The organism is Acholeplasma laidlawii PG-8A (genome assembly GCF_000018785.1).
GTDB classification, from domain to species: Bacteria; Bacillota_I; Bacilli_A; order Acholeplasmatales; family Acholeplasmataceae; genus Acholeplasma; species Acholeplasma laidlawii.
Window position 1 is genome coordinate 288,358 of record NC_010163.1, and the last position, 115,343, is coordinate 403,700.

Here is a 115,343-nt window from a genome sequence, read left to right on the forward strand (position 1 = left end):
GAACGTCAAAAACTATTTTGGGCTGCGGTCTTCTTACTACCTTGGTTTATTGGTTTATTATTACTATTTATAGTGCCATTTTTTCAATCACTAAATTATAGTTTTTATAAATTAACTCCTCAAGTAGGATCTATACTCTTTGAGTATGTCGGTTTTGGTAACTATTTATTTGCATTCAATGAGCACGTAAGTACTTCAACATCTACAAGCTTTAGTGTCGAAATGATTAACACAATGTCTGATGTAGCGTTTAATATTCCTGTTTTATTAATTTTCAGTTTATTTATGGCTGTATTATTAAACATGAAATTCAAAGGTCGTGCAATTGTTCGTGCAATCTTCTTCGTACCAGTTATTCTAAACTCAGTTGCAGTTGCTTCTGCTTTAGGTGGTGGCTCAATTATGACTGAAATCTTAGAACAACAAGGTATTGGTAAAATATTTGATTTACAATTTTTCCTAATTCAATCTGGTTTACCAGAAATCATGGTAAATTCAGTCGTTGGATTAATTGATCGTATTTACGACATTTTATCATTAAGTGGTGTGCCAATATTACTCTTTTTAGCAAGTATTCAATCGATTCCAGGTCATTTATATGAAGCGGCAAAAATTGAAGGTGCTACTGGATATGAAACATTTTGGCTAATTACTTTACCAAACGTGACCCCTCATATTTTAACGGTTGTGGTATATGCGCTCGTAGATACATTCTTAACATCTCCAGTATCTGGTATTATTCAACATGAATTAAATACACAAAACTGGGGTTTGAGTTCAGCGATGGCATGGATATATGTACTATTTATATTAGGTACTCTCCTAGTTGTCTTTGTATTAGCTAAAATATTTAAGATAGGAGGTTCACATTATGAATAGTAGAATTACTGCTAATTTGGGCTTAGGTCAACTTTCATTAGTTGAAGCAGCAAAAGAACGTGGTAAAAATATAAGACGCGTTCGTAAATTTCAAAGTATCCTCATATCTGTTTTAAGAGCACTATTACTAGGTGGATTATGTTTTATTATTCTATATCCTGTAATCCAACAAGTATTACTTGGACTTAGAGCACCAATAGATGCCAATGACCCTTCTGTAGTGTGGGTTCCAAAAAACTGGAGTTTTCAAAACTTTAGACTGGCAATGCTCGTATTGGATTACTGGAATGCACTATTAAATACATTTAAATTAAGTGCCATCTCAATGGTTTTGCAAGTAGCATCTACCGCACTTGCAGGTTATGCATTCTCAAGACTAAAATTTAAAGGTAGCGAAATATTATTTATCTTTGTTATCTTAACTATTGTTATTCCACCACAAGCACTATCGCTAGCTCAATATCTATATTTTAGAGATTTAGGATTGATTGGTAGCGAAAACGCAATTTACCTAATGAGTGGCTTGGGTCAAGGGATTAGAAGTGGTATTTTCATTTATATCTTTAGAAGTTTCTTTAAAGGATTACCAAAAGAACTAGAAGAAGCTGCACAAGTAGACGGTGCATCAGTATTTAGAATTTTCTGGAATGTTATGTTGCCAAACGCACGTGGTGCAATTATTACAGTAGGATTATTTGCGTTTGTATGGCAATGGAATGATACTTATTATGCGAGTATCTTCAACATTTCAACCGAGGCATTCCCGATACTTACAATGCGTTTAGTTAATGCTGCTGAAAACGTATATGCTGCACTCTTCTATTCAGGTGCACTAAGCTTAATTGGGCAAGACGTATGGTCTAACCCGATGTTCTTAGCAACCATTTCAAACGTTGCAGCCTTACTCATGATGTTACCATTATTGGTTATGTACTTATTTGTACAAAAACAATTCGTTGAATCGATAGAAAGAACAGGTATTGTCGGCTAATGAAAAAAGATAAAAAACAATATGATAAAACACTCTATCAAAAATTAAATATATTTGCAGATTGGGTTATTCGTTTGGTCGTGATCAATATCTTAATTATTGTTACTAGTTTACCTATTATTACCTTATATCCAGCATTACTTGCTGGATATAAGATGTTTCATAAATACTTAAATAAAGAAGAAGTGCCAATATTTAAATCATACTTCAAGTTCTTCACAGAAAATATTGCACAAAAATTAAAAATGGGTTTAATATTAGCAGCGGCTATATTTGTTGGCGTGATCAATATCACAATCTACAATGACTTCTTAGAAGCAAATCCTTCACCATTTAACTTGGTTGGACAATATGTGATGGTTGTTATGGTATTAAGTGTCATCTTTGTTACGATGTATACTTTCCCATTAATGATTACATATCCAAACACCAATGTATGGTTAATGGTCAAATTTTCATTTTTCTTAAGTGGTAAATTTATTGTAAGAACAGGATTAGCAATTATTACACTATTTATCCCAATTGTATTACTAGTACATCCATTACTGACATTAATCTTAGTGTTTATTGGAATGTCTACCATGGTATTACTATATGCACTTATCTTTAGCAAAGTTGTAACATATGTCGAAGGATTGGATGGAGAAAATGTTTAAATTAGGTATAGATCGTATTGATGAATTTCTACATTTATTTGAAAATAAACGTGTGGGTTTAATTACAAACCCAACAGGGGTTAACTCTAAATTAGAGTTAACAGCGGATATATTAAATCGTAAAGTAAACTTAACGACACTCTTTGGTCCTGAACACGGTATACGTGGAGATGCAGAGGCTGGTGTTAAAGTAGAAAGTTATTTTGATAAAAAATTAAATATTGAAGTACACTCACTTTATGGACAAAATAGAAGACCGAATCAAGAAATGTTAAAAGATGTTGATGTATTAGTCTTTGATATGCAAGATGTAGGTGCTAGATTTTATACATACATCTACACGATGAGTCATGCGATGCAAGCTGCAAAGGAAAATAATATTCCATTTGTAGTGTTTGACAGACCTAACCCAGTAGGACACAAGTTAGAAGGTAATATACTTGATTTAACTTATCGTTCTTTTGTTGGATATTATCCAATACTACAAAGATATGGTATGACTATTGGAGAACTAGCTTTATACTTTAATACCGAGCAAGGTATTGGCTGTGATTTAACAGTAGTACCAATGCAAGGCTATTCATATGATAAAGATTATACAGAATATGATATACCTTGGTTAGCACCAAGTCCAAATATTCCAACACTAGATAGTGCTCACATTTATTTAGCAACATGTGTATTTGAAGGTACTAATGTTAGTGAAGGTCGTGGCACTACAAGGCCATTTAGTATGATTGGTGCACCGTTTATCGATGCAGATGATTTAGCCGCTAAAGTGGCTAAATTAAATACACCAGGTATCTTAGTTAGACCAGTTCATTTTATTCCGAACATGAGTAAACATGAAGGTGTAAATTGCTCTGGTATCGAAATATTTTTAAGAGATAAAAACGTATTTGAACCTGTTAAATTTGGTTATAAACTACTAGATATCATTCGTAAAGATTATAAAGAATTTGAATTTAGAGTGCCTTGGAGTGAAGGCGGTAAGCAAATGATTGATTTATTAACTGGTGATAATAAGTTAAAAACAAATGTTGATTTAGACCTCATTTTTGATGGGTTTAAACAGGATGAAAAAACTTTTGAGCAATCAATTAGGAGGTTTAAATTATATGAAAAAATTTGACATTAATAAATTAACAACCCAAGAAAAAATTGGACAATTAATCGTTGCAGGCTTCCATGGTACAACTGTTGGACCAGAAATTGAAAATTTAATTAGAGAATATAAAGTAGGTAACATCCTATTATTCTCAAGAAATATTGAGTCTGCAGCACAATTATTTAAATTAAATCAAGATTTACAAAAAATCGCGATGGAAACATTTGGTATTCCTTTATATATTACTATCGATCAAGAAGGTGGTATGGTTACACGAATTTTTGAAGATGGTACATTCTTCCCTGGTGCAATGACAATTGCAGCAACAAACAATGTTGAGTACGCATATAAAATAGGTGACTTAATGGGTAAAGAATTAATCGATCTTGGTATCAATATGGATTTAGCACCTGTACTTGATGTGAATAATAACCCTAAAAACCCAGTCATTGGTGTAAGAAGTTTTTCGGATGATCCAGATAAAGTAGCTTTATTTGGTAATGCAAACATTAGAGGTTTACAAAACCACGTTGTTGCAACCGCTAAACACTTCCCAGGTCACGGTGATACACATGTGGACTCACACTTAGCATTACCAAAAGTTGAAAAACCATTAAATGAATTAGAAAAATTTGAATTCAAACCATTTAAAGCGGCAATCAATGATGGACTACATGCAATTATGTCAGCACACATTAACTTTACACATCTAACTGAAGATGGATTACCAGTGACATTATCTAAACGTGCATTAACAGGTTTACTACGTGAAGAAATGGGCTTTGAAGGTTTAATTATTACAGATGGTATCGAAATGAAAGCTATCCATGATAATTATGGCACCATCGAAGCGACATTAAAAACAGTAAACGCTGGTGCAAACTTGGTATGTATCTGTCATGATTTACCTTACCAAATTGGTGCTTCTGATCGCTTTAATAAAGCATTAGAAACAGGTGAGTTAACTATGGATACACTAAATGAGCGTGTAGCACGTATCTTAACATACAAAGAGAAATTAAATGTAGACTTAACACGTACTTATGAAGATGTTAAAGAAAATGTAGAATCTATAGAATCTAAGGCTTTTGCTAGACAAGTTGTAGAAGAAGCAGTGACCTTAATTAAGGGTGAAACTTTCAAACAACATGGTAAAACTTTAGTTATTTCTACAAACCCTCAAGCAACTTCGATTGCTGATGAAGATTCACATAATTCTAAATTAGGACGTCGCATTAGAGAAGCATTTGCAAACTTTGAAGTGATTGAAACTAAAGTTAAACCAACTGAAGTTGAAATTGCTGACATCGTTTCAATAGCAAGCGCATTTGATCAAATCGTTTATACATCATATAACGGTAATGTCTATCAAACACAAATCCAATTAATTGATGCATTAAGCGCATTAAATAAGGATTTACATGTCTTAGCACTTAGAAATCCATATGATTTATATTACACAAAAAATATTAAAAACTATGTTGCCTTTTATGAGTACACACCAAACTCAATCGAAGCAGTTGTTAAATACTTAAAAGGTCAATTAAAACCACAAGGAGTTTCACCGATACGTTATGAATAAAATCATTAGCATTGACGGTGGAGGCACTAAAACCCTGGGTGTGTTATATAACACATCTGGCGATGAACTTAAACGTACAACTAAAGGATCAAGTAACTTTGCTGTAAGTGTTGATGATGCATATCAATCACTTAAAGGCGTCATTGATGAACTAATATCAGAAGACGTAAAAAGCATTCAAATTGGTCTTTCAGGGTTTAGTATGATACCGAATCTAGATAACTTAATCAAGTCATTAGAAGACTTATATCATACGCATGTGTATATCTACCCCGATGCATACTTAGGACTTTATTCAGCGTATGATCCTTTATTACCACTTATTTATGTAGTAGGTGGCACTGGTAGTATAGTATATAGTTTAGTTGATAATGAATTTAATAGATATGGCGGATATGGTCACCTATTTGGTGACCCCGGCTCCGCTTATGGATTTGTAATGGATGTCTTTCTAGATTGTCTTAAAAAATTAGATAATCAAAAAAGATTAAATAAAGTACAAGCTGATTTATTAAAACATTTAAATCTAAGAACTAATCAAGAACTGATCGGTTATGCACATAAAGTTAAAAAGCAAGAAATTGCTGGACTAGCAAGATTTATTACAAGCTATACACATACATATGTTGATCAAAAGATCAAAAAACAAGCAATGATTATTGCTAAAAGTATTGAACAAGTTGCAAAGGCACAACGCATTCAAAATAATTTCCTACTTGCACTAAGAGGTGGATTCTTAGAATCAGCGCCAAACTTAAAAGAAGAAGTATTAAATTATTTAAACAAAAAAGAAATCAAGTATATATTAAATAGGGATATTAAAGAAGCGGTTTACGGCGGTTATATGCTCTCTAAGTTATCCAAAGGAAAGGAATTTTAAAATGGTAGATATTAAATCCATTACAACTGAACAACGCAATAAATTAACTAAAAATTTAGATGTTAGTTCAACAACAGAAATACTAAAAATGTTTAATAATGAGGACAAAAATGTACCTTTAGCTGTAGAAAAAGTACTTGATAAGATTGCTTTAACAGTAGATGAAGTTACTAAACGACTTGCAGAAGGCGGTAGACTATTTTACATTGGTGCAGGAACGTCCGGCAGATTAGGTGTTTTAGATGCCTCTGAATGTGTTCCAACCTTTGGTGTTTCTGAAAACTTGGTCATCGGTATTATTGCAGGTGGCGATAGAGCATTAAGAATCGCTGTTGAAGGCGCTGAAGATGATGAAGTAGCAGGTGTTAATGACCTTAAAGCTTATAACTTTAATGAAAAAGACTTTGTTGTAGGTTTAACTGCAAGTGGTCGTACACCATATGTTATGGCAGCTATGAAATATGCGCGTAGTATTGGTGCTAAGGCAGCAGGTATTACAACATCTCATAATGCACCATTATCTCAAGTAGTAGATTTTCCAATTGAGGCAGTAACAGGTGCTGAACCGTTAACAGGTTCTACACGTATGAAATCAGGAACTGCTCAAAAACTAATTTTAAATATGATATCCACAGCAACCATGGTAAAACTAGGTAAAGTCTATGAAAACTTAATGATCGATATTCAAATGAGTAACGATAAATTAGTTTCACGTGCAGTAGGTATTGTTGTAGAAGTTACAGGTGTTGATCATGATGTTGCAAAAGTTTACATTGATAAATTTAAATCTGTAAAACACGCAATATTCGCAATCATCTCAAAATTAGATAATATTGAAGAAATTAACGAAGTATTAAATAAATACAATGGTAACATTAGAGAAGCATTGAAACATTCTATATCATTTGGAGGATAAATTTATGAAAGATATGTTGGTTCATTTATATAATTTAGACTTTGCGGACAAAATGCCAAGCAAAGACGTTAGAATCGTACGCGTACTATCACCAAACAGTGATAAAGTTATCGCATTTGTAGAGGCTCACTTTTCAAAGGGTTGGGCAGCTGAAGTTAAAGCGGCTGTATACAGAAGTCAACCAACATGTTTTGTTGCATTACATGAAAACAAAATCGTAGGTTTTGCTGCTTATGATGCAACAGCTAAAGGCTACTTTGGTCCAATTGGTGTAGACCAAACCTTAAGAGGAAAAAATATAGGAAAGGCATTAATCTTACACACATTAGAAGCAATGTATCATGATGGCTATGGTTATGCTATTATTGGTGGCGCTGGTGATAACGTATTTGAGTTTTATAGAAAAACTGTTCAAGCTTATGACATTGAAAAACCAGGTAATGTGTACGATAGATTAATCAGAGGTTAACGAATTGAAAATAAACGTATTTGAGACAAAAGAAGAATTATATAGAGCAGTAGCTGATTTTTATATTAAGGCAATCAATGAAAAACCAAATATGACATTAGGTTTAGCAACAGGTACAACACCGATTCCTTTATACCAAAATCTGATCAAAGCATATCAAGATAAATTAGTATCATTCAAAGATATTACAACATTTAACTTAGATGAATATATTGGGTTACCTAAAACACATAAAGAATCATACTTTAGTTTTATGAGAAATCAATTATTTAATCATGTAGATATTAATTTAGATAATACACATATTCCAAGTGGTGTATTAGAGCCTAGTGAAGCAATAAAAGAGTTTCAAACTGCTTTAGATGCTCATCAGATAGACATCCAATTATTAGGCTTAGGATCTAACGGACATATCGGTTTTAATGAACCAGGTACATCATTTGAATCTACAACGCATAAAACACAACTTGCATTATCAACTATTCAAGATAACTCAAGAATGTTTGATTCTATTGATGAGGTTCCAACTGAATCAATTACAATGGGTATTAAAGATATTATGCGTGCATCTAAAATCGTTATGATAGCAACAGGTGCTCAAAAAGCTGATGCTGTTTACAAAATGATTCAAGGTCCAGTAGATGAAAGTCTACCAGCATCAATTTTACAAAAACATGATGATGTAGTTATCTTCCTAGATAAAGACGCAGCATCGTTATTAAAATAGAAAGCAGGTAAGAAATCATGGCATTAAAAAATAAATTAAAATTAGACCCAACATATGAACCAGCAATTATTTACTTTAATGAATTTAAAGAAGAAGTAAAGAAGTCAAATAACTTTGAACCACTAACTGTAGTTGTTGAACGTATGGATGGCTTTAACGAAAGTTATACAGCAAACATATTTAAAGATCCTAGCAAATTAGAAAAGAATATTTTCTTTGCTGATCGTTTAGTGAAAACACTACTTTGGTTATATGGTGGTTATAAAGTAACTATCGTTGGTAATAAAGATGTATATGAGTCTATTAAAAAGACTTATCTAGAAGGTGAGAGACTATTTGATTCTAAGTTTATGAGCCGTATTTATGGAAAACCATTTGAAGTAGTTCACGCGGATGAAGTACCAAAACTGGTTAAAGGCGACAGCCCAATTGGAAAACACTTAAAAGGTAATAGAATTGGATTTGACGCTGGTGGATCGGATATGAAAGTTTCTGCAGTAGTTGATGGTGTTCCAGTATTTAGTACAGAAGTCGTATGGTTTCCAAAATTAAATAGTGATCCAAACTACCACAAAGAAAACATTCGTAAAGTGATTCAACTAGCAGTTGAACAACTTCCGAGTGTTGATGCCCTTGGGGTATCAAGTGCTGGTGTATATATTCACAATGAAGCTAGAGTAGCAAGTTTATTTATAGAAGTACCTGATGAATTATTTGATGAACATATTACAAACATCTATAAAGATATTGCTAAAGAATTAAATGTACCTTTAGAAGTCGCAAACGATGGTGATGTGACAGCCTTAGCAGGATCTATGAGTTTAGGTAAAAACAAACTATTAGGTATTGCTATGGGTACAAGTGAAGCAGTTGGTTATATTAATGCAGAAGGTAACGTTACAGGTTGGTTAAATGAATTAGCCTTTGTACCAGTAGACTTCCAAAAAAATGGTCCAATTGATGAGTGGAGTTTAGACATGGGCACTGGTAATAAGTACTTTAGTCAAGACGCAGTCATTCGCTTAGCTGAAACTTCAGGGATTACATTCCCAGAAGATATGCCATTAGCTGAACGTCTAAAAGTTGTTCAAAATTTAGATGAAAACAGTGAAACATATCAAGAAATATATAAGACAATTGGTACATACTTAGGTTATACACTAGCATATTATGAAGAATTTTATGATATTGAAGAAGTCTTATTATTAGGTCGTGTTACATCTGGTCTAGGTGGTCAAATCATCGTAGATGTAGCAACAAAAACATTAAAAGAAAACTTTGAACATTTAAGTAAAAAGATTAATATCTCACTTCCAGATGAAAAAGCACGTCGTGTTGGACAATCTGTGGCAGCTGCAAGCTTAGTGAAACTATAAGAAGGTAAAAAAAATGGAAAAATATAACAAAACAACCGAATTTTATGTACCTGATAACAAACCTCTAGAAGAAGCTATCAAACGTACAACTCATATGGCAATTTTAGCGCACCATGACGATATTGAAATTGGTGCAATCGATGGTGTTTTACAAACATTTCAGAAACCAGACAAATGGTTCTTTGGTGTGGTTGTAACAGATGGTTCAGGTTCTTCACGTGGTGGAAATTATGCACACTACACAAATGAAGAAATGATGGTCGTTCGTAACCTTGAACAAAAAAAGGCTGCGTACTTAGGTGAATATGGACTACAAGCATTTATTAATTCTCCTTCAAAACAAACAAAAGATCCACAAGATACAGTTGTTGTAGAAGAAATTAGAAAAATGATTTTAGACGCTCAACCAGAAGTGTTATATACACATAACCTAGCTGATAAACATGACACACATATTGGTGTTGTAACTAAGACCATTAAAGCGTTACGTTTATTACCGAAAGATAAACGTCCTAAAAAACTTTATGCAGTTGAAGTATGGCGTGATCTTGACTGGTTAAATGACGATGAAAAAGTTGCATTTAGTGTTGGTGGAAGACCAAACCTTACAAATAGCTTAGTTGAAGTGTTTGACTCACAAATTGACGGTGCAAAACGTTATGACTTAGCTGCAATTGGTCGCCGTTTAGCGAATGCAACATTTGCTACAGCTCATGCGCTTGACCAATCTGATCAAGTTGTTAACGGTATGGATTTAACACCATTAATCGAAGATGACTCACTAGATATGGTAACATTCATCTTAGATGCAATTGACCGTTTCAGATTAGATGTTGAACAAAAAATAAGAAAAATTTTATAATAATGTATGCACTTTAGATAATCTAGAGTGCATATTTTTTTAATTTTACGAAATAAAGTCCTTGATTCAGTATGATTTCATGTTATAATAGTCTTCCTGTACTGACAACAAAAGCGCTTAGATGTTATAATACATTTAAGTAGGTGAGACTTATATGAAATTAAAAAAAGCAAAAAAAATCCAAATACATGGCTATAAACATGATGGTAGTTTACACCGAGTGTGGATAAATTCATTTGTTGTTGATGATAATGAATCATATTTAGTTACAGGAAATCAAAGAACAAAAGTGATTGAATCTAGTGGCCGTAGTTGGTATACCAAAGAACCAGCACTATGTTATTTCTTTGAAAAAGAATGGTTTAACATTATAGCAATGTTTAAAAAAGATGGTATACATTATTATTGTAATGTATCAAGTCCTTATGTGTATGACTCAGAAGCGATTAAATATATAGATTATGATCTAGACATCAGAGTCTATCCAAATGGTCGTATCGTGGTTTTAGATCGTAAAGAATTTGAAACAAATAGCAGTAAATTAAACTATTCGGAAGACATTATAAAAATCGCTAATCACGCGATTACCGAACTTAAAGCCTGGATTAAGGAAAAGCGTCCACCATTTGATGATGTGACTGTAAAATTGAATTTAGAGACATTTAAGAAGGTTTTAGACTATCATAAAGAGTTAAAAGAAACAAAGAATATTGAAAGGAATAGGAAAAGGGATAAATGATCGAAAAAACTTATGAAGAAATAAAGTATGACCTTATTATTAAGCGTCTAAAAGAACGTGGTGTGGAGGTAGCTGATATTGCTAAAATCACACTAGATTTACAAAAACCATACTTAAAGGATATGACACTTGAAATTTGTATAGACCACGTGAATCGTGTTTTAATCAAAAGAGAAGTTCAAAATGCTGTATTAACAGGTATTGAGTTAGACGTTTTAGCAGAAAAAGGATTACTTTCAGAACCACTTTCAACGATACTTATGGAAGACTACGGTCTATATGGTGTTGATGAAATCTTAGCGTTATCTATCGTCAACGTTTATGGATCCATTGGATTAACAAACTTTGGTTATGTAGATAAACTAAAATTAGGTATCATCAAAGAACTAGATACGAAACAAGAAGGTGTGGTACGTTGTAACACATTCTTAGATGACCTAGTTGGTGGTGTTGCAGCTGCTGCAGCTGGTAGCATTGCACATAAATATGCAGATACTACAAAAGTACTAGAAGCATACAAAAAAGCTATATAATAGATTAGAAAAAACTACTTTTCATCGAGAGTAGTTTTTTTATGAATCACTAGTATATTTTATATTCTAGTGATATGATGAGGTTAAAGGAGAACTTTTTATGACTATAAAAGAACTACAAACTATCATAGATACATCGAACTATATCGTCTTTTTTGGTGGTGCTGGAGTATCTACAGAATCTGGTATTAAAGACTTTAGAAGTAAAGATGGTTTATATAGCCAAAAATTTAAAAACTACCGACCAGAAGATATCCTAAGTAGAAGTTTTTTCTTTAATCATACAAAAGATTTCTATGAGTATTTTAGACGCCACTTCTTAGATACTGGCATTAAACCAAATAAAGCACATATGTGGCTCAAAGATGCTGAAAGTATCGGTAAAGTTAAATGTGTTATTACTCAAAATATTGATGGACTCCATCAAATGGCAGGTTCAAAAAATGTAGTAGAACTCCACGGATCAGCTCACAGATATTACACAGTAAAAAAGAAACAACCTATTGATGGGTTAACCTACATTTTAAATACTGAAGATATACCAGTAGATAGTGAAGGCGATCTTATAAAGCCAGATGTTGTACTTTATGAAGAACCACTTAACTCTGAAGTAGTAAGAAAAGCCATAGAAGAAATATCAAAGGCAGATACTTTAATTGTTGCAGGTACATCACTAACGGTTTATCCAGCAGCAAGTTTTATAGAATACTTTAAGGGTAAACACTTAATTGTGATAAATAAAGAGTATATGCAATTTAAACACTTTATTGAAGGTCAAGTTGGTGAAATTTTAAGTCAAATTAAGTTATAAGAAAATAAAAAAAGTTCTCAAGCATTTACTTGAGAACTTGTTTATTATTTACTGGAGCCGGTGAGCAGGATCGAACTGCCGTCTAAGCCTTGGCAAGGCCTTGTAATAACCATTATACGACACCGACATGTTGCTTTATTATGATATCAAATGCATCCATACTTGTCAAGCCTTATTTCAAAAAAGATTTACTTTTTTTCTAACTTATTCATTTGTAAGAATTATACCACAAATCTTTGGTAAAAAGAAACCGATAAGTTGATGTTATAATATGTATTAGGGTGAACACAATGAAAAAAAGACTGCGAAAAACATGGATTTATTTTTTACTTGGAATTGTAGTAAGTTTTTTTTATGTTTTATTAATTTATGAAAACTTTTTTACACATTTAAATAAGGGCTTAAATACAGTACCCTTTTATGTGCACATAATATATATGTTCATAGCTTTATTTCTAGCTATCTTTGCACATGAGATGGGGCACTTCATCTCATTTGTTAAACAAGGCATAAAACCCAAGGCTTTATATGCCCTTGGTATCGCCTTTGTAAATGACAATGGACTAAAGATTAGATTCGTACCTAAATTTCTTCTGATGATTGGTGGTATCGTCATACCTGATCACTTAAGTATTCAATCTAAGGATGAAGAAGAAACAATGGTTCATAAATTTAAAAGAGTTTTACTAGCAGGGCCTAAAGCATCTATTATATATGGTGTCCTCATAATATTAATCTGGATACTTTGTTTATTTACGAATATATATTGGTTAAATGGATTTTTATTCACCGTGTTGATTGTAACCTCCATCATGACAGTGCTTGCTGTATTATCCTCTAAAGTATCTAGAGCAGGTATGTATGGAGACTTTGCAGCAGAAAAAGCATTTGATAAGGATAAACTCTTTAGATTAACCTATCTAATCCAGTTAACAACCTTAATTGAGCACGATAAGGAAAGTATGGCATACTTTTGGCCAAGCATCGTAGAGATGCTTGAAACACAGCATCAGGCGCATTCACAGCTTTATACCAACCTTTTAGGTCAATACATATATGAGGTTGCATTTCATGGGCAAATTGCATGTCTAAGTATTGAAAAGAAGATGAACAGTTTAATTAGAAATATACCTAAAACTGAAGATGGACTTATCCTTTACTTAAATATTATCTATTACTATGAAGCATTAAATGATAGAACTAAAGTTATTCAATTGCTTAATAACTTAAATACAGCGAAGTTTAAGGTAAGTGATAAGGTATTAACTTATTACTTAAGACTCACAAATCACTTATTAGGATTTAAAGATGAAACGGTATTTTTAAGTCAACCTAAAAATGTACATACAAGTTCTTACCAATGGGTGTATAAACCACTAAATATTCAAGAAGAATTAAAAGGTATTGTAAAATGAAAGATTATACGAAGATAAATCAAAAGATGTTTGATAAATGGGTAGAAGAAGGTTGGCAGTGGGGTATACCTATTACTAAAGAAGTATATGATAAAGCTAAACAAGGTATCTATGAAATATACCTTACACCCACAAAGAAAGTACCAAATGACTGGTTAAAAGATATTAAGGGTAAACATGTATTAGGTCTTGCTAGTGGGGGTGGCCAACAAATACCAATTCTACAAGCCTTAGGTGCTAAGGTTACCTGCCTAGATATTTCAGAAAAGCAATTAGAAACTGAAAAGAAATTATCTAAGGAATTTGGTTATGACATTCATCTTGTTCAAGCTGATATGACAAACCCTCTTCCTTTTCAAGATGAAACGTTTGATCTAATATTTTATCCAGTATCTAATGTATATATAGAAAAAGTAGAGCCAGTCTTTTTAGAATGCTACCGCATTTTAAAAAAAGGTGGTGTCTTACTTTCTGGATTAGATAACGGGTTTAATTTTGCTTTTGATGATGAAGACGGGAAAATCTTATTTGATCTTCCATTTAATCCGCTTAAAGACATTGAACAATATGAGTATATGGTAAAGCATGATTACGGAATTCAGTTTAGTCATACCATGGAAGAACAAATTGGTGGTCAATTAAGAGCTGGATTTAGATTAGTAGATATATATGAAGATACGAATCTATCTGGTTATCTAAAAGAAAATAACATACCTAGTTTTTATGCAACAAAGAGCATAAAATAAAAAAAAGCCTTGATGGCTTATTTATATACTTATTTTAAATGGTGCCCAATGCAAGAATCGGACTTGCGATTCATCCTTACCATGGATGCGTGATACCACTTCACCAATTGGGCAAATTTAACATGCAAAATGATTATATCAAACAAAGATGTAAAAATAAAGTCTTTTGTGTAAACTTTCCTAATGTATGGGATTTTAAACTAAAAGGCCTTGCAGTGCTAAAAAAATGAAATTAATGATATTTATTCATTTCAATTAAATTTAATTATGTTTTTAGGTTGTGTTATCAAAAATTAAAGTGTATAATGATTCTAGGTTTGAGAAAACCAAGAGATCTAAAGAAGGAGTATTGCATTTAATGAAAGGTACTGTTAAATGGTTCGATGCAGGTAAAGGCTACGGCTTTATCACTGCAGACAACGGTAAAGATGTATTTGTTCACTATTCAGCTATTCAAACTGATGGTTACAAATCTTTAGCTGAAGGCGACCAAGTAGAATTCGAAATTAAGTCAGGCGATCGTGGAGATCAAGCGGCTAACGTTTCTAAAATATAATTCGCTTAGGTAAATGTAAGAGGTTTAGAAATAAACCTCTTTTTTTTATGTTTATTTTTGGTATAATCAATTGTAAGGGGCGATGCGAGAATGAAGCTAGATCTATTAGAAGTGGATAAAGTCCACTTTAACGAATTAAGGGAACACGCAGATGAACAATCCTATAAAGATTTAATTCGAAATTTTATCTATCAGTTTACCTATGATTCCATCACGATTGAAGGTAAAAATGCTCTAACCAAGCTGGATGTAGAAAATTTATTAAATAAAAAGATTATCGTTACCCAATTACCAGAGCGTGAACAAAAAGAAGCTTTAAACTATCAAAATGCTTTTGAGCATGTGATGAAATTGGTATCCTCTAGAAAAGTGTTAACAGAAGATATATTGAAAGACTTACATGAAATGTTAGTTAGTGGTATATTCTTAGGTGGCCAATACCGTAAGGTAAATATTCAAATCAAACATAGTATGCATCAACCACCTGACTATGTAAAGGTCTATGACCGTATGGTAAATTCTTTTATGATTTGAAACATTTTAAAGGAACTACACTTCAAAGAGCATGTTTTGCACATGCACAAATCTTTAAAGTATATCCGTTCTTAGAAGGTAATGGACGTTTAGCTAGATTAGTGTTAAATTATATTCTATTATATGATGGTTATATGCCTGTATCGATTCCGGTTTCTGAAAAAGAAAATTACCTAAATCATATAGATACATTCAAAGAAGAGAAGGATTTATCGCCGTTTGTGGGATTTATTGAAAAACTCTTATTAGATGCATATGAAACCTATATAGAACAACTAGAAAACTAAAATCCTCTAGAAGGATTTTTGTTTTATGTGATATAATTTTTAGTAGGTGAAAAGTTATGAAATTAAAAATTGGACAATTAAATGAACTACAAGTTGTAAGAAAAACAGATATCGCGTATTTACTAAAATCAAGTGATGGCGAAGAGGTTTTCTTACATCAAAATGAATCAGATCACAGAAAATTAGAGCCTGGACAATTTGTCGATGCCTTTTTATATTTTGACGCTAAAGGGCGTTTGGCTGCAACGCTTCATGAACCCTATGTAACAGCGGGCAACCCCGGTGTTTTAAAAGTGGTAGCTGTTAAGCCCGGTTTGGGTGTATTCTTAGATTTAGGTATTTCAAAAGACGTCCTATTATCAAAAGATGACTTACCAGTTGATGAAAGTTTATGGCCACAAGTAGATGATCAAGTATATGTGGATTTACGTGTTAAGGCAAGATTAACTGCACGACCGATTCCTTATAATGAAATTCGTTTAATCACTGGAAATTTAAATGTAGGTGATGAAGTTTCAGGTTTTGTTCAAGTCATTGGTAATATTGGTTATTTTATATTAACAGATGAGTTTAATTTAGTATTAGTTAAAAAATCAAACGTTAGAAAAGCATACCGCTTAGGGGAAATCTTAAAGGTAAAAATTACTTATGAAACACCAAGTGGTTATGAAGGTAGTTTAATTGATTTTAAAGAAGTTGTTCGTGTAGATGATTCCAAACTCATTATGGATGTTTTAGAAAAAGAAGGCGGTAGAATGCCGTATGATGCAACAACAGATAGTGAAACCATTCAAAAGGTTTTTGGACTAAGTAGAAAATCATTTAAACGTGCATTAGGTTTATTGTATAAAGAAAGAAAAGTAAAATTTGAAGGAAATGAAACAATTTTGGTGAAATCAAATGAGTAAAAATAAAAAATTAGTTGAAAGCATTACATCAAGAGATGTAGACTTTAGTCAATGGTATACAGACCTTTGTCTAAAAGCAGAGTTAATGGATTATTCTAACACACAAGGGTTTATTATCTATAGACCTTTAGGATATGGTATTTGGGAAAATATCCAAAACTACCTAAATAATGAATTTAGAAAAACAGGGCATCAAAACGTATATATGCCCATGTTGATTCCAGAAAGTTTATTCCAAAAAGAAAAGGATCACGTTTCAGGTTTTGCACCTGAAACAGCGATGGTTACAACAACAGGGGTTGAAAACTTAAGCGAGCGCTTAATTATTCGCCCTACATCAGAAGTATTATTTGGTACACATTATAGTAAAATTGTTAAATCCTATAGAGATTTACCAAAAATGTATAACCAATGGTGTTCTGTTGTTCGCTGGGAGAAGACTACACGCCCATTTTTACGCGGTAAAGAGTTTTTATGGCAAGAAGGTCACACAGTTCATGCGACTGCTGAAGAGGCTAAAAAAGAGACACATCAAATGTTAGAAGTGTATGACAAATTAGGTAAAGAGTTACTAGCTATACCATTTGTTACAGGACGTAAGACAGATAAAGAAAAATTTGCTGGTGCACTTGAAACTTATGCGATTGAAGCATTAATGCATGATGGACAAGCACTACAATCTGGTACATCACACTATTTTGGTAATGAGTTTGCTCATGCCTTTGATATCAAATTCTTAAATGATAAAAATGAACTAGAATATGCATACCAAACTTCTTGGGGTGTATCTACAAGACTTATTGGCGCTATCATTATGGTACATGGTGATGACAATGGTTTAGTATTACCGCCATATGTTGCACCAACTCAAGTGGTCATTGTACCAATTAGACCAAATGAAGAAGTGCTAAGTGCTGTTAAACAAATTGAAAATGAACTATCAGATAAATTTAGAGTATTTGTAGATGATTCTGATAAATCACCTGGATGGAAATTTAGTGAACACGAAATGAAGGGTGTACCACTACGTATCGAAATTGGTCCAAGAGATTTAGAAAACGGTCAAGTTGTTGTAACATTTAGACATAACTATGAAAAACATACAGTAGCACTTACTGATTTACATAAGTTTGTTGAAGATGGTTTAAAAACAATGCATGAAGCAATGTATCAAAAAGCATTAGAAGCTACAACAAGTAGAACTTATGAAGCGAAAAGCTATGACGAATTTAAAGCATTCTTAAAACAGGGCGGATATATTAAAATGTCAACTTGTGGCGAAGAAGCTGAAATCCAAATTAAGGAAGAAACAGGTGCTACAGCACGTGTGATCCTAGATGAACCACTACTTACAGAAAATTGTCCAGTAACTGGTAAAAAAGCTACTCAAACAATTCTTTTTGCAAGAGCATACTAATAACTATAAAAAGAAGCAGAAATATCAAATTAGATATTTCTGCTTTTATTTTGTTTAACGCATGAATTGTACAAACTCAGACAACTGAGATGCCCAAAGTGTTTCATTATGGATGCCGCCTTCATAAACCTTATAAAATATAGAGTTTACCAGTGGTTTAATATGTTTATATATCTTTTTAGATACGTTTGTGTAATCTCTGTTTGCTTTATGATCGTTTTTACCAGATTCATTTGATCCGACTGTAATGAAATACTTTTGATGAATATCTGGTTTTAAAGTATCCAGTAAATTGTCTAAGCCGGCTGGATTCCAGGAAGCTGAGGTTGATAGACAACCAATACCGCCAAATATATTAGGATATTTTAATCCACAATATAAACTAATTAATCCCCCTAAAGAAGAACCCATGATGTATGTATCCTCTTTATCTTTTTTGGTTTTAAATCTTATATCAATCCAAGGCTTTAATTCTTCAACGATGAATCTTGCATACTCTTGGCCAAATACAGGTACTCTAAATTCATCAGAATAGGTTTTATAAATGGTTGAATTATCAAAGGGTGCATATTCATCCATGCGATACTTTGTGTTATCGATACCTACGATAATATGTGGTTCAATTAAACCTGCTTTAGTAAATCTTTCATACTGTGTATGTGCATCCCAAATCTCCCCGTAAGAAGATGCTTCTTTAAAAAATAGGTTTTGTCCATCATGCATGTAGATCACTTTAAAGGGACCCTTATGATTATCAGGTATATAAACAGATATGTTTCTTTTTTGGTTTAAGATCTTGGATGTAACTTTAAACGTTTTTATCATTTTTCTTTCCCCTTTTCTTTGGTACTGGATCGTATTTAGGCTTAAAAAGCGGATTACATGTAAGAATCCTTTTGCTGGTAAGTAAACTTGCATAAATGAAATTATGTGTCTCGTAAGCCTCTATTGCATAGTGGCTACAAGTTGGTGTGTGTCTACATTTATGAGATTTTACTGGTGATAAAGTTTTTTGGTACCAACGAATGGCTTTTATAGCATATTTTTTCATATCGTATTTATTATACTATAAAAAGGGTCCTTTAAAAAATTCACATATATTTATTTATATTAAATATTGATAAAAAAATAAGGTGTGATATAATAAAAGTACAATGTAAACGCATACATATATAAGGAGGTATTTATGAAAGAATACAAAACCAAGAACCTCAGAAACATTGCGCTATTAGGGCATTTGGGTAGTGGTAAGACTTCACTAACTGAAAGCCTCTTAAATGTAACTGGCGTAACTAACGTAAAAGGTGAGGTGGAACGTAAAAACACCAAATCCGATTTTCTTGTGGAGGAACAAACACGTATTGCCTCCATGCAAACATCTTTAATACCGATCGAAGCACATGACTGCAAACTTAACTTTCTAGACGTACCAGGTAATGATGAGCTCATTAGCGAATTATACCATGCCCTAGAAGTAGTTAAGGGTGCAGTCATTTTAATTGATGCGACCAAAGGGGTTGAAGTTGGCACGGAACGTGTTTGGAATGAAATTAGACGTAGACGTATACCAGCAGTATTATTTATAAATAAAATGGATAAAGATAATATTGACTATGAAGCATTATTAGAAGATATACGTACGAAACTTGGTAAACGTGCCGTACCTTTTACATATCCTATAGGACGTAAAGAAGATTTTGAAGGCTTTGTAAATGTTGTTGAGATGAAGGCTCGTATCTATAACGGTAATACTTGCGAAGATGCAGAAATTTGGGATGAAAAGAAACCTAAAGTGGAACAACTTCGTGAGATGATTATGGAATCAGTAGCTGAAACATCCGAAGAATTATTAGAAAAATACTTTGGTGGTGAAGAAATCACTAATGAAGAAATCACACATGCTTTAAATCACGCAATTATTAATGGTGAGTTAACACCAGTCTTAGTAGGTTCTGTACTAAAAAATATTGGTGTAAATACCTTACTTAAAATGTTAACTGACTTCTTACCTTCTCCTGATATGTTAAGAGAATTAGAAGCAACTAAAGTTGGAAGTGATGAAAAACTTCAAGTTAAAACATTGGATGAAGAACCATTTTCAGGATTTGTCTTTAAAACAATGATTGACCCATTTGTTGGAACCATTTCATTTATTAAATTAAATTCAGGTATCTTAAAAGTTGGGGATGAAGTATATCACGCACAAAGTGATTCAACCGTTAAGATTAATACCTTAATGACACTGATTGGTAAAGATCAAATACCAATGGATTTAGCACATGCGGGTGATATTGTAGTTACAACTAAATTAGATGCATTAAAGACTGGTCATACAATCACAGATACTAAACGCAAAATTGTATATGATACAGTGAAACTTCCTACACCAGTTATCTATCAGGCAATTGAACCAGATAATGAAAAAGATGAAGACAAGATTTCAATGGCTTTAACAAAACTAAATATTGAAGATCCTTCATTTGATATCCAAAGAAATAAAGAAACTGGTCAATTACTCATTGGTGGTTATGGTATTAGTCATATTAAATACATTACAGACCGTATGAAGAATCTATATAAGGTCAGTGTTTCATTCGAAGACCAAAAGATAGTATATAGAGAAACGATTAAGAAAAAAGGTGTTGGCGAAGGTAAACATAAGAAACAATCCGGTGGTGCAGGTCAATTTGGTCATGTTTGGATACGTTTTGAACCAACAGATAAGCTTTTCGAGTTTTCTGAAGAAGTATTTGGGGGTGCAGTACCTAGATCATACTTCCCAGCCGTTGAAAAAGGATTAATTCGTGCTTTTGAAAAAGGTCCTTTGGCAGGGTTCCCTGTAATTCATGTGAAAGCAACCCTTTATGATGGAAGTTATCACTCAGTAGATAGTAATGAAATATCGTTTGTTATGGCAGCTGATCTCGCATTTAAAGCGGCATTACCTGAAATTCAACCAACGATATTAGAGCCAATTTTACACCTAACAATCACTGTTAAAGAATCTTATGTTGGTGATGTTATGGGGGATATGAATAAACGTCGTGGTCGTATACTAGGTATGGATCAAGCAGATGGTTACACGGTAATTAATGCATATGTTCCAGAAGCAGAAGTCACTACTTACGCCATAGATTTAAAAGCAATGACTCAAGGTTCAGGACAGTTTGAAAGACGTTTTGATCGTTACGAAGAAGTACCACAACAATTCCAATCCAAGATTATTGAACAATATAAAAAGTAAAAACATATCATTTTAACTACTATAGTATGGAGGAATTAGTCCATGCAGTGTAAAATATGTAGAAATGATATAAAGGTTCAAAGAACTTTTAGAAATTTACTTAAATTTGAATTACCTGGTGTATGTATTCATTGTTTTAAACAACAGATGAATTACTTTCCGTACTTTGTCATACCAATTCAAAATGGCTTATTGCATATATTTGAATTACTTATAACTGATACAAAGCACCCAAATGATTATATTAATTACTTTAGACCATACTACCGTGCATACTTGAATTTAAATATGACGGTAGATGCGGTCTACATAGAAACACTTACATTAAATATCATAGAATTATTCGATCACATGGAATTAGGACATCTCATTATTTTTACAAACAACTTTAAGGAGGATAAAGGTTATGAGATATGAGATCATAGGTAAAAATGGATTCGTTGCTACTGACGCTATTAAAGCGTATGTAGTTAAGAAATTGGACAAAATTGTCAATATGTTTGATGTTAGAGTGATAGACACAGTGCGTGTAGTATTACGCGTCTATAAAGAGTACTCTAAAGTTGAAGTTACAATCCCTGCACCATATATTATTTTAAGAAGTGAAGTTAGAGATCCTGATATGTATGCAGCTATTGACAAGAGTGTAGATAAATTAACTGCACAAATTAGAAGACATAAATCTAAAATTAGACATCATTTTGAAAAACGTGGTCAAGAGGTGTTTTCTACAGAATTTAGTCTAGAAGCAATGGACAAAGAAGTTAAAGCACGTCAATTAGTCAAATCAAAGAAGTTTTCAATTAAACCAATGAGTGTTGAAGATGCGATTGCACAAATGGAATTAAGTGGACATGATTTCTTTATTTTCTTAGATGAAAAAACCAATAATCCTCAAATCGTTTATGCTAGAGAAGATGGCGACTATGCAGTCATAGAAGCTACACCTGAAGTATATAAGTAAATTACGTGAATCAATTAGGGGTTAGCATCTGCTAACCCCTTTTTGTTATAAAGTAAAATTATTATGCAAGTTATGATACAATGTAAACATGTGAAAGGATTTACATGGAAAGATTAAAATATGGTATAAAAAACTCTCGTATATGGCATTTATGTAGTCAAGACATTGAAGTGAATAAATCAATGACACTGGATAACTGGACCAGATATAGAGCAGAATATAGAGAAATATATTATTTGAATGATACAATCAAGTTCTTAGAGGTTGATCATTTTAACCATGTTTTTAAATTTTTTGATGCAAACATCAGAAAGCATAATATAGAAGACTTTAGACGTTATTTTAAGGACTTTCAAAAATATAAGGAAGTCTTTAAATAAAAAAAAACCAAGAAAATAAATTTCTTGGGTAAGTAGTTTAAATATGGAAGGCGTAGCCTAAAACTTGAAATACTAAACATAAATCAAATCCATAAAAATTATAAATCTTTGAAATGAATAAAACTTATAAATCGAATAAACATTTGATACTTAAAGGTATAACGTTTTTAAGAACTTGTGATTCAAAAATACTGACTACGCCTTCAACTGTATTATATTACAAGTATATGCATTTGTAAAGGAAAGCGCTAACATTTTAATAAAAATTATTTTATATAAACAATAAAAAAAGATATCACATGTTGTAAAGTGATATCTTTTTGATTTTTAAGCCTTATTGAACAATGCTTCAACAGCTTCCCAGTTCACAACATTGAAGAATGCTGCAACGTAGTCAGGACGTCTGTTTTGGTAATTTAGGTAATATGCATGTTCCCATACATCTAATCCTAATAATGGAGTACCTTCAGCAAGTGGTGTATCTTGGTTTGGTGTAGAAGTAACTACTAACTTATCACCTTTTTTGATCAACCAAGCCCAACCAGAACCGAATCTAGTTTTAGCAGCATTTGAGAATGCTTCTTGGAATGCTTCAAATGAACCGAATGATTGAGTGATTGCATCCATAAGTTTACCTGCAGGTTTTTTACCATCATTTTTCTTTAATAATGGCCAGAAGAATGCGTGGTTGTAATGTCCACCACCATTGTTTCTAACTGCACCTTGAATATCAACAGGTACTTTGTTTAAATCTGCAAGTAATACAATTAAATCATCCATTGTGTGAACATGTAATTCTGGATGTTTTTCTAATGCAGCATTCAAGTTTGTAATATAAGCTTGATGATGCTTTCCGTGGTGAATCTCCATAGTTTTTGCATCGATAAATGGTTCTAGTGCATCGTATGCATATGGTAATTTGTCTAATGTAAATGCCATAAAATGTAACGCCTCCTAATTTATTTTACAAATATATCTTACTCTATATAGTGTGATTTATCAACTTTTAAGCATTCTGTAAAAGATTGTCGACAATTGTTTGATCAATATCAATATAGATTGTTTTTTCATTTTTAATCTTTACAAAAGATGCAGGTTTACCACCAATTTTACTTACAAATCTAAATAGTGTGTAGTTTACTGGTATCGAACTAGAAGCCTTTTGAGATGAGAAGTAGGCTGCTAGCATTGCAGATGTTCTCAGCACTTTTTCAGTAAGATCAGGCGTTCTTACAAGTATATGAGATCCTGGAGCATCTTTTACGTGAAACCAATAGTCATTTGCAAGTCCTATTTGATTCACTAAGTGTGCATTTTGATGTGCGTTTTTACCAATAAAGTAAGTAGTATCATCAACTTTTAAGGTTAAAACTTTTACTTTATGTCTTGTAGGTTTATTCTTTTTATTTTTTTGTTTCATAAACCCATATGGGTCTAGAATCTCTTTGAAATCAGATAACGATTCATTATCTGTAAGTTCTAGTTCTACAAGATAATTTTCAAATATTTCTATCTCACTTAATACTTTATGCAATTCTGGTTCTAGATAATCAATGGCACGTTTACCTTTTTGGTAGTTGTTATAAAATTTTTGTGCATTTGAAGTTAGACTAATTTGATCATCTAAGACAATATCCCCAATAAATGGTAGTTTGTCTCTTAAGTTATGACCACTAGCATAAATCAAATCACCTTTTGCTTTATCTTCAAGCATTTGATGTGCTTGGTCAAGTTGTTTGGTTAATTGTATATGTTTCTTTTCTAATTTTTTCAATTGATTTGAGATAAAACTTCTATAAACAGATTTTTCATCCTTTTGTAGCATCACTCTAGAATCTAATGCTTCACTTAATGTATTAAATGATTTAGTATTTGATCCAAACAAATTAAAAAAGTATGATTTATTATCATCGATAGATAAAGTAGGTTTAACTTCAATTTCAAAAGGATGTTTACCTGTTAATTGTAAATAATTAGCTAAACGTAGTGATATACCTAAATATTTGTTTGTAATATCTTTAGGTGTAGCTAAAGGATCAAAGACATAATCTTTAGCATCTAGTTTATCACTTAAGAAGTAGCCAAAAGTTGCATTTGGAATTAAATGTCTACCCTCTAGAACAAACATTTTCTTATATAGATCAATAATTTTTCCTTGTTCAATTAAATATAAATTTGCGTGTCTACCCATCGCTTCAAAAATCAGTTTACGCTCAACTGGACCATATATAAAATCATACACGGTAAAGTTAAATTCAATCACTCTATCTGACTGGTATTGAGTGATGTTTTTTAATATGCCACCTTCTAGGTATTTCTTGAGTTGATTCAAAAAATTAGAAGTATCTTTTTTTGAAGGTGGTTGTGTAGTTAAATAAGTACTTGTAAAACTTGCATTCAAGTTAATCACTAAATGATGTCTTTGTTTTTGAGCATAAAGACTAAAAACAAACATTAAACCGTTTAACCAAACGGATTCTACACGTGTATTTTCTACAGATTGATTCAGTTCTTTGATTAAATAATGTGTGTAAATACCATCTAAAGCCATAATTTCTTACCTCAATAATACTATATCATGAAAATGTCTGAAACTATTTACATAAACCAAACTTTCGTATATAATAAATTAAACGAAGAGTTAGGAGAGTCACATGAAACTAAATGATCGTGGATTACTCATCGTCATATCCGGACCATCTGGAGTTGGAAAAGGTACAGTGCGTAAAGCGCTTTTTGACATGAAGAACCATAACCTAGAATATTCTGTATCAGTTACAACAAGAGCACCTAGAGTCGGCGAAGTTGATGGCAAAGACTATTATTTTGTAAATCGTGCAGCCTTCGAAGAAATGATTCGCCAAGACAGATTTTTAGAGTATGCAGAGTTTGTGGGTAGCTATTATGGCACACCAAAAGACAAAGTTGAAGAAATGCTTGATAAAGGTAAAGAAGTTGTATTAGAAATTGAAGTGGATGGTGCACTTCAAGTACGTGAACGTATGAAAGATGCTGTCTTTATATTTTTAGTGCCACCAAGCAAAAAAGCCTTATATGAGCGTTTAAGCAGACGTGGAACGGATACACCTGAAATTGTAAATAAGAGATTTCAAAAAGCTGAAAGTGAATTTAAATTAGCATATAAATATGATTATATCGTAGTAAATGATGATGTAAATAATGCTGCAGATCGTATTATGGCGATCATTCGTGCAGAACATGCACGTACTCAAAGAACTATTCAAAAATATCAACAGTTAATGGAGGAATAACATGAAAAAAAGAAAACATGGTTTAAACTACCCAACAATTGACGTACTATTAGAAAAGATTGATTCTAAGTATAAATTAGTATATGCAGCGAGTAAAGTTGCTCATATCATTGAAAGAGAAAATTTGGATGTTAAAGATTCCAAATCAGTCACAAGTGTAGGCAAAGCGTTAGAAGAAATTGCAAATGGTAAAGTAACTGTTACGTTCATTGACTAATGAACATAACAGTTTTTTTATTAAAATATGTTAAAAGATTATAGAATGTTCATGATTTATCAATAAGTGTACACAATTTTAGTATAATATAAACAAGGTGATTTTTTGAAAGAAAAACTATCAATATTACCAACTGAACCAGGCTGTTACATGATGCTTGATCAATCAGGAGAAGTCATTTATGTTGGTAAAGCTAAAAATTTAAAAAATAGAGTAAGTTCATACTTTAGAGGCGCACACAATGCTAAAACAGAGAAACTAATTTCAGAGATTAGTGATTTTAACTATATCGTCACAAACTCTGAACAAGAATCTCTTATTTTAGAATACAATTTAATCAAAAAATATGCACCACTTTATAATATTCGCTTAATTGATGATAAAAGTTACCCGTATCTTGAAATCACAAACGAAAAAGATCCAATGCTTGTCGTATCAAGATATATTGAAGTTGATAAGACTAAAACTTTATTTGGACCTTATCCGAACTCAAAATCAGCAAGAGAAACACTAAAACTACTACAACGCCTATATCCATTAAGACGCTGTAATCCAGTAGATAGTAAACCGTGTTTATATTATCATATGGGTTTATGTTTAGGTCCTTGTGCACATGAAAAGGTAGACTATAAACCAAATATTGAACGTATTACTAGGTTTTTAAAGGGTGACACTAAAGAAGTTTTAAATGAACTTGAAGAACGCATGAAACAAGCATCAGAAGATTTAGAGTTTGAACGCGCAGTAGAATACCGTGATATGATTTTAGCTGTAAAAGATACAACTGAAAAACAGATCATGACGCTAAATGATTATAAAGATAGAGACTTTATAAGTTTTGCATATAACGAAGATGATATGGCTATCCAAATATTGATGATGCGTCAAGGACGTATATTAGATACACATAAAAATGTGATATCTTATATGACTGATCCTTATGAAACGTTTTTAACTTATATTAAAAACTATTATGATAAGTTTTTATTACCTGATGAATTGGTGTTTGATCAACAAATCCCTTTTAAAGAACTACAAATGTACTTTAAAAATAAAGTTGTTGTACCTAAAATAGGAGATAAGAAAAAACTGGTTGATTTAGCACATAAGAATGCATTAGAAGATTTAACGCATTACTATAAACTATACCGAGCAAAAGAAGAAAAATTAGGTGAACAAATAGAAGCGTTAGAACAAATATTTGATAAAAAAATATCATATATTGAAGTGTTTGATAATGCTCACCTATTTGGAACTGCACCTATTTCTGGTATGATAGTTTGGAAAGATTATCATTTTGAACGCAAGATGTATCGTAAGTTTCACTTAAAAACTACAACCAATGATGACTACCAAGCCATGAAGGAAGTACTTTACCGCAGATATCAAAGACTTTTAGTTGAAAAACAAAAACTACCAGATTTAATTTGTGTGGATGGTGGTAAAGGACAGGTTTCTGCCGCTTATGAAGTGATTCAATTATTTAATTTAGATATACCTATTTTAGGTTTGAAAAAAGATAAGTATCACATGCTAGAGGGCTATGTTATCCAAAATGAGGTCACTATTTTGGATAAAAAATCACCACTCTATCAATTTTTAGGACAACTCTCAGAAGAAGTCCATAGATTTACAATCACTTTCCATCAAAAGACTAAAAATAGGAAAGACTATACATCGGTTTTAGATAACATACCTGGACTTGGTCCAACACGTAAGAAAAAATTACTCGCAAGTTTTAAATCTATTGATGACATTAAAAATGCATCGACGGAAGATTTAAGAAGTATTGGATTACCTGATAAGGTAATCAAAAGCATTAAGGAAGGTATTTCATGAGAACTTTTATACACAGTACAGATACAAAACAAAAATTATTTTACGCGGTTGTAAATAATAAAAAGGAAACCTTTTATTTACCCAATCGATTAGCTAAAGTATTTTTAACCATTTTAAAAAAAGGTATATTAGTAGATTTTGAAGTGACTAGTCCCGTCATCAAGTTAGTGGATAATCATAAGGTAAGTGTTTATCCAGTATCGCATTTTAACTTGATTATGCAATTAAAACCAAACCGTGTATTGTATGATTTAAAACAATTAAGACTAGATATGAAGCGTGTATTAAAAAAATACCAATACTTTTTATTTTTAGATCTAGAAATGTCGATGCCAGGATATAAAAAAGGACCACATATCCCTGAAATTATTCAAGTTGGTTATGTATTAGCGGATAAGGCAGGTAACGTTATTAAAGATAATGGTTATTTTGTAAGAGCTGTCCAAGAAGACGCGATTAATAAAAGAACCATTAAGTTTCTTGATCTAGATGAAAATAAATATTATGGTAAAGCACTGGATTATGATTTATTCTATATGGATTTAGAAAACTTAATTAAAACATATAAGCCACAAATTGTAACATGGGGTAAAAATGATGTGCAAGCCCTAAATATTAGTTATGATCTTCACAAGGTAAAACCACTAACAAGTGACAAGCAGTTTATTGACCTTTTAAAACTACATAAAGATTACTTTAACTTACCAAATGATATTGGACTATTCCAAGCTTATAAAAAATACTATAAGCCAGAAGAAGAACTCGTCCAAGACCATGATGCTAGATTAGACGCAATTATTACAAAAGATGTATTTGATGCATTTATGATTCTAATGCAAACAAGTAATTAAGAAAATAGAGTTCAAATATTAACTCTTTTTTTATGGTGTAAATTGTAATAAAATTTAATCATATTTTTTTATAATGTAACTATATTAAGTGAAAGTAGATAAAAATTATGCAAAACTGGAAAAAGATGATTGTTTTATTTATGGTGAGTCAAACAATATCACTATTAGGTTCTATGCTTGTAATGTATGCGATTATGTGGCATATTACTTTAAGCACATCATCTGGTTTAATGATGACTATCTATGTGCTTTGTTCATTCATTCCAGGTATTATAATGATGCCGTTTGCTGGTGTTTGGGCTGATAGGTTAGATAGAAAGAAATTGATGATCTATGCAGATTTATTAATTGCTTTTGTAACACTTATCATAGCTATTGTATTTATTATAGGCATCAGAGATTTATGGATTGTTTTTATAGTTGCAGTCATCAGAGCATTTGGCCAAGCCATTCATCAACCAGCAGTTTTAGCAGTGTATCCATCAATTGTACCTAAAGATAAACTACTCAAAGTACAAGGGATATCTCAAGGTATACAGTCGGCATCTTTAATTATTATGCCTTTATTAGCAGGGTTACTACTTTCTTTATTTGAGATTGAATTCATCTTATTTATAGATGTTGTTACAGCGTTAATTGCAGTGGTCATGTTACTTACCGTGATTCATATACCTAAAAATGTTAATAAACAACATATGAATGAAATCAAATATATGGAAGATATTAAAAATGGGATTAAATACGCTAGACAACATAAACTTATTTTTAGTATATTAATGTTTGCTTTTGTGTATATGATACTTGTTGCCGCACCTTCTTTTTTAACATACCTTCAAGTTGCTAGAGTATTTGGCCCTGAGGCATGGCGTTTATCTATACTAGAAACATTATTTGGTGTAGGTATGTTGTTAGGTTCAATCGTGATTGCGCTTTGGGGTGGGTTTAAAAATAGAATGGTTACTTTCTTTTTAAGTTACATGATGATTGGTATAGGGACAATGGGATTGGGGTTACCATTTAACTTTTGGGTTTATGTATCTATGTGGTCTTTTGTAGGATTTTTTATATCGATAAGTAGCCCAATTATGACTACACTTATACAAGAAAAAGTAGACCCTGAATATATTGGGAGAATATTTTCTGTGTTTGGTTTAATTAATACGGTAAGTTTACCACTGGGTATGTTATTATTTGGACCCCTATCAGATGTTGTAGATATATCTTTAATTATATTACTTAGTGGATTAGGCATGGTAGTTCTATCATCAATAATGATGTTTAACAAAACACTCATTAAAGAAGGGTTTAAGTAAAAATAAGCGAAAAAAAAGATGACGGTAGTCATCTTTTTTGAACTATATATTCATAATAATTGGTAAAATCATTGGTTTTCTTAAAGTGATATCATATATTTTGTCACTTAATTGATCAATGATCATTTGTTTTAAGTTGAGTTCATTATAACTCTTCTTTGGTAATTCTCTTAAAGTAATATGTTTAACCATGCTAGCTAAACTTGAAGTTAATTCTTCATTACCCTTCATATAAATGAAACCACGTGAGATTACAGTTGGCTCATTGATTAATGTTTTAGTTTCTAAGTCAATAGATAGGATTACTGAGAATAAACCTTCTTCAGATAATATCTTTCGTTCTCTTAAGACATTAGAACCGATATTACCAATACCTGTACCATCAATATAAATATCTCCGGCTTGGACTTTACCTGCATAACGAATGCTTTCTTTATTAAGTGCTGCAACATCACCATTATCCATAATTAATATATTATTTGGATCAACACCACACTCAACTGCTAATTGTTTATGACGTTTGAGCATTCGATGTTCACCGTGCATTGGTATAAAGTGTTTAGGTTTTACGAGTGTTAACATAAGTTTTAAGTCTGGTCCACTACCATGACCTGATGTATGTGTATCTGTAATAGGTCCATGGGTAATGACGTTTACATCATTTCTGAACAAGAGGTTAATGGTTTTATTAATTGGATCTTGATTACCAGGAATTGGAGAAGAAGAAAAAATTACAGTATCACCTTTAACAGTTTTAATTTGTCTGTGTGAGCCATTAGCAATTCTTGATAAAGCTGCTAAAGGTTCACCTTGAGAACCTGTAACTAATATACATGTTTCCTCTAAGGTATATTTTTTTAATTCCTCAGGTCCAACAATTGTACCCTTTTTAGGTTTAATATAACCAGATTGTTGTCCGGCTTCAATGGTTCTTTCCATGGAACGGCCAAATACCGCGATTTTACGACCGGTTAATTCGGCAGCTTCAATGATTTGTTGAATTCTATAAAGGTTAGATGCGAAGGTTGCGATAATAATTCTACCAGGGATTCTAGTAAAGAGTTCATTAATAGAACGTCCTACTTTAGATTCAGATTGAATTAAACCGTCTTGTTCAGCATTTGTAGAGTCTGATACTAAAAGAAGTGTACCTTCTTGGCCTAAATTTGCTAATTTTTCATATTCTGCATGTGGTCCTACTGGTGTGTAGTCGATTTTAAAATCACCTGTATGAAATAATGGTCCCTCAGGCGTTCTAAACACAATACCAAACATATCTGGAATAGAGTGGTTTAATCTAATAAAGGATACAACCACATCTTTAAAGTTATAGGTATAGTAGGATTTATATTCTTCAATTTTAGGTGCACGTAAATCTTTATGTTCACCTAATTTATATTCAATTAAATCAACAGCAATACCAGAAGCATAGATTCTTGGAATCTTTACTTGACGTAATAAATAAGGTATACCACCAATATGATCCTCATGACCATGCGTTATGAATAAACCTACAATACGGTCCTCATTTTCTTTTAAATAAGTATAATCTGGAATCACATAATCAATACCTAGTAGATCATCATCGGGAAAAAGGATCCCTGCGTCCACTACAAAAATTTGATTATTTATTTCATATACATAGGTATTTTTACCTACTTCACCTAATCCACCTAGCGCAAAAACTCCGATTTCGCCGGTTTTCAACAACGTGTTTTTTGACATCTATTTAACCTCGTAACGTAAAATTATGTTAATTACATTATACACTATAATTTCAAAATTATAAAACTTTTGTTTCATGATAAAATAGTTAGTGTAAAGATTGAGGTACTTATGAAGAAATTATTTGTATTTGATTTAGATAATACACTACGATCAACCAATTTAAGAAAAATCTTACCAAATACTAAAAAGCTGATTCAAGAAATATCTGCAAATCCGGATTATGTGCTTGCACTTGCAACCGGTAGAGGATTAGCAAAATTAGATGTCCTAGAAGATATGGACTCATTTTTTAAATATAAAATCTTAGTCAATGGTGCCATTACCTTAGAAGATAATCTCATCTTAAATGAAAATCATATTAAAAAAGAAGTTGTTGAAGATATCATAAATGCAGCTAATCAAAGAAATATTGCAGTAGGCTTAGTTGGCATGAAGGATGAGGTCGTCACTTTTATAGATAAAGAAGTAGAAAAAGCATTTGATAATTTTGTCGACAAAAAACCAAAAGCACAACCCACATTTTATCTAGAACAACATGTATATCAAATGTGGGTCTTTCATAAAGATGAAAAGATGCTTGAAAAAGAAATTAGGCAACACCAAGATTTAGAAATATATCATTGGCATGATGGTGGTTTTGATATTGTACCTAAAGGGATATCTAAAGCATCAGCACTTAAAGAACTGATGAAGAAATATCCGGATTATCAAGTGATTGCTGTAGGCGATGGACATAATGATCTAGATATGATACGATTAGCTGATGTCGGTATCATCATGAAAATTTCACGTGGGATTAAAGATGCACAAGGAAGTTTTCAATATGTAGCACCTCATGTAGATCATGATGCGCTCTATGATTTTTTAAAAACACAACACATCATATAAGGAGTTAACAAAATGTATAAGACATATGTATTAGAAAATGATTATTTAAAAGTAGAAGCAATTGATTATGCTGCAAGCATCTATCAAATATATCTAAAAGACAATGGTACGCTAAAACCATTACTTGCAACACCTAAAACAAAAGATTTATTTATTGAAAATACACTTAATTATGGACGTACTGTTGGTCGTACAGCAGGTAGGTTATATCCTACTGAAGATACAATAAAGTATGTAGACTTTAAAGGTGAACCAAGCTATATGCATGGTGGTCCAAATAGATTTGGTACAAAGACTTTTAAGGTTAGAAAACACACAAGTGATTCCATAGAATTTGAATTAAATGTCAAAGACATGTCAGATGGTTACCTGGGTAACTTAAATGTTTTAATAACTTATAGAATATTCCAAGGTAGTTTGGTTGTTTGGCATCAAGCTAAATCTGATAAAGACACTTTACTTAACTTAACTTTCCACCCATATTTTAATTTAGAACAGTCAAATCATATAAGAAATCATGAATTAAAAATTGAATCTTCAACATACCTTTCCCAAAATGAACATAAGATCTTTGCTTATGAAAATGATGTAGAAGGTACACATAGAGATTTTAGAACCTTTAAACCTTTAATCATTAACGAACATAATGCCTTAGACGATATTTACTTACTACCTAAAGATAGATATACTGCAACCCTAAGAACCAAGGATATCCAAATGCAAGTATATACAAACTATCCAGCACTTGTTGTTTATACTCAAAAAAAAGTCAATAACACTGATTTAGTCAATGCTAAAAAAGATGAACTTTATACAGGTGTAGCAATTGAATGTCAAAAGAGCCAAAAAGATTTAAATGTGCTTAAACATGATCGTGTATATGATCACTATATCATGTATAGTTTTAATAAAATATAAACCTATAAAGACCAGTTGATGACTGGTCTTTATGCTTAAAATTCACATATAATGCCTTATGAAAACCATGTTATAATAATAAGTAATATAAATAAAAAGTAGGTAATCACCATGTTATTTGATGCACATGCAGATATTTTAACAGATATCTATGAACAACTAAAAATAGGTAATAAAGACCCATTTACAACAAGACATTTAAATCATTATAAAAATAGTGGTATCACACACAGTATTTTTGTAAATTGGACTGATCCAGATAAAGGCACTAGAACAGATTTTTATAACTGCTTTGATGTAGCTATAAACTACATCAAGGGAAAATCGAACCTTTTTAAAATATGCTATAACACAAAAGATGTAAAAGAAGCAGTTAGTTTAAATAAACTTGGTGTATTTTTAGGTGTAGAGGGTATCAAATATTTAGATAAACCAGAAGACATAGAACTACTCTATGAAAAAGGGGTTCGTCATGCATCACTAACATGGAATGAAGTCAATGATTATGCAACAGGTTTATCCAGTGTAGAAACAGGGATTACACCTAAAGGAAAAGAAGCTATTAAAAAAATGATGGAACTAGGTATGTTAATTGATCTTAGCCATGCCAATGAAAAAACATTTAAAGATGTTTTTGATTTAGCAACTAAACCACTTGTTGTAACACACGGTAATGCAAAAGCGCTTTGTAATCATAAAAGAAACTACACAGATGAACAACTTCAAATGATTAAAGATAAAAATGGAGTCATTGGTGTATGTGCTGTACCTAATTTCATATCGGGAGAAAAGACAAATCAAAATGTTTCCTATTTAGCGAAACATATTGACTACATTGTAAAACTTATAGGTATTGATCATGTAGGCATTGGACTTGATGTATGTTACTACTTATATGAAGATGTTACAAGTACACATGTAGAAGGGCTTCAAACAATTAAAGATGCTAAAAATTTACTGAATGAACTCATCAAATTAGGCTATTCTAAAGAGGATATTGAAAAGATATCCTATAAAAACTTTCATAGAGTTTTAGATGAAGTATTAAAATAGAACACCTGATTTTATGTAAAAAATTTAGGCACATAGAGTAAGCATCAATTGATACATTTATAAAGGAATAAGTATATTGTTTCATCAATTAAAGGTTTGATTACAATATCTACCAATAAATATAACTTGTTGTACGTTTCTTTCATTATTTAAAATTTTGTTACCAGTTAAACTTAAAGATTACCTTATATAATACACTTCTAATTTAGAGACTCCAAAACAGGATTGAATTGGTCTGATAAAACGAACTATTCATTAAATATATGTGTATGAAGAAAATTTTTTGTTATTAATGCCACACCAGTAATAATTTATTTAAAACCCATACAAAGGCAAAAAAACACAAAAATAATATTTTTACTTTACAAAAGGCAAAAAGATAATGCTACTAAGTATGTTCAAGTTACCTTAAGTATGCCTACAAATAGTACTAGACAAACAGATAACTTACTTGTAGTGAAAGATAATTATGAAAGAATCATCGTAACCTATGATTATAAGGATGTTGGTGTAATTGATGGTATAAAGATTGTTCATTTAACCACATTTTTAGATGGTTCGTTCGAATGAAATATAAATTAAATAGACAGCTATTATATTAAAAGATCTCAAATGGAAATCTAATAGATTTTATAAGCCGGCAAGAGGTAGATAAAACCGCTTTTCGTTGCTATGAAGGAATCCTTGTTTATACTGAGCGATATCATTCACAATTAAGTACATAAAATATTTCCAATATGATTTTAAACTACAGAAAGAAAGGAAGTTATACTCTAACTATGATTATTGTTTTGAGTATATAAATACAACATGCCAAAACTTATAGGTATTACACCAAGACTTCTCACAGAGTCTGGTGTTGAAAAACAATTTATAAATACTAGATATATTAAACATCTTACCCAAAGAGGATTTAATACGATCCAAATCAACTTAGATAATCCAAATAATGATGCTATCTTTGACATGTGTGATGCATTTTTAATCACAGGTGGTACAGATGTAGACCCTATTCATTTTAATGAAACAAATGAAGGATTATCTAAAAATGTAGATAGTAGACTAGATTTAATCGATCAACAGATTACAGAGTATGCGATAAAATCAAAAAAACCACTTTTAGGTATTTGTCGAGGTCTTCAAACAATTAATGTGTTTGCAGGTGGCTCTTTACACCAAGATTTAAAAGATTTAAATGCTACACATAACAGTGTAAAAAGTGATCATGAAGTGACTATTAAACATCATCCGTTATTTGGTTTTGAAGGCGTAATTAAGGTAAATAGTTATCATCATCAAGCCATTAAGGATGTAGCACCTTCATTTGATGTTATAGGAAGACATATCGATGGAACCATTGAAATGATTGTACACAAAACATTACCGATATTTGCAGTACAGTGGCATCCTGAAATAGATGCCCAACTACCTTTTTCTAAAGTAATATTTGATACTTTTGAAAGATTGGTAAAAAAATAATAAAGCATGTGTAATTCAACAAATGGATATTGTTTTACATAATAGATTAACCATGGTGTAAGACAAAACTTGATTTTATAACTACACTACCACCTTTCAAATTTCATATGTTTTAATATATAAAAACCATGTCCAAACCTAAAGTTTTAGTTATATTGAATAAGATGATAACTTTGGTACTCATTTAGTGAAAGATTTACGTGTTATTAGAACCGAAATTCAAGTTCTCTTGATTGATTTACAGTGGATGTTAAAGTTATTATTGGAAGTCTTGCATTTAGTAGAATACCAACACTAGAAACTATATATGACTGATTAAATAGAATTTGTAGGTGAATATATATTTGACCAATCAAATAATGTAACTATCTATATAAAGGGCCAAAATCTTATTGGTTACGATCCTAAATGGAATGATAACCGTAATCAACTAGAGCACGAAAGAAATATAATATATCAATCATAAATAAAAGACCACTTGATTTTGTTAAATGTGATTTAACAATGCACTCAAGTGGTCTTTTATTATTTAAGTTTTGATAATTTCTTTATAACCATATCTATAATTTGTTCAGGGATATATAAAGATATATCCGCATCATGATATACAAGTTCTTTAATACTAGAACTAGAGACAAAATGATTTCTAGAAGAAGGGAATAATACGACTGTTTCTACATTTGGATTTAAGTTCTTATTAAACTGGTATAACATATACTCGTTTTCATAATCGGCAATATTTCTAAGTCCTCTAAAGAGTACCTTAATACTATGCTTATCAGCATATCTTACGACCAAATCAGATGTATAGCTAATTAATATGTTGGGAATGTGAGCAGTAGATTTTTTTATCATTTCTACACGTTCTTCAGCTGTAAAAGAAAACTTCTTTTTAGGGTTATCTGCAATAACGATGTGTAACACATCTACCAGTTCAGATGCACGCTCAATAACATCTAAATGCCCTAGTGTAAGTGGGTCAAATGAACCTGGATATAGTCCTTTTTTCATAACGGTGTTTTTAGACATTTAACTCGAATTTATTGGAGTAAATATCTTGTCCTTTCAATTTCTTTTCCTATATAGATATTTTTTGCAGCATATCTATTAATATTTTAACACATTTGTGTTTTTATCTTGTTATTTAGTTGTATAAATGCTATAATTTTTTATAGAAGATGAGTGGGGCTGTATTAGTTCTCACTTCTTTTTTGAAGAGGTAATGTATATGAATATTAATGTAATTAAAGAAAAAGTAAAATCCATACTAGATCCAAAAGATATCATAGTTTATGATATATTTGAAGAAAAAATGGGTAAGGAAAAAATTCTTACGATTTTACTTGATGCAACACTTGATCATGAGCATTTAGAAAAAGTGCATATGGAAGTTCTAGATTATATAAATGATGATTTAGATGATGACTATTATTTACAAATGTCAACTGTTGGTATTGAAAAAGAACTAAGGAATTTAGAAGAAGTTCAAAGACATGTTGGCGGGTATGTATATTTAGAAAGTGATGCATACACAGGTAATGCTACTTTAAATGACGTGATTGATAATGAACTACACATTAGTTTTTTCATTAAAGGGCGTCCAAAAAAACTACAAATTAAATATGAAAACATAAGATTTATCCGCCAAGCGGTTAAATTTTAAAAGGAGAGAATAAAAATGATCAGTAAAGCATTTTTCCAAAATATTGAAGAAGTCGCTGAAGATAACGACTTAAATAAAGAACAAGTATTCCATGCTTTTGAGCAAGGATTAATTGCTGCATGTAAAAAGCAATTAGGTGTACAAACATGCCGTGTAGAATTTAAAGAAGAAAAACATGAATTATTAATCTATGGTCAATATTATGTATTACCTGAAGGTGAACTTAATTTAGAACTAGATAAAAAGTATACTTTCTTAAAATTAGAAGATGCTAAAGCATTAAAGAAATCAGCTAAAGCTGGCGAGATTTTAGAAGTAAAAATTGAACCAAGTGAATTTAGCTATAATGCAAGCCGTGATTTAAAACATAGATTCAATGAAGTTTTAAATCAAATTAAGAAAGAAAACATCTATCAAGGATTAAAAGATCTTCAATATGAAATGGTAACAGCTAGAGTCTTAGAAGAAGAAAAAGACTTCTACCGTATTGAAATCAACAAGGATGTTATTACAATGCTACCTAAAAAGGAAGCATTACCTACAGATAAATTCCATGTAGGGGATCGTATTAAAGTTTATGTTACGGATGTAGAAATGAAGACGAAAGGTCCTAAAATTTATGTTTCTCGTACACATGTTGCTTTAGTCACTCGTCTACTTGAAGAATATGTACCAGAAATCAAAGATGGTACGATTGAAGTTTTAGGTATCGCACGTGATCCAGGTGATCGTTCTAAAGTAGGTTTAAAATCTAATAATGAGAACGTTGACGTTATCGGAGCTACAGTTGGTGAAGGTGGCGTACGTATTAAAGAAATCTCTAAATTCCTATCTGGAGAAAAAATTGATTTATTCAGATGGAGTGATAATGAACAAGAACTCATTGGTAACTCTTTACAACCGGCACCGGTTGTAGCAGTTACGAGAGTAAATCCTAAAGAAAAGAGTGCATTAGCAATTGTGCCTGATGCTCAATTATCTTTAGCAATTGGTAAACTTGGTCAAAATGTTAAGTTAGCAGTTCAAGCAAGTGGTTGGTCTATTGATATTAAATCTGAGACTACAGCAGCTGAAGAAGGCATTATTTACTAAGAGGGTTTAAAATGAAAACAGTTAAAAAGATTCCAATGCGTACATGTGTCGTTACAAAGACTGTTCATCCTAAAAAAGATTTGGTACGCATTGTAGCAAATAAAGAAGGACTTGTCTTTGTTGATACTAAGGGCAAAGCTAATGGTCGTGGTGCATATATTCATTTAAGTGTAGAAAATATTGAACTTGCTAAAAAGAGTAAAGCGCTCGACAGAAAATTAGAAGTTACAATTCCTGATAGCGTTTATGAAGACTTGGCTAAACTATTATGAATAAAGGTGCTTTAGGACTTGCATATGCTGCAAGAAAAGTGGTTATCGGTCAAGAAGAAGTTGTTAAGGCACTTCAAAAGAAACAACTACATTTAGTATTACTTGCAACCGATGCAAGTGATAATACAACTAAAAAGATAAAAGACAAAACAAATACTTATCAAATTCAATTAATACATACACATACCTCACTAGATATTTCTAGTGCCATAGGTAAGAAAAATATTAAAGTCATAGGAATAAAGGATAAAGGGTTTAGTATGATGCTTAAATAGAAAGGTTGATGCAATATGGCAAAACAAAGAAGTAATAATAAAAATAACAATAACACTAAGAGACCAAGTAAAAATAATTTTGGAAAGTCTACTTATTCAAACACTCAAAAACCAGCACCTAAAAAAGTGATAACAGAGTTAATTTTCAAACCTGAAATGACGGTTTCAGATGTGGCAGAAGCACTTGACATCTCAAACGCAGTTTTAATTAAAAAACTAATGGGTTTAGGGATGATGACTTCTGTAAACCAAGTTTTAGAACGTGATGTTGTAGAACTTATAGCTATGGATATGGGTATTGAAGTTAAAGATGAAGTAATCACAGATTTAACAAGATATGATGAAATGGAAATTATTGACGATCCAAAAGATCTTGTTAAAAGAAGTCCAATTATTACGATTATGGGTCACGTAGACCATGGTAAAACAACACTTTTAGATTCTATTAGAAAATCTAGAGTGGTCACAGGAGAAGCTGGTGGAATCACACAACACATCGGTGCTTATCAAGTTGAACATGGTGGTGAAAAAATTACATTTATCGATACCCCAGGTCACGCGGCATTTACTGAAATGCGTGCACGTGGAGCTAAAGTAACTGATATTGTTGTTTTAGTTGTGGCTGCAGATGATGGTGTTAAACCACAAACAATTGAAGCGTTACAACATGCCAAGGCATCAGGCGTTCCTATTATCGTAGCAATCAATAAAATTGATAAACCAACAGCAAATCCAGATAACGTTATGAGTGCTTTATCAGCACATGATTTAACGCCTGAAGCATGGGGTGGTACAACACCATATGTTGAAGTATCTGCATTAAAACGTTTAGGTATTGATAATTTATTAGATATTATTTTAGTATTAGCAGAAGTTGAAGACTTAAAAGCAAATCCAAAACGTGATGCAATGGGTACTGTTATTGAAGCTTACCTAGACAAAGGTAGAGGTCCGGTTGCAACAGTTATTGTTGAAAATGGTACTTTACGTATTGGTGATATCATCGTTATTGGTAATACATTCGGTCGTATACGTACAATGAATGATGATCTTAAAAAACGTTATGATGAAGCACTTCCAGGTACACCGGTTGAAATTACAGGTTTAGACCAAGTACCTCAAGCTGGTGATATTTTCATGGTATTTAAAGATGAAAGAGTAGCACGCCAAACAGCGGAAGCACGTTCTTCAAAACTAAAAGAAACATATATTAAACAACAAAAAGCGAGTTCACTTGAATCCATGTTTGGTGCACAAGATGATGGCGAAAAAGTATTAAACTTAGTACTTAAATGTGACGTTCAAGGTAGTATTGAAGCATTAAAAGGTATGCTCGATAAAATTGATGTTGATGGCTTCAAAGCCAACATCGTGCGTAGTGGTGTGGGTGGAATTTCTGAAACAGATGTTCAACTAGCATCTGCATCTGGTGCAGTCGTTATTGGTTTTAACGTTCGTCCTACAGCTGCAGTAAAATCTCTAGCAGAATCTATGAATGTTGAAATCAGATTATATAATGTCGTATATCGTATTACTGAAGACATCGAAAAAGCTCTAAAAGGTATGTTAGAACCAGTCTTTGAAGATGTTGTAACTGGTACCGCAGAAGTACGTCAATTATTTAAAATTTCTAAAATTGGAACAATCGCAGGTAGCTATGTTACAAACGGTGTCATCCATAGAGATTCTAAAGTTACAGTCATTAGAGAAGGTGTTGTTATCTATAACGGAGTACTATCTAGTTTAAAACGTGGTAAAGATGATGTTAAAGAAGTACGTCAAGGATTTGAATTCGGCTTTAGCGTTGAAAACTACAACGATTTAAAAGAAGGTGACGTGATTGAAGCGTCTATTGAAAGAGAAGTGGAGGTAAATTAATTATGAGTATTAATGTCGATCGTTTAGCTTCAAGAATCTTTAGAGAATTAGTTCATATCGTAAATGATGTGATTAAAAACACTCAAATTGGTTATATTACACTTACAGAAACTAAAGTCACTAAAGATAAAAGTTACTGTTATGTTTACTACACCATCATTGATGATAGTGTAGAAGCCAAAAAGAAAGTTCAAGATCTTTTAGATGCAGGTAAAAAAGAAATTCGTATGAAGTTAGCATCTAAAGTTAACGACATTCGAAAAATTCCTGATTTAGTCTTTAAATATGATGAAGCATTAGCTTATGGTAATCATATTGATAAATTACTTTCGGATATCAATAAAAATTAATAATGAAAAATGCGAGTACTTAAATTAAAGTACTCGCATTTTTATTATAGGACAGGATGATTTAATGTATAAGTTTCTGTAACCACTTTAGTCTCACCATCAAATAATACGATACCACTCGATGAGAATGTATAAAAGATATTATTGATGTAGATACCTCTATCAATTTGATTGGTATACTCGGTACTAGCGTGTGTGATGATATAAGGGTTTTGAATAATTGGTGATGTATTAAAATCTATATAAAATAGATAATATTGACTAGAGTATTCATAATAACCAAGGTCTTCATTAAATTCGCCAGTGTTTGCAGCAAACCCGATAAAACCGTGATCTGGTGAAACAAGAATAGCTTTATGGTTACTTAATGCTTCACTATAACTCCATCCGACATTTTCATCTGGATTGCTTAAAAGATAAGTTTCTAAAGGTGCGGTGGTATTCGTTGTATTGTATGCTGATATCTTCACATTAAAGGTTTCATCATAACCAATACCTATGAGATGTGTTTCATCCCAAACATGTAAGTAAGTATTATATCCTGGTTCTTCAATCTCATTTAAAATCTTAATGTCTTTTGGATTACTAATATCTATGGTGTATAAAGGATCTATTTGTCTATAGGTTACAACATAGGCTAAATATTTATCAAAACGCACGGATGTTACACGCTCTTCTGGTTTACCAATACCTTCATCTAATAATCCGTAGTGTTCAAGTGTATCCTGTGTTTCATGTTCTTTTAATACATATAATCTATTTTTATCTGTTTGACCCCATGAACGTGTTGTAACTACACGAAGTAATCCTTCATATTCATCTAGCCAAAATTGGTTTTCTATATAACCTTCTAATATAGTAGAACCACTATAGTTTACTTTGTGTGTATCACTATCAATTGAAAATTTAGTAATATGTGTGCCTGTTACCACAGTATTTAGTGTTGGGTAATATGTAAACATACCAGCGATGTAAAGACTTGTTTTAGTCATATAGATGTGGCCGTATACACCAACAACGGTTGTATGATCTAAAGTGAGTGTATCTAGATTTAAGGATGAAATGGTTGTCATATTATATGCAGGAATTGCATCAAAGATTAAAATGTCTTCATACCCTACATAAGAGGTGTGAGTTTCTCCGTCCTTGTTTATAGTAAATTGTGGTCTAAGTTCATCTTTTGAGATTCTGTTATAAGAAACCATATAAAGAGTGTCATCAATGATGCGGTGTGCTTGAATATCACCAATGGTCTTAAGTTCATAATCTAAAGATAAATCTGTTCGATCATAAATACGCACAATGGAACTATATCTATACCCATAAAAATAACTGCTAGGTAAAATCAGTGCTGCATCATTAAATGCATAATATGTATCAAGGTTTTCTTCAAAATAACCTATAACAACAAGACTATCTGTAGTTAAATAAAATTCAGTAATGTAGACATCTAATAAATCAAGACCTTGTTTTTTAGTCAGACTACCATCTGGATTCACTTCATAACGGTAGAGTCTATTACTTTGATATCTTGGTGTATAAAAAATCTCATAACCATCTGTTTTAATAATGTCTGCTTCATCTACACCTAATACTTGTAGGTTTGTACCTACAACATCAGGTGCTTTGGCACCAGGGTTTGCTTCTTGGTCGACGGCGTCTTCACCAATAACCCAGTTTCCTGGAAAGAAGTCATACAAACTAAATCCATCACCAGCATCTATTTTATTTCTTAAGGTATGCTCATTTCGAACAATTCTAGCATTTAATAATGTTTTATCATGGTATGTTTGAGGTAAATCAAAGGTGCCTGTAATAATAAACACACCAAGTATAACCATCAATGTTAGACCAATAAGACCTCGTCTAACCGGTCTTACAATATTTTGTTGTCTAACATGTGTAATGTGGTGTTTATCTTGATAATTTTTTAGTCTTTGGTTCCACTTATATTCATAAATAGATCGTAAGATTAAAAACGAAATAATGAGTCCAACTATAATAGTCGCTATAACTCCATATGTGTTCATAGATTAACCTCCTATGCCTAAGGCATCTTTAAAGGGTTTGACATAACTACGACTAACATCAATTTTTAGTCCATTAACCAATTCTAATTCGAGTTTAGCATTTAGCTTTGGTCGTATATAAAGTATTTTTTCCAAGTTTACTAAAAAAGATTTTGCGATTCTAATAATTTGATAAGACTGAAGCAGTCCTTCTAATTGATATAACGGTTGATTAATATAGATTTTTCCTCTTTTAGTCGTATGAACTATAATTTCTACACCAAAGGATTCTATATATATGATTTCTCTTATAAAAAGTTTGACCCAACCATCACTTGTCTCAAATATAAATGCTTGTCTACTAATAGTAACCTTTCTTAAAATACTTTCTAGGACTTCAAGTGATGTATCATCAACTAATAAAGTAATTGAACCATCATCATGATTTGTGATGTCTAAACTAGATGATTCTAGATCATCTGTTATAAGGCTCAAATCAGATTTATCAATTAAGACTTTAATCATCATTATCTTCCCTTCATCTAGATTTTACAAAAACCTAGTTTAAAGTAGCAAGGTTTATCTTATAAGTTACATGAATTTATAAATAACTTACAGTAGAACACTTTAGATGTATTTTACCACTCAACTGTATAAACCTAGCTAAACAGTGTTAAAAACACTTAAAAACTGTAAAAATGCGCATAGAAATGATATAATTTATTATGGTAGGTGACTAGATGATTGCTCGCGTGATTGTGGATATAAAACATCAAAGTGTGAATCAAACATTTGATTATTTAGTTCACGAAAAAGATCAACTTCATATTCAAAAAGGTATGCGTGTAATTGTACCTTTTACAGATAATAATATATTACGTTTAGGTTTTGTCTATGATATTATAAGTGCATCTGATTTAGCACATAAGTATGTTCATGAAATATTAGACATTGAACCTATTTTTAATGATGAATTATTTTTAATGATGGATAAACTGATAGAAGACCCAAATGCACTCATTGCAGAAGCCTTTGAAACCGTGATACCTAAACAATTATTAATTCATTATGAGAAAAAGGCTACTTTGTTAGAACCTAAACAACTACCGGATGATTTAGTGCCGTTTTTCAAACAAGGTGTTTGGACTTTGCTTAAAAAAGATGAAGTTTATTATAACCGTTTAAAAACATTAGAACAAAAAGGTATAGTTGAATTAAAAACCGTATTAAAGACAAGAAATAAGAAACCTTTAATAACCTATGTAAGAATCGATAACAGAAACTATCATGGTACACCAAAACAACACGAAGTACTAGATATTTTAAGTGCGCACTCACAAATGAAAAAAGCAGATCTCGTAGCAAACTCTAGTGCATCGATTGTAAATACGTTAATCAAAAAAGCTGTTATTGAAGTATTTTATGAATCAGATAAGTTAGAAGTAGCTAATTTTAACAAAACAACAAAACTACCTGTGATTAATGAAGATTTAAAAGACCAAATCAAAGATATGATGGATGCAAAACATCAAGTTTATGTGAGTCAGTATCAAGATACCAAGTTAGACCCTTTCTTTTTCCATTTGATTCATGAAGTGATTTCACAGGGTAAGCAAGTGCTTATCATGGTGCCTGAAAACTTTATGATTGCTTCTGTTAAGTCATCACTTGAAAAAGTCTTTAGGGAAGAACTTATTATTGGTTTAAATCGTGGTCAAACAGATAAACAAATGATGTTAAAGTACAGTGCAATTTTAGATAATGAAACTAAAATTGTCGTCGGTGCACGTTCATCTGTATTTACAAGTTTTAGTGATCTAGGTTTAATCATCATAACGGATAGTAATAATCACAGTTACCGTGCACATGAAGGTATTTATTATCATGCATTAGAGATTGCTGAAATAAGAGCTAGATATCATGGTATACCACTTTATTTAAGTGCGAGTTCAATATCCTTAGATAACTATGTTAAGATACAACAAAAAACACATGAGTTACTAAATCTACAAGAAGAAGTCTATAAATCCATTGAACTTATAGATATGAAAGAAGAACTAAAAAAAGGAAATACCAAATTAGTTAGTCTAAGTTTAAATGATGCCATACTAAATACATTAGATCAAAATAAAAAAGTATTATTAATATTAAACCAAAAAGGGTATGCACCCTTTGTAATGTGTAGGACATGTTCGCATGTACCTGTAGATCCAGAAACTGGAATCCCTTTAAGATTTGATGAAAAACAAAATATTTTAAAATCTAATTTGACAAAATATCAACTGGAGTTTACTAAAACATGCCCTGTATGCGGTAAACATACAGTGAAGTCTGTAGGTAGTGGTATTGATCAACTTATAACTTACTTACATAAAGCATATCCTACGAAAGAGATATTAAAAGTCGATAGTGAGGCTATTAGTAATAAGACTTATCATGATAAAATTGAAGATCTTAGTCAAATCGATATCATTGTAGGTACACAGATGGCACTGAAATCTAATTTAGAAGATAAAATAGATTTAGTGGGTATTTTGATGATTGATCAGTGGTTAAAATTACCCAAATTTGATGCCTATGAAGCAACTTATGAACTACTTAGCCAAGCAAAATTTATCACTAAAGATAAACTGATTATTCAAAGTTATGATCCAACACATTTTGTTTTAAAAAGCATTATAGGTGATGGAAGTACATATTATAAAGAAGAACTAAGTCGTAGAAGACTTTCTAAATTACCACCATATTATCAAGTGCTACAACTACGCATTGAAGGTATGAGTTATTTAAAGACTTTCCAATATGCACTCTCATTAAAAACTTCATTAGAAAAAATGGGACTTACTGTTTTAGGTCCAACCTCATCTGTATTACTAAAACAATTAGAAAATTATAGAGTTTTATTAACGATTAAATACCAAGGTAGTTTAAAAACGTTTAATCATTTACTAAAATCTAACAAAGACATAAAATTATATATGAACCATGATTTATCATGGTATTAAAGGAGTAAATTATGATTGTATTTATGGGTACCCCAGAGTTTTCAGTACCAATTCTAGAAATGTTGATTGAAGAAAAATATCCGGTTGGGCTAGTTGTTACACAACCAGATAGATTTGTTGGTAGAAAAAAGATATTAACACCATCACCAGTTAAGTCGCTTGCTTTAGCACATAACATTGAGGTTTTTCAACCTGAAAAATTACGTCAGGATTATCAACACATCATTGATTTAAAGCCCAGCTTAATTATTACAGCAAGCTATGGTCAAATACTTCCTAAAGCCCTTTTAGAAGCAATACCAGCAATTAACATTCATGGTTCATTATTACCTAAATACCGTGGTGGTGCACCCATTCAATATGCATTATTTAATGGGGACGATAAAACCGGTATTACCTTAATGGAAATGGTCTATAAAATGGATGCCGGTGCTATGATTAAAAAGGTAGAAGTAGACATAGAACCTCTAGATGATTACGGCACTTTATCTAATAAGTTATCACTAGCAGGTAGAGATCTATTAAAAGAAAATCTAATGAGTGTTTTAAATAAAACGTATCAAAGCACACCGCAAAATGAGGATGAAGTGACGTTTGCATTTACACTTAAATATAGTGATGAAGCACTTGATTTTAACAAGTCAGCATCATGGAATCATAACCGTATTAGAGGTTTAAGTCCTAACGTTGGTGCACATTTTAACATCAAAAACACTACGGTTAAGGTGTTTAAATCAGCAATAAGTGATATAATAGACATTCAAAGAGGTGAAATTCGTATAGAAAATAAAAGAATATTTATTGGTACGAGTGATAGAGCCATAGAGTTAATTGAATTACAACAATCAGGTAAAAAACAAATGAAGGTTAAAGATTATTTAAATGGGCAAAGCCTATTTATTAACGGAGGAAAAATAGATGAGTAAACCGAAACTCTTATATAACCGAGATGAGATGTTAAAAATTAACATCGACACCTTGAAAAATAGATGTAATGTATCTGTTCTGGATATTGCAAAGATTGCACAGCAACAACAATCTAAATATTATCCTGGTATTGATATTAACTTATGTGTGGAATCTGTAGAAAAAATATTAACATTTAGAGATGTTTTCCACCACATTCAATTTGCTGCAGAAGTTGATAGACTTGCTGAAGAAAAAATGTTTAAAGGACCAATACAAGATATTTTATTCTATGATCTTGGACTATTTGGTATTGATGAAACCATAGGTTTAGATGTTGCTAGAAACTATGGTGCGATTGGACAAACAAACTTTGGTGACATTGATGTCAATAAACATGGTATCGTTAAAAGATTAAATGATGCTGGTAAAACAGAAGGTATTGTACATACAATGATGGATGATATTGTAGGTGCTATTGCTGCGGCTGCATCTACTCGTGTTGCTCAAGTGATGAACGAAGATATTGCACTTGAAAATCCAAGTTACCAAAAAATTAGCTTATTTGATTTGAAAAAAAGGAAAAGATAATATATGGGCTTAAAGAACCAAAAGCATAGGTTAAAGGGCTTTGGAAAAAAGCTGTTTTCTAAATATTTTGGTTTTGAAACTGGAATTGATATTGCTAATGACGTAGCTGTTTTATATAGACGAAATGTAGTTATTAAAAACATCGTATTTATATCAAACTTGCTTTATTCTTTAGTATTTTTCATTCTAGGCTTTAGTGTTGCCAATCCGACAACCGATTGGATTTTTGCTATTGCTGCTCTACCAATTACGTATACAGTAGGTAGACTACAATCTAAGCTTATCGACTTAGACCACAATGATTTAACAAAACAACAGATTGCGATGTATGTATCTAGTTTTTGGATTTTTATATCATCTGTGATGGTTTATATCCGTGTTTATGCAGTCGGACAAAATGCGCCGTTTGAAACAGCAAGTTATGTATTAATATTTTATGCTTTAGTTCAAATATCGCTTTATCAAGACAAAAGGTTACTAGCAAACTCATTTGTTTCATTAGTTGGGTTTGTTACATTAATACATATATCAATAACTTATAATTTCTTTAATTTAGGTCTTACTTGGCAAGAGTTCTTATCAACGATATTTACCGATCCAGTACTAGCCATTCAAGTAGCTGACTTAGCCTTAAGAACAGTTATATTTATATTATTTTATTTAATCAATTATATTATTGTTTCTATTGGACAATCCATCCAAGAAGAAAGAAAAAAGGAATTAAACAAACGCCGTGAAGTACAAATGGACTTCACGCATATCGTTAGATCTTTATTTAACGTTGTATTTCAATCTGCAAGCACCATATTAAACGAAAGACATGCCTATAATGTTGCATCAGTTGCATCAAAAATAGCTACATTTTATCACTTGGATGAACAAGATAAAATTGAGTTAGAAAAATACGCACTGATTCATTTAAGATTTGATGAAATCAAGGATTTAATGATAGAAACAGATAGTTACGATGAACATACCTATGAAGTATTAAAAGAAAAGACAGATTTAGGTGCAAAAATTGGTAAAAGAATTCAACTTGCTCAAAAATCTAATGATATTATTAGAGCACATTATGAAAGAAGTGCTGATGAAGCATTTGCTCAACAAATGAATAAAATCCAATTTGAGATACCAAATCAAATTATCTTACTGGCGGATTGCTATGTTTCTTTAAGAAGTTTATCAACATACTATCATCCAAACAGCCACCCACAAACGATGGACTTGTTTAAGAAACAATTAACACCATATTTTGATTATTCATTAAGAGAAACATTCTTTAAATACAACACAGAAATTGATCAACTTTATCATGATTTATAAAACATATTTTACATAATTATGTATCTTAGTTTACAAAATATCTAATAAAGGTTATCATATAAACAATTCAATAAAAACTTATTCAGAGCAGGTGAGGTGATCAGTCCTTTGACCCTGCAGCAACCTACTTAAATTAGGTGCTCAACTGACAGGGGGCTAACCCACCAATAAGGAGATTTCATCACTTCCTTCTTGGGAAGTGTTTTTATTAAGTAATGGAAGAAAGAGGTAAATATTATGAGTTATATTTTTTCAAGCGAAAGTGTGTCTAAAGGACATCCAGATAAAGTGGCGGATTTTATAGCAGATTCAGTATTAGATTTAGTATTAAAAAATGACCCTAAAGCACGTTGTGCGATTGAGGTTGCTTTAGCACACACAACTGTTTATATTTTTGGTGAGGTATCAACAAGTTATATATTAACAGATGAAATCATTATTGAAACTGCAAAAAAAGCAATCGATTTTTGTGGTTATAATGATGAGAAATTCATCTTTGATGCAAAATCAGCAACCTATCATGTAAACATTCATAAACAAAGTGCAGATATCGCGCTAGGGGTTGATGAAACAGATAATAAAGAACAAGGTGCAGGGGATCAAGGTATTATGTTTGGTTATGCTAAAGATGATACGAAAGAACTTTTACCTTTACCGATTTTTCTAGCACATGAATTAACTAAGCGTTTAGCTTTTGTTAGAGAAGAAGGTATTGTATCCGGACTTGGACCAGATGGTAAATCTCAAGTATCTGTTTTATATAATGAAAACCATGAACCACTGGAAGTTACAGCGATTGTATTATCTACACAACATGAAGCATCCAAAACACTTGAAAGTGTTAAAGCAGACATGATGAAACATGTTATCTTAGAAGTCATTCCAAAACATTTAATTACAGATAACACTAAATACTATATTAATCCAACCGGTAGATTCGTCATTGGTGGACCAGTAGGAGATAGTGGCTTAACAGGTCGTAAACTTATTGTAGACACTTACGGTGGATACTCACGCCACGGTGGTGGTGCATTTAGTGGTAAAGATGCATCTAAAGTAGACAGATCAGCATCTTATATGGCAAGATACTTAGCAAAACAAGTCGTAGGAAGTGGTATTGCAAAAACTTGTGAAATCCAATTAGCTTATGCTATTGGTGTTGCAGAACCTGTAAGTTTATATGTAAACACTTTTGGTACATCTAAAGTAAGTAATGAGGTAATTGCTGAAACAATCTCCAAACACTTTGATTTAAGACCTAAAGCAATTATTAATTATCTTGGACTTACGAACCCAATTTTCAAACAAACCACACATAATGGCCATTTTGGTAAGTTAGAATCTAATTTAAGTTGGGAAAAATTAGATAAAATTGAAATTTTCGAACAATTAGTATAAAATACATATATTCACTAACCATACGCAGCTTGAGAGGGTGACAGTAAGATGGACAATTTATTAATTTTTTACATTACAGCAGGTATAGTCGTACTGATTCTTGTAATTATATGGGTTTGGTATCTAATTAATGCTAATAGTTTTAAAAAGAATAAACAAAATATTGCAGATCTCATGATAGATATAGATGACATCATCGTGAATAAACATAACCTGTTAAATCTTATGATAGAACAAACAAAAAGAAGTTTAGCAATTGAAGCTAAGGTACTAAATGAGATGCTTGAAATAGCGGTCATTACAAATTCAGATAGTGTTGAACAAAAACAAGATATATCATTTCAATTAACTCAATCTATGCACATGTTATATGAAATGATTACAGAACATAAAGATTTAAAAACATCAAAAGCGATTAAAGAAAAACTAGATGATTGGATTATCCTAGAAGAAAGCCTGCAAAGCACTAGAAAATTATATAATACAAATGTTTCTAGTTTTAATCACAAAATTGTAGCATTTCCTTCAAACATTATAGCGAAAATAAAAAAGTATAAAAGAATCGATTTCTTTGAAGTTGATATCTTACTGACTAAAGAAGAAGTAGATAGTTTATAAAGATTACCAAAGAGGATACTAAAATGTATCCTCTTATTGTTTATATACACAACTTTTAATAAAAATAATATAAAAAAAAGGAATTAAAAGTAAATGATGTATTTAGTATAAAAAAACACGATATTTATGTAAAAATCATCTGAAATAGTGGGGATTATTTGGAGAAATCATATTAAATATGGTATCATTTAGTGATGTCATCTATAGATGATTGATAAGTAAACCATGATAAGGTATGATTTGGGTTTTATGCCAAATCGTTTTAGATTAAATAAAGAATAATGAAGTACACATAAACTTAAACAAGTAAAGGAAGTGATGTTATGTTTGGACTATTTGATTCGACCAAAAAAGCAGTAAAAAAATATAACAAAGTAGCTCATAAAATTATGGCTTTAGAAGATACAATGAAAGCAATGAGTGACGAAGCATTAAAAAATCAAACTAAAATTTTTAAAGATCGTATTAAAAATGGAGAAACTTTAGACGATATTTTAGTTGAAGCATTTGCAACAGTTAGAGAAGCCTCAAAACGTGTAACTGGGCTAACACCATATTTTGTACAATTAGTTGGTGGTATGTCGATTCACGATGGTAATATTGCTGAAATGAGAACAGGTGAAGGTAAAACCTTAACCGCTGTTTTACCTGCATATTTAAATGCTTTAAATGGTGATGGTGTGCATATTGTTACAGTCAACGAATACTTAGCTAAACGTGAAGCTGAAGGCGAAATTGGTGACCTATTTAGATTCTTAGGATTAACTGTAGGTTTAAATATTAGAGATTTAGATAGAGAAGGTAAAAAGGCAGCATATGCTTGTGATATTATGTACTCTACAAACTCTGAGTTAGGCTTTGATTACTTAAGAGATCACATGGTCTTATATCATAAAGATATGGTTGCACAAAGAGGCTACCCATACGCAATTATTGATGAGGTTGACTCGATTTTAATTGATGAGGCTAGAACACCTTTGATTATCTCTGGACCTGCTAAACAAACTCAAAACTTATACCAACAATCTGATCGTTTTGTAAAATCTTTAAGTGATCATGAATATGAATTAGATGTAGAGTCAAATACTGTCGAGTTAACACCTGAAGGTATTGCTAAAGCAGAAAGCGTATTTAATATTGAAAACTTATATGACTTAAGTCATGTATCTTTATTACATCACATCAACAATGCTTTAAAAGCTAATTTCACCATGTTTAGAGACAAAGAATATATGGTTGTAGAAGGTGAAGTTTTAATTATTGACCAATTTACAGGTCGTGTACTAAAGGGTAGACAATTTAGTGAAGGTCTACACCAAGCACTTGAAGCCAAAGAAAACGTTGAAATTAAAAAAGAAACTGTTACAGTAGCTACAATTACGTACCAAAACTTCTTTAGAATGTATAAAAAACTATCTGGTATGACCGGTACTGCAAAGACTGAAGAAGATGAATTTATAGAAATTTATAACATGAGTGTTATTGAAATTCCTACAAACAAACCAGTCATTAGAGAAGATGCTAAAGATTACTTCTTTGTAACAGCAGAAGAAAAATATCAAGCATTAATTGAAGAAATCAAACGTAGACACGAGATTGGGCAACCCATATTAATTGGTACAATTGCAGTCGAAACATCAGAATTTTTAAGTATGGAATTACGCAAACATCGTATTAACCATGAAGTATTAAACGCTAAAAACCATGAAAGAGAAGCTGAAATTGTTGCTAAAGCTGGTCAAAAAGGTGCGGTTACAATCGCGACCAACATGGCTGGACGTGGTACCGACATTAAACTTGGTGAAGGTGTAGTGGAACTTGGTGGTTTAGCAGTATTAGGTTCTGAAAAACACGATGCTAGACGTATTGATAATCAGTTAAGAGGTCGTTCTGGACGTCAAGGGGATCCTGGTTTTTCAAGATTCTACTTATCTGCAGAAGATGAACTCATGGTACGTCGTGGAGGAGACCGTTTTAGAACAATTATTGAAACACTTCAACGTGCCCAAGCAACCGGTGAACCAGTAACTTCTAAGATGATTACATCTTTAATTACTGGTGCACAAAAACGTAGTGAAGGTGTCAACTCAGAAATTAGAAAAAACGTCTTAAGATATGACGATGTTTTAAGAGTGCAAAGAGAAATTATTTATGCTGAACGTACATCTATTTTAACTAAAGAAACTGTTGAAGAAGAAGTCATTAAGTTTATTGAAACAATTGTTGAAGCTGAAATTGATGAGTTTATCATTCCTCACGGAAGAAATAAATTTGAAATTAAAGATGAAGCAATTGTTCACCATTTTGAAAGTTTCTTAATACCTAAAGGTATGGTTAAAATTGAAGATGTAAATGAAATGGATGAAGTAGAAATTGTCAACCATTATAAAGATCTTGCGATTAAATTATTAGTAAGTAAAAAAGAAGTTGTACCTCAAGAAGTGTACAATGAGTTTTTAAAAGTAATCATGTTACGTGTAATTGATACTTATTGGATGCGTCATATTGATGCAATGAGTGAGTTACGACAAGGTGTTAGACTACAATCATACGGTCAACAAAATCCGTTAATTATTTACCAAAAAGAAGGTAAACGTATGTTTGATGAAATGCGCTACAATATTTCAAAAGATATTGCTAGATATGCTGCACTGGGTCGTATTGAATTAAATGTTAGCCGTGAAGCGGTTGTTAAAAATACAAGCACAAACCAAGGTGAAGATGCTTCTAAACAAAAACGTAAACAACCTAAGCGTGCTCACAGAAGTCAATTACCGTGGAATAGAAGGTAGTTATGGAAAAGTACGAAGTAAATAAGACACTAGAACTTTTTGAAACAAAAATTAAAGATTTAGAAAATGCTTTAGATTTAGATGCTATTAATAACAGATTAAAAGAAATCGAACCCATCATGGCAAATCCTAATTTTTGGAATGATTCAAATCAAGCAAAAAAGATTAGCCAAGAATTAAATCAACTTACAGAGAAAAAACAAACTATTACATCGATTCAAAACCAATATGAGGATGCCTTAATGTGGCTTGAAGAAGCCAAAGAAGGTACTGAGAGTTGGGATATTTTAGAAGCTGAAATTGATTCACTTCAAAAAAAGATATCTGAGTTTGAAATTGAAGTATTACTCAATGGAGAATATGATCATAACAATGCAATCTTAGAACTTCATCCAGGTGCTGGTGGTACAGAGTCCATGGACTGGTGTGGTATTTTAATGCGTATGTATGAACGCTTTGCTGGCTATAAAGGTTATAAGGTAGAAATACTAAACTACTTAGCGGGTGAAGAAGCAGGTGTTAAATCTGTTACATTACGTATTTCTGGTCCATATGCTTATGGTAATTTAAAGTCTGAACGTGGTGTTCACAGATTAGTTCGTATCTCACCATTTGACTCCAATAAAAGAAGACATACTTCCTTTGTTTCATGTGATGTAGCACCTGAAATTGATGAAACAAGTGAAGTTGAATTAAAAGATGATGATATTCGTATGGATACATTCCAATCCTCTGGTGCAGGTGGTCAGTCGGTTAACACAACTTACTCTGCTGTAAGATTAACACATATACCAACTGGTATTGTTGTTAATATTCAAAATGAACGTAGTCAGATTAAGAATAAAGAAGCAGCAATGCAAATTTTAAAATCTAAACTGATACAAAAAGAACTAGAAGAAAAACAAGCGAAGTTAAATGCCCTTAAGGGTGAAAAATCAGATATTGGTTGGGGTAGTCAAATTAGATCTTATGTATTCCAACCTTATCAAATGGTCAAAGACCACAGAACTAATTATGAAGTTGGTAATATTCAGTCTGTCATGGATGGAGATATTGACGGTTTCATTAATGCTTATTTAAAGAGTAAAGCCTATGAATAAAGAAATGATTAAATCATATGCACTCATTACTCTAGGCGTATTTTTACTACATTTAGCATTTTACTTTTTTATGCAACCAATGGGTTTAATCACAGGTGGTATGATGGGACTTAGTTTAATGCTTGAACCATTAATTCCATTTTCTACAGGTATTACCTATCTCATGTTAAATATTGTAGCACTTACAATTGGCGGTATTTTATTTGGTAAAGATTTCTTTTTAAAGACTGTATTTGCAAGTATTTTGTCACCTGTTTTAGTGACATTATTTGAAGTTTTAAAGATAGAAGATACACTTATACTAAATCAAATTGATCTACACTATCAACTCTTAGTAGCTAGTATTGCTAGTGGGGTATTAGCTGGTGTGGGTATTGGTCTAGTCTTAAGATATAATGCAACCACAGGTGGTATGGATATCTTTCAAAAGATTATCAATAAATATTTAAAAGTACCATTTTCAGTTGCAGTTTATCTAACCGATGGTTTAATTATTTTACTTGGTGCATTTATAAGTCTACAAAATGGGTTATTTGCTATTTTAGCTATGTTATTAACAGCATATATGTTAGAAAAAACAGCGATATTTGGAAGAAACGCCTTTGCACTGATGATTATTACCAAAAAACATGATGAGATTAAAGAAGCAATTTATGAACGTATAGACAGAGGTGTAACAAGATTAAAAGCTATTGGTGGCTACTCTGGTATTGAAAAAGAATTAGTACTTACTACGATGAATCGCCAACAACTCTATATTGCTAAAGAGTTTATTACACAAATAGATCCAAACGCATTTACACTCATTATCTCAACAAAAGAAGTATTAGGTGAAGGTTTTCACCGTGACGATCTCACATGATAGTCAAAGAGGTTAGAAAACTTAAAACCAATTACCAAGTTGAATTTCAAAATGGTTATAAGTTAACAATTGATGAAGATACGTTAGTCCAATATAGATTAAGACCAGGTATTGAAGTAGAATCTGTTGAAGTCTTACAAAAAGCAATGGAAAAACATAAACTACTCAATAAGGCGATTAAATTTGCTTCCTATGGTAAGTCTGAAAATCAAGTGATTAAGTACCTAAATGAACAAGGTATGCATAATACGTATGATGCCATTATGACCCTTAAAAAAATGCGTATCATTGATGACTATAAAATGATTCGAGGACTTCAAAATAAGGGGTACTCTTATCTACAGTTAGAAGAAAAGTTAAAGTTTTATCAATTTGAACAAAAAGACATCGACTACGCCTTAGAAAATTATAATGAAAGAATTCCTTTATATAAACAGTTTAAGTTAGCACTTAAAAAGTATGAAAAGGAAACAGATTATAAAAAGAAACAACAAAAAATCTATCGTTATTTAATGTCTAAAGGCTTTAATGAAGATAGTGTGATGTCAGTTATGAATATCAGCTAAAAAAATGAGCACATTTAATATGTGCTCATTTATATTTTATAGATTAAAGTATTGTTCTAAGAAGTGGCCAACACCGGCATTATCATTGTCTATATCTAGGATTTTATCTGCAACAGCTTTTAACTCTGCTGTACCATTTGGCATTGCAAGACCAAGAGCTACACCTTGAATCATTTCAATATCATTTAGACCATCACCAAATGCTATAGTGTTTTTCTTATCAATTCCAAAATGATCTGCTACCCATAGAATAGCTGATAATTTAGATGAACCAGTCTTGTAGATTTCATACACTGCATGTTTAGAATCACTACCCCATAATCTAAAACCGACTTCATCCTTTAAATCATTATTTATATAAGATTCAAAGTTTTGCATAAATGCATTTTCAACTAAGTAAATCATACCGGTTGGTGTATGTTGTAGTTGGTCAAATTCTGCGTGGATAATTTTAGCATTTTGACTCCCCATAAATATATTATGTAATCTATCTAAATATTTGTAAGCATAGATATGATCACCATAAGAATAAAATGCAGATACAAGATGTTCTTTAGTATATAAAAATAATTTATGTGCAACTTCAACTGTTATACCATCGGTTACAATTTGAAATTTAGGATTTTTAGGTTCTCTAATGTTACCACCATTATCAGTTATTACAGGTGTTGATAAATCAAGTTCGTTGTAGATATCAATAGTTGCATGAAATGGTCTACCTGTTGCAAGTACTACCATATGACCTTTGTCTAAGAGTTTATGTATCATTTCTTTATTCTTTAAAGGTATTTTTGAATCATTATTTAATAACGTGCCGTCTAAATCTATAGCAATTAAGTGTCTTTCCATTATGAAACCTCCATCATTTGTTAAAGTCCATTATCGCATATAATAATGCTTCTTACAAGTTTATAAGCCCAATTATGGCATAAATATAGTATAATTTATGTAAAGGATGGTATAAATAACTTATGATATGGGACTTGGGTTTTATTGAACTAAATATTGGCTGGCTCATTACCTTTTTTTCAGGGGTTTTATTTGGCGTTATTTTACTATCTTTATGGTATCTTGTAGCAGTCATTGCCTCATTAAATAAAGGTTTAAGAGGTGCTAAAGTGCAGGAAGAAGACATTGATGAAAAAGAGATTCAATGGCTTATTGAAGATGCACATAAAACATTTAAAGATAAAAAATTAAGAACTGAAGCGGGTTATGGACCGCATTTGATGAATGTGGCTTTAGAATTAAGTGCAGATATTGCTACTAAGTTTTACCCTAAAAGTAAATATCCATATTTAGAACTATCACTCGATGAATCCTTAGTACTACTAAAGTATGTAGCGGATCGTTTTAATGAGTTATTAGAAAAACCCATCTTAAAGATGTTTAAAGGTATTACCTTAAGAAGATTATTTACATTAAGTGAAGCTAAAACTAAAATTGATAATAATCTCCTAGTTAAAGCGACTAATAAGTTAAAGGTGAATGAAATTATTAAACAGTCTATGATGGTACTAAATGTTGTAAACCCAGTGTACTGGTTTAGAAGATTAGTGTTAAATAATGTAACTCATGCCATTATGATTAAATTAGGTTTAGTAGTAATTTCACTAACTGGTGAGGAAACGTATAAAATATACTCTAAGAAAGTATTTAATCAAGATAAGACAATAGACTCGGGCATCGAAGAATTATATAAAGGCATTGAAGCAGATTTAAAGGGGGAAGAGAATCTTGAAGCGTAAAAAGAGACAAAAAGATGTATATCAAGAAGTGTTTACAATACCTCAAATACCTAAAATAGATGGTATACGTAAACAACATAAATATGTTAAGGAAGGATTTATCTCTCCGCTTTTTGGTAGTGACGTAAAAGATGAAATTCATGTACCGTTTGTTGTCAGAGTCATTGGTGATAAGGTAAAAAAATATGACGCCTTTAGAACTGTACCTAAAATGGATGATGATGCCAATATTCAAAAAACTGGTAATAAATATTATGAATTTAAAGATGGTATTATTTCTAAAGAAACTAGAAAACAAATTTTCGGTATAGATTCTTATAAACATAAAAACCAAGATGCACCTGTAAAAGAAGATGTAGCCTTTGAACCAAAAATTGAAGAAGAGATTCAACCAATTAAAATGAATCACGTGGAAACACCTGAAAATACACTACCACCTTGGATGCGTGGTAAACATATTGAGACAACACCAGAAATTGGTGGTCTTGATGTGGATACATTTAAGCGTCCAAGTAAAGGAATTCAAATTAAAGCTAATTTTGGTGAGGAAATTAGTGAAGATTATCCAGAACAAGCACCCCCTAAATATGTTGAACCTAAGAAAACGGAAGTTAGACAAGCATTTAGAGCACACACACCTACTAGTAATTATCAACTGCCACCATTAACATTACTTAAAAAAGTAGAAAGAAGCGCAGATGATAAACCTGAATGGTTAGTAGAACAAGTTGAACGTATTAATCAAACCTTAATTGATCACGCTGTTGAAGGTGAAGTGGCTCAATCTAAAAAAGGTCCAACAGTTACAAGACATGAGATTTCTCTAGAACCTGGTGTTCCGGTAAAACGTATTACAAGTCTTCAAGATAACTTAATGATGAATTTAGCTGCTAAAACACTACGTATTGAAGCACCAATTCCTGGTAAACCATTTGTTGGTATTGAAGTACCAAATAAGATTGCTGATATAGTATCCTTTGGTAATGTTGTAGATACAGATGAATTTTTAGAAGATCATAAACATCCACTTAAAGTAGCTTTAGGGGAAGATATTGATGGTACAAACATTTATGTAGATATCGCTAAAATGCCACACGGTTTAATCGCTGGTGGTACCGGATCTGGTAAGTCTGTTTGTGTGAACTCCATATTAATTTCTTTATTATTAAAGAACAGACCAGAGGACTTAAAACTAATTTTAATTGACCCTAAAATGGTAGAACTTACACCTTATAATGATCTACCTCATTTAATCACGCCTGTTATTACAGATCCAAAAATGGCTGCAACAGCACTAAACTGGGTTGTTGATGAAATGGAAGATCGCTATAAAAAATTTGCAGGTACAAGATCAAGAGATATAGGTAGTTTTAATGAGAATGTTAAAAAGGGATTTATTGATGAACAAAAAATGCCTTTAATTTTAATCGTCATTGATGAGTTAGCTGACCTTATGATGGTTGCTGCACATGATGTTGAAAATGCTATTCAACGTATCACTCAAAAAGCACGTGCAGCAGGGATTCACTTACTTGTAGCAACACAAAGACCAACAGTCGATGTCATTAGAGGTACGATAAAGTCAAATATTCCTACACGTATTGCATTTAGAGTGGCAAGCTTTACAGACTCTACAACCATTTTAGATGGTGCAGGGGCTGAGCAATTACTTGGTCGAGGCGATATGCTTTTAAAAGAAGCTGAAAGACCAATTAGATTACAAGGTGCTTATATTTCAAATAACGAAATTGATGCCGTTATTGATTTTATCAGACAACAAACAACGCCACAATATATCTTAAAACATGAAGATTTAAGACATATTGTACAAGCAAAAGATACCATTGATGATGATCTATTCGCACAAGTTGCAGAATATGTAGTAAGTGAAAATAGTTGTTCTATCAATGGTATTCAAAAAGAATATAATATTGGTTTTAACCGTGCACAAAAAATAGCTACCTTATTAGAACAATATGGTATTGTCTCCCCTGCACAAGGAACCAAAGCGCGTGAAGTCTTAATTGATATGTTAAGCTTACGAGAAATTTTAGAAAAGTTGGGATTATAATGAAACAGGTTCAATGGTTTCCAGGACATATGTTCAAGTCCTTGAGAGAAATCAAGGAAAAAATTAAACTCATGGATATGGTATTTTTGCTCGTTGATGCAAGATTACCGTTTAGTAGTATGAATCCAGAGATTCTTAAAATTGTTGGTGACAAACCAACACTTTTATTGTTCAACAAAATCGATTTAGCTGATAGAAAAACTGTCGATAAATGGGTAGAATTTTATGAAGCGCAAGGTTTTTATACCCTCCTTATTAATAGTAATGATGGCTTCAATGTAAATAAAATTTATAGTAGAAGTAAAGAAATCTTAGAAGAAAAGATATTAAGATCTAAAAATAAAGGTATGAAGTTTGACCGTGTACGTGGAATGATTTTAGGTATACCAAATGTTGGTAAATCTACCTTGATCAATAAGTTAGTATCTAAAAAGGCAACAAACGTTGGAAATAAACCAGGGGTGACTAAATCCCAACAATGGATTAAAATCAACCCACACTTCGAACTCCTTGATACACCAGGTGTATTATGGCCAAAATTTGAAGATGAAACTGTAGGGTTTGCGCTTGCCATTACTGGTGCGATTAAAGATGATACGCTGCCAATGAATCAAGTAGTCATTTATGCAATTAACTACTTAAAAGAATATTATCCAATACGTTTAAAAGAACGCTATGGTATTGAAAATGTTCAGGATTTAGATGAAGTTGAAATACTTGATCATATTGGTAAAGTAAGAGGTGCTATTGTTAAAGGTGGCGAAACTGATTATGACAGAGTATATACGATATTATTAACAGATATAAGAAATAGAAATTTAGGAGCACTAAGCTTTGACCATAGACAATCTAGCATTTGAAAAAGCACTTTATGATAAAGGGTATACCTATATTTGTGGTGTAGATGAAGCTGGACGTGGTCCACTAGCTGGTCCAGTTGTTGCTGCAGCTGTAATTTTCGAAAAAGGTTTTTATCATGAAGACATTAATGATTCTAAAACTTTATCAGCTAAAAAACGTGAAACCTTATTTGAACTCATTAAACAACATGCACTTGCAATTGGTGTAAGTGTTGTAAATCATGAAGTGATTGATAAAATAAATATATTAGAAGCAGCAAGACATGCAATGGAAGATGCTATTTCAAAACTAAAGATTAAACCACAATACGCATTAACTGATCATATGGATATAAAAGGTATACCTTATACCTCCATTAAACATGGCGACCAACTATCTATATCGATTGCTGCAGCAAGTATAATTGCTAAAGTGACTAGAGATAAATTGATGGTGGATTATGATGAGGTTTATCCTCAATACGGATTTAAAGACCATAAAGGTTATGGTACAAGAAAACATTTAGAGGCTCTAAATTTGTATGGTGTATCACCAATTCACCGTAAAACTTTTGCGCCCGTGGCTAAGTTATTAAAACAATAATCATGTGAAATCATGGTTTTGTTTTTCTATATGGACTAAAAAATGTAAAAAAAACCTTCTATATAATATATTTATATAGAATAAAATATAAGAAAATTGAATACTTGACATCAAGAATTTTAATTATATAATTGATAAGGTATAAAACTAAAGAATTGAGGCAATCTATGTCAGACAAAGTAATTATTGTAGAATCACCTGCAAAATCAAAAACTATCTCAAGTTATTTCAACGATGAAGTAACTGTTTTATCATCGGTAGGTCATATTAGAGACCTAGCAACCTCTGGTAAGGGTGGTTTAGGTGTAGATGTAGATAACAATTTTGAACCTACCTATAAAATCATTACTGGTAAAGGTAAACTGATTACTGATTTAAAGAAAAAAACAAAAGGTAAAGAAGTTTTAATTGCAACCGACCCGGACCGCGAAGGAGAAGCTATCGCTTGGCATATCGCTGATGAGTTAGGTCTAGATTTAAACGAACATAACCGTATTGTTTTTAAAGAAATCACAAAACCTGCAGTTATGGAAGCAATCAACCATAAACGTCAAATCGATTTAGGATTAGTCAACTCTCAAGAAAGTAGACGTATTTTAGACAGAATCATTGGTTTTAAACTATCTGCATTTTTAAGAGACAAAATTAAATCCAGATCAGCTGGTCGTGTTCAAAGTGTGGCTTTAAAACTAATTGTGGACTTAGAACGTGAAATTGAAAAATTTGTGCCTGAAACATATTTCACCATGCATGCACATTTTAATGACCATGTAGCAGATTATGTTATTCCAAAAGATACACGTATTGGATTAGAAGAAGCTACTAAAATTGTTGAAACATCAACAAATCCATTTTTAGTAAGTGATATTACTCAAAAAGAAACAAAAAGAAACGCTAAACCACCTTACATGACATCTACCTTACTTCAAGATGGCGTAAACAGTCTATATATGAGCTCTAGCCGTGTGATGTCAGTTGCATCTGAACTTTATCAAGGTATTGAAATCAATGGTCAAATTATCGGTTTAATCACGTATATGAAAACAGACTCTAATCGTTTATCTAAAGAGTTTGTAAATCCTGCAAAAGCATTCATTGAAACAAACTATGGAAAAGAATATGTTGGTTTTTATAAGACAAATAATAAAGACTCTAGTCAGGATGCCCACGAAGCAATCAGACCTACAGATATTCATTTAACACCAGAAAAAATAGAGCAATACTTATCAAAAGACCAATTTAAACTTTATAAGAGAATTTATGAACGTGCAGTAGGATCACTTATGGCACCTGCAGTATTTAACAATACTAAAATTACGCTAGATTCAAATGGCAATATTTATACAATGGATGGAAGTATTCAAGTATTTGATGGTCACTTAAAAGTAACAGGTGATAAATCAAAAGATAAATTCTTACCTGAATATAAAATTGGTGATAAACTAAATGCTGATTTAGTTGAAAAGATTGAAAAACAAACCCAACCACCTGCTCGTTTTAATGAAGCATCACTCATTAAAGCATTAGAAGCAAACGGTATTGGTAGACCATCTACATATGCAAGTATCATTAAAACGATTAAAGCACGCGACTATGTTATTGTAGATGAAAAACGATTTATTCCAACAGAACAAGGAAAGCTGACAGTAGATACCTTGAATCAATACTTTAATAAAATCATGAAAATTGATTATACATCTAATATGGAATCAGAACTTGACTTAATTGCAGATGGTAAAGTTGATCATATTCAATTATTGAAAGATTTTTACAATAAATTTATGCCGATTTTAGAAGCTGCTCAACAAAATATGGAAAAAATAAAACCGGTTGTAACTGATAAAATATGTCCACTGTGCGGTGGAAACCTAGTTATTAGAAAATCTAGATATGGTGAGTTCTATGGTTGCAGCAATTTTCCGAAGTGTAAACACATTGAACAGATGTCGGAATAAATGTGTTATTAAATACATAAATACGCATTAAACTTTACATAGAAAAAGAATAAGAATATAATGAAAATGCATCCAAACTATTGGGTGCTACTTATCCCCTATTAGTGTACTTAGTACACAAATCCCCTTTAATGATCCCCTGGCCTTTAGTCAGGGGATCGCTTTTTTTATTATTAGTACCATTTAATAATTCAAGTTCACTATGTTATAATAATACATATTACTAAAAAGGGATAAGTTATGAAAAAATTAATATTACTGTTTTTATTGATGCCTATTTTAACTTCGTGTGAAATAGGCAAACCATTGATAGAGTTTGAATCTAATGGAGCGAATCACATCTCACCTATAGAATTTTTAGGTATAGAAAACCTACCTAGTCCAGAAAAGGAAGGACATACCTTTGAAGGCTGGTATTTGGATAACGGTTTAACGAATAAACTTATAGATGATGAACAAATCATTTCGAACACAAAGGTATACGCAAAATGGATTGTTAACCAATACAACATCGAATTTGAAGTAGATGGTGGTATTGAAATCGATCCACTTACAAATGATTTTGGTGCAGATATTACAAATTTACCTTCACCTGAAAAAGAAGGGTATAGTTTTGATGGTTGGTATTTAGAAAGTAACTTAGCTACTTTATTTGAAAGTGATACAATGCCTTCTAAAAACATCGTACTTTACGCAAAATGGAATATAAATAACTATGATATCAATTATTATTATGAAGGTGAACTATTAAGTAGTTTTACAGTGCCTTTTAATCAGATAGTTTTAGGAGAACATGCGTATGAAGCACCTAAAATTGAAGGTTATACATTTTTATCATGGAGTGTAGAACTACCAACACTTATGCCCGCTCATGACATTAGTATTGATGCGATTTATGAAATTAACACCTATCAAGTCACTTACATAGACTATAATGGTGACATCTTATTAGAACTTGAAGTTGATTACAATTCAACAGCAGCATTACCTGATGTACCAAATAATCAAGAAGGTTATCATTTTGTCAAATGGGATAAGACCAATGAAAAGATTTCATCAAATGTAACAATTAAAGCCGTTTATGAGATAAATATATATGAAGTAACTATTTTAGACTACGATCAAACCTATCTTGGATCAGAGTCTATTGAACATGGTTCTATTTTCACAACAAGTATATTACCTCAAAACTATCCAGGGAAACTCTTTTTTGGATGGGATATAGGAACCGATATTATCACATCTGATCTTACAGTTGTTGCTGAATATAGTGATATCATTCATATTTCTTTTGAAGTAGATGGTGGATTAGAATTAGAAAATATACAAATACCAAAAGGTAAACCACTGAGTGTTGAACCAGTTACTTCCAAAATAGATTATTATTTTGTTAGTTGGTATCTAGATTCTGAATTTATTGAAATTTATTATCATGATCATATATTTACTTCAGATGCTACACTTTATGCAAAATATAGTGAAACAGCACCAGAAGAAATAGTTATCATGCATGATAAATTAAATGAAGTAGATCCATTTCATCCATTTTATACAGCACCTGATAAAATGGAGCGACAAAAGGTTATTAAAGAAGTTGAAATAAGATTAAATGTTAAGGTTATATTTAAAGCATATCACGAACAAGCAGCTTATGGTAGAGACCGTATAAATAGTATTAAAAATAGTGCTATTGCAGGGGTTTTGATGGCTGATATATTATCAATTAACTCTGACTGGACAGTAGAACTTGTTAAAGCAGGTGCAATCGATCCTGTAGACAGATATATAATGTTTTCTGGTGATTCAAAAATTTCTGAAAATTCCAAAATTTTAGGTATGTATAATGGCAGAATCTATACATTTACTGAAAACGAACCTACTGTAGACAAAGGTTTATTCTTCAATTTAGATTTATTGAGATCATTAGGTCTTGAAAACCCGGCTGAACTATTTAATCAAAACGGGTGGACTTGGTCGAACTTTGAAGCATGGGCAACATCTGCTAAAACAGCTTTAGAAAGTTTAGGCAAAGAGTATAAGGTACTAGGTGGTAATCGTGCTTTATATGCTGAAAGCATAATTCCTTTAAATGGCAGTTCCTTAATTAACTATCGAAACGAAAGGGTTGAATTCCACTATGCAATTGCTGGAGAAACATATAGTTTCCTTCATGAATTGCATAAAAAAGGATTATTTGAAAACTCAGGAAGATATGATGCAGGTTCTCCTTTATGGTTATCTGGTAAAGTACTGATACATCCTGGTGAGTTATCTTTCTTAGATGCTTCAAATAGATGGAAGCATATTTCATTTGATTTAGGTTATGTGCCTTATCCAAGTAGTGATAATTATTTTGGAACATATCAATCAGCGATAAGTAATAAAGATGTGTATGCTGTATCTACTAGTCAAAATGCTTATAAACAGGAACTCGCATTCAAAGTCTGGAATGAAATTCAAACTTGGAAAACAAAAGAAGATCAAATAAATGACCTAAGCACTTTCTTACAAAATAGAATGAATGATGAAGCTTCAGTCTCAGCATATCTATCTATATATAATCAAATAACTATAGATCCAATAAACAGTCTAGGTATATTAAAAACCTCTAATTATAGTTGGTATACCGCTGCAAACCTGGCCATCATAAATGGCAATTGGAGGGATCAAATGGATATTATAAGACCAAGTTATGAAGATGCAGTTGAAACTTATTACGGATACTAAACACTATATTCATTTAAATTGATTATTTTAAAAAGTCTATCGCTGTCGATAGACTTTTATCTTGTTAAGTTATGATTCATGTGTAAAACATACATACACTTACCTGAATTTTTATGTGTTCTATGCTAAAATAAACATAGTATACTTTTCATGAAAATAGTATAAGGAGGATGAAGTATGTTAGAAGCAATCTATCTAACTAAGGCATATGATAACTTACTCGTTTTAGATGGTGCATCATTTAAAGTTGAAAAAAATCAAATTGTTGGTTTACTAGGGCCAAATGGTAGTGGTAAAACAACAATTATTAAACTCATCAATGATCTCATTAAACCCACGAGTGGTCATATCATATTTAAGGGACACAAATTAAATATAGAAGATAAATCAAATATTGCGTATTTACCAGAGCGTAGTGCGCTTAATATGAGTCAAACTGTTTTAGATGTTATAAAGATGTATAAAGACTTCTTTAGTGATTTTAATCAAGAACATGCCAAGCACATATTAAAATTGTTTGAAGTACCTGTAACTAAAAGATTATCTCAATTATCAAAAGGTCAACGAGGTAAGGTACAACTTGCACTTACACTCGGTAGAAAAGTAGATTTATATATACTAGATGAACCGCTAGACGGTATGGATCCAGCATCCAGAGACTTAATCATGAAGATTGTCTTAAAATATAAAAAGGAAGATTCCACGGTTTTAATCTCTACACACCAAATTACTGATATAGAATCTTATTTAGATTACGTTATTTTATTGAAAAACGGAAAAATAATTGAGGCAGATCTTGCAAAAAATTTAGAATCTAGACACAATCTGACTTTATCTGCTTATTTTAAGGAGGTCTATAAATATGATGAAGAAATTATATAAATGGGACCTTATTCACTTTTTTAATCAACTTAAATGGGTGTTTTTAGCTACTTTATTTGTCACAGCTTTAGCAGCTATATTTAAAACCTTTAGTGATACAAATATCATTTGGGGATCGTTATATAATACAGCATTTATTATGAGTATCGCAGGTATCATCATTGGTTTAGTGTATAGTTTCTTTGCTATATTTCAAAGATACTACAACACTATTTTAAAAGATGAAGCATACTTTACGCACACATTACCCATTTCAAAGGGTAAGATATTACTTTCTAAAGTACTATCAGGTTTTTCATTATTTTTAATTGCAATATTGGTTGCAGCAGCACTACTTATTTGGATTGATGTGATCAATCTAAAAGAATTATTTAGTCTACAGAGTATTGATCAAGGTCTGTTTTGGATGACAATACTAAGTATTTCATCGATGGTAATCATGTTCTTTGTTTTCATTGTAGTTATTTATGCAGCATTAACCTTTGGATTTAGTTATAACAAACGCGAATGGTTATATGTATTTGTTTATTTCATTTTATACTATATGGCAAATCAATTCTTAAGTTTAATTAATTTTGGTATTAATCTTTTAATCAATCCAAATTTACTTGATGTAGAAAATACAGAAGTATTTACTGCATTAAGTGGTATATTGATTATTCAATTAATATGTTCAATTGGATTAGGTGTCCTAAACTTCTATATTGCAAGAATACTCATGATTAAAAGACTTAACTTAAAAAATGGTTAATACGTAAAAACTTCATCTTGATTAGGTGAAGTTTTTTTATTAAATCATTTTTGTATATCTTGATTTTGTGTATAATAATACTCAGGGTAAAACATTTTTATGATAAGGATAAGTATATATGTTAGAACTAAGAAATATTGGAAAAACCTACGCTACCAAAAAGGGTGTTAGCGTTAAGGCTTTAGATAATGTCAGTGTCGTCTTTGGTAAGACTGGACTGGTTTTTGTCACAGGAAAATCCGGATCGGGTAAATCAACGCTCCTTAATTTAATTGGCGGACTAGACACTTATGATACTGGGGATATGATTATTAATCAAAAATCCAGTCAAGATTTTAAACAAAAGGATTTTGATTCCTATAGAAATACGATGGTTGGATTTATATTCCAAGAATATAATATTCTAGAAGAGTTTAGTGTTGCTCAAAATATCGGTTTAGCACTTGCACTGCAAGGTCAAAAAGTGAGTGATGAAGCAGTCAATGATTTACTAAAAAAATTAGATATTGAAGGTTTAGGCAATCGTAGTCCAAATGAATTATCTGGTGGACAAAAACAAAGAGTAGCCATTGCGCGTGCACTAGTTAAAAACCCTCAAATTATTTTGGCAGATGAACCAACTGGTGCACTAGATAGTAACACCGGTATTCAGTTACTTGAAACTCTAAAATCATTATCTAAAGACAGATTAGTCATTGTAATTTCTCATGATTTAGAGTTTGCACGTAAATATGCAGACAGAATTGTGCATTTTGTAGATGGTAAGATTGCTTATGATATTACTTATACTGGAGAAGAAAGCCAAAGTGATGAACCAGTTAAGTTTACGGATAAAGGCATTACGATTGAACCTAAATATCAATTAACGGCAGAAGATTTAAAAGTAATCAATGCGTACTTACAAAACCAAACCAAACCGACACACATAAAGAAGATAAGTGATCAAACGTATAGTGGGTTTAGTACAACAGATACATCAGATATAGAACAAAGTAGTGAACCATTTAAGTTAGTAAAATCCAAACTACCATTTAAAGCATCACTTTCTATGTCTTTAAATGCTTTAATACATAAAAAAATAAGACTGGTTTTTACAATACTTCTTACAACCATTTCTTTAGTTATGTTTGGTAGTGTAGATACACTATCAAACTTTAATGCAGAAGATAAATCCTATGAAGTATTTGAAAAAAATAACTATAACTATTTGATGCTTAAAAACTATAAACGTGGTGGTGATAGTAGTTGGTATTACTATACTGAAGTGAATTTAGATGAGGAAGTTTTTCAAAGTGCTTCAGATTTATATAGTAACTCCATACTTATACCCGTATATCCACTAAGTCTTAGTTTGGATGCATACATTAAATATGATTGGAATAAACCTAGTTTTTATGATGCATATTATTATACAAGCTTCATTGAAATTGATAATGAAACACTTCTAGGTACAAACTTTGAAGTCACTGGTAGATTACCACAAAACTTGAATGAAGTTGTTGTACCAATGCACTTTTATCAAAGTGTAGCGTATTACGGTTTTAATAAAGAAGATAGTGTTAAAGATATTAATGAGATGGACGATCTCATTGGCGAGATGCTGTATTTTAATGAAAGAAATATGAAGATTGTAGGTATTATAGACTACAAAGATGATTTATCAGTCTATGAGGAACTTAAAGTATCTGGTTGGAATCAAGGTGTTGATACACCTCAAAATTACTATAAGTATGTAAATCGATTAAGAGAAGGAACACTGGGACTATTTATATTTGGTGAAGGTTACTATGAAAGTCTTAGACACGTTAAGAATTCTCGTGTAGAGGCAGTTTTTTATTTAGAAAATGAACGGATGCATCAATTTAGCACGGTAGCTAAAATAACGGATGTAGATGCCGAAACTATTAAATACTTTGATAGTGTAGATCCATTGAATTTAGGTGAGAATGATATTGTAATTAATGAATATCATTTGGGTAACATGATACATCGAGATTTAGGTGATTATCAGTATAATACAATCATCGTGGATTTTCTAGTAGAAACCTACTATGATGAACTAAATTTATTATTAGCAGAACACTTTCCGATGTATGAGACAGTAGATGATATTCCTGACGAGGATAGAATTGCTATCATTGGTTATGAATTATATGGATACATATCTGATGCAGAAAGATATACTAAAGCATTCAATGCTGTGGTTGAATTCTATCTATCAACAAGTGAAGCGCCTAGTTTTCAAGTTGATTTTTTCAAAGATTATTACACAAACTACCCAATTATAGGACTTCGTGTTGTAGGATTTACTAGTGATGAGGATAATGTTTATGCATACCATGTAAGTAATGAACTTTATGACGAATTATATATTGAAGGTGAAATAATCTATAACTTTATTCTAGTAAGCACTAAAGATATGAAGCGTGAAGATTTTAATAAGATGGTTCAACAAAGTATGAATAAAGGTTTGTTATATAAGGTATCCTTACAAGATGAAAATATTGATTACATGATTATGCTTAGTGAAACTGTATATGGTATGCAACAATTCTTTTTCTGGACAGCTGTCATACTTGCAGGATTTGCAGCACTCTTGATGTTTACCTTTATTAGTTCTAGTGTGAGCCATAGTAAACAAGAAATTGGCATCTTACGTGCAATTGGTGCAAGTAGTAGAGATGTCTTAGGCATTTTCTCAAAAGAAACACTGATGATTTCTATTATGAATGCGGTATTAGGTGTGATTGGGACTGTTATTATAACAAAACTCTTGAATGATTCTATGATATATAATCTAAATCTAGGTACCACACTATTTGATGTTGGCATCAGACAAATCATATTAGTTACCTTAATTAGTATTGTTATAGGCTATCTATCCAGTGCATTACCAGTCTTAAAAACAGCATCTAAAAAACCAATTGATGCGATCAAAAATAAATAAGAAATGTAGTTAAAGGTAATAATATGTTTTTATTACCTTTTTTTCTTTTGGATTATAACTTCCTTTGACTTGAAGTTGGTATAAATTCTATAATGTAACTATAGAATGAAGAGGCATACATATGAAAATACTTACAAATTTACATGATAAGAATAAGTTAGATGATTTACTCAAAGTAGCTGATGGTATCATTTTAGGTGATGCTAAATATGCCAAAACACTTACTAGTGACTTTGGTAGTGATACTATAAACCTTATTGAAAAGATTTATGAAGCAAAAAAAGAAGTTTTTGTTTTATTAAATAGAGTATTTACCGATAAAGAACTAGATTCCATTAAACCATATATTTTAAGTTTACCTGTGGATAAAATCACTGGTTTTATGGGTGCAGACTTAGGTTTAATTGATACTTTTAAAACTTTAAATATAGAACATAAATTTATCTATAACCCTGAAACCTTACTAACAAATGATGAGGATTTTAATGATCTATCAAGTGAAGGTATTATGGGCGCATTTGTTTCTAAAGAAATTACTTTAGAAGACATTTTAGAAATTGGTCAACTAAAAAAATATAAGATGTTTTACTTTGGACATGGTCACATGTCCATGTTCTACTCAAAAAGACCGATGCTAAAAACATTTAATGACCATAGAGGTTTGGATAATTACTTGCATGATGATAAAACACTAACACTTACAGAAGAACGAAGACTTAACGAAGCATATCCTGTATTAGAAGACGATGCAGGTACGCATGTATTTCGTGGTACAGTCTTTAATAGTTTCAAAGTGATTGAACCCCTAAAGACTGTTGTTGATTATTTTATTGTGGATACATTATTTATGGATGATGATTATGCTTATAAATTAATCCCAATGTATAAAAATAACGACTTTGACTTACAACTTATCACCGATTATAAACAAACACTACATGATGGATTCTTATTTGATGAGTCTACAATTAAGGGAGAGAAAAATGACTGAACTACTCGCTCCAGCTGGAGATTTAGATAAACTAAAGATTGCTATTATATATGGCGCAGATGCTGTATTTATTGGAGGTAAACAATTTAGTTTACGTGCCAATGCATCAAACTTTACAAAAGAAGATCTAATTGAAGGTTGTAAGTTCGCACATGATCGTGGCAAAAAAGTGTATGTTACAACAAACGTGATACCACATCAAAAAGATAAAGAAGGCTTAATTGAATATTTAAAAATATTAGAAGAAGCTAAAGTAGATGCAATTATTGCAGCAAGTCCTTTAATTATTAATACCGCTTTAAAACATACAAACCTAGAAGTGCATATTTCTACTCAACAATCAGCATTAAACGTCCCAACAGTAAACTATTGGTACAATAAAGGTGCTACAAGGGTTGTTTTAGGACGTGATATTGATTTAAACGACATTGAACACATTACTAAACATGTAGACGCTGAAATCGAAGTATTTATCCATGGTGGTATGTGTGCAGGTTACAGTGGACGCTGTTCACTTTCTAACCACTTAACCAATAGAGATGCAAACCGTGGTGGATGTGCACACACATGCCGCTGGTTCTTTGAACTACAAAAGAATGGAGAAATAGAAGCAGATATTCCATTTAGCATGGGTTCAAAAGATTTAAGTGCGGTTAAAGAAATTACTAGACTTATGGATATTGGTGTTTCATCATTAAAAATTGAAGGCCGCATGAAATCACTACATTATATTGCAACAGTAGTAAATACGTATCGTCGTATTATTGATGAATATACTGAAACTGGTGCAATCAAAAACTATGAACTTTATGAAGAAATGCTGAAAAATGCTGAAAATAGAGAAACATCTCATGGTTTCTTTTATGGACTACCTACTAAAGATCAACAACTTTATGAAAAACGTAGTGAACGTGTGATGCAAAACTTTGTTGGGTTAATTCTTGACTATAACGAAGAAACTAAATATGCAACTGTTGAAACCAAAAACGTCTTTGTCTTAGAAGACTTAGAAGTATTTTCTCCTAAACACGCATCAAAGACCTTCTTAAATACTTCAATGATGAACTCCAATCAAGAAGTGATTACAAGAGCAGCACGTGCAAGAGAAAAAATACAAGTCTATATTCCGTTTAAAGTTGAACCATTTGATATGTTAAGAGCTAAAAGAACCTAAAACAAGTCAGGGCGAAAATGACTAAAATATTTACCTTCTATCCTATAATAGACTTATAAGGATAGGAGGTATTTTTATGAAAACAATGAAAAACAAACCCATAACAGTTTTAGGGGAACCATTACAGATTGGTGATAAAGCACTCGACTTTATCGCTGTAGATAATAATTTAAATGAAGTATCATTTTTTGCTAATTTTAAAAAAGACTATACACTGATTAGCGCTGTACCTAGTTTAGATACATCTGTATGTGATATTCAAACACGTACAATTAATGAAAGATTATCGAGTTATAAAAACTTAGATTTTATTACCATTTCTAATGACCTACCATTTGCACAAAAAAGATGGTGTGGCTCAAATGGTCTAGAAATCACAACTTTAAGTGACCACAAACTCTTGGATTTTGGTATGAAGTATGGTGCACTTATTAAAGAACTTAGATTACTTGCAAGATCTATTTTCGTTTTAGACCATCAAAGAAAGGTAGTTTATGTTGAATATTTAGATGAAATGAGCAATCATCCGAATTATGATAAACTATTTAAATTTTTAGATACTGTACTATAACAAAAAAAACAAGGGCAAGAAGATAACCATAATCTGTCAAAGAGCCTTTATAAAAATATGTAATTATGATAAAATACTATAGATAAATAAAGGAAGTGACCAAGGATGGGTTTTTTCTCACGTCTGTTTAAAAAGAAACCAAAAAATGATAAATATCAAATGGGTCTACATAAAAGTAGAAGTTCATTTGATAACTTAAAGAAATTATTAGATGAGTCTGATACGATTAATGATGATTTATTTGATGCTATAGAAGATTTACTTATCTCTGCCGATATTGGTGTAGATACTGTTTTACATTTTACAAATGAACTTCGAAATGAAGTTATAAATAAACAATTTGAAAATCCAAGTGACTTAAGTGAAACGATTGTTGATAAATTATTTGAAATATATTTAAAAGATGAATTTGTAGATACAACATTAAGTTTTACAGAAGGCGAAGTCAATGTCTTTTTATTTGTAGGAGTTAATGGTGTTGGTAAAACAACTACTATTGGTAAACTTGCAAAACAATATAAAGACCAAGGTAAAAAAGTCTTAATGGTTGCAGGTGATACCTTTAGAGCTGGTGCAATTGAACAACTTTATGAGTGGAGTAAGCGTGCCAAGGTAGATTTTTACCAAAAAGATGCTGGATCTGACCCTTCAAGTGTCATATTTGAAGCACTAGAAAAAGCTAAAAAAGAAACATATGACCTTGTATTAGTCGATACTGCTGGTAGACTTCAAAATAAAGTGAACTTAATGAATGAGTTATCAAAAATGAAACGTGTCATTGAAAAAGCTCTACCAAGTCAACCTGCTGAAACATTACTGGTTATTGATGCAACTACTGGTCAAAATGGTATGAATCAAGCAAAAGTGTTTAATGAAGCAACAGATCTAACTGGGATTGTTTTAACCAAGTTAGATGGTACTGCAAAAGGTGGTATTGTACTTGCGATTAGACACTTATATAACCTACCAATTAAATATGTAGGCCTTGGTGAAAAAATTGATGATTTAGTACCATTTGATATAGAAGATTATATTTATAACCTATTTAAAGGATTCTTCTAATGGAAAACTTAGAAAAAACAGAATATTTAAATACACTTTATAGTTTTTATAGTGAACTATTAACGGATAAACAACAAGCTTACTATACAAACTATTACCACATGGATCTAACCTTACAAGAAATTGCAGATATTTTTGATGTGTCTAGAAATGCTGTGCACACACAACTAAAAAATGTGGAACAAATTTTAAATAATTTTGAGGCAAAATTAAAACTTGTTGAGACAAGCCAAAAAAGATCTAAACTATTAGATCAATTGGAATCAACAAAAGATTTAAAATATATTGATGAGTTAAGAAAGTTGGATGAATAATGTCAAACTCGCTATCTGATCGCCTACAAATGTTTGTACGCCGTGCAACCGGTCGTGGGCGTTTAACTGAAAAAGATGTTGAAGAAATGATGCGTGAAGTACGTCTATCTTTATTAGAGGCAGACGTCAATTTTAAAATTGTTAAAGAATTTACTAATAATGTTAAAGAGCAAGCCCTTGGTGAAAAGATCTTAAACGGACTCAATCCTGGTCAACAAGTTGTAAAAATTGTGCATGATGAATTAAAACGTGTCATGGGTGAAGAGTCCGTAGGGCTTAATTACGCAAACACTGGTTTATCTACATTTATGACCATTGGTCTACAAGGTAGTGGTAAAACAACTGCTATTGGTAAAATGGGACTTTATATTCGTAAAAAAGATAAAAAGAAAGTCATGCTTGTTGCTGCTGACGTTTACCGTCCTGCAGCCATTGATCAACTTGTTACAATCGGTAAAGGATTAGGCATTCATGTCTATGAAGAAGGTATTAAAGACGCTAGAGTTATTGTTAAAAACGGTTTAAAGTATGCCAAAGATAACAATTATGATGTAGTGATTGTCGATACTGCAGGTCGCTTAACGATTGATGAAGACATGATGCAAGAATTAAAAGATGTTAAAGAAATCCTAAAACCTAATGAAGTACTTCTAACAGTAGATGCGATGATGGGTCAAGAAGCTGCAAATGTTGCTAAATCATTCCATGATCAAATTGGTGCAACCGGCGTTATCTTAACTAAAATGGATGGCGATACGCGTGGAGGTGCTGCCTTATCTATTAGAGAAATATCTCAAATACCAATTAAATTCGCATCCAGCGGAGAAAAGATGGATAGCCTAGAAGCATTCCATCCAGAACGTATGGCTTCTCGTATTCTTGGTATGGGTGATATGTTAACGTTAATTGAAGAAGTGACATCAAATATCGATGAAGATGAAGCAAAATCCATGATGGAAAAGATGATGAGTGATTCATATAATTACTTAGATCTTCAAAAACAATTTAAAATGATTAAACGTATGGGTTCTATTTCAAAAATCTTAGGGTTCATTCCAGGACTAGGAAAAATGAAAGAAGCATTAAGCCAAGTAGATGATAAGCAATTTGATAGAATTAATGTCATCATCCAAAGTATGACAGAAGATGAAAGAAAATATCCTGAACTTATCGATAAATCCTCTAAGCGTCGTCAAAGAATTGCTAAAGGTGCTGGAGTTGAGGTATCCGATGTCAACCGCTTAAGAGACTCACTCGTACAACAAAAACAAATGATGAAACAAATGTCTAATATGGACGAAAAACAAATGGAGCGTTTAAGCAAGAACCCAAGCAGTTTCCAACCTAGTCAAACCAAGGTTAAAAAAGGAAAAGGTAAGGGTAAAGGCGGCTTTAGATTTTAAACATAAAAGGTAGTTTCCTTTAGGATTCTACCTTTCATAATATAGGGATAAGTTTCCCACATTTTTTGTGGAAAACTTATCTAGATAACTATGTTAAAATACATTTATAGAAGGGGTACAATATGAAAAAAATTACACTTGTAGACGGTAACTCGATACTTTTTAGAGCATATAATGCGACTGCATATCCAGGAGCTAAGGTCTTACAAACATCCACAGGTATTTATACAAATGCCGTTTTTGCATTTAGTGGTATGATCGATAAAATTATTGAGATATCTAATTCACATATGCTTATAGCATTTGATACTGGAGAACCGACACACAGACATAAATCATATGATGATTATAAAGCAGGTAGAAAAGAAATGCCTGAGGAATTAGGTAGTCAAATACCTTTAATCCATGAACTTATTAAGTATCTTGGCATTAAAGAATACTCCATGGCTGGTTATGAAGCAGATGACATCATTGGTACCCTTGCTAAAATGGCTGAAAAAGCTGGTTATAAAGTCGATGTCTTTTCATCTGATTATGACCTTTTACAATTAGTTACAGAACATATTACTGTGCACATGTTAAAAAAAGGTATGCGTGTTGTAGAAACCTACACACCTGAAACTTTAAAAGAAACTTATGGTTTTTCTCATGAGTTATTTATTGATTTTAAAGCATTAGTTGGTGATAAATCTGATAATATTCCAGGTGTTCCAGGCGTTGGAGAAGTCACTGCTAAAAAGTTAATTGCTGAATATGGTACGTTAGAAAATATTTTAAATAATGCAGAACATATTAAAGGTAAGCTTGGAGAAAACATTCGTACAAACAAAGAACAGGCAGTTTTTTCAAAAGAACTCTCAACAATTCTAACGGATATGCCACTACCTTTTGATCTTGAAGATACAAAAGTTGGTGAAGTAGATGAAGAAAGCTTAATTAATTTTTATAAACGTCTTGAATTAAAACAATTAGTGATATCTTATAATAAGAAAAATCCAGAAGTTGCTGCAACTACTGCCGAAACTTCTGAGTTTCAATATAAAGCAATTGATTCTGAAAATGCATTAAAATCTCTACTCAACCAAGATCTTGCAATTTACTTTGAATTTTCAGATTTCAATTACCACAAAGCTGAACTTTGGGGTGTTGGTTTAAGTAATGGAAAAATCAATTACTTTGTAGATAGTGAAACGTTTTTAAATAGTGCCTCATTTAAAGCTTATTTAGAAAGTTCTAAATATAAAAAGTATACATATCACTATAAAGGTACAAAAGTATTTTTAAAGAAACTTGGTACCGAGTTTAATCATGTAACCTATGATTTACTTTTAGCTGCTTACTTAATTCAGTCCAGTATTGGTAAACAAGACTTTACCTTTATTGCGCAACAATTTCAAATCACGGATATTCAATATGATGAAGAAGTTTATGGTAAAGGTGCTAAAAAGGCCCTACCTTTAATTCCATCAGACTATGAAGGTCATATAGCTAAAAAGGCGTATATCATCCATAAACTGATGCAACAAACACTAGATGTATTAACTGAACGTAACCAATTAAGTTTACTAAATGATGTGGAACTACCTCTATCAGATGTCCTTGCAGATATGGAATATCAAGGTTTAACAGTTGACCTAAAAGAACTAGAAAATCAAACTAAAGATATGTCTTTACGTATTGATAAATTAAGAACTGAAATTCTTTTGCTAGCAGGTGTTGACTTTAATGTCGATAGTCCTAAACAATTAGGTGATGTCTTATTTGATACCTTAGGTCTACCAAATGGTAAGAAAACTAAAACAGGATACTCTACAGGTATTGAAGTTTTAAACAACCTAATCGATCACCATCCAATTATTAACTTAATTATTGAATATAGACAACTAACTAAACTGTATTCAACCTATTTAATCGGTATTAAAGAATCCGTATTTGAAGATAACCGTGTACACACCATTTATAATCAAGCACTAACCTTAACTGGTCGCTTATCAAGTTTAGAACCGAACTTACAAAATATTCCTATTCGTACAGAAGAAGGTAGACAAATAAGAAAATTATTTATTCCTGAACCTGATAGCTATTTTGTAGGTGCTGACTACTCTCAAATCGAATTACGTGTGTTAGCAGCTATGGCTGATGTTAAAAATTTAAAACAAGCATTTGAAGAAGATCAAGACATTCATACCGTAACAGCTCAAAAGGTATTCCACGTAGATACTGTCGATAGTGAACAAAGAAGACGTGCTAAAGCAGTTAACTTCGGTATTATTTATGGTATTGGACCATGGAGTTTATCTGAGGATATTGGTGTCACGGTGAAAGAAGCAGAAAACTTTATTAGCCGTTATTTGGAAGTATATCCTGAAATTAAAGATTACATGACCAATATCGTTGAGTTTGCTAAAACACATGGCTATGTTGAAACACTTTTAAATCGTCGCCGTTATATACCAGAACTATCCTCTAAAGTATTTAACTTAAGAGAGTTTGGTAAACGTACCAGTTTAAATGCGCCGATTCAAGGTACAGCAGCAGACATTATTAAACTCGCGATGATTGATTTACACAACTATTTAAAAGATAATAAAAAGAAATCAAAACTTATCCTACAAGTACATGACGAACTCATCGTTGAGGTTGTTAAAGAAGAGTTGGATGAGATGAAAGAAGTCATACCAAACATCATGGAAAAAGCCTTTAATTTAGGCGTTAGACTGAAAACATCATGTGATGTTGGAAACAACTGGTATGAATTAAAATAAAGGAGAAGTACTATGCCTGAACTACCTGAGGTAGAAACCATTCGTAGAAATTTAAATACAGTATTAGAAGGTGAAATCATACGTGAGGTTTTAGTATACTATCGACCTATTGTTTCAAATGATGCGTCATTTGAAACCAAATTAAAAGGTCAACGTATACATAAAGTAGAACGTGAAGCAAAGTATTTAAAGTTTATTTTAGATGACTATCTTTTAGTATCTCATTTACGTATGGAAGGCAAATACTTTATGGACGCGCCTTTAAATAAACATATACATGTAGTGTTTAATCTATCAAGCGGTCACACGTTAAGTTATGAAGATACACGTAAATTTGGCCGTTTTGAACTGGTAGATATTAAATATAAAGACACTTATTTAAAAGATATTAAAGGGCTTGCTAAAGACCCTGATACCCTAGATTTAAACACCTTTTATAGTAGTTTTAATCAAAGAAGTAAAACGATTAAAGAAATATTACTGGATCAATCCATTATTGGTGGTATTGGTAATATTTATGCAAATGAAATACTTTACTTATCTAAAATACATCCAGCCAAAAAAGGTTTTTTAATCAGTAAAGATGAAGCAAAAACCTTACTAAATAACTCTAATCTTGTTTTAAACAAGGCCATCGAAATGGGTGGAACGACAATTGACACCTTTGAATCATTAGGGCATAAGGGTGAGTTTCAACAGGAGTTAAATGTTCATGGCAAAACTGGAGAGATTTGTAAGGTATGTGGCACTAAAATAATTAAATTTCAGTTAAAAGGACGAGGTACTTATATTTGTCCTAAATGCCAACCATCTTATGTAGTCGCAATCACAGGTGGTATTGCAACCGGTAAATCTACTGCAACAAACTATTTAAGAAAAAAAGGATTTGTAGTTGTAGATTCTGATGAAATTGTAGGAAGTCTTTATCAAGATAGTGATGTACTAAATTTAATTGCAAAAACCTTTAAAATGGAAACACCAATTGATAAAGCAAAACTTGCAAACATCGTTTTCCATGATGAAAAACAAAGAAAAAAATTAGAACACATCTTACATCCACTCGTTTTTGATGAAATTAGCAAACAAAAACAATTAAATAATGAACATATCTTATTTTTAGATATTCCTTTATTATTTGAATCGAATTACAAAGAGTTTGATGAATCCATCTTAATAGATACAACTGAAGCACTTCAACTGGATAGATTAATGAAGCGCAACAAATATACTCAAGAAGAAGCACTTGTTCGTATAAAAGCGCAGATACCTTTAAGTAAAAAGCGCAAACTAGCTACACACATTATAAAAAATAATGGATCTATAGATGCGTTATATGAAAAAATAGATAAATTATTAGAAAGGTATGTATAAAGTGAAAGCAAAATCAACATTTAATATTATCAGTCAATCAGCACTTTCAAGTGATGAGTGGAAAGTTTTAGGTATTTTATACCAACCAATTATTGGTGTTTTATCGTTTTCTTTATATCATACTTTTTACCACTTATTAAACACCAAAAATTATCAATCAGAAACATTTACACATCAATTTCTACTTGATGTGTTAAATGTTAAAATAGATGATTTAAAAGAGGCTAGAGAAAAATTAGAAGCCATTAACTTACTTAATACCTTTGTTCAAGGTGAACATACAGTCTATCAATTAAAATCACCACTATCCCCAAGAGGATTTATTCAAGATACGATTTTAGGACAGTTTCTACTCACTGAAATGGGCAAAAAATTATATGACCAAGTAACAAACCTATTTAAAGTAGAAAAAATAGAATTAACAGGCTACACGGAAGTGACTAAAAACTTTGATGATGTCTTTAACTTTATTGATTCTAACCATTTTTATGATTCTGATGTTTATTTAGGTAAGAAGAGTAACTTAGGTGCACGTATTAAAGATCAAATTAATTATGAAGCATTTGTTGAAAAATTACCGGACCGAGTTAAAAAACCAATTTTAATGTCTCGTCAAACGGTAGATACCATTCAAAAATTAGTGTTTGTCTACCAATTTTCATTAGATGAAATTGCAGATATCTACATTAAAACCGTATCACCAAATGGTGATATTGATTTAGGTAATTTAAGTTTTAAAGCTCAAACCTATTACCAAGATAAGAAAAAGGTATTACCAGTTGTAAGTGAAACAAAACAATTAAATGGTAAGGAATCTTCAATTAATTACCTAAAAACTGTTTCCCCTATGCAAATTGTTGAAAAGTATGCAAAAGATGATTATCAATTAATGTATACCGACACAGTGATGTCTTTAATTGAAAGAAATCAAGTTGAAATCGGTATTATTAATGCATTACTACTTCATATACTAAAATTTAAAGATGGACATTTACCACATATTACATATCTTGAAAAGGTTTTAGAAACGTGGCTTAAAAAAGGTATACGAACAACAGAAGATGCTTATCATGAAGTTTTAGATAAATCTAGTTATGAAAATAAAACTGTAAGTTATACAGCAAAAACTAAAACTAAGGCTAAAAATCCTGAATGGGTTGATGCATACTTAGATGAACTTAATGCTGAATTTGAGGACAAATAAGATGAAACTAGAATTTATGAGAGAAGCCATCTTGAATGATGATGAGACAAAACATTTAAAATTAAATGACGAAGAAGTCATTATTGTGTACCAATATTTACTTCAACGTGATCAAAACGATTCAAAAAGCTTTAAACCTAAATTAAAGTTTGAACCCTACGTTCAAATTGTATATGAGCCAACTAAAGAAAAAAGACAACAAGATTTAACACGTATCATTAAAAGAAACTTAGAAACCTTTGAATCAGATATCTACATAGCAGATGCAACCTTAGATGACTTCATCATTAGTGATGACTTTCAAAAAGAAGCAGTTGACTATGCAAGACAAACCATCGACCAAAAAGATAAGTTCATGAAAGGACTCTATTTATATGGTCCAAATGGTACTGGTAAAAGCTTTTTATTAAGTGGTTTAGCAAATGAACTTACTAAACTTAACATTGATGTTATCTATGCCTTTGTTCCAGACTTAATAAGAACATTAAAAGGTGCAATTTCAACAAATCAACTTGAAAAACGTATCAACATCTTAAAACGTACAAAGGTACTTATTTTAGATGATTTGGGTGGTGAAAACATGTCTGCATGGTTTAGAGATGAAATATTACTACCTGTCATCCATTACCGTTTAAATGCAAATTTAATGGTACACATTTCAAGTAATGTGACCTTCAAGGAACTTGCAGAAGGTATGACTCTAAATAAAGATAATGATAGTATTCGTGTCATGCGTATTATCAAAAGAATTAGTGATTTGACAAAACCCTTCAAATTGATGAAAAGATTCAAAATAGATTGATTTTTTAACATTTAAGTGTAAAATACTAATAAAGCAATGAATTAGGACAAGATTTAAGTCATAAACGAAAAAGCGATGTAAGAATGGTGAGAGCTTACAAACCCACTTAAATTACCACCTAATGAGCTGGCCTAAACCAATAGGACCCGTCTTTCTAGCGTTAATAGATAACTTATGAAGTTGCATACATTAATTGTATGAATTAAGGTGGTACCGCGGATTTTTAAATTCGTCCTTACATTGTTTTATTGTAGGGACTTTTATTTTTATAAGCAAAGGAGAACGACATGATTAAAGTAACATTTCCTGATGGCAACATCAAATCTTACAAAAAAGGTATTACAGTATTAGAGGTTGCAGAAGATATTTCGATATCTTTAGCAAAAAAAATAGTTGCAGCTAAATTTAATGAGGATTTAGTTGAAATATCACGTAAATTAGAACATGATGGTAAATTACAATTACTTACTCCAAAAGAGGAACTATCATTTCATGTATTAAATCACTCGGCCGCACACTTAATGGCACAAGCTATTCGTAAACTTTATCCAGATGCATTATTTGGGGTAGGGCCAGCAATTGAAGAAGGCTATTATTATGATGTTGATTTTAAAGACAGTGTCTTTACAGATGCAGATTTAGAAGAGGTAGAAAAAATGATGAAAAAATTAAGTGAAGAAAATCACTTAATCGAACGTATTGAAGTATCCTATGATGAAGCTAGAGACATATTTAAAAATGATCCATATAAATTAGAATTAATTGAAGTTTATAAAGATGATCAGTTAAGTGTTTATAGACAAGGGGAATTCATCGATTTATGTCGTGGTGGTCACGTACCTTCCACAAAATACATCAAACACTTTAAACTCTTAAGTATTGCAGGTGCTTACTGGAGAGGGGATGCTAAAAATAGACAATTAGTACGTGTGTATGGTATTGCTTATTTTGAAAAAGCAGAACTTGATAAACATTTAGTGATGCTTGAAGAAAGAAAATTAAGAGATCATAGAAAAATCGGTAAAGATTTAGATATCTTTATGACAAGCCAAGAAGTAGGCTCTGGGTTACCATTTTGGTTACCAAAAGGCGCAACTATTCGCCGCATCATCGAACGTTATATTACTGATAAAGAGTTAGAATTAGGCTATTTACACGTGTATACACCAATTATGGCTAACGTAGAGTTTTATAAACAAAGTGGACACTGGGATCACTATCATGAAAACATGTATCCTCCAATGGATTTAGGTGATGGAGAAATGTTAGTACTACGTCCAATGAACTGTCCTCACCACATGATGATTTATAAAAAAGATATTCACTCCTATAGAGAATTGCCAATACGTTTTGCTGAACTAGGTATGATGCACCGTTATGAAAAATCAGGCGCGTTAAGTGGTTTACAACGTGTTAGAGAAATGACTTTAAATGATGCACATATCTTTGTAAGACCTGATCAAATTAAAGAAGAATTTATGCGTGTTGTGCATTTAATTATTGAAGTATATAAAGACTTTAAGATCACTGATTATAGCTTTAGATTAAGCTATAGAGATCCAGAAAACAAAGAAAAATACTTTGATGATGATCAAATGTGGCAACGTGCGGAATCAGAACTTAAAAACGTCATGGATGAAATGAAACTTCCATACAAAGAAGCCATCGGTGAAGCAGCATTCTATGGACCAAAATTAGATATCCAAGTACGTACTGCAATGGGTATGGAAGAAACTCTATCCACAGTACAACTAGACTTCTTATTACCGGAACGATTTGACCTAACTTATGTTGGTGAAGATGGTAAGAATAACCATCGCCCGGTAGTTATTCACCGTGGTGTAGTATCTACAATGGAACGTTTTGTAGCATACTTAATTGAAGAATACAAAGGTAGCTTCCCATTATGGTTAGCACCAGTTCAATTAAAACTGATTCCTGTAAATTTAGACTTACATAAAGATTATGTCATGAATCTACATGAACAATTAAAAAAATTAGGATTTAGAGTAGAATCTGACTTTAGAAATGAAAAGTTAGGCTATAAGATCCGTGAAGCTCAAACATTAAAAATACCATATCAATTAGTGGTAGGTGATAATGAGATGAATACACACTCAATTACCTATAGACCATATGGAAGTGAAAAGCAAATTAATATCTCAATTGATGGCTTCATTAAATTGTTAAATGAACGCATGATCAATAAAGACTAAGATATATCAACTAATCCTAGTCAACAATAAATCTGCACACACCTGTCATAAATAGGTGTGTGTTTTTATCATAAAGATGGCCTTAAATCGATTAAATAATTATTAAAAAAACGGTAAACATGTTATGATATTAGTAGTATATTTTCAATTTATAAATGAAAAGGAGTTTATCGATGCTTGAAGTAAAAAATGTCACTTTAAAATACGGCGATTTTACAGCCGTAGATGACTTATCTTTTGAAGTAGAAAAAGGTGAAATCTTTGGTCTACTCGGCACCAATGGTGCTGGTAAGACTACAACTTTTAGAACTATAATGGGTTTACTATACCCATCTAGTGGTTATGTTAGATATGAAGGGGATTTTGTCTCTTATGAAACAGTGGATAAAATAGGTTATATGATTGAGGAAAGAAGTTTACTAACAAAACTTACTGTAAAAGACTTAATTTTGTATTTTGGTCAACTTAAAAATGTACCTGTTAAAACAATATTAGAACGACTGGATTATTGGTTAAAACGTTTTAATATTGTAGATTATAAAATGAAGAAAATTAAAGAATTATCTAAGGGGAATCAACAAAAAATTCAGTTTATTTCAGCACTGATTAATGAACCATCATTACTAGTACTAGATGAACCTTTTAGTGGTCTAGACGTTATAAATATAGAATTATTTGTTGAAGTTATCAGAGAATACCAACAAAAAGGTTGTACCATTATCTTTTCATCACACCAAATAGATCATGTAGAAAGTTTTTGTGAGCGCCTAGTTGTCTTAGAAAAAGGTAAATCAGTGATTTCAGGATTAATTAAAGATGTTAAAAATGACTTTAAAAAGCATAACATTAAAGTCATAGCAGATGGTTTAGATGCTGAAAAAGTACTTGGAATACCTGGTGTTTTTGGATGTACAAAAGACTCCAAAGAATGGACCATTAAAATTGAATCAGAAGATGTTGCACCAAGTGTATTTGATTATATTAAGACACTAGAGAATTTAAGAAAATATGATGTTGAGCAAGCAAGTTTATCTGAGATATTTATTGCGAAAGTAGGTAAAAAGTATGAAGAAGCTTAAGTATTTAATTAAATATGGATTAAAGAAAAGACTTTTTACAAAAGCATTTTATATTTCAACAGCAGTCATTGGTGTTTTAATTGTAGGTATTACATTACTACCTACAATTATTAGTAGTTTTGCTGATGAACCGGGTGGAGAGATTATCGATAATAGAATAACTATTGTAGATACAACCGGATATAACTTTGATGATGCACTACAAACAGTCATTAATTTCTCTTTATTCAATTTATTTGATAACCAAATTGAATATCTTTTATCAAATGATATTCCTGATGCAACATATTATGATGATGCACTACCAAACTCTGGGTTAATTTACATTTATTTAGAAGGTGGTTTGGTTCAAGTACAAGTATATAATTCTGGTTTACATGGCTATGTAGCATCTATACTTGAAAGTTTCTTACCAAACTTACAAAGACTAAAATATGAAATTGATAATCCAGGTTCTACTGGAATGATTAATGATGTTACTGTAGATTTTGTAAAAGATCCAAATGCAGAAGATACAGAACTTCAATCCATTATGTCAGCTTTATCTACAGCAGTGATTATCCCAATCTTTATTTTAATTACAATTGCACTCCAGTTCATAGGTACTGAGATTATGGAAGAAAAATCTACTAAGGCAATTGAGATTATTATTGCATCTGTACCACCTAGAACACACTTTTTTGCTAAGATATTGTCCATCATGATATTCTTAGTAGTTCAGCTATTAACCTATGTTATCTTTGGACTAGTAGGGTTTGGCTTAAACGAACTGATTGCTAGTGGCAGTACCTCAGTTGGCGGTAGTTGGGGTGATATTGTAGGTATTTTAGGACCAGTTATTTTACCTACATTACTTGTAACTTTAGTATGTGCTGTATTAGGGGCACTTATCTATGCAATCATAGGTGGATTCTTCGCATCATTATCAGTTAACCAAGAAGATTATCAAGCAATTCAAACACCTGTTATGATGATTTTAATGATTTCATATATGGGTGGGATATTTGCAGGTGCATCCCAACTATCAGGATTACTCTTATTCTTTGGATACTTCCCATTTAGTGCACCACTTGTTTTACCGGTTGCATTTGCTGCTGGACAATTAGGTTGGTTAGAAGTAGTTATTAGTTTTGCTATTATGATAGTAACTGCAGTAGGGTTACTTGCAGTATTTACACCACTTTACCGTGCAAGTATTCTATCTTATGATCAATCCTCATTATTTAAACGTATTAAAAACACTTACCGTACATCTAAGGTATTAAAAGACAATCAAAAATTATATGAAGGTAAAAAGTAATTGAGCAAATTAGAACAATTAAAAATTGAATTAAATAAATTAATAGATCCATCATTGAATAAAACATTTGAAGAAGTAGGCAGTATTTTAAGTATTAAAGTCGATGAAGAAGATGTGATAGATTTAGAAGTCCAGCTTAAAAATAGACGAAAAGATGAAACCAATATCAAACTTGAAATTGCAAGACTTGCAAAAATCAAGTTTGATTATCCAGGTATCCGCATCATATTCACCGATTCTAACTACAAACTAGATGATGAAAAATCTATCACTTACCTTGGTATCATCTCAGGTAAGGGTGGTGTTGGTAAATCTAGTGTTACAGCAAACCTTGCTGTCGCACTCAAAAGATTAGGCTATAAAGTAGGTGTGATTGATACAGATGTTTATGGTTCTTCCATACCAAGTATTTTTAATCTACCTATTGAACCACTAGATACTTCAGAAGATGATGAACTTATACCTGCAAGAACTCTAGATGACATACAAGTCATTAGCCCTGAATTTTTTATGCCGCTAGACCAACCACTTATGTGGCGTGGTCCAATGTTGGGTAAACTTATAACACATTTTTTCAATAATGTATTATGGGATGAAGATACTCAAATCGTTTTAATTGATTTACCACCTGGTACGGGTGATATACAGCTCGATGTACAAACATTTGTACCAGATGCTAAAATGTTACTTGTTACGACACCGCATCCAAATGCTAGCCATGTAGCCTTAAAAGCTGGTCTTGGCGCTTATGAAATAGGACACAAAATCATTGGTGTGGTTGAAAACATGAGTTACTATTATAATGAAGCAAATCAAAAAAATGAGTATTTATTTGGTCAAGGTGGTGGAGAAATCACAGCGTCTAAACTACAAAGTGAACTTTTAATTCAAATACCTATTAATCAACCAGTAGATACATCAAGTTACATCTATAGTCTTAACGATATGAATGGTAAGTTGTATTTTGCACTCGCGAAAAAGGTTTTAGAAAAACTATAAGAAAGTTGGGATAATTTGGCCAAACTTAGAAAGTTTTATGACCTAGATAATGCAGCTAAAATTTTTCCTGTAGTAGCTAATGAGTCACGTAGCTACGTATTTAGGATCTCTGTTATATTTAAAGAACCCATTAAAGTAGATATATTACAACAAGCACTTAATCGTACAACCAAACGTTTTAAACATCTAAACGTTCGTATTAGAAAAGGATTATTCTGGTATTATTTTGAAGAAAATTTGAAAGAACCCTTACTATATGAAGAAGATGGTATGATTAATCAATTTCTAGTGTTTAAAAGTAATAACGACTTTTTATTTAGAACACAGTACTTTAAAGAAAGACTAAGTGTTGAGTTTTTCCATGCCCTAACAGATGGTAAAGGTGCATTAGAGTTTGTAAACTCGCTTGCTTATGAATACTTAACCTTAGATGGTAAAACAATTGATCCTGAAGGTTTAGTTATACGTGCAGATGCAGCAGCAACCTATCAAGAAGTTGCTGATGAATTTCAAAAGTTATATCACGATAAAAAAATACCTAAAGTAAAAGAAATAAAAGCACATCGCATTAAGGGGACATTTTACCCAAAAAACTATAATGCTGTCATAAATGCTTATGTATCATTATCTAAAGTTAAAGCAACGGCTAAATCTTTTGATGTCACCATGAATGAACTCATGATTGGCATGATTATATTAGCGCTTAAACGCTCTGGTAAGATACAAAGTTATAAACATTTAGCACGTATCTTTATACCTGTAAACATGCGTCAATACTATCCATCTGTTACTTTAAGAAACTTTGCTAGTTATGTACGTATTAATTATGATCTTAATCAAGATGAAAATGAGTTAGAACATATTTTATCCTTTGTGAAACTAGAGATGAAAAATCAACTAAACCTAGAAGATATGGTCAACTCAATCATTCAAAATGTCCGTTATGAACAAAACAAACTACTTAGAATGACACCTTTAAGTATAAAGATTGTTGCAATGCGTAGTGTTTACGGAAAAATCGGTAATAAACTGAATACATTTGACACTTCAAACTTAGGTTTAATTAAATTACCTAAAGATATGAGTGAGCATATCTCACATTATAGTTTTATGATTGTGCCTAACCTAGATACACCAAAGGCTATGTCTTTTGTGTCGTTTAAGGATACAATGACGATTTCATTTATCTCTAAAATTGTAGAGCGTGATTTTGAAATTGAATTCTTTAAAATCTTAAAATCACTGGATATTGAATCCCAAATTGAAGCCAATGGTTGGGAGGTTATATAATGAGATACTGTCAACATTGTCACGCATATTATTATAAGAAGGAAACAACTTGTACGATTTGCGGTAGACCTTTAATTGAAAAAACCCATGAGAGTAAAGTTATTACTCAAGGATACCCAACAATTAAACTTAAATCTAATAAGGCTAAGTTTGTATCTAAGATATTTGGTGTGATCTCAATTGCGGTTGTCATCATCCTTGCAATGATAAACTTTGCTACATATAATTCTAATCCTACACCTTGGAGTTTAATTGCAATAGGACCGATTGTCTATGCTTGGATACTGTTATCTCAAATTATTATATCCAAACACAATTATCCAACAAAAGTTAATAGACAAGTAATCCTTATAAGTTTGGTACTTATACTTATAGATGTGATTACAGAATATAAAGCTTGGAGTCTAACCTATGTTATACCAGCATTACTTGTAACAACTACTATCATTTTACCGATTGTAGTGGCAAGTAAACCTAAAACATATTACTTACATGTGAGAAGTTTATTCTTCTTAATGATTATGAATTTTGTAGTAGGTATTATTGGTTTTACAACACCATTTATGGAAACAGGTGTTACTTGGACGAGTTTATCTGTTTTAGCAGTAGGTATCTTACTACTTTCTACAATGTTTACCTTTGCTAGAAAAGATACATGGACTGAACTTATTAAGATATTTAGAATTTAAATAAAAGTAAAATACACCTCTTCTACCTACTATAAGTTAGAAGGGGTGTTTATTTATGAAACCAAGAGAAAAATTAATTCAACATGGCGTTCGTGCATTAGAAGACTATGAACTTATAGCTATTTTACTTAGAACAGGAAATACAAAGGAAGATGTTTTGTTACTTGCTAAAAAAGTGTTGTCTCAATTAGATAATTTTGAAGATATGTTACATATCACCGTAGAAGATTTACTTACAATTTATGGAATTAGTGATGCAAAAGCTACCACCATTATTGCTGCAGTAGAACTTGGAAGAAGATTAAGTGATAGAAAAAAACCAGTACGTAAAATGATAACTGAGTCGAGTGAGGTGTATCATTTACTTAAAGAGGATATGTCTTACCTAAGAAAAGAACACTTAATCGTTTTATGTTTAGATATCAAAGGTAATCTACTAAAAAATGAGACGATCTATATGGGTACAACTTCATCTATTCAAGTATCTGTAAAAGATTTGTTTAAGTCTGCTGTAAGAATTGGTGCATTTGGCATTATTGTCGTCCATAATCACCCAAGCGGTGATTCCACACCTAGTCAAGCAGATGATAAACTAACGAAACTTATTAAAAATGCTGGTGAAGTTTTATCCATTGAACTTATTGATCATATTATTATAGGTAGAAATGAGTTTTTTTCATATCGTAGACAAAGAAGAGAAGAAATTTGATATAATAAATAAAAAAGGTAAAAACCATATGAAGAAAAACTCTAATAAAAAATTCTGGTATTTTGTAGGTATAGGTACACTACTTATTATACTTATGATGATTGTTTCATCCATCATGCAAGTAGGAGAACACTTAAAAAGTGTACATGAGTATGCACCTTACATATTTTATGGACTTTCATTTTTATTAGTGTATTTTTTAATTATTAGACCGGTTGTAATTATCTTATTTTCACCCTCTTTTTCAATTGGTACAACATTAGATAAAAACCCTAAAAGAGAACATAAGGTTTATAAGAAAGTAGCTAAACGTATTTTAGAACAAGAAGACTTACCAGAAGGCATGAAAAAGAATTTAGAAGATTCTATGCACGATCCTTATGAGTTAAGAGATGCTCTAAATAATGTATACAATAAACATTTAAAGAAAAAATTAAACAAAGTCATACGTCAACATGCAAAGACAGTCATGGTATCCACTGCAATCTCACAAAATGGACGATTAGATTTTATTACAGTGGTTGTAGTCAATATTAAAATGATTAAAGAAATTGTTGTATTATGTGGGTTTAGACCAAGTTATAGAAATCTAGCAAAACTGGTTATCAATGTATTTGTTACAGCACTTATTGCAGAAGGTTTAGAAAATATTAATCTAAATGATATTATCCCAACATCTACAATGAAGATGCTTGGTGAAATACCGTTAATTAGACCGATTATGTCTAGTGTGATAGAAGGGGTGTCTAATGCGCTACTAACACTTAGAATAGGCATTGTAACCAGAAAATACCTATTTGATGACGCACCGGATCTTACAAAAGAAAAGATTAGATATGGCGCTTTAATTGAAGCTGCTAAACACTTACCAATCGTTATTGCTGATGGATTATTCTTATTTCCAAAGACAATTATGAACATGTTTAAATCTAAAGAACCTAAGCTTGAAGCACTTGATGGTGGAGCAAATCCCACGGAATAACTAAGTTTTGAAATTAAGTTTTAGAAGCTGTAAAAAAACCTTGACAAAAGTATCAAATTATAATAAAATAACAGTTGCGTTGTACCACATAGAAAAGGTTATAAATGTCTTGTGACTACCTTCATAGTGAGTCTTCAAATAAAATAAAAGGAGGAAACACACATGTTTGCAATTATCCAAACAGGCGGTAAACAAGTTAAAGTAACAGAAGGACAAGAAATCTACGTTGAAAAACTAGATGTCGAAGCTGGTGATACTTTCGAATTTACTGAAGTATTAGCAACATCAGACAAAATTGGTCACCCATATGTAGAAGGTGCTAAAGTTGTTGCTGAAGTTATTAAACAAGGTAGACAAAGAAAGATTATTGTTTTCAAATATAAAAGACGTAAAAATTATAGAAGAAAACAAGGTCATAGACAAGCTTACACTAAGTTAGTTGTCAAATCAATTCAAGGCTAATGATTAAGTATCATTTCAAAAAAGATCATGGTTTCATTAAAGGACTCGACGTTAAAGGGCACGCGCTCTTTGGTGAATACGGTACAGACATTGTATGTAGTGCAGTATCAACCGCTTTAATCGTTACTGTGAATGCTATTGAAACGTTAGGGTATAAAGAAAACTTTTATGCCAAAGTAGAAGAAGGAAACTTTGAATTACAGATCAATCAAACAAATGACGTAATTGAAGGTTTACTTATCAATTTAGAATACACATTAAATGAGCTCGCAGCTCAATATAAAACTTACATTAAAAACCATAAGGAGGGATAACATGTTAAAGATTAATATTCAGTTATTCGCATCTAAAAAAGGGGTAGGGTCATCAAGAAACGGACGTGACTCTAGATCTCAAAGATTAGGATCAAAATTATCTGATGGACAATTCGCTTCAGCTGGTTCAATTATTTATCGCCAAAGAGGAACTAAAATTCATCCAGGCAATAACGTTGGACGTGGCGGAGATGATACTTTATTCGCTAAAGTAACAGGAACTGTAAAATACGAACGTAAAGGTAAAAACCGTACGCAAGTATCAGTTTACGAAGCTTAATATTAAAAGGGTAATTGATTATTACCCTTTTTTGTTGTAAAATTTTAGATACGAAGGAAGTGAAACAATGAGCGCATTTGTAGATGCAGTAACAGTAGAAGTAAAAGCAGGACGCGGTGGTAACGGTAAAGTTGCATTCCGTAGAGAAGCACACGTGGAGTTTGGTGGACCCGCTGGTGGTAATGGTGGCCGTGGTGGTCATATTTACTTTATTGGTGATGAAGGTAAAAATACGTTAATAGATTTAAAATACAACAGACATATCAAAGCTGCTAATGGTGTCCATGGTGGCCCTAAAGGGATGCATGGCGCACACGCAGAAGATACATATGTTCGTGTACCATTAGGTACAATTGTATATGATGATAAAGAAAATTTAATTGGTGAAGTGTTAGAACATGGTCAAACTTTATTAATTGCTCAAGGTGGCAAAGGTGGCCGTGGTAATATGGCGTTTGCATCCAACAATAATAAAGCACCTGACTTTGCAGAACAAGGTGATTTAGGTCAAATATTCTTAGCAAAAGTAGAACTTCAAGTCCTAGCAGATGTTGGTTTATTAGGTTATCCTAATGTTGGTAAATCGACTTTAATTACTAGAATCTCAAATGCAAAAGCTAAAATAGCTGACTACCAATTTACAACACTATCTCCACAACTTGGTATGGTTAATGTGGAAGATGATGCGTTTGTTGTTGCAGACTTACCTGGATTAATTGAGTTTGCGCACCTTGGTGTTGGTTTAGGCTTACAATTCTTAAAACACGTTGAACGTTGTAGAGTTTTATTACATATCGTATCTATGGATTCATTAGATCCACTAGATGACTACAATAAGATTAACAATGAATTAGTGTTATATGATGAAAAACTAAAAGACAGAACTCAAATAGTCGTAGCAAATAAGATGGACGTTGAAGGTGCACAAGAAAAGTTTGAAGCCTTCAAAAAAGCATTAAAAGATGTTAAAGTTATTCCGATTTCAGCACTGATGAATGATGGTATTCAAACGCTTAAATATGAAATTGCTACAACATTAAAAACTATCCCTAAATTTGCTCCAAAAGATACTACAAAACACTATACACTGAATGCAGAAGATGCAGTAGATTTCATCATCAATAAAGGTGATGACGGTGTCTTTGAATTAACAGGTGATAAATTATTTGTTTTATTTAATAGAACAGACTTTAATAATGAATCAGCTGTGAAACGTTTTGCAAGACAGCTACGTGGTTTAGGTATCGAAGATGCACTTAGAGAACATGGTGTTGTTCATGGTGATATCGTACGTATCTTCTCTTATGAATTTGAATATTTAGAATAATCTAGTACTAATCCGAGCCCTATTAAGAGCTCGGATTTTTATTTTAAATACACTAAAGACCTAAGATTACCAACTAAGGACTTTGTACTTGAATTATTATTTCATTTGACTATACTTGATATTTTGTATATACTTGTTTAAACATTAAAATGTATACTAAGCAACAACAAAGATCTATCATACAGTAATCATAAAGCTAAAGTTATATATTAGACCAAATCTGGAGGTTTATAGATATGAAAAAAACATTATTTATTATATTAAGTGTGGTAGCAATCTTACTTTTTTCAGGATGTTCATCTATAGGTATTACAGATGTACAACCGGTTAGTTTAGAGTTTAAAAATCCAACTAAAGTAGTGTATGGTACAAATAGAACAAATTATGATGAGCAAAATCAAATCTATAAAGACCCTATTGAATATGAAATACCTGAAGATAGTGTTAAAGGTGTGGTAAAGAAATTATTGTCATTAACCTACAAAAAATATGAAGGCAACATCGATGCATCGCCAATAAATGATTATATTGTAATGTATGACAATGACAATAATTTTGTTACTATCCAAATTGGATCTCTTAATGAAGATGGTATGCATTATGAACTTGTAGGTATAGATGCATTTATAGACTATCTAATGCAAGTCGTTACACCTAAAGGTGGAAAGTTTTACACGATACAAGAAGCATATGATCAAGGACTTTTAACACTAGAAAATTTAAATTTATTACACAAATATCATGAACGGGTACAAATCCAACTTGAACTAGATTCAATTTTTGAAGGGGCTATAAAGAAAACTAGATTAGCAGAATTGATAAACGATTATCCGAATGCAACTTTAGAAAACATTAATATAGATAAATATTATGGCAAATATGAGTCTGCTTATGCTGTTAAAATATCAGTAACGTTTTACATTTATGGTGGCATCGTAAGTGAAACTATTGAAGGGTTAGAATTTGTATTCAATGGACCTTCTACACTCATCTGGTGTGATACAAAGTAGAAGTGGTAGATAGAAACTAACAACACAATAAATGATATATTGCACCAATCAATAATCTTAAAAAGATTTAAGAAGTTTAATAAAATGTCATGATTGTAGAATAAATAATTGATACATATAATTACTTTATTATAATAATAACAGCGTTAAAAGGGGATTTAAACACATGAAAAAAACAATATTAGCTTTATTAATGGTACTAGTTATAACATTAAGTGCATGCACAAAAGAAAATAAGAACTACAAAATAGTGGGTCATTATGATAAATATATGACGATAATATCTGATTCATTTAGAATGGATAATTATGATACTTACCTTCAATTTATTAGTAATGAAAATGATTACCATGTCAAAGCCTTCAAAGATTTATACGTATACGATGAAGCATTTTTTGAAGAAAACAGTTTAGTATATATCACTTTTGAAAGAAATAATTCTGGTTATGACGTTAAGTTAAATAGTGTCAACATAAAAGATAATGAAGTTGTCTTTAACTTCTCATATAAAGGACCAGATGTTTTAAATGTAATAATGATGGAGATGTATCTTGTAGAAATTAAAAAATCTTATTTAGAAGATTATCAAATAAGGCTATATGTAGAAAGAAATGATGTTGAATTTGATAGAACAAGGATTATAACTGATGAAATAATACCTAATGAATTATAGAGGGTAGTAAATAAAATTAGATACACATATAAGAAAAAAATCCAAGTCATTTATTAGGACTTGGATTTGTTTTTAGAGAGCCTATTTACTTATAGTTTAAGTGTGCGCTGTTTAAATTGATAACTTGCTTTTGCATCTTTTAGATCTTTTTGTAGTATTTTTCTTTCATGTATCTCAACTTTAGATGTAAAGGCTAGTAGTTTAGATTCATTATCTTTAATACTTAAATCTTTTTTAGTTTGAGCAGATTTTAACTCATCTGCATAGGATTGAATCTTTTTAAGTAATAAACTGTGCTTTTTTTGAATGGATTGCTCAAAGTTAGCAATTTTTTCTTTATTTAGTTCTATGAGTTTTACTTCAGCTTGAGTAAATCTCATGGATAACTGACCATTCTTAAGTTTTGTACTTTCCTCAAGTGCTTTTAGATTTTTAGTTTTTAGTAACATTGCTTCATTATGCTTTAGGATGTTTTTATCATGTTGTAGTTTGATCTTTTGAATTTGTTTGTCGAAATCATTATGCATTTGAAGGATAACGGATTTTAAATTGTCATCAATTAATAAAATTTCTTTATTCAAATTAGACTCTGTTGACATAATTTTAGATTCAGTAAGTGACATCAGTTTTTGTTGATTGATTAAGTCTTGTTCTTGACTCTTAAATTGAACAGTATTGATATTTTGAATAATTGTATCTTTTTCATCACTTAATAACTGTAGATGATGTTTGAAATCACTTGATAAATTTTTTAATTTGAGTTCAAACTCAAGCTGTTGTTTATCTAACTTTTTAAGCAGATGCTTTTGTTCAGTTAGAAAATCTTTTTTGGAAATATTTTGCTGAGCCATAAGTTTATCATAAAGACTTACACTACCCTTTAATAAGGATTGGTAAATAGCGTTAGAAGTCTTTTCAAAGTACTCTTCAATACGCGTGTATCCCTTTTGATATTCTTTAATGATATTGTCTGTTAAATAAAGTGGTTGATCAAGCTTGTTCGTAATTACGAGTACTTTTTCTTCATAAACCTTAAATAACTGAGTAATTTGCTTAATACCATGGATATAGAATAGTTTTTGTTTTAAGTATGATTTGGTATCTGTTTGATTTTTAGATAGTGTGATACTACGTTTTTTATCAAGTTCACCAAGTAGACGATTCTTTCGTTTATTTAATAAATCAATTTGATTGTTATATTTAATGATGGATTTATCCAAAGTAGAAATTTCTGATTCAATGATATTTAGTTGTTTTGTTAAATCCTTTTTAGTCGATAAAGAAGCTTTTGGATTATCAGAAGTTTCTATTTCATTTAATTCAAATTGAACTCTATCAACGTTAGAAGATAACACTAAAATTCTGTCTTCAATATCACTAATGATCTGGTTAGTAGAAGTAATGTCTAAGTCAATAGTTTTAATTTTAGCCATGTATTCAGATTCAAGTAAGTCATTATTGGTTTTTAGTTTTAATGCACTTAAATCGTTGATTTTAACTTCTTGGAATGTATTTAAATCAAGTAAGAATTGATCTTTTGCTTGTTCTTGAATGCTATTTAAATGTTTAAATACTTCAAGGTATAAATGTATATACTGTTTAACATCCTCAGGGTGTGCAGGGATTTCATATATTTGAATTAGAGACAACATGAAATGGTGATGAATATTATATATTAAGTAGATCTGATTGAATAAGTAGTGAATTCTAGAATGAATTACCTCTAAATCTTTAGTAAGCATTTCATTGGTCATATCTACAAATTCTAAACGTTCCAAGAAGTGAATATTTGTTTCTTCAATTCTACGTTTATGTTTTAATATACTTTGTTCAATCACTCTTTTATCTGTTAGATAGTTATGATAACTATGTTCAGATTTCATTAAGTGTTGTATCTCATTTTCATATAATGCTTTTTGTTTTAAGTAGATAAGTTCTTCACTAGATACTTGTTTTTGATAGGTATATTCAATATAGTCTTTTTTGAGTTGTTGGTTTGCTAGTTGTTGTTCTCTAATGACGTTTTCTTTATCAATAGAAAGTTGTAAAGACATATTAGATACACTTAAATCATGTTCTTTAGTTAAGTTTAGTACTTCAAGTTCATGTTCCTTAGTGAGTTTAAACACAGTAAAATTATGGGTTAGACTATCTTCTTGATGTTGGTAGAAGTTTAAATGGTAATTGGTATCATTGGATAGAAGATTCACATCTTTTTCAGATATAGCGTTTGCAACACTTAATTTTAAATCAAGTGGAGCTATTTGAGATAAGTGTGTAATATCTGTTTTTTCTAACTCAAATTCATAGGTTGATTTTAATGTTTTAAGTTGTAATTGAAGTGATTTGAGTTGATATTGATAGTTTTGTTCGTTCACATAGTTTTCTAATTTTTGATCTATAACAAACTTTTTGCCCTTAATACGCCAATTAGACTTATCTTCTAAGTATTTGAGTTCTAAGTCTTGTAGCTTTTGGTAATGTGCTTTTAATAGTGCATGAGACTCTTTTTCAGTACGAATGATTTGTCTGTTGAGTTCGGCATCTTGTTGACGTAGATGTCTTTTTACATCTTTTTTAAGTGCCTTGATAGCATCTTCATTTTGTGTTTCTTTTAAGTCTTCTTTTAATTTTTGATTGCGGTCTAATCTATCGTTTGCAATGACATCTCTAAAAGAACTCAGTTTAGAGTTGATAAGAGATAATGCATCACTATAAGTGATGGTTAACTCATCTTTTTTAGTATTAAAATTGGTTGTGATTACTTCGATTTTATTTTTATGTGCTTCAAGTTTTTCTTTATAAGTTTGTTCAACTTGAAGTTTTTGTGCCTCATAGTCTAATTTTAACTTATCTAAGGCATCTTCAATAGGAAGTCTATTTGCTTCATCACTTTGTTTAAGTTCTTTTAGATGATGTTCTTTTTCCTTTTTTAAAGTTTCAAGTGATTTATTAAATTCGATAGATGCAGCATGATAATCATTTTTAATAGAAAGATATTTTTTATCAGATTGTTCTCTATAAAAGTTTTTTATATGACTAATTTTACTTTTTTCTTTCTCGTAGTTTTTAGTTGCATCCTCAATTTCTAAAAGAAGTAGTGCTTGATTTGATTCGAAATTTTCTATAATTTTTTCAAATTCTTTTTTATAATTAGACTCTAATAATGTTATAGACTGAGCACTTTGCTTTTTTATGTCTACCATCACTTTAGAGATATCTGAAACTTCTTTAGAGCGAATGGAATGAGCCTTAGATTTACTTTCGTTAAATGCATGCTCAATATTTAATATAAGTGATTTTATACGTTCAACTTCTGTTTTAGTGTTATTTAAAATAGATTGATATTCTTCCTTAGAATTCATCTCTATCTGTGATACTTGAAGATCAATCTGGTTTGAAAAGTCATGAAGATTTAGTTCTAGGGTTTTAATTTTTTCATTAAAACGCACCTTAATTTCTTGGTGCGATTCATTTGTAGATTGTTCGGCCTTTTTATGTGCTTTATCAAATGTTAAAAACTCTCCTTTAATTTCAGAGAGTAATGATTTAAGCTGCGTCAATATTGATTTATAATTCTTATCTTTTTTAGCGAGTTCATCTAAAGCTAAATTAGATTCTTTTACAAATTCAAACAAGCATTTTCACCTACCTAACTTATTATATCATAATAAGCATCTCTATTTTCTATTTTAAAGCCATTTTAGTGGCTGAGAGTTTAATTGGTTTTATCAAAAATAAACTGCAGATTAGGACTTACTAGTATGTTGTTATGAATTTATATATATAGCCATAAAACAATGTAAAAAAGGCACATATTGGTCTAAAAAGTCCGTAAAAATGTTATAATTAAATTTAAAGATAATAAAGTTAGGTGAAATCTATGTATCGATACATTAAAGGTATAGTAACACAAATTAATCCACAACATATTGTTGTTGAAAATAATGGTGTGGGCTATTTAGTCTTAAGTCCAGTACCATATCAATATAAAATTGGTGAAGAAACAACAGTAGTAACTTATTTACATGTAAGAGAGGATATTTTTCAACTTTATGGATTTAAAGATGAAGAAACTTTAAATCTATTTTTAAAACTTATAAGTGTATCTGGTATTGGTCCAAAATCTGCAATGAGTATTGTAGCATTTGATGATACAAATAAAATTATTGCAGCCATTGAAACATCAGATGCAAAATATTTAACTAAGTTTCCTGGTATTGGGATGAAGAGTGCTCAACAAATTATTTTAGACTTAAAAGGTAAACTGGTAAATGATGAACTAGATATGCAACTTTTAAGTGATAACTCTAAGGATGTAGCTGCTGCATTAGAAGCATTAGGCTATAATAAAAAAGAGATTGCAAAATCATTAAAGCATGTTAATTTTGATCAAGACTTAAATAAAGCACTAAAAGAAGCACTTGCAATATTATTAAAGTAGGTATGACACATGAGTGAAGAAAAATCAGTATTAAGAGATTTAAATTTAAAAAATGATGATGAATTGATGCTTCGTCCTCAAACCTTAAACCAATATATAGGGCAAGATGATATTAAAGAAATGTTATCTATTTATATTCAGGCAGCATTAAAACGTGAAGAAAGTTTAGATCACGTTTTACTTTATGGTGCACCGGGTTTAGGTAAGACAACACTTGCTCAAATTATCGCTAATGAGTTAGGTGTAGATATCAAAATAACAAGTGGTCCAGCTATAGAAAAAACAGGTGACTTAGTAGCCCTTCTTTCTTCATTAAGTCCAGGAGATGTGTTATTTATTGATGAAATTCACCGTATACCTCGTTTTGTTGAAGAGGTTCTTTATTCTGCAATGGAAGATTATACGCTTGATATTGTTCTAGATAAGGAAAGAGATTCTAGAAGTATTAGAATCGAATTACCACCGTTTACACTCATTGGTGCAACCACTAGATTTGGTGATTTATCACACCCGTTAAGGGAACGATTTGGTGCTGTATTTAGATTAAGTTATTACAAGTTAGAAGAAATCAAACAAATTGTAAGAAGAACTTCTAAAGTATATCAAAATGAAATTGATGAAAAAGCAGTAGATGAATTATCTAAGCGTAGTAGAGGTACACCTAGAATAGCAAACCGTCTATTTAGACGCGTAAGAGACTTTGCTGAAATTATGACAGATGCCGTGATAACACTAGATATTACACAGTTAGCATTGACCAAATTAGGCATTGATCATAAGGGTCTGGATGCATCAGACTATTTATATTTAAGAGGCATTGTAGAGCGATTTAATGGTGGTCCTGTTGGACTTGAATCACTGGCTTCTACAATTGGTGAAGAACCAGGAACAATTGAAGATGTATATGAACCTTACTTGTTACAGGAAGGTTATATTAAACGTACACCAAGAGGTAGAGTTGCAACAGAACTTGCATACAACCTTTTAGGTGTGAAATATTATAAAGGATTATTAGACAATTGAAATTAGAATTATTTGATTATGATTTACCCAAATCACATATAGCGCAACATCCAAAAGATAAACGAGACCACTCAAAATTATTGGTTGTTGATAGAGAAAAACAAACAACAAAAGATTGTTTGTTTTATGACATCTTAGATGAGTTAAGTAGCAATGATGTACTAGTTATGAATAACACAAAAGTTATCCCTGCAAGATTAATTGGTGAAAAGATCGATACGCATGCAGTCATTGAAGTTTTACTACTTAAAGAGTTAGAAAAAAACACTTGGGAAGCTTTAACGAAACCTGCCAAAAAAATTAAAATTGGTACTGTAGTAAGTTTTGGTGATGGTGCACTTAAAATGGAGTGTATTGGCATTAAAGATGAAGGTATTCGCATCTTTAAAGCAATCTATGAAGGTATATTTTTAGAAGTACTAGATGCTTTAGGTACCATGCCACTACCACCTTACATAACGGAAAAATTAGAAGATAAATCAAGATATCAAACTGTTTATGCAAAATATGCAGGATCTGCTGCAGCACCTACTGCAGGACTCCATTTTACCAAAGAACTTTTAGAAAAGATTAAAGCCAAAGGTGTTCAAGTATTAGAAATTACACTCCATGTTGGTTTAGGTACATTTAGACCAGTTCAAGTAGATGATGTATTAGAACATCAAATGCACTATGAAAGTTATGAGATAAACGAAGAGACTGCCCGATTATTAAACCAATATAAAAAAGAAGGTAAAAGAATTATCGCAGTTGGTACAACCACTGTAAGAACACTAGAATCTAACTATAATGATGGATTCCATGCAGGTAATTACTCAACCAACATCTTTATTTATCCGGGATATCAATTTAAGATCATTGGTGCGATTATCACTAATTTCCATTTACCAAAATCAACGCTCATCATGTTGATTTCAGCATTCTATAATAGAGAAAAAGTGCTTGAAGTCTATGAAGACGCAGTGAAAAAAAACTACCGCTTTTTCTCATTTGGCGATAGTATGTTTATTAAATAATATATAAAGTAATTGAAACTAGACCAACTGTTAAAGCATATAGAGAAAACCAAATTAAATTTTTAACAGTGACATATTTGTGCATGATCTTTATAGTTAATAACGAGAAGATAAAACTAAATATAAAAGCAAGACTAAATCCTGGGATATCACTCATTGTTCCAGGATTTTTTATTGCATCATATAATCCTAGACCTGAAACAGGTATACTAATAAGTAAATAACATAGAAATGAAAAACGCATAACTTTTTTGATTTCAATTTTTTGACTCAAACCACCCACTAAGGTAATACCTGATCTACTAATACCTGGGAATACTGCAAACATTTGAATTAAACCAATCACACCGGCATTTTTAAATGTAATATCATTTGAAAACTTTTTGTTTCTTAAAAGGAAAACTAAGAATAATAAGAGTGATGTTATGATAAGAGAAATACCTATGCTTAATAAATTTGTAGGTAGATAGTCTTTAATGAGTAATCCTGCAATCCCAATAGGCACAATGGCGATAATAAGTTTAACTGCATAACTAATGTTTTCTTGAACTATTATTTCTTTTCTTTTTTCTTTATTGAAAACAAAATTAAACGAATCGACTACTAACTCTTTAACATCTTTGAAATAATAGATTAGCAAAGCTAGAAATGAGCCCATATTGGTTATCATTAAAAATAATGTAAGTGTAGCATTTATATCTTCTCCACCTAAAAATAAATTAGAAAATAATACTAAGTGGCCAGAGCTGGACACTGGAAATATTTCAGTGACCCCTTGAATAATACCTAAAATTATATATTTAATTAACTCTATAATGTAATCCATCCTATCAAAACCCTTCTAAACGTTATAATAAAGTTATTATAACATATCAAGTTCATTAAAAGATTGAAATTTTGGTGAAAAAAACATATAATAAGTATTAAGGAATGTGATAGTATGACAACTGAACAAATAATAGCATTAAGCATATCATTAGCAGTGATTGTATTAGGTGTAACTTACCTATATATATATCACAGAAAAAATCAAAAAAGTTCTAAAGGAACTGCAGTTTTAGATGTACAAAGACTTTTAGAAGCACTTGGTGGTAAGGAAAATATTAATGGTACATTTTTAGATCATAAAAGATTAAAAATCCAGCTTAATAATCCTAAACTGGTTTCACAAGCACTTTTAAAGACATTAGATATATCTGGCTTTTTAACTGGTAAAGAGTTGAAATTATTAATTAAAGATAATCCTATAGAGGTAAAAAATAATTTAGATAAGTTAAGAAATGAGGTAAGACAATGAAACAAAAATTTGTTATCGTTTCAGAGTATGGGCTACACGCTAGACCGGCTACTCGTTTAGTAAATCAAGCAATGGGGTTCCAAAGTGAAATCACTTTAACCGCCTTTAACCGCACAGTGAACTTAAAAAGTATCATGGGCGTTATGAGTCTTGGTATCTACAATGGTGAAATCGTAGAAATAAAAGCTGAAGGTGAAGATGCAAAAGAAGCTATCGCTGGCATTACTGATTTCATGATATCCGAAGGATTAGGACAAATTAGCAAATGATTAAAAAGGTACTCCAAGGTATGCTTATTGGTGTTGGAGCGATTTTACCTGGAGTAAGCGGTGGTATGATTGCTGCCGCTTTTAATATATATTCCAAGTTGATCGAAGCACTCGATAAAGTAACTAAAACGCCAATTAAGGCGGTCCTTTCAATATGGGAATACATTTTGGGCATCTTACTAGGTGTCCTAGTAGGATTTTTAGTGATTGCATATGTCTTTTACTTAATCCCTATTCCTAGTACATTATTATTTATTGGTTTAATCTTAGGTGGTATACCTGAAATCTATAAACTAGCAGAAGAAAAGACTAGAAAATATAAGCCAATCATTATGTTTTTAATAACCTTTATATTAATGATAAGTTTTACAATATTTGCACCATATCTTGCTCAAACAGATACATCCAATACGAACTTTGTACTTTGGATAGTTGTAGGGGTACTACTGGCGGTCAGTTTAATTGTTCCAGGCTTAAGTGGTACGATGCTTATGTTAATTATTGGTTATTATGGACCACTCATCTTACTAGGTAAAACACTTATAGAAGCTGTATTTACTATTAATGTTGAGTTATTTATGAACAATATATTTTCTTTAGTATTTGTAGCAATAGGTATTATACTTGCATTTATTTTACTTGGTAAAGTATTTAATTATGTATTAAAGAAAGCACCAAAACTCTTCTATCAATTAATATTAGGTATTATTGTGGCTTCACCAATTAATATTATTTTTAGTTTAAACGACGATTTACGACAAAGTGAAACACCAGTGCACATATTTGATTTTAGTAATCAGTGGTATATGTGGCTAATCGGTTTATTATGTATACCAATAGGTATATATTTAGCCAGACTCTTTAGTAAGGAAGAAAAATATGAGACAAAAGAAAATTAAAGATGCAACGATTGAAAATCTAGAAAAGTTAGGTGTTTTATTAGCGCCTACACCACTTAAAGTAGATGCTTCAAAAAAGATCACATTAGAAATTGGTAGTGGTAAAGGGCGTTTTATCACATCACTTGCTAATGATTTCCCAGAAGAAGTATTTATTGCAGTAGAACGTGATCAAAATGTGTGTTACCGTTTAGCGCAAAAAAAAAGTGTTTTAGAGTTGAAAAACTTGATTGTTATTATGGATGATGCAGAAAAATTAAATGAATATTTAGTGGATGTAAAAGTAGATAACCTACATTTAAATTTCTCTGACCCATGGCCAAAGAAAAAGCACCATAAACGTAGGTTGACTTATCCTACGATGTTAAATCAATATAAAAACTACTTAAAAAAAGATGGAAAAATCATCTTTAGAACAGATCATGCAGATTTATTCGTTGACTCATTTCAATACTTTAACGAAGCATCGTTCATTGTATCAGATTGTAACTGGGCACTTGCACCATCAGATTATATGACAGAATATGAAGTTAAGAAACGTGTAAGTGGTCCAATATATCAATTAATAGCGGAGCAAAATCATGACTAATCATTATAAAAATTTAAGTGTAATACCAGGGATATCTGGTAATGAAAATAGAGTACGTTCCTACATGGAAAGTGTAATGCAAAAATACCCTGATTTCGAAATTAAAAAAGATAGATTGGGTGGTATTTTTGCCTATAAAAAATCAACTAATAAAGATGCAAAAACACTCTTAATTGCTGGTCACATGGATGAAGTTGGTTTAATGGTAAAACATATTAGACCAAATGGAGCTATTGAAGTACTTCCGATCGGTGGACTATCAGGTGATGTTTTTATATCTCAAATCATGTATGTATATACAAATGATGGTAAAAAAATACCGGGTGTAATTGGTAGTATTCCACCACACCTAAAACAAAGTAATAATGTGGATATTGCAAATTTACTATTAGACGTTGGATCAAGCAGTAAAGAAGAAACATTAAGTTTTGGCATTAATTTAGGTGACATGGTGTTATTTGATACACCTTACATAGAAACTATGAACGGTAAAAGGTGGATATCAAAGGCTATTGATAACCGCTTTGGTTGTGGCTTAGCACTAGAAGCTATTGAACACTTTAGTGGTAAGACATTTGATTATAACTTAATTATTGGTGCAACAACACAAGAAGAGGTGGGATTAAGAGGTTCTGAAATAGCGACTAACTTATTCAAACCAGATATGTTTATTGCACTTGATTGTTCGCCACTTAATGATATTCATGATAAAGACTCTATGTCTAAATTAGGTGATGGTTTTTTATTAAGAATATTTGACCCCAAGAATATTATGTTATTTCCATTAAAAGAATATTTTAAGTCATTAGCTAACACACATCAAATTAAGTTTCAAGAGTATGTTTCAATGGGTGGAACCGATGCTGCAAAAGCCATTGATATGCATGAAGGTATTCCTTCTACAACAATCGGTTTACCTGCAAGATATATTCATTCTAGTGCAGCAATTGCAGATTTATTTGATTTAGCAGAGGCTAGAAAGATGCTATTTACACTCATTAGTGATTTAACTAGTGATAAAATTAAGTCATTCTACTAAGGAGGTATAATATGGAAACTTATACATTAAACAATGGTAAGAAAATTCCTAAATTCGGTTTAGGAACCTTTAGGGTTGAGGCTGGTGAATCAGCATATGATACTGTGAAACTCGCATTAAAGATAGGATACAGACATATTGATACAGCCATAATGTATGGCAACGAATCAGATATAGGTAGAGCTATAAGGGACTCAGGTATTCCAAGAGAAGAGATATTTGTTACATCTAAGCTTGCTAAACACTATGATGGAGATATTGTTCTTATCAAAGAGGCTTTAGATAAATCTTTAAAAACATTAAATATCGGATATATTGATTTAATGTTAATTCATTGGCCTGATCATGATCACCACATCAATGATTTAATTTGGAAAATTTTTGAAAGTTATTACCAGGAAGGATTATTTAAATCGATTGGTGTATCTAATTTCCAAATTCACCATTTAGAAAATTTACTTAAAAAAGCTATAGTAAGACCAGTAATGAATCAAGTAGAATGTCATCCACTATTAAGTCAAGTACCTTTACAAAAATACTTAACTGATAATGATATTTTAATGACTTCCTACGGGCCACTTGCAAGAGGTGAAGTCTTTACTGGTAAAACACATGAGGTATTAGAAGAAATTGCGAAACAATATGGTGCAACAGTTGCACAAGTTATTGTTCAGTGGGGGCTAGCAAGAGGCATTGTAATGATTCCAAAAAGTGTCCATGAGGAAAGGTTAATTGAAAACTTTAAGGGGCAAGAATTAGTACTTGCACCTGAAGATATTGAAAAAATTAATCAACTTAATAGAGGCAGAAGACTCTATTCTGATCCAGATAACAACATCAATTTTTTATAAATTAATACAGCAAGAAAATACTTTTAAAGATAATCATTCTTGTTATAATGATTATCTTTTAATGTATAATAGAGATATAATTTCAATGATTGGAGTACAACTGTGGCAAAAACAAATTATGACGAGACGAGTATTCAAATATTAGAAGGACTAGAGGCTGTACGAAAAAGACCGGGTATGTATATTGGTTCAACTGACCATAGGGGATTACATCATTTGGTTTGGGAAATCGTAGATAACGCGATGGATGAAGTATTAGCTGGTTTTGGTAGTGAAATTACAGTAACAATCAAACCTGACAATGCAATCGAAGTACTAGATGATGGACGCGGTATGCCATATAAAAAACATACATCTGGGGTTCCAACTACCCAGGTTATTTTTACTGTTTTACATGCAGGAGGTAAATTTGGTGGCGATGGTGCATATAAAGTAGCTGGTGGTTTACACGGTGTTGGTTCATCTGTAGTAAATGCATTATCCTCTGTCTTGGAAGTTACTGTATATAAAGACGGCGGTATTTTCAGACAACGTTTTGAAAATGGTGGTAAAAAGATATTTAACCAAGAAAAAATAGGAGATACTAAAAAAACTGGTACACAAGTATACTTTAAACCAGATCCGTCTATTTTTTCTACAACGCTTTATAACTACGATACGATTAAAGAACGATTAAAAGAATCTGCTTACTTAATTAAGGGTCTAAAAATTAATCTTATTGATGAAAGAAATAATAAAAAAGAAACCTTTAAATTTGATGAAGGTATTAAAGCCTACGTGGAGTTTATGAACACTGGTAAAAATGCACTACACGATGTAACGGATGTGGAGGGCACTTTTAATACTGCTAAAGATAGTGCAATTGAAGTCGAAGTTGCCTTACAGTATACAGATAGTTATAGTGAAAATATTATTTCGTTTGTAAATAACGTACGTACCAAAGATGGTGGTACCCATGAAATTGGGTTTAAATCTGCACTTACTAAAGTTATTAATGACTACGCTAGAAAATATAATCACATAAAAGAAAAAGATAGTAATATTGATGGCGTAGACATTAGAGAAGGGCTAACCGCTATTGTATCATTACGTATACCTGAAACAGTCCTAGAGTTTGAAGGGCAAACTAAAGGTAAGCTAGGAACACCAGAGGCAAGAAATGCACTAGAGACAGTATTTTATGAAAAGTTTAACACCTTTTTAGAAGAAAATTCGGATGCTGCTTTATCTATTATTACGAAAGCTGTTGCTGCAGCTAATGCTAGAGAGGCTGCAAGAAAAGCACGTGAAGAAGCTAGAGCTGGTAAGAAAAGAAGTAAAAAAGAAGTTATTCTTTCAGGTAAATTAACTCCTGCTCAAGGTAAAGATAAATCAATTAATGAACTCTTCTTAGTTGAAGGTGATTCTGCTGGTGGTTCTGCTAAACAAGGTAGAAATAGACGCTTCCAAGCGATTTTACCGCTACGTGGTAAGGTGATTAACACAGAACGCACCAACACAGAAACCATCTTAAAAAACGAAGAAATTTCGACCATGATCTACACCATTGGTGCTGATTTTGGTGAGGATTTTGATATTAAAAAGTGTAACTATAATAAAGTGATTATTATGACTGATGCCGATGATGATGGTGCGCATATTCAAACACTTCTTTTAACATTCTTCTTTAGATACATGAGACCATTAATTGAAGCGGGTAGATTATATATTGCACAGCCTCCATTTTATAAAGTAACTTACAAGAAAAACAAAAAAGAAGAAACTGTTTATGCTTGGAGTGATGAAGATTTAAAAGAAACACTTGAATCCATTGGACAAAACTACATGATTACACGTTTTAAAGGGTTAGGCGAAATGAACTTTTATCAGTTATGGGAAACTACAATGAATCCTGAGTCACGTACACTGATTCAAGTTACAATCGATGATTTAAACGTTAGTGATAAGCACATTAGTGTATTAATGGGTGACCAGGTTGCACCAAGACGTGAATGGATTGAAGCAAACGTTGATTTTGAAGTAACTGATGAATTTGACATAGAAGGTAAGGTAAGATGAGTAAAATTGACAAAAAACTAGACAAATTCATAGAAGAAAAAATTGAAAAAGTTCTCTTAGAAGATATTATGTCTTCTAGATTTGGACGATACTCTAAATATATCATTCAAGATCGTGCACTACCAGATGCTAGAGATGGTTTAAAACCAGTTCAACGTCGTATTTTATACGCAATGGGACAAATGGGTTTAGCCTTTAACAAATCATATAAAAAATCTGCAAGAATTGCAGGAGAAGTTATGGGGAAATATCACCCTCATGGGGATTCATCTATTTATGAAGCAATGGTTCGTATGAGCCAGGACTTTAAAATGAGAGTACCTCTAGTTGATATGCATGGTAACAATGGTTCCATAGATGGTGACTCTGCTGCGGCAATGCGTTATACCGAGGCTAGACTATCTAAAGAAGCAGAATTTTTACTTAAAGATATCGATAAAAGAACAGTAAACTTTGTACCTAACTTTGATGATGAGGAACAAGAACCTACCGTATTACCCGCACGTTTTCCAAACTTACTTGTCAATGGTGCAATGGGTATTTCAGCAGGTTATGCAACAAAAATACCACCACATAACTTAAATGAAGTCATTGATGCAACGATTGCTTTAATTGATAATCCAAATATTACAAATGATGAAATATTAAAGTATATAAAAGGACCGGACTTCCCAACAGGTGGTATTGTTCAAGGTAAAGCAGGTATTAAAGAAGCACTCACCACAGGTAGTGGGAAAATTATTATCAGGGCTAAGATGAATGTCGAAGAGATGAGTAAATCTCAAGACCGTATTGTGATTACTGAAATACCTTATGAAGTTAATAAAGCAGATTTAGTGCGTCAAATTGATAATTTACGTATCAATAACAATATCGAGGATATCTTAGAAATCCGTGATGAAACGGACCAAGAAGGTCTAAGAATTGCCATTGATCTTAAAAAAGGTGCAGATGCACAATTTATTCAAAACTACTTATTAAAATCAAGTGATCTTCAAGTAAACTACAACTATAATATGGTTGCTATTTTAAAACACCGTCCAGTTTTATCTGGTGCTTTTGAATTATTAAAAGTGTATTTAGAACACCAAAAAGAAGTAGTAACCAATAGATCTAATTATGAATTAGAACGTGCAACAAAAAGAAATCATATTGTTGATGGTTTAATTCAAATGACTTCTGTTGTATCAGAAGTTATTGAAGAAATTAGAAAATCTAAAAATAAAGCAGACTCAAAAGAAAATATCCAAAAGCGTTTTGGTTTTTCAGAACTACAAGCTGAAGCGATTGTCATGCTTCAACTATATAGATTATCTACAACCGATATCCAAGCACTACTAGATGAAAAAGATACTTTATATAAAGAAATTACTAGACTAGAACAAATATTATCGAATGAACGTATTTTACTTAAGACCATCAAATCTGAACTTCAAGAAGTTCAAACACTACTTCCCTCACCTAGACGTACCGAACTAGAAGCGGAAATTGAAACGATAAAGATTGATGAAAAAGATCTCATCTCAGATGAACAAACCTATGTAGCTATCACTAAAGATGGTTACGTAAAACGTGCCTCACTAAGATCTGTTGTAGCATCTAAAGAAGTAGGTTTAAAAGAAAATGATGCAATGCTTTATGAAGAAGAATTAAACACACTAGATACCTTACTCTTATTTACAAATTTAGGTCAATATATTTATTTACCGGTATATAAAATAGAAGAACAAAAATGGCGTGATCTCGGTGTTTATATTAATAACATTGTACCTACCTCAAAAGGTGAAACTATTATACGTGTTTTAAAGGTCAGTGATTTTTCAATTGATCAAAAAATATTGCTTACAACAAAACAAGGACAAATGAAACAAGTAAATCTAGCAGATTTTGAAGTTTCAAGGTATAATAGACCGTTACGCGCAATGAAGTTGTCAAAAGACGATGAATTAGTATCTGTTGACTATAACCAACTAGACAATATAGTAGCTATTTCTAAACATGGTTATGTCTTAAGATTCGATACAGAAGAACTGCCAGTATATGGTTTAACCGCTGGTGGGGTTAAATCTATGGCATTAGCAGAAGGTGATGAAGTTGCAGTAGCATTTTACGCTAAAGAATCAGATGATTTTTACTTCTTAACATCACGCGGGCATATCATTAAAGATACAGTATTAGAATTACCTAAATACGCTAGAAATAGACGTGGTATTATTTTAGTAGATCGTATTAAAACATCTCCTCATTTCATAATCTCAGCATCTAGAGTATCCAAAACACAAATCAAAGAAGATGTAAAGGTACGTATTTTATCCACTAAAGAAGCGCTGATTACTACAGTATCTGACTTAAAATATGTTGCGAATAAATATGGAAAGAAAATGGTAGAGGACGGTTACTATTTAGAAATATACCCAGCAGAAACTGAAGAAAAAGATACGCCAGTACAACCAAAAAAAGAAGTAAAAAAAGATGATACATTACAAGCTAAAGTCATTGAAGAAACAATACAAACAAAACAAAATCAAAAGTTAAGACTATCAAGGCTTGATTTATTTGATGAAGAATAGAGGAAAAAGTATGAAACTAAAGATTAACAATGAAGTACTTGAGTTAAAAGAACCATTAACACTGGAAAAACTTGCTCAAAAATTAAATATTTCTAATGCAATATTTGCAACAGTAGATGGTCGCATGCGCGAGCTATCTTACATGATTGCAAATGATGCAGATATAGAATTTATGGGATTAGATAGTGACGTAGGTATGCGTATTTATGAAGCTACATTACGTTATGTATTTACAAAAGCGTTATATGAACTTGATCCAACAAAACAAATTCGCTTTAGTTATTCCATTTCAAGATCTATCTTAGCAACTATTGAAAATGATGACATGACCGTTGAGTTATATGAAATGTTATTAAAGAAGGTTCAAGAAATTATTGAACGTAAGGTAGATATTAAACGAATTAAAGTATCTAAAGAAGAAGCTACTAAACTTTATACTAAACAAAACTATCTAGATAAAATTGAAACACTTAAACTAAGAAAAGAAAATCATGTAAACCTTTATCAATCAGATGATTTTATCAACTACATGTTCTCATATATGTTACCAAACACAAGTTACTTAACTAAGTTTGATACTAAGTTTTACAATCCAGGATTTTTAATTTTCTTCCCAAGATCAGAACTAAAAGGTGAATTACCTGCATTTGTAGACCAAAAAACATTTGGTAACTCATTAAAACAAGCTTACAAGTGGAGTAAAATTATTGGTGGAGATACGATTGCAAATATTAACAAACACAGTCTAACACGTGATAAACAAGTAGACTTTGTAAATCTTTGCGAAACAAAACACAATAACCAACTTGCTGATTTAGGTAACCAAATTTATGAAATTAAAGATGATATTAAATTAATTGCTGTTGCAGGTCCATCCTCATCAGGTAAAACAACCTTTACAAACCGTCTAAGAATCGAATTATTAAGTAGAGGTATCAAACCAATGATGATTTCTATGGATAACTACTATAAACCTAAACATGAAGCACCAAAAGATAGTGATGGTAATCCAGACTTAGAACACGTAGAAGCATTAGACGTTGAACAATTTAGTAAAGATATGGCTGATTTAGCAATGGGTAAATCAGTAAGTCTTCCAATCTTTGACTTTAAACAAGGTAAGCGTGTTGCTGGACCAAGTGTGAAGTTAGAAAAAGATTCACCAATTTTAATTGAAGGTATCCATGCATTAAACGAAAGATTGACAGAATTAATTCCAAGTCATCAAAAGTTTAATATCTTTATTTCACCAAATACACAACTACACATTGATGATCATAACCCGATTTCATTAACAGACTTACGTTTAATTCGTCGTATGGTGAGAGATCAAAAATATAGAAATACACCAGTTACAATGACACTAGATATGTGGTCAAGTGTACGCCGTGGTGAATTCAAATGGATATATCCACATCAAGAAACTGCAAACTTTGTTTACAACTCAGAACTAAGTTATGAATTACTTGTGTTAAACAAGATTGCATTACCACATTTAAACGCAGTACCAAGAGATGATAAACACTTTATCGTAGCAAACAGGTTAGTTAAGTTCTTAAAATACTTTAATGAAATTGATGCTACCCTTATACCATCAAACTCTATTTTATTAGAATTCATTGGTGGTTCACCTTTCCACGACTAATTACAATATAAACAAGGAATAGATAACAATGATTGCATTATCAAACATGAACAGACTTCAAGTATCAACAGACACATTGCTTCTTTTACTCAAAGTTTATGAAGCTAAAGGTAAAGAGTTTTATTATGATGAACTCTTTAGTAAAGATAAAGATGTGTTTACTAAAAAGGCAATTGAAAAGAATGTTTTTTACTTTGCAAAAATGTTAGATATGCCACTTACCGATGCAAGACTTAAACTGATGTCTCAAAAGAAGTTAGTCGCAAAAAATAAGACAGAAAATTTTTTAATTAATATAAAAGATGCGCTTGCATCGATTCAAAAACACCCTAAGGAATTTGAACTTTTAACCAATGAGTTTGATAACCTTGCTAGAATGCTATCTAAAGATTATGAGCCAATTAAGTTCAAGTCCGTGGAAAAGCAAAAGGGTGATACCTTATTTACAGCAAAAAAAGTAATGGGCAAAAAAGAAGACCTCGATAAAATAATCGAGGTCTACAATGCCCAAAATAAAACAAAACAATATGAACTAACCCAGTTATTTAGCAATTTTTACATAGATTTTATGAATCAAGATCTATTCACACTAGAAAATGAAGTGATTGCCTATATTGGTTTATATGCCATGTTACTAAGAGATTTTAGTGTATTTAAATATGTTTCATTCTATGAGTTATTCTTCAAACGTTTTGAACAATACAAATTAGCACTCAATCAAGCAAATTACTATTATCAAACAGGGTATCCAAATACTGATTTATTATCTAAATTTATATTAGATATCCTAGATGAAGCATATGAATCTGTTAATAATTATTCTAGAGAATATGCCTTTGAAATCAAGATGAACAAATCAGATAACATTGAAGCAACCATTAGAACAGGTAAAGA

The 115,343-nt window shown here is 31.5% G+C and carries 108 protein-coding genes, 2 tRNA genes and 1 riboswitch (2 of these 111 only partly in view); of the genes, 97 read left to right on the forward strand and 13 right to left on the reverse strand.

What is annotated here, in order from left to right:
• The 14 genes from ACL_RS01365 to ACL_RS01430 form a co-directional block, all read left to right on the forward strand.
• Positions 1-879: the 3' portion of a carbohydrate ABC transporter permease gene (locus tag ACL_RS01365; protein WP_012242231.1), read on the forward strand. It extends 66 nt beyond the left edge of the window; the window shows 879 of its 945 coding nt (coding positions 67-945); its start codon lies beyond the left edge, outside the window; it ends in the stop codon at positions 877-879.
• Entirely contained in the window at positions 872-1,870 is a 999-nt protein-coding gene (locus ACL_RS01370; RefSeq protein WP_012242232.1) for a carbohydrate ABC transporter permease, read from the forward strand. The genes ACL_RS01365 and ACL_RS01370 overlap by 8 nt, the downstream gene beginning before the upstream one ends.
• Positions 1,870-2,526 carry a DUF624 domain-containing protein gene (locus ACL_RS01375; RefSeq protein WP_012242233.1) on the forward strand — a complete coding sequence of 219 codons (657 nt, stop codon included), beginning with the start codon at positions 1,870-1,872 and terminating at the stop codon, positions 2,524-2,526. Before ACL_RS01370 ends, ACL_RS01375 begins: the two co-directional genes overlap by 1 nt.
• Positions 2,510-3,658 (forward strand): exo-beta-N-acetylmuramidase NamZ family protein, encoded by a 1,149-nt coding sequence (locus ACL_RS01380; RefSeq protein ID WP_041633748.1) that lies wholly within the window; start codon positions 2,510-2,512, stop codon positions 3,656-3,658. The genes ACL_RS01375 and ACL_RS01380 overlap by 17 nt, the downstream gene beginning before the upstream one ends.
• Complete coding sequence (gene nagZ / locus ACL_RS01385) at positions 3,645-5,216, forward strand: beta-N-acetylhexosaminidase (RefSeq protein WP_012242235.1); 1,572 nt, start codon at positions 3,645-3,647, stop codon at positions 5,214-5,216. Before ACL_RS01380 ends, nagZ begins: the two co-directional genes overlap by 14 nt.
• Positions 5,209-6,096 (forward strand): BadF/BadG/BcrA/BcrD ATPase family protein, encoded by an 888-nt coding sequence (locus ACL_RS01390; protein WP_012242236.1) that lies wholly within the window; start codon positions 5,209-5,211, stop codon positions 6,094-6,096. Before nagZ ends, ACL_RS01390 begins: the two co-directional genes overlap by 8 nt.
• Before the next feature lies 1 nt (position 6,097).
• Positions 6,098-7,012 carry an N-acetylmuramic acid 6-phosphate etherase gene (gene murQ, locus ACL_RS01395; RefSeq protein ID WP_012242237.1) on the forward strand — a complete coding sequence of 305 codons (915 nt, stop codon included), beginning with the start codon at positions 6,098-6,100 and terminating at the stop codon, positions 7,010-7,012.
• Between the two features lie 4 nt (positions 7,013-7,016).
• Positions 7,017-7,481: a GNAT family N-acetyltransferase gene (locus tag ACL_RS01400; RefSeq protein ID WP_012242238.1), complete on the forward strand. Its 465-nt coding sequence runs from the start codon at positions 7,017-7,019 to the stop codon at positions 7,479-7,481.
• A gap of 4 nt (positions 7,482-7,485) precedes the next feature.
• Positions 7,486-8,208, forward strand: a complete 723-nt coding sequence (gene nagB / locus ACL_RS01405) for a glucosamine-6-phosphate deaminase (protein WP_012242239.1) — start codon at positions 7,486-7,488, stop codon at positions 8,206-8,208.
• A 17-nt stretch (positions 8,209-8,225) separates the two neighbouring features.
• On the forward strand, positions 8,226-9,584 hold the full coding sequence (locus ACL_RS01410; RefSeq protein WP_012242240.1) for an ROK family protein: 1,359 nt from the start codon (positions 8,226-8,228) through the stop codon (positions 9,582-9,584).
• Between the two features lie 13 nt (positions 9,585-9,597).
• Positions 9,598-10,446 carry a PIG-L deacetylase family protein gene (locus ACL_RS01415; protein ID WP_012242241.1) on the forward strand — a complete coding sequence of 283 codons (849 nt, stop codon included), beginning with the start codon at positions 9,598-9,600 and terminating at the stop codon, positions 10,444-10,446.
• A gap of 154 nt (positions 10,447-10,600) precedes the next feature.
• Positions 10,601-11,185 (forward strand): DUF402 domain-containing protein, encoded by a 585-nt coding sequence (locus tag ACL_RS01420; RefSeq protein WP_012242242.1) that lies wholly within the window; start codon positions 10,601-10,603, stop codon positions 11,183-11,185.
• Positions 11,182-11,718, forward strand: a complete 537-nt coding sequence (locus ACL_RS01425) for a phosphatidylglycerophosphatase A family protein (protein ID WP_012242243.1) — start codon at positions 11,182-11,184, stop codon at positions 11,716-11,718. Before ACL_RS01420 ends, ACL_RS01425 begins: the two co-directional genes overlap by 4 nt.
• Before the next feature lie 100 nt (positions 11,719-11,818).
• Entirely contained in the window at positions 11,819-12,529 is a 711-nt protein-coding gene (locus tag ACL_RS01430; protein ID WP_012242244.1) for an NAD-dependent protein deacylase, read from the forward strand.
• A gap of 52 nt (positions 12,530-12,581) precedes the next feature.
• On the opposite strand, the gene ACL_RS01435 is transcribed toward ACL_RS01430, so the two are convergent.
• Positions 12,582-12,656 (reverse strand) — tRNA-Gly (locus tag ACL_RS01435).
• Between the two features lie 310 nt (positions 12,657-12,966).
• Between ACL_RS01435 and ACL_RS01440 the strand changes: the two genes are divergently transcribed.
• Both ACL_RS01440 and ACL_RS01445 read left to right on the forward strand, forming a co-directional pair.
• A complete protein-coding gene (locus tag ACL_RS01440; protein ID WP_158298320.1) occupies positions 12,967-13,944 on the forward strand; it encodes a M50 family metallopeptidase in 978 nt (325 codons plus the stop codon).
• Positions 13,941-14,690, forward strand: a complete 750-nt coding sequence (locus ACL_RS01445) for a class I SAM-dependent methyltransferase (protein WP_012242246.1) — start codon at positions 13,941-13,943, stop codon at positions 14,688-14,690. The genes ACL_RS01440 and ACL_RS01445 overlap by 4 nt, the downstream gene beginning before the upstream one ends.
• Before the next feature lie 39 nt (positions 14,691-14,729).
• Here the strand turns inward: ACL_RS01445 and ACL_RS01450 are convergent.
• A tRNA-Thr gene (locus ACL_RS01450) sits at positions 14,730-14,803 on the reverse strand.
• A 245-nt stretch (positions 14,804-15,048) separates the two neighbouring features.
• Here ACL_RS01450 and ACL_RS01455 point away from each other — a divergent pair.
• The 5 genes from ACL_RS01455 (at position 15,049) to proS (ending at position 18,392) form a co-directional block, all read left to right on the forward strand.
• Positions 15,049-15,246, forward strand: a complete 198-nt coding sequence (locus ACL_RS01455) for a cold shock domain-containing protein (RefSeq protein WP_012242247.1) — start codon at positions 15,049-15,051, stop codon at positions 15,244-15,246.
• A gap of 90 nt (positions 15,247-15,336) precedes the next feature.
• Positions 15,337-15,780: a Fic family protein gene (locus ACL_RS01460; protein ID WP_041633750.1), complete on the forward strand. Its 444-nt coding sequence runs from the start codon at positions 15,337-15,339 to the stop codon at positions 15,778-15,780.
• Positions 15,777-16,067 (forward strand): Fic family protein, encoded by a 291-nt coding sequence (locus ACL_RS01465; protein ID WP_041633752.1) that lies wholly within the window; start codon positions 15,777-15,779, stop codon positions 16,065-16,067. Before ACL_RS01460 ends, ACL_RS01465 begins: the two co-directional genes overlap by 4 nt.
• A 56-nt stretch (positions 16,068-16,123) precedes the next feature.
• Positions 16,124-16,975: a S1-like domain-containing RNA-binding protein gene (locus ACL_RS01470; protein WP_012242248.1), complete on the forward strand. Its 852-nt coding sequence runs from the start codon at positions 16,124-16,126 to the stop codon at positions 16,973-16,975.
• Positions 16,968-18,392, forward strand: coding sequence for a proline--tRNA ligase (proS, locus tag ACL_RS01475; protein ID WP_012242249.1), 1,425 nt, complete (start codon positions 16,968-16,970; stop codon positions 18,390-18,392). The genes ACL_RS01470 and proS overlap by 8 nt, the downstream gene beginning before the upstream one ends.
• 54 nt (positions 18,393-18,446) lie before the next feature.
• Here the strand turns inward: proS and ACL_RS01480 are convergent, their stop codons facing one another.
• Positions 18,447-19,217 (reverse strand): alpha/beta hydrolase, encoded by a 771-nt coding sequence (locus ACL_RS01480; RefSeq protein ID WP_049751938.1) that lies wholly within the window; start codon positions 19,215-19,217, stop codon positions 18,447-18,449.
• Positions 19,201-19,443: a membrane protein insertion efficiency factor YidD gene (gene yidD, locus ACL_RS07575; protein ID WP_041633754.1), complete on the reverse strand. Its 243-nt coding sequence runs from the start codon at positions 19,441-19,443 to the stop codon at positions 19,201-19,203. The genes ACL_RS01480 and yidD overlap by 17 nt, the downstream gene beginning before the upstream one ends.
• 135 nt (positions 19,444-19,578) lie before the next feature.
• On the opposite strand from yidD, the gene ACL_RS01490 reads away from it, so the two are divergent.
• The 4 genes from ACL_RS01490 to ACL_RS01505 all read left to right on the forward strand — a co-directional run bounded on the left by ACL_RS01490 (position 19,579) and on the right by ACL_RS01505 (position 22,980).
• A complete protein-coding gene (locus tag ACL_RS01490) occupies positions 19,579-21,636 on the forward strand; it encodes an elongation factor G (RefSeq protein ID WP_012242251.1) in 2,058 nt (685 codons plus the stop codon).
• A 42-nt stretch (positions 21,637-21,678) separates the two neighbouring features.
• A complete protein-coding gene (locus ACL_RS01495; protein ID WP_012242252.1) occupies positions 21,679-22,053 on the forward strand; it encodes a hypothetical protein in 375 nt (124 codons plus the stop codon).
• Entirely contained in the window at positions 22,043-22,600 is a 558-nt protein-coding gene (gene hpf / locus ACL_RS01500; protein WP_012242253.1) for a ribosome hibernation-promoting factor, HPF/YfiA family, read from the forward strand. Before ACL_RS01495 ends, hpf begins: the two co-directional genes overlap by 11 nt.
• Positions 22,601-22,704: 104 nt before the next feature.
• Entirely contained in the window at positions 22,705-22,980 is a 276-nt protein-coding gene (locus ACL_RS01505) for a hypothetical protein (protein WP_012242254.1), read from the forward strand.
• Between the two features lie 327 nt (positions 22,981-23,307).
• Here ACL_RS01505 and ACL_RS01510 read toward each other — a convergent pair whose 3' ends face one another.
• Positions 23,308-23,919 (reverse strand): superoxide dismutase, encoded by a 612-nt coding sequence (locus ACL_RS01510; protein WP_012242255.1) that lies wholly within the window; start codon positions 23,917-23,919, stop codon positions 23,308-23,310.
• A 67-nt stretch (positions 23,920-23,986) separates the two neighbouring features.
• Entirely contained in the window at positions 23,987-25,531 is a 1,545-nt protein-coding gene (locus ACL_RS01515) for an Rqc2 family fibronectin-binding protein (RefSeq protein ID WP_012242256.1), read from the reverse strand.
• 103 nt (positions 25,532-25,634) lie between these two features.
• On the opposite strand from ACL_RS01515, the gene gmk reads away from it, so the two are divergent.
• The 5 genes from gmk (at position 25,635) to ACL_RS01540 (ending at position 30,472) form a co-directional block, all read left to right on the forward strand.
• Positions 25,635-26,252, forward strand: a complete 618-nt coding sequence (gene gmk / locus ACL_RS01520; RefSeq protein ID WP_012242257.1) for a guanylate kinase — start codon at positions 25,635-25,637, stop codon at positions 26,250-26,252.
• A 1-nt stretch (position 26,253) separates the two neighbouring features.
• Entirely contained in the window at positions 26,254-26,469 is a 216-nt protein-coding gene (rpoZ, locus tag ACL_RS01525) for a DNA-directed RNA polymerase subunit omega (protein WP_012242258.1), read from the forward strand.
• A gap of 105 nt (positions 26,470-26,574) precedes the next feature.
• A complete protein-coding gene (uvrC, locus tag ACL_RS01530; protein WP_012242259.1) occupies positions 26,575-28,308 on the forward strand; it encodes an excinuclease ABC subunit UvrC in 1,734 nt (577 codons plus the stop codon).
• Positions 28,305-29,159 carry a 3'-5' exonuclease gene (locus ACL_RS01535; protein ID WP_012242260.1) on the forward strand — a complete coding sequence of 285 codons (855 nt, stop codon included), beginning with the start codon at positions 28,305-28,307 and terminating at the stop codon, positions 29,157-29,159. Before uvrC ends, ACL_RS01535 begins: the two co-directional genes overlap by 4 nt.
• 107 nt (positions 29,160-29,266) lie before the next feature.
• Entirely contained in the window at positions 29,267-30,472 is a 1,206-nt protein-coding gene (locus tag ACL_RS01540; protein WP_012242261.1) for an MFS transporter, read from the forward strand.
• 42 nt (positions 30,473-30,514) lie between these two features.
• Here the strand turns inward: ACL_RS01540 and ACL_RS01545 are convergent, their stop codons facing one another.
• Positions 30,515-32,197: a ribonuclease J gene (locus ACL_RS01545; protein ID WP_012242262.1), complete on the reverse strand. Its 1,683-nt coding sequence runs from the start codon at positions 32,195-32,197 to the stop codon at positions 30,515-30,517.
• A gap of 111 nt (positions 32,198-32,308) precedes the next feature.
• Here ACL_RS01545 and ACL_RS01550 point away from each other — a divergent pair, with 111 nt between their 5' ends.
• The 5 genes from ACL_RS01550 to ACL_RS07170 all read left to right on the forward strand — a co-directional run bounded on the left by ACL_RS01550 (position 32,309) and on the right by ACL_RS07170 (position 36,538).
• Positions 32,309-33,088 carry an HAD-IIB family hydrolase gene (locus tag ACL_RS01550; protein WP_012242263.1) on the forward strand — a complete coding sequence of 260 codons (780 nt, stop codon included), beginning with the start codon at positions 32,309-32,311 and terminating at the stop codon, positions 33,086-33,088.
• A gap of 12 nt (positions 33,089-33,100) precedes the next feature.
• On the forward strand, positions 33,101-34,006 hold the full coding sequence (locus ACL_RS01555; protein WP_012242264.1) for an aldose epimerase family protein: 906 nt from the start codon (positions 33,101-33,103) through the stop codon (positions 34,004-34,006).
• Positions 34,007-34,117: 111 nt separating this feature from the next.
• A complete protein-coding gene (locus ACL_RS01560) occupies positions 34,118-35,059 on the forward strand; it encodes a dipeptidase (protein WP_012242265.1) in 942 nt (313 codons plus the stop codon).
• Between the two features lie 414 nt (positions 35,060-35,473).
• Entirely contained in the window at positions 35,474-35,629 is a 156-nt protein-coding gene (locus ACL_RS07450; protein ID WP_012242266.1) for a hypothetical protein, read from the forward strand.
• A gap of 240 nt (positions 35,630-35,869) precedes the next feature.
• Complete coding sequence (locus ACL_RS07170; protein ID WP_012242267.1) at positions 35,870-36,538, forward strand: gamma-glutamyl-gamma-aminobutyrate hydrolase family protein; 669 nt, start codon at positions 35,870-35,872, stop codon at positions 36,536-36,538.
• 525 nt (positions 36,539-37,063) lie between these two features.
• Here the strand turns inward: ACL_RS07170 and coaD are convergent.
• The gene (coaD, locus tag ACL_RS01575) at positions 37,064-37,549 is read right to left on the reverse strand and encodes a pantetheine-phosphate adenylyltransferase (RefSeq protein ID WP_041634602.1); all 486 of its coding nucleotides are present in this window, start codon (positions 37,547-37,549) and stop codon (positions 37,064-37,066) included.
• A gap of 217 nt (positions 37,550-37,766) precedes the next feature.
• On the opposite strand from coaD, the gene ACL_RS01580 reads away from it, so the two are divergent.
• The 6 genes from ACL_RS01580 to rbfA are packed head-to-tail and all read left to right on the forward strand — an operon-like array spanning position 37,767 to position 42,068.
• Complete coding sequence (locus ACL_RS01580) at positions 37,767-38,201, forward strand: ribosome assembly cofactor RimP (protein ID WP_041633759.1); 435 nt, start codon at positions 37,767-37,769, stop codon at positions 38,199-38,201.
• A gap of 15 nt (positions 38,202-38,216) precedes the next feature.
• On the forward strand, positions 38,217-39,293 hold the full coding sequence (gene nusA / locus ACL_RS01585) for a transcription termination factor NusA (protein WP_012242270.1): 1,077 nt from the start codon (positions 38,217-38,219) through the stop codon (positions 39,291-39,293).
• An 11-nt stretch (positions 39,294-39,304) separates the two neighbouring features.
• The gene (rnpM, locus tag ACL_RS01590; RefSeq protein WP_012242271.1) at positions 39,305-39,565 is read left to right on the forward strand and encodes an RNase P modulator RnpM; all 261 of its coding nucleotides are present in this window, start codon (positions 39,305-39,307) and stop codon (positions 39,563-39,565) included.
• On the forward strand, positions 39,562-39,840 hold the full coding sequence (locus ACL_RS01595; protein ID WP_012242272.1) for a L7Ae/L30e/S12e/Gadd45 family ribosomal protein: 279 nt from the start codon (positions 39,562-39,564) through the stop codon (positions 39,838-39,840). Before rnpM ends, ACL_RS01595 begins: the two co-directional genes overlap by 4 nt.
• Positions 39,841-39,855: 15 nt before the next feature.
• Positions 39,856-41,718, forward strand: coding sequence for a translation initiation factor IF-2 (gene infB / locus ACL_RS01600; protein ID WP_012242273.1), 1,863 nt, complete (start codon positions 39,856-39,858; stop codon positions 41,716-41,718).
• A gap of 2 nt (positions 41,719-41,720) precedes the next feature.
• The gene (rbfA, locus tag ACL_RS01605; protein WP_012242274.1) at positions 41,721-42,068 is read left to right on the forward strand and encodes a 30S ribosome-binding factor RbfA; all 348 of its coding nucleotides are present in this window, start codon (positions 41,721-41,723) and stop codon (positions 42,066-42,068) included.
• Positions 42,069-42,112: 44 nt separating this feature from the next.
• On the opposite strand, the gene ACL_RS01610 is transcribed toward rbfA, so the two are convergent.
• The gene (locus ACL_RS01610; protein ID WP_012242275.1) at positions 42,113-44,098 is read right to left on the reverse strand and encodes a beta-propeller domain-containing protein; all 1,986 of its coding nucleotides are present in this window, start codon (positions 44,096-44,098) and stop codon (positions 42,113-42,115) included.
• A gap of 3 nt (positions 44,099-44,101) precedes the next feature.
• The gene (locus ACL_RS07175) at positions 44,102-44,605 is read right to left on the reverse strand and encodes a LytTR family DNA-binding domain-containing protein (protein WP_012242276.1); all 504 of its coding nucleotides are present in this window, start codon (positions 44,603-44,605) and stop codon (positions 44,102-44,104) included.
• 212 nt (positions 44,606-44,817) lie between these two features.
• On the opposite strand from ACL_RS07175, the gene priA reads away from it, so the two are divergent.
• From priA to ACL_RS01665, 10 genes are all read left to right on the forward strand, one after another.
• The gene (priA, locus tag ACL_RS01620) at positions 44,818-47,082 is read left to right on the forward strand and encodes a replication restart helicase PriA (RefSeq protein ID WP_012242277.1); all 2,265 of its coding nucleotides are present in this window, start codon (positions 44,818-44,820) and stop codon (positions 47,080-47,082) included.
• Between the two features lie 11 nt (positions 47,083-47,093).
• Positions 47,094-48,008, forward strand: coding sequence for a methionyl-tRNA formyltransferase (gene fmt, locus ACL_RS01625; protein ID WP_012242278.1), 915 nt, complete (start codon positions 47,094-47,096; stop codon positions 48,006-48,008).
• Positions 48,001-48,579 carry a phosphatidylglycerophosphatase A family protein gene (locus tag ACL_RS01630; protein ID WP_012242279.1) on the forward strand — a complete coding sequence of 193 codons (579 nt, stop codon included), beginning with the start codon at positions 48,001-48,003 and terminating at the stop codon, positions 48,577-48,579. Before fmt ends, ACL_RS01630 begins: the two co-directional genes overlap by 8 nt.
• A 3-nt stretch (positions 48,580-48,582) precedes the next feature.
• A complete protein-coding gene (locus tag ACL_RS01635) occupies positions 48,583-49,902 on the forward strand; it encodes an HD-GYP domain-containing protein (RefSeq protein ID WP_012242280.1) in 1,320 nt (439 codons plus the stop codon).
• A gap of 75 nt (positions 49,903-49,977) precedes the next feature.
• A riboswitch (SAM riboswitch) is annotated at positions 49,978-50,076 on the forward strand.
• 63 nt (positions 50,077-50,139) lie between these two features.
• The gene (metK, locus tag ACL_RS01640) at positions 50,140-51,300 is read left to right on the forward strand and encodes a methionine adenosyltransferase (protein WP_012242281.1); all 1,161 of its coding nucleotides are present in this window, start codon (positions 50,140-50,142) and stop codon (positions 51,298-51,300) included.
• A gap of 48 nt (positions 51,301-51,348) precedes the next feature.
• Positions 51,349-51,918, forward strand: a complete 570-nt coding sequence (locus ACL_RS01645; RefSeq protein WP_012242282.1) for a LemA family protein — start codon at positions 51,349-51,351, stop codon at positions 51,916-51,918.
• Positions 51,919-52,241: 323 nt separating this feature from the next.
• Positions 52,242-54,710 (forward strand): preprotein translocase subunit SecA, encoded by a 2,469-nt coding sequence (secA, locus tag ACL_RS01650; RefSeq protein ID WP_012242283.1) that lies wholly within the window; start codon positions 52,242-52,244, stop codon positions 54,708-54,710.
• 2 nt (positions 54,711-54,712) lie between these two features.
• A complete protein-coding gene (gene prfB, locus ACL_RS01655; RefSeq protein WP_012242284.1) occupies positions 54,713-55,810 on the forward strand; it encodes a peptide chain release factor 2 in 1,098 nt (365 codons plus the stop codon).
• On the forward strand, positions 55,803-56,672 hold the full coding sequence (locus ACL_RS01660) for a YitT family protein (RefSeq protein WP_012242285.1): 870 nt from the start codon (positions 55,803-55,805) through the stop codon (positions 56,670-56,672). Before prfB ends, ACL_RS01660 begins: the two co-directional genes overlap by 8 nt.
• Positions 56,669-57,238, forward strand: a complete 570-nt coding sequence (locus tag ACL_RS01665) for a regulatory protein RecX (RefSeq protein WP_012242286.1) — start codon at positions 56,669-56,671, stop codon at positions 57,236-57,238. The genes ACL_RS01660 and ACL_RS01665 overlap by 4 nt, the downstream gene beginning before the upstream one ends.
• Before the next feature lie 36 nt (positions 57,239-57,274).
• On the opposite strand, the gene ACL_RS01670 is transcribed toward ACL_RS01665, so the two are convergent.
• On the reverse strand, positions 57,275-58,087 hold the full coding sequence (locus ACL_RS01670; protein ID WP_012242287.1) for an HAD family hydrolase: 813 nt from the start codon (positions 58,085-58,087) through the stop codon (positions 57,275-57,277).
• A 122-nt stretch (positions 58,088-58,209) separates the two neighbouring features.
• Here ACL_RS01670 and ACL_RS01675 point away from each other — a divergent pair, with 122 nt between their 5' ends.
• From ACL_RS01675 to ACL_RS01835, 33 genes are all read left to right on the forward strand, one after another.
• Complete coding sequence (locus tag ACL_RS01675; protein WP_012242288.1) at positions 58,210-58,986, forward strand: hypothetical protein; 777 nt, start codon at positions 58,210-58,212, stop codon at positions 58,984-58,986.
• Complete coding sequence (locus tag ACL_RS01680) at positions 58,976-61,057, forward strand: DNA translocase FtsK (protein ID WP_049751940.1); 2,082 nt, start codon at positions 58,976-58,978, stop codon at positions 61,055-61,057. The genes ACL_RS01675 and ACL_RS01680 overlap by 11 nt, the downstream gene beginning before the upstream one ends.
• Positions 61,057-61,917: a ribosome biogenesis GTPase YlqF gene (gene ylqF, locus ACL_RS01685; protein ID WP_012242290.1), complete on the forward strand. Its 861-nt coding sequence runs from the start codon at positions 61,057-61,059 to the stop codon at positions 61,915-61,917. The genes ACL_RS01680 and ylqF overlap by 1 nt, the downstream gene beginning before the upstream one ends.
• Entirely contained in the window at positions 61,892-62,500 is a 609-nt protein-coding gene (locus ACL_RS01690) for a ribonuclease HII (RefSeq protein WP_012242291.1), read from the forward strand. Before ylqF ends, ACL_RS01690 begins: the two co-directional genes overlap by 26 nt.
• A gap of 167 nt (positions 62,501-62,667) precedes the next feature.
• Entirely contained in the window at positions 62,668-64,455 is a 1,788-nt protein-coding gene (gene topA, locus ACL_RS01695; protein ID WP_012242292.1) for a type I DNA topoisomerase, read from the forward strand.
• A gap of 240 nt (positions 64,456-64,695) precedes the next feature.
• Positions 64,696-67,182: an InlB B-repeat-containing protein gene (locus ACL_RS01700; RefSeq protein ID WP_012242293.1), complete on the forward strand. Its 2,487-nt coding sequence runs from the start codon at positions 64,696-64,698 to the stop codon at positions 67,180-67,182.
• 177 nt (positions 67,183-67,359) lie between these two features.
• Entirely contained in the window at positions 67,360-68,064 is a 705-nt protein-coding gene (locus tag ACL_RS01705; RefSeq protein ID WP_012242294.1) for an ABC transporter ATP-binding protein, read from the forward strand.
• Positions 68,045-68,815 carry an ABC transporter permease gene (locus tag ACL_RS01710; RefSeq protein WP_012242295.1) on the forward strand — a complete coding sequence of 257 codons (771 nt, stop codon included), beginning with the start codon at positions 68,045-68,047 and terminating at the stop codon, positions 68,813-68,815. The genes ACL_RS01705 and ACL_RS01710 overlap by 20 nt, the downstream gene beginning before the upstream one ends.
• A gap of 118 nt (positions 68,816-68,933) precedes the next feature.
• Positions 68,934-71,762: an ABC transporter ATP-binding protein/permease gene (locus ACL_RS07180; RefSeq protein WP_012242296.1), complete on the forward strand. Its 2,829-nt coding sequence runs from the start codon at positions 68,934-68,936 to the stop codon at positions 71,760-71,762.
• 121 nt (positions 71,763-71,883) lie between these two features.
• Positions 71,884-72,753: a U32 family peptidase gene (locus ACL_RS01720; protein WP_012242297.1), complete on the forward strand. Its 870-nt coding sequence runs from the start codon at positions 71,884-71,886 to the stop codon at positions 72,751-72,753.
• Positions 72,746-73,927, forward strand: coding sequence for a peptidase U32 family protein (locus ACL_RS01725; RefSeq protein WP_012242298.1), 1,182 nt, complete (start codon positions 72,746-72,748; stop codon positions 73,925-73,927). Before ACL_RS01720 ends, ACL_RS01725 begins: the two co-directional genes overlap by 8 nt.
• A 76-nt stretch (positions 73,928-74,003) precedes the next feature.
• Complete coding sequence (gene tpx, locus ACL_RS01730) at positions 74,004-74,498, forward strand: thiol peroxidase (protein WP_012242299.1); 495 nt, start codon at positions 74,004-74,006, stop codon at positions 74,496-74,498.
• 105 nt (positions 74,499-74,603) lie between these two features.
• Complete coding sequence (ftsY, locus tag ACL_RS01735) at positions 74,604-75,560, forward strand: signal recognition particle-docking protein FtsY (RefSeq protein WP_012242300.1); 957 nt, start codon at positions 74,604-74,606, stop codon at positions 75,558-75,560.
• Entirely contained in the window at positions 75,560-75,874 is a 315-nt protein-coding gene (gene ylxM / locus ACL_RS01740; protein ID WP_012242301.1) for a YlxM family DNA-binding protein, read from the forward strand. The genes ftsY and ylxM overlap by 1 nt, the downstream gene beginning before the upstream one ends.
• Complete coding sequence (gene ffh, locus ACL_RS01745) at positions 75,871-77,277, forward strand: signal recognition particle protein (protein WP_099750354.1); 1,407 nt, start codon at positions 75,871-75,873, stop codon at positions 77,275-77,277. The genes ylxM and ffh overlap by 4 nt, the downstream gene beginning before the upstream one ends.
• 122 nt (positions 77,278-77,399) lie before the next feature.
• Positions 77,400-80,042, forward strand: a complete 2,643-nt coding sequence (polA, locus tag ACL_RS01750) for a DNA polymerase I (protein ID WP_012242303.1) — start codon at positions 77,400-77,402, stop codon at positions 80,040-80,042.
• A gap of 12 nt (positions 80,043-80,054) precedes the next feature.
• Positions 80,055-81,413: a DNA-formamidopyrimidine glycosylase gene (gene mutM / locus ACL_RS07185; RefSeq protein ID WP_012242304.1), complete on the forward strand. Its 1,359-nt coding sequence runs from the start codon at positions 80,055-80,057 to the stop codon at positions 81,411-81,413.
• Positions 81,406-82,617 (forward strand): DnaD domain protein, encoded by a 1,212-nt coding sequence (locus tag ACL_RS01760; protein WP_012242305.1) that lies wholly within the window; start codon positions 81,406-81,408, stop codon positions 82,615-82,617. Before mutM ends, ACL_RS01760 begins: the two co-directional genes overlap by 8 nt.
• Position 82,618: 1 nt before the next feature.
• Positions 82,619-83,419 carry an ATP-binding protein gene (locus ACL_RS07190; RefSeq protein WP_012242306.1) on the forward strand — a complete coding sequence of 267 codons (801 nt, stop codon included), beginning with the start codon at positions 82,619-82,621 and terminating at the stop codon, positions 83,417-83,419.
• 287 nt (positions 83,420-83,706) lie between these two features.
• Positions 83,707-85,635, forward strand: coding sequence for a threonine--tRNA ligase (gene thrS, locus ACL_RS01770; protein WP_012242307.1), 1,929 nt, complete (start codon positions 83,707-83,709; stop codon positions 85,633-85,635).
• Positions 85,636-85,808: 173 nt separating this feature from the next.
• Positions 85,809-86,714: an ABC transporter ATP-binding protein gene (locus ACL_RS01775; protein ID WP_012242308.1), complete on the forward strand. Its 906-nt coding sequence runs from the start codon at positions 85,809-85,811 to the stop codon at positions 86,712-86,714.
• A complete protein-coding gene (locus tag ACL_RS01780) occupies positions 86,701-88,014 on the forward strand; it encodes an ABC transporter permease (RefSeq protein ID WP_012242309.1) in 1,314 nt (437 codons plus the stop codon). Before ACL_RS01775 ends, ACL_RS01780 begins: the two co-directional genes overlap by 14 nt.
• A complete protein-coding gene (locus ACL_RS01785) occupies positions 88,015-89,013 on the forward strand; it encodes a P-loop NTPase (protein WP_012242310.1) in 999 nt (332 codons plus the stop codon).
• Positions 89,014-89,028: 15 nt separating this feature from the next.
• Positions 89,029-90,303: a hypothetical protein gene (locus ACL_RS01790; RefSeq protein ID WP_041633763.1), complete on the forward strand. Its 1,275-nt coding sequence runs from the start codon at positions 89,029-89,031 to the stop codon at positions 90,301-90,303.
• Positions 90,303-90,992, forward strand: a complete 690-nt coding sequence (locus ACL_RS01795) for a DUF6320 domain-containing protein (RefSeq protein ID WP_012242312.1) — start codon at positions 90,303-90,305, stop codon at positions 90,990-90,992. The genes ACL_RS01790 and ACL_RS01795 overlap by 1 nt, the downstream gene beginning before the upstream one ends.
• A gap of 55 nt (positions 90,993-91,047) precedes the next feature.
• Entirely contained in the window at positions 91,048-91,701 is a 654-nt protein-coding gene (radC, locus tag ACL_RS01800) for a RadC family protein (protein WP_012242313.1), read from the forward strand.
• Positions 91,702-91,729: 28 nt separating this feature from the next.
• Positions 91,730-92,683, forward strand: a complete 954-nt coding sequence (locus tag ACL_RS01805) for a DUF697 domain-containing protein (RefSeq protein ID WP_012242314.1) — start codon at positions 91,730-91,732, stop codon at positions 92,681-92,683.
• Between the two features lie 162 nt (positions 92,684-92,845).
• On the forward strand, positions 92,846-93,145 hold the full coding sequence (gene rplU, locus ACL_RS01810) for a 50S ribosomal protein L21 (protein WP_012242315.1): 300 nt from the start codon (positions 92,846-92,848) through the stop codon (positions 93,143-93,145).
• Positions 93,145-93,459 carry a ribosomal-processing cysteine protease Prp gene (locus ACL_RS01815; RefSeq protein WP_012242316.1) on the forward strand — a complete coding sequence of 105 codons (315 nt, stop codon included), beginning with the start codon at positions 93,145-93,147 and terminating at the stop codon, positions 93,457-93,459. The genes rplU and ACL_RS01815 overlap by 1 nt, the downstream gene beginning before the upstream one ends.
• Before the next feature lies 1 nt (position 93,460).
• Positions 93,461-93,739, forward strand: a complete 279-nt coding sequence (gene rpmA, locus ACL_RS01820) for a 50S ribosomal protein L27 (RefSeq protein ID WP_012242317.1) — start codon at positions 93,461-93,463, stop codon at positions 93,737-93,739.
• Between the two features lie 67 nt (positions 93,740-93,806).
• The gene (gene obgE / locus ACL_RS01825) at positions 93,807-95,066 is read left to right on the forward strand and encodes a GTPase ObgE (protein ID WP_012242318.1); all 1,260 of its coding nucleotides are present in this window, start codon (positions 93,807-93,809) and stop codon (positions 95,064-95,066) included.
• 236 nt (positions 95,067-95,302) lie between these two features.
• A complete protein-coding gene (locus tag ACL_RS01830; RefSeq protein ID WP_012242319.1) occupies positions 95,303-96,076 on the forward strand; it encodes a hypothetical protein in 774 nt (257 codons plus the stop codon).
• A 166-nt stretch (positions 96,077-96,242) separates the two neighbouring features.
• Entirely contained in the window at positions 96,243-96,749 is a 507-nt protein-coding gene (locus ACL_RS01835; RefSeq protein ID WP_012242320.1) for a hypothetical protein, read from the forward strand.
• Between the two features lie 89 nt (positions 96,750-96,838).
• On the opposite strand, the gene ACL_RS01840 is transcribed toward ACL_RS01835, so the two are convergent.
• Positions 96,839-100,387, reverse strand: coding sequence for a hypothetical protein (locus ACL_RS01840; protein WP_041633766.1), 3,549 nt, complete (start codon positions 100,385-100,387; stop codon positions 96,839-96,841).
• A 245-nt stretch (positions 100,388-100,632) separates the two neighbouring features.
• On the opposite strand from ACL_RS01840, the gene ruvA reads away from it, so the two are divergent.
• From ruvA to queA, 3 genes are read left to right on the forward strand one after another with little or no spacing between them, the layout of a single operon-like run.
• Positions 100,633-101,193: a Holliday junction branch migration protein RuvA gene (ruvA, locus tag ACL_RS01845; protein ID WP_012242322.1), complete on the forward strand. Its 561-nt coding sequence runs from the start codon at positions 100,633-100,635 to the stop codon at positions 101,191-101,193.
• A gap of 9 nt (positions 101,194-101,202) precedes the next feature.
• A complete protein-coding gene (ruvB, locus tag ACL_RS01850; protein ID WP_012242323.1) occupies positions 101,203-102,216 on the forward strand; it encodes a Holliday junction branch migration DNA helicase RuvB in 1,014 nt (337 codons plus the stop codon).
• The gene (queA, locus tag ACL_RS01855) at positions 102,213-103,232 is read left to right on the forward strand and encodes a tRNA preQ1(34) S-adenosylmethionine ribosyltransferase-isomerase QueA (protein WP_041633767.1); all 1,020 of its coding nucleotides are present in this window, start codon (positions 102,213-102,215) and stop codon (positions 103,230-103,232) included. Before ruvB ends, queA begins: the two co-directional genes overlap by 4 nt.
• On the opposite strand, the gene ACL_RS01860 is transcribed toward queA, so the two are convergent.
• The gene (locus ACL_RS01860; RefSeq protein WP_012242325.1) at positions 103,225-104,058 is read right to left on the reverse strand and encodes an undecaprenyl-diphosphate phosphatase; all 834 of its coding nucleotides are present in this window, start codon (positions 104,056-104,058) and stop codon (positions 103,225-103,227) included. The genes queA and ACL_RS01860 overlap by 8 nt on opposite strands.
• A gap of 114 nt (positions 104,059-104,172) precedes the next feature.
• Between ACL_RS01860 and ACL_RS01865 the strand changes: the two genes are divergently transcribed.
• From ACL_RS01865 to ACL_RS01910, 10 genes are all read left to right on the forward strand, one after another.
• Positions 104,173-104,529, forward strand: coding sequence for a PTS sugar transporter subunit IIB (locus ACL_RS01865; protein WP_012242326.1), 357 nt, complete (start codon positions 104,173-104,175; stop codon positions 104,527-104,529).
• Entirely contained in the window at positions 104,526-104,798 is a 273-nt protein-coding gene (locus tag ACL_RS01870; RefSeq protein WP_012242327.1) for a phosphocarrier protein HPr, read from the forward strand. The genes ACL_RS01865 and ACL_RS01870 overlap by 4 nt, the downstream gene beginning before the upstream one ends.
• Entirely contained in the window at positions 104,795-105,697 is a 903-nt protein-coding gene (locus ACL_RS01875) for a DUF368 domain-containing protein (protein ID WP_012242328.1), read from the forward strand. The genes ACL_RS01870 and ACL_RS01875 overlap by 4 nt, the downstream gene beginning before the upstream one ends.
• Positions 105,678-106,286, forward strand: coding sequence for a tRNA (guanosine(46)-N7)-methyltransferase TrmB (trmB, locus tag ACL_RS01880; protein ID WP_012242329.1), 609 nt, complete (start codon positions 105,678-105,680; stop codon positions 106,284-106,286). The genes ACL_RS01875 and trmB overlap by 20 nt, the downstream gene beginning before the upstream one ends.
• Positions 106,279-107,325 carry a M42 family metallopeptidase gene (locus ACL_RS01885; protein WP_012242330.1) on the forward strand — a complete coding sequence of 349 codons (1,047 nt, stop codon included), beginning with the start codon at positions 106,279-106,281 and terminating at the stop codon, positions 107,323-107,325. Before trmB ends, ACL_RS01885 begins: the two co-directional genes overlap by 8 nt.
• Before the next feature lie 11 nt (positions 107,326-107,336).
• On the forward strand, positions 107,337-108,176 hold the full coding sequence (locus tag ACL_RS01890) for an aldo/keto reductase (RefSeq protein ID WP_012242331.1): 840 nt from the start codon (positions 107,337-107,339) through the stop codon (positions 108,174-108,176).
• A 102-nt stretch (positions 108,177-108,278) separates the two neighbouring features.
• Positions 108,279-110,234 carry a DNA topoisomerase IV subunit B gene (gene parE, locus ACL_RS01895; protein WP_012242332.1) on the forward strand — a complete coding sequence of 652 codons (1,956 nt, stop codon included), beginning with the start codon at positions 108,279-108,281 and terminating at the stop codon, positions 110,232-110,234.
• Positions 110,231-112,804: a DNA topoisomerase IV subunit A gene (gene parC / locus ACL_RS01900; protein ID WP_012242333.1), complete on the forward strand. Its 2,574-nt coding sequence runs from the start codon at positions 110,231-110,233 to the stop codon at positions 112,802-112,804. The genes parE and parC overlap by 4 nt, the downstream gene beginning before the upstream one ends.
• A 10-nt stretch (positions 112,805-112,814) precedes the next feature.
• Entirely contained in the window at positions 112,815-114,449 is a 1,635-nt protein-coding gene (locus ACL_RS01905) for a nucleoside kinase (RefSeq protein ID WP_012242334.1), read from the forward strand.
• A gap of 28 nt (positions 114,450-114,477) precedes the next feature.
• Positions 114,478-115,343, forward strand: partial view of a helix-turn-helix domain-containing protein gene (locus ACL_RS01910; RefSeq protein ID WP_012242335.1) — the 5' portion only. 196 nt of this gene lie beyond the right edge of the window; only the first 866 of its 1,062 coding nucleotides appear in the window; the start codon lies at positions 114,478-114,480; the stop codon falls past the right edge of the window.

Bases quoted from the DNA above. Each gene is read 5' to 3' on its own strand.
- ACL_RS01370 (WP_012242232.1), top strand. From the start codon at position 872: ATGAATAGTAGAATTACTGCTAATTTGGGCTTAGGTCAACTTTCATTA.
- ACL_RS01375 (WP_012242233.1), top strand. From the start codon at position 1,870: ATGAAAAAAGATAAAAAACAATATGATAAAACACTCTATCAAAAATTA.
- ACL_RS01380 (WP_041633748.1), top strand. From the start codon at position 2,510: ATGGAGAAAATGTTTAAATTAGGTATAGATCGTATTGATGAATTTCTA.
- nagZ (WP_012242235.1), top strand. From the start codon at position 3,645: ATGAAAAAATTTGACATTAATAAATTAACAACCCAAGAAAAAATTGGA.
- ACL_RS01390 (WP_012242236.1), top strand. From the start codon at position 5,209: ATGAATAAAATCATTAGCATTGACGGTGGAGGCACTAAAACCCTGGGT.
- murQ (WP_012242237.1), top strand. From the start codon at position 6,098: ATGGTAGATATTAAATCCATTACAACTGAACAACGCAATAAATTAACT.
- ACL_RS01400 (WP_012242238.1), top strand. From the start codon at position 7,017: ATGAAAGATATGTTGGTTCATTTATATAATTTAGACTTTGCGGACAAA.
- ACL_RS01410 (WP_012242240.1), top strand. From the start codon at position 8,226: ATGGCATTAAAAAATAAATTAAAATTAGACCCAACATATGAACCAGCA.
- ACL_RS01415 (WP_012242241.1), top strand. From the start codon at position 9,598: ATGGAAAAATATAACAAAACAACCGAATTTTATGTACCTGATAACAAA.
- ACL_RS01420 (WP_012242242.1), top strand. From the start codon at position 10,601: ATGAAATTAAAAAAAGCAAAAAAAATCCAAATACATGGCTATAAACAT.
- ACL_RS01425 (WP_012242243.1), top strand. From the start codon at position 11,182: ATGATCGAAAAAACTTATGAAGAAATAAAGTATGACCTTATTATTAAG.
- ACL_RS01430 (WP_012242244.1), top strand. From the start codon at position 11,819: ATGACTATAAAAGAACTACAAACTATCATAGATACATCGAACTATATC.
- ACL_RS01440 (WP_158298320.1), top strand. From the start codon at position 12,967: ATGTTCATAGCTTTATTTCTAGCTATCTTTGCACATGAGATGGGGCAC.
- ACL_RS01445 (WP_012242246.1), top strand. From the start codon at position 13,941: ATGAAAGATTATACGAAGATAAATCAAAAGATGTTTGATAAATGGGTA.
- ACL_RS01455 (WP_012242247.1), top strand. From the start codon at position 15,049: ATGAAAGGTACTGTTAAATGGTTCGATGCAGGTAAAGGCTACGGCTTT.
- ACL_RS01460 (WP_041633750.1), top strand. From the start codon at position 15,337: ATGAAGCTAGATCTATTAGAAGTGGATAAAGTCCACTTTAACGAATTA.
- ACL_RS01470 (WP_012242248.1), top strand. From the start codon at position 16,124: ATGAAATTAAAAATTGGACAATTAAATGAACTACAAGTTGTAAGAAAA.
- proS (WP_012242249.1), top strand. From the start codon at position 16,968: ATGAGTAAAAATAAAAAATTAGTTGAAAGCATTACATCAAGAGATGTA.
- ACL_RS01480 (WP_049751938.1), bottom strand. From the start codon at position 19,217: ATGATAAAAACGTTTAAAGTTACATCCAAGATCTTAAACCAAAAAAGA.
- yidD (WP_041633754.1), bottom strand. From the start codon at position 19,443: ATGAAAAAATATGCTATAAAAGCCATTCGTTGGTACCAAAAAACTTTA.
- ACL_RS01490 (WP_012242251.1), top strand. From the start codon at position 19,579: ATGAAAGAATACAAAACCAAGAACCTCAGAAACATTGCGCTATTAGGG.
- ACL_RS01495 (WP_012242252.1), top strand. From the start codon at position 21,679: ATGCAGTGTAAAATATGTAGAAATGATATAAAGGTTCAAAGAACTTTT.
- hpf (WP_012242253.1), top strand. From the start codon at position 22,043: ATGAGATATGAGATCATAGGTAAAAATGGATTCGTTGCTACTGACGCT.
- ACL_RS01505 (WP_012242254.1), top strand. From the start codon at position 22,705: ATGGAAAGATTAAAATATGGTATAAAAAACTCTCGTATATGGCATTTA.
- ACL_RS01510 (WP_012242255.1), bottom strand. From the start codon at position 23,919: ATGGCATTTACATTAGACAAATTACCATATGCATACGATGCACTAGAA.
- ACL_RS01515 (WP_012242256.1), bottom strand. From the start codon at position 25,531: ATGGCTTTAGATGGTATTTACACACATTATTTAATCAAAGAACTGAAT.
- gmk (WP_012242257.1), top strand. From the start codon at position 25,635: ATGAAACTAAATGATCGTGGATTACTCATCGTCATATCCGGACCATCT.
- rpoZ (WP_012242258.1), top strand. From the start codon at position 26,254: ATGAAAAAAAGAAAACATGGTTTAAACTACCCAACAATTGACGTACTA.
- ACL_RS01535 (WP_012242260.1), top strand. From the start codon at position 28,305: ATGAGAACTTTTATACACAGTACAGATACAAAACAAAAATTATTTTAC.
- ACL_RS01540 (WP_012242261.1), top strand. From the start codon at position 29,267: ATGCAAAACTGGAAAAAGATGATTGTTTTATTTATGGTGAGTCAAACA.
- ACL_RS01545 (WP_012242262.1), bottom strand. From the start codon at position 32,197: ATGTCAAAAAACACGTTGTTGAAAACCGGCGAAATCGGAGTTTTTGCG.
- ACL_RS01550 (WP_012242263.1), top strand. From the start codon at position 32,309: ATGAAGAAATTATTTGTATTTGATTTAGATAATACACTACGATCAACC.
- ACL_RS01555 (WP_012242264.1), top strand. From the start codon at position 33,101: ATGTATAAGACATATGTATTAGAAAATGATTATTTAAAAGTAGAAGCA.
- ACL_RS01560 (WP_012242265.1), top strand. From the start codon at position 34,118: ATGTTATTTGATGCACATGCAGATATTTTAACAGATATCTATGAACAA.
- ACL_RS07450 (WP_012242266.1), top strand. From the start codon at position 35,474: ATGCCTACAAATAGTACTAGACAAACAGATAACTTACTTGTAGTGAAA.
- ACL_RS07170 (WP_012242267.1), top strand. From the start codon at position 35,870: ATGCCAAAACTTATAGGTATTACACCAAGACTTCTCACAGAGTCTGGT.
- coaD (WP_041634602.1), bottom strand. From the start codon at position 37,549: ATGAAAAAAGGACTATATCCAGGTTCATTTGACCCACTTACACTAGGG.
- ACL_RS01580 (WP_041633759.1), top strand. From the start codon at position 37,767: ATGAATATTAATGTAATTAAAGAAAAAGTAAAATCCATACTAGATCCA.
- nusA (WP_012242270.1), top strand. From the start codon at position 38,217: ATGATCAGTAAAGCATTTTTCCAAAATATTGAAGAAGTCGCTGAAGAT.
- rnpM (WP_012242271.1), top strand. From the start codon at position 39,305: ATGAAAACAGTTAAAAAGATTCCAATGCGTACATGTGTCGTTACAAAG.
- ACL_RS01595 (WP_012242272.1), top strand. From the start codon at position 39,562: ATGAATAAAGGTGCTTTAGGACTTGCATATGCTGCAAGAAAAGTGGTT.
- infB (WP_012242273.1), top strand. From the start codon at position 39,856: ATGGCAAAACAAAGAAGTAATAATAAAAATAACAATAACACTAAGAGA.
- rbfA (WP_012242274.1), top strand. From the start codon at position 41,721: ATGAGTATTAATGTCGATCGTTTAGCTTCAAGAATCTTTAGAGAATTA.
- ACL_RS01610 (WP_012242275.1), bottom strand. From the start codon at position 44,098: ATGAACACATATGGAGTTATAGCGACTATTATAGTTGGACTCATTATT.
- ACL_RS07175 (WP_012242276.1), bottom strand. From the start codon at position 44,605: ATGATGATTAAAGTCTTAATTGATAAATCTGATTTGAGCCTTATAACA.
- priA (WP_012242277.1), top strand. From the start codon at position 44,818: ATGATTGCTCGCGTGATTGTGGATATAAAACATCAAAGTGTGAATCAA.
- fmt (WP_012242278.1), top strand. From the start codon at position 47,094: ATGATTGTATTTATGGGTACCCCAGAGTTTTCAGTACCAATTCTAGAA.
- ACL_RS01630 (WP_012242279.1), top strand. From the start codon at position 48,001: ATGAGTAAACCGAAACTCTTATATAACCGAGATGAGATGTTAAAAATT.
- ACL_RS01635 (WP_012242280.1), top strand. From the start codon at position 48,583: ATGGGCTTAAAGAACCAAAAGCATAGGTTAAAGGGCTTTGGAAAAAAG.
- metK (WP_012242281.1), top strand. From the start codon at position 50,140: ATGAGTTATATTTTTTCAAGCGAAAGTGTGTCTAAAGGACATCCAGAT.
- ACL_RS01645 (WP_012242282.1), top strand. From the start codon at position 51,349: ATGGACAATTTATTAATTTTTTACATTACAGCAGGTATAGTCGTACTG.
- secA (WP_012242283.1), top strand. From the start codon at position 52,242: ATGTTTGGACTATTTGATTCGACCAAAAAAGCAGTAAAAAAATATAAC.
- prfB (WP_012242284.1), top strand. From the start codon at position 54,713: ATGGAAAAGTACGAAGTAAATAAGACACTAGAACTTTTTGAAACAAAA.
- ACL_RS01660 (WP_012242285.1), top strand. From the start codon at position 55,803: ATGAATAAAGAAATGATTAAATCATATGCACTCATTACTCTAGGCGTA.
- ACL_RS01665 (WP_012242286.1), top strand. From the start codon at position 56,669: ATGATAGTCAAAGAGGTTAGAAAACTTAAAACCAATTACCAAGTTGAA.
- ACL_RS01670 (WP_012242287.1), bottom strand. From the start codon at position 58,087: ATGGAAAGACACTTAATTGCTATAGATTTAGACGGCACGTTATTAAAT.
- ACL_RS01675 (WP_012242288.1), top strand. From the start codon at position 58,210: ATGATATGGGACTTGGGTTTTATTGAACTAAATATTGGCTGGCTCATT.
- ylqF (WP_012242290.1), top strand. From the start codon at position 61,057: ATGAAACAGGTTCAATGGTTTCCAGGACATATGTTCAAGTCCTTGAGA.
- topA (WP_012242292.1), top strand. From the start codon at position 62,668: ATGTCAGACAAAGTAATTATTGTAGAATCACCTGCAAAATCAAAAACT.
- ACL_RS01700 (WP_012242293.1), top strand. From the start codon at position 64,696: ATGAAAAAATTAATATTACTGTTTTTATTGATGCCTATTTTAACTTCG.
- ACL_RS01705 (WP_012242294.1), top strand. From the start codon at position 67,360: ATGTTAGAAGCAATCTATCTAACTAAGGCATATGATAACTTACTCGTT.
- ACL_RS01710 (WP_012242295.1), top strand. From the start codon at position 68,045: ATGATGAAGAAATTATATAAATGGGACCTTATTCACTTTTTTAATCAA.
- ACL_RS07180 (WP_012242296.1), top strand. From the start codon at position 68,934: ATGTTAGAACTAAGAAATATTGGAAAAACCTACGCTACCAAAAAGGGT.
- ACL_RS01720 (WP_012242297.1), top strand. From the start codon at position 71,884: ATGAAAATACTTACAAATTTACATGATAAGAATAAGTTAGATGATTTA.
- ACL_RS01725 (WP_012242298.1), top strand. From the start codon at position 72,746: ATGACTGAACTACTCGCTCCAGCTGGAGATTTAGATAAACTAAAGATT.
- tpx (WP_012242299.1), top strand. From the start codon at position 74,004: ATGAAAACAATGAAAAACAAACCCATAACAGTTTTAGGGGAACCATTA.
- ftsY (WP_012242300.1), top strand. From the start codon at position 74,604: ATGGGTTTTTTCTCACGTCTGTTTAAAAAGAAACCAAAAAATGATAAA.
- ylxM (WP_012242301.1), top strand. From the start codon at position 75,560: ATGGAAAACTTAGAAAAAACAGAATATTTAAATACACTTTATAGTTTT.
- polA (WP_012242303.1), top strand. From the start codon at position 77,400: ATGAAAAAAATTACACTTGTAGACGGTAACTCGATACTTTTTAGAGCA.
- mutM (WP_012242304.1), top strand. From the start codon at position 80,055: ATGCCTGAACTACCTGAGGTAGAAACCATTCGTAGAAATTTAAATACA.
- ACL_RS01760 (WP_012242305.1), top strand. From the start codon at position 81,406: ATGTATAAAGTGAAAGCAAAATCAACATTTAATATTATCAGTCAATCA.
- ACL_RS07190 (WP_012242306.1), top strand. From the start codon at position 82,619: ATGAAACTAGAATTTATGAGAGAAGCCATCTTGAATGATGATGAGACA.
- thrS (WP_012242307.1), top strand. From the start codon at position 83,707: ATGATTAAAGTAACATTTCCTGATGGCAACATCAAATCTTACAAAAAA.
- ACL_RS01775 (WP_012242308.1), top strand. From the start codon at position 85,809: ATGCTTGAAGTAAAAAATGTCACTTTAAAATACGGCGATTTTACAGCC.
- ACL_RS01780 (WP_012242309.1), top strand. From the start codon at position 86,701: ATGAAGAAGCTTAAGTATTTAATTAAATATGGATTAAAGAAAAGACTT.
- ACL_RS01795 (WP_012242312.1), top strand. From the start codon at position 90,303: ATGAGATACTGTCAACATTGTCACGCATATTATTATAAGAAGGAAACA.
- radC (WP_012242313.1), top strand. From the start codon at position 91,048: ATGAAACCAAGAGAAAAATTAATTCAACATGGCGTTCGTGCATTAGAA.
- ACL_RS01805 (WP_012242314.1), top strand. From the start codon at position 91,730: ATGAAGAAAAACTCTAATAAAAAATTCTGGTATTTTGTAGGTATAGGT.
- rplU (WP_012242315.1), top strand. From the start codon at position 92,846: ATGTTTGCAATTATCCAAACAGGCGGTAAACAAGTTAAAGTAACAGAA.
- ACL_RS01815 (WP_012242316.1), top strand. From the start codon at position 93,145: ATGATTAAGTATCATTTCAAAAAAGATCATGGTTTCATTAAAGGACTC.
- rpmA (WP_012242317.1), top strand. From the start codon at position 93,461: ATGTTAAAGATTAATATTCAGTTATTCGCATCTAAAAAAGGGGTAGGG.
- obgE (WP_012242318.1), top strand. From the start codon at position 93,807: ATGAGCGCATTTGTAGATGCAGTAACAGTAGAAGTAAAAGCAGGACGC.
- ACL_RS01830 (WP_012242319.1), top strand. From the start codon at position 95,303: ATGAAAAAAACATTATTTATTATATTAAGTGTGGTAGCAATCTTACTT.
- ACL_RS01835 (WP_012242320.1), top strand. From the start codon at position 96,243: ATGAAAAAAACAATATTAGCTTTATTAATGGTACTAGTTATAACATTA.
- ruvA (WP_012242322.1), top strand. From the start codon at position 100,633: ATGTATCGATACATTAAAGGTATAGTAACACAAATTAATCCACAACAT.
- ruvB (WP_012242323.1), top strand. From the start codon at position 101,203: ATGAGTGAAGAAAAATCAGTATTAAGAGATTTAAATTTAAAAAATGAT.
- ACL_RS01860 (WP_012242325.1), bottom strand. From the start codon at position 104,058: ATGGATTACATTATAGAGTTAATTAAATATATAATTTTAGGTATTATT.
- ACL_RS01865 (WP_012242326.1), top strand. From the start codon at position 104,173: ATGACAACTGAACAAATAATAGCATTAAGCATATCATTAGCAGTGATT.
- ACL_RS01870 (WP_012242327.1), top strand. From the start codon at position 104,526: ATGAAACAAAAATTTGTTATCGTTTCAGAGTATGGGCTACACGCTAGA.
- ACL_RS01875 (WP_012242328.1), top strand. From the start codon at position 104,795: ATGATTAAAAAGGTACTCCAAGGTATGCTTATTGGTGTTGGAGCGATT.
- trmB (WP_012242329.1), top strand. From the start codon at position 105,678: ATGAGACAAAAGAAAATTAAAGATGCAACGATTGAAAATCTAGAAAAG.
- ACL_RS01885 (WP_012242330.1), top strand. From the start codon at position 106,279: ATGACTAATCATTATAAAAATTTAAGTGTAATACCAGGGATATCTGGT.
- ACL_RS01890 (WP_012242331.1), top strand. From the start codon at position 107,337: ATGGAAACTTATACATTAAACAATGGTAAGAAAATTCCTAAATTCGGT.
- parC (WP_012242333.1), top strand. From the start codon at position 110,231: ATGAGTAAAATTGACAAAAAACTAGACAAATTCATAGAAGAAAAAATT.
- ACL_RS01905 (WP_012242334.1), top strand. From the start codon at position 112,815: ATGAAACTAAAGATTAACAATGAAGTACTTGAGTTAAAAGAACCATTA.